Genomic DNA, 113789 nt, shown 5'->3' with positions numbered 1-113789 from the left:
CCCCCCCCCCCCATCCACGTCTTGCTTCCTCAGCGGCGCGCAAAAAAAGTGGATGGCCGGGACATCTAGCGCGAAGACGCGCTTCTGCCCGGCCATGACGAGGAAAAAATATGCCCTCTGACGCCTGGTCGCTGCACTCCCAGCTCCAAAAGGACACGATCGATATTGGCGACCTGCCGCTGAGCAAGGTGCTCGTCATCAAGGATGCGCATTACCCGTGGCTGTTGCTGGTGCCCCGTCGCGAAGGCGCGGTAGAAATCGTCGACCTCGACGAGGTCGCGCAGGCACAATTGATGACCGAAATATCCCGGGTGTCGCGAGCGCTGAAGGAAATCACCAAATGCGACAAGCTCAATGTCGCGGCGCTCGGCAATCTGGTGCCGCAGCTGCATGTCCACATCATCGCGCGGCGCACCAGCGACGCGGCCTGGCCGCGTCCGGTCTGGGGCGTGATGCCGCCGCTGGCGCATGACGCCGAGGAAGTTCAGAATTTCATCAACGCGCTTCGCCGCAAGATCTGGTTGGGTTGAACAGATGTCCGCATTCGACAAGTATCCGCTCGGAAAGCCCGCTTTCGTTACCAATATCCTCGATCGCGCCGCGCATCTGCGCGGCAATGACGAAAAACTGTTTGCGCTTGAAGGCCAGAGCAATGCGAGGGCCTATGTGGTCTACCGCGACTCGCTGGTCATGAAACAGGAGGAGAGCGGCCCCCGCGCGTTGCTCTCGATCAAGGAAGCGCTGGACTACGGCGCCAATCCCGGCACGATCTTCTTGGGCCTGCGCGACGGTGCGCCGATCTTCGGCATGGGTATTTCGCCGGCCGCCGCGGAAAAACTGATCGGCCGCAAGGACGTCGCGGTAACGGAATTGCGTGGCATGGCGATGCAGGGCGTGCTGCCGCTTGAGCAGCTGTCGGCTATCGCAATGGCGAAATCGCTGGTGAGCTGGCATCAGCGCCACGGATTTTGCGCCAATTGCGGTGCGCGCACCTCAATGAAGGAAGGCGGCTGGAAGCGCGAATGCGGGAGCTGCAAGGCCGAGCATTTCCCGCGCACCGATCCGGTCGTGATCATGTTCGTAAGCTTGGGCGACAAGGCGCTGCTCGGCCGGCAGAAGCAGTTCATGCCCGGCATGTATTCGTGCCTCGCCGGCTTTGTCGAAGCCGCCGAGACCATCGAGGACGCCGTACGTCGCGAGATTTTCGAGGAATCCGGCATCCGCGTGACCGACGTGAATTACTATATGACCCAGCCTTGGCCCTATCCGTCGTCACTGATGATCGGCTGCACGGCGCGCGCGATCAGCGAGGACATCATCGTCGACCGCGTCGAGCTTGAGGATGCTCGCTGGTTCGACCGCGCCGAACTCGCGCTCATGCACAAGCGCCAGCACCCCGATGGCCTGTTTGCCGCTCATCCCTTCGCTATCGCGCATCATTTGATCGGCCAATGGTTGCATGAGGGAAAAGACAGCGGCGCATAGCGGGAACCGTCGATGGACCAGTCGATTAACTCGGGACCCTGGTTCCGGCAGAAAGCGGAACTGACATGACGGATTCCCGAATGAACTTTCAAGACAAGGCGCCCAAACTCCCGCCGCGGATTCTCTGCATCGGCATGCCGGTGCGCGACCTGACCTTTCATACGCCCGGTGTTCCCGGCCGCGGCTCCAAGGAGAATGCCACCGCATTCGACGAAATCTGCGGCGGCAATGCGCTCAACGGCGCGATCGGCATCGTTCGGCTCGGCGGCCGCGCCTCGATCTGCGGGCCGATGGGCGATGCCAACGAAGCATCGAGTCGCTTCATCTTCGATCAGATGGCGCGCGAGGGCATCGAGACGAAGCATCTCATCCACATGCCTGACCTGGTGACGCCGATCTCGGCAGTGATGATCGATCCATCCGGCGAGCGCACCATCGTGACCTTCCGCGATCCGAAACTGTGGCATGTGAAATTGCCCGACTTCGACACGCTGCTGGACGATTGCGCCGCCATTCTCACCGAGAGCCGCTGCGCCGAATTCTGCACCGAGCTTTGCGCCGAGGCCGTCCGGCGCGGCATTCCCGTGATCGTCGACGTCGATCGCGCGATGTCGCTGCGCGAGGGCCTGCTGAACGCTTCCACGCATCTGGTGTTCTCCAGCGAGCCGCTGCAGGAGACCGCCGACGTCTCCGACGACGCCCAGGCGCTGAAGAAAATCGCCAAACTGACCCCGTCCTTCCTGGCCGGGACAAGAGGGCCCCGGGGAACGATCTGGCTCGACGAAAACGGCGGTATCCAGGAAACCCCGGCCTTCCCGGTGCACACGGTCGATACCCTCGGCGCCGGGGACGTGTTCCACGGCGCGTTTGCGCTGGCCATCACGGAGAAGCAGGAACTGCGGCAGGCGCTCCGCTTCGCGTCCGCGGCCGCAGCGCTGAAATGCACCCGCTTCGGCGGTGCCTTCGCAGCGCCTCAACGTACTGAAGTTGAAGAGCTTTTAAGCCACGGCCAAAGTGCGGCCGCGGTCCGGGCCGGTCAATAGTTGGGCTTGCATGAGAAGATTTTTCTATATATGAGGTATCAAAACCTTGTCTATGGAACAATTTTCTCATGACCGACGTCGCCATTCAGCTCCACGAAGGCAGCCGCCGCTTGGACGCCATCGACCGCAAGATCCTCACCGTATTGCAGGAGGACGCCTCCCTTTCCGTCGCCGAGATCGGCGACCGGGTCGGACTGTCATCGACGCCGTGCTGGAAGCGCATCCAGCGGCTGGAAGCCGACGGCGTGATCCTGCGGCGGGTGGCGCTGGTCGACCAGAACAAGATCGGGCTCGGCATTTCCGTGTTCGTCTCGGTCGAAAGCTCCGACCACTCGGAAGCCTGGCTGAAGACCTTCGCCAGCGCCGTCAGCGCCATGCCCGAGGTGATGGAATTCTACCGGATGGCCGGCGACGTCGATTACATGCTGCGCGTCGTGGTCGCCGACATGGCGAGCTATGACGTATTCTACAAGAAGCTGATCAGCGCCGTGCCGCTGAAGAACGTCACCTCGCGCTTTGCGATGGAGAAGATCAAGTCGGTGACCGCGCTGCCGGTGCCGGCGGCGTAAGTAACCTCCGTAATTCTACGGAGCGGGTCCGTTCACCGAACATTAGCCATGTGTCCATAGACACGGGCGATGGGTCGGAATATCACACTCAGCTACCGATGGCCGGCATGGCTCAACGCCGTGCTGTTGCTGATCGCCAGCTTCATCGGCGTCGCAGCACTGTCTTTTCAGGCTCGCCCAGGCACCGAAGTCGTGGCCGTTGCATTTCCCGTTTGGTGGGATTCTCAGCAGGCCTTCTCGGCCGCCGCTTCAGCCAATGCTGCAATCGTCCGCGTGACCGCCGTTCCATCGCTGCTGGTGGTGCGGCCCGACGGCGTTGAGGGATTGTCACGGCTGCACGAGGCCGGGGCCTGGTTCGTAATCGATCCGCAAGCGATCGCGGCCTGTTTCACAAACAAAGCAGTTGTTTATTGAACGCATACTGGGAATCCGGAAATGACCATTGAAAGCGATGATCTTGCAGCTTTGCGCGAAACCACCAGCAGGGCCTTGCTGGGATTGCTCTGGCTTCATGTTCCCATTGCGCTCGCCATCGGCCTGATGCGCGATAGCGGATGGCTGGCGCCAACCGCGCTGACGGGGGCGATGGCGCTGGCCGCGACCCTGTCGTGGCGCACCGCGGGTAACGGGCTTTCGACGCGGCTGATCTTTGCCGTCGCCCTGATGGGCAGTGTATCGGTGTTTACCTTCCAGCTCGCCGGCCATGCCTGGCAGGTCGACACGCACATGTATTTCTTCGCCACGCTGGCGTGTCTCCTCGCCTATTGCGACTATCGCCCGATCCTCGCCGGCGCGGTCGCGGTCGCGCTGCATCATCTGGTGCTGAACTTCCTGCTTCCGGCCGCGGTTTATCCCGGGGGCGCCGATCTCGGCCGCGTCGTGCTTCATGCCGTCATTGTTCTGATCGAGGCCGGCGTGCTGAGCTGGCTGGCGGTGAAGCTGTCCGGCCTGTTCGAGACGACCGCGCAAAAGACCGCCGAGGCGGAAGCGGCAAATGCCGCCGAAGCCCGAGCCAATACCGACCGGATGACCGCCGAACGGCAGGCCAAGCAGGACAGCGACGCGGTGCGCCGCGAACTCGCCGCGGGCTTCAAGCGCAAGATCGGCAGCATCGTCGATGCGGTCGCGTTAACCGCCAACGAGGTGCAGGGCCTCTCTACCCTGATGAGCAAGAGCAATGCAGAAACCACGCGGCATACCGCAGAGGCAGCAGGCGCCTCGACCCGGGCCTCGTCGAACGTGGAAACGGTTGCAGCGGCGACCGAGGAACTGACGGCCTCCATCAGCAACATTGCCCAGCAGGTGACGCGCTCTGCCGAAATCGCAAACAAGGCCGCCGAAGAGGCTCGCCGCACCAACTCCGTGGTTGAGGGGCTTGCCGCCGGCACCCAGAAGATCGGCGAAGTCGTCACGCTGATCCAGAGTATTGCGAGCCAGACCAACCTGCTGGCGCTGAACGCCACGATCGAAGCCGCCCGCGCCGGCGAACATGGACGGGGATTTGCGGTGGTGGCGAGCGAAGTCAAGGCGCTGGCCAATCAGACCGCGAAAGCAACGGAAGAAATCTCCGCGCAGGTGCAGGACATCCAGACGGCCACCAGCCAGGCCGTCAGCGCCATCCAGGCGATCGGCGGAACCATCGCCGAGATCGACGAGATATCCAATGAAGTCGCCGCCGCCGTCGATCAACAGGGCGCCGCGACGCGGGAAATCGCGGGCAATGTGCAGCAGGCGGCTAACGGTACACGGGACGTCAACGGCAACATTCTCAGTGTCAGCCGTGCTTCGGAAGAGGCGGGCCGGGCAACATCGAAGCTACTGGATGCTGCGAACGGTCTGTCGTCGCAATCCGACCAGCTGAAGTCCGAGGTCGACAGCTTCCTGGGCTCGCTGCACGTGGCGTAAGAATTCGAGAACACTGTCGTCGTCCGCCTTGTGCGCAATTGCGCACCGGAGCGGACGATCCAGTATTCCTGAGACATCAGCGACCTAACAGGAAAGTCGCAGCGTACCGGATCCCGCCTTCGCGGACGATGACGAACGCGTGCTAGGCAAACACCGTCCGCCCTCAAATCTTCTGATTGTACTCGCCGACCTCCGGATGCGTGCGCAGCACGGAATCCATTGCCTCGAACATGTCGCGCATGCGCGCTTCACTCACCGGGCTTTCGACCACCACCACCAGCTCTGGCTTGTTGGATGAAGCCCGCACCAGGCCCCAGCTTCCGTCTTCGACCGTGACGCGCACGCCGTTGACGGTGACGAGATCGCGGATCTTCTGGTCGGCGACCGTTTCGCCCTTCTTCTGCTTGTCTTCGAAGTGCTTCACCACGGCAGCCGCCACGCCGTACTTCACCTCGTCAGCGCAATGCGGCGACATCGTCGGCGACGACCAGGTTTTCGGAATTGCGTTCTTCAGGTCGGCCATAGACTTGTCAGGCGCGCGGTCGAGCATTTCGCAGATGGCGATCGCCGAGACCAGCCCATCGTCATAGCCGCGGCCGAACGGCTTGTTGAAGAAGAAGTGGCCGGACTTTTCGAACCCCGCCAGCGCACCCATCTCGTTGGTGCGGCGCTTCATGTAGGAATGCCCGGTCTTCCAATAGGCGGTTTTCGCGCCCTGCTTTTGCAGCACCGGATCTGTGACAAACAGGCCGGTTGATTTCACGTCGACGACGAACTGCGCATCCTTGTGGATCGCCGACATATCGCGCGCCAGCATCACGCCGACCTTGTCGGCGAAGATTTCCTCGCCGGTATTGTCGACCACGCCGCAGCGGTCGCCGTCGCCGTCGAAGCCGAGGCCAACATCGGCCTTGTGCTTGAGCACGGCGTCGCGGATCGCGTGCAGCATCTCCATGTCTTCGGGGTTCGGATTGTATTTCGGGAAGGTGTGATCGAGCTCGGTGTCGAGCGGGATCACCTCGCAGCCGATCGCTTCCAGCACCTGCGGCGCGAACGCGCCCGCGGTGCCGTTGCCGCAGGCGGCAACGACCTTGAGCTTGCGCTTCAGCTTGGGACGGCTGGTGAGATCGGCGATGTAGCGTACCGGAAAATTCTCGTGGAATTGATAAGCGCCGCCGGCCTTGTTCTTGAACTCGGCATTGAGCACGATTTCCTTCAGTCGCGTCATCTCGTCGGGACCGAAGGTGAGCGGACGGTTGGCGCCCATCTTGACGCCGGTCCAGCCATTGTCGTTATGCGAGGCCGTCACCATCGCGACGCAGGGCACGTCGAGATCGAACTGCGCGAAATAGGCCATCGGCGTTACCGCAAGCCCGATGTCATGCACCTTGCAGCCCGCCGCCATCAGGCCTGAGATCAGCGCGTATTTGATCGAGGCCGAATAGCCGCGGAAATCATGGCCGGTGACGATTTCCTGGCTGACGCCCAGTTCCGCAATCAGCGCGCCAAGCCCCATGCCCAGCGCCTGCACGCCCATCAGGTTGATCTCCTTCTCGAACAGCCAGCGCGCGTCATATTCGCGAAAGCCGGTCGCCTTCACCATCGGCCCGGATTCGAAGGCATAGGTGTTCGGAACCAGCACGGATTTGGGCTTCGGGAACATGAAATGACCTTGTCGTGGAATGCTAAGGGAACCGCAGCCATAACGAATACGCAGGCCGGGCGATAGCGGGCCGGCGCGTTGTGGCGATCAATTGCGGCGGTTTGGTAGCCTGGTAACCTTACTGTTCCAGCACCAGCCGGCCGTTGGAATAGTTGAAGCGCTTCAGCCTCGACAGGAACGACATGCCGAGCAGGTTCTCCGACAACGCCTCGTCCGGCAGCACCAGCGCGTCGACGTCCCGCACCACGATGCCGCCGAGATCGATCATCGCGAGCCGCGCACGCGCAGCCTTGATGGTGCCGTTGGCGGTGGAGACCGTCGCGTTGTATTCGCTGAGCGAAGGACGCAGGCCGAAGCGGGCCGCGGACCTCTCATTCAACGCCACCACCGAGGCGCCGGTGTCGACCAGGAAATTGATGCGCTGACCGTCGATGTGGCCGTCGGTCTGGAAATGGCCGCGGGCATCGCGGGGAATGTCGAGGGTGCGGCCGGAGGCTTGCGCGACCGTTTGCGGCGGAGCCTTTTTCGGCGGCGCGCTGACGGGTGCCGGCGCCGGTGCCGCCGACATCTTGCCCGCCATCTGGCCCATGTAAGTGCCGAGGCCGACCATAACGGCAGCAAGGATCATCAAGTTACGCATACGCCACGCTCGCTTTGCCAGACCGCCGATATCACCACGCCAGTCGCGAAACCGCGACTAACGGCGATGGCCGGGCCTGTCATTTTGACGAAAAGGATGAGTGAAGCGTTAACGGGGCAAATCGTCATACGCGGGCTTGACCCGCGTATCCATCAATCTTCAGAAAAAGCTCCTCAAGAACGATGGATTGCCGGGTCAAGCCCGGCAATGACAGCCTCGAAAGCCCTCACGTCCCGCGCGGCTTGACGCGGCGGGTCGGCATCGCGCTGGCCGGGTCTTCGGGCCAGGGGTGGCGGGGATAGCGGCCGCGCAGGTCGGAGCGCACGGCGGCATAGCTGCCGCGCCAGAAGCCGGGAAGGTCTCGCGTCACCTGCACCGGGCGTTGCGCCGGGGACAGCAATTCCAGCACCAGCGGCACTGCGCCCTTGGCGATCGAGGGATGGGTGTTGAGCCCGAACAATTCCTGCAGGCGCACGGCAATGGTCGGGCCCTGCTCGGCCTCGTAGTCGATCGCGAGCATGGTGCCGGTCGGCGCCTCGAAATGCGTCGGTGCTTCCCGCTCCAGCCGCGCGCGCAACTCCCATGGCAACAGCGCCATCAGCGCATCGGAGAGATCACTGGCGGAAAAATCCTTCAGCGAGGTCTTGTCGTAGAGCGCCGGCACCAGCCAGTTCTCGCTGTCGGCCGCGAGCGCCGCGTCCGACAGGTCGGGCCAGCTCTCGTCCTCCGCCTTGCGCAGAAACATCACGCGATCGCGCCACTGCTTCAGCGCCTTCGACCACGGCAATTTGTCGAGCCCGGCGGCGACCAATCCGGCGGCAAAGATGCGCGCGGTCTCGGCCGAGGGCGACAGCGCCATCGGCGCTTCCGACAGCGTGATCGCATGCAGCGTCCGCTTGCGGCGCGCGCGCAGCGCCATTGCGCCGCGATCGAACGAAATCTCATCCGCATTCTCGATCTGGTCGGCAAAGCGCGTTTCGATATCGGCTTGCGCGATCGGCGCGGCAAGCAGGACACGTCCCTGCGCTGCCGTGCCGGTCAATTCGCCCACGGCGATATAGGGCGTGCGCGCCAGCGACGAGGCCTGTTCGACAGCGGCGCCGCGGCCGTTGGCGAGCACAAAGCTGCCATTGCCGCGGTTGCGCGCGACGCGATCGGGGAAAGCAAGCGCGAGCATGATTCCGGTCGATGGTGAGGCGTCCTCTGCGGACGCCCCCTCCGTCGTCGCCACCTGCTGCGCCCAACGCTGCGCTAGGCTGCGCGCGCTGGACGCGCGGGGCGAGCGGTCGCGGCGGAATTGGTCGAGCCTGACATCGAGATCGACGCTGTCACCGCCGAGACCACGCTCGGTCAGGATGGCCGCGATCTCGGCCGCCTCCTCACCTGCCCCCAGCCGGTGCGAATCCACGATCATGCGCGCCAGCCGCGGCGGCAGCGCCAGCGCCCGCAGACTGTGGCCCTCCGCAGTAATCCAACCATCCGAATCCAGCGCGCCGAGTTCGAGCAGTAGGCTGGTGGCCTCCTTCAGCGCCGGCGCCGGCGGGGGATCAAGAAACGCCAATGTAGCGGGATCGCGGACGCCCCATTGCGCGAGATCGAGCACCAGCGAGGAGAGGTCTGCAGAAAGAATTTCCGGCTGGGTGTAGGCGGCGAGCGATGCCGTCTGCGGCTCGTCCCAGAGACGGTAGCAGACGCCGGGCTCGGTACGGCCGGCGCGGCCACGGCGCTGATCGACCGCGGCGCGCGAGGCGCGCACAGTTTCCAGGCGCGTCAGGCCGATATCGGGCTCGTAGCGCGGCACCCGCGCCAGGCCGCAATCGACGACGATGCGCACACCCTCGATGGTCAGCGAAGTCTCGGCAATGGAAGTTGCCAGCACGACCTTGCGGCTTCCCTTCGGTGCCGGCGCGATGGCGCGGTCCTGCACGGCCGCGTCGAGCGCGCCGAACAGCGGCACGATTTCCACGCTCGCATCATGGACCCGTTCGGCGAGAAAATTCTGCGTGCGGCGGATTTCGGCGGCGCCCGGCAGGAAAGCCAACACCGAGCCCGGATCGGCGCGCAGCGCGGTCGCGATCGCATCCGCCATCTGCCGCTCGATCGGCGCATCCACCTTGCGGCCGAGATAGCGCGTCTCGACCGGAAAGGCGCGGCCCTCGCTGGCAACCACCGGCGCATCGCCGAGCAATTTGCCGACACGCGCGCCGTCGAGGGTTGCCGACATCACGAGGATACGAAGATCCTCGCGCAGGCCAGTCTGCGCGTCACGGGCGAGGGCTAAGCCCAGATCGGCGTCGAGCGAGCGCTCATGAAATTCGTCGAACAGCACCGCGGCGACGCCGTTCAACTCGGGATCGTCGAGAATCTGTCGCGAGAAGATTCCCTCGGTAACGACCTCGATCCGGGTCGCGCGCGAGATCTTCGAGCCGAAGCGGACGCGGTAGCCGACGGTCTCCCCTGCCCGCTCGCCGAGCGTCCGCGCCATCCGCTCGGCGCTGGCGCGCGCCGCGATCCGCCGCGGCTCCAGCATGATGATCTTTTTGCCCTTCAGCCAGGGCGCATCGAGCAGCGCCAGCGGCACCCGCGTGGTTTTGCCGGCGCCGGGAGGGGCCACCAGCACGGCGGTGTTGTTGGCCGCGAGCGTGCGATCGAGTTGATCCAGCACGACGTCGATTGGAAGCGGCGTATCGAAGCTGCGGGGCAATTACGGCTCGCATCGTTGGCGCTCTTCCCCTCTCCCCTTGTGGGAGAGGGTGGATCAATCGCGCGGAAGCGCGATTGAGACGGGTGAGGGGTCTGTCTCCGCGGATGGAGACCCCTCATCCGGCACGGACTTCGTCCGTGCCACCTTCTCCCACAAGGGGAGAAGGGAAGAAAGATCAAGTCGCCGCCCGCCCCACGCTCTCATACGTAAAGCCGTGCGCGGCCATGTCCTCGGGACGGTAAATGTTGCGCAGGTCGACCACGACGGGCTGCGCCATTACGCCCTTGATCCGATCCAGATCGAGCGCGCGGTACTGCACCCATTCGGTGACGATCACCATGGCGTCCGCCCCCTTCACGCACTCATAGGGGTCGTCGCAATACTGTATCTCGGGCAGTTCCTTCTTCGCCTGCTCCATGCCGACCGGATCGTGCGCGCGCACTTTCGCGCCCATGTCGAGCAGGCCGGTGACCAGCGGAATCGACGGCGCCTCGCGCATGTCGTCGGTGTCGGGCTTGAAGGTGAGGCCGAGCACCGCGACCGTCTTGCCGCGCAGATTGCCGGCGGCATTCGACACCTTGCGCGCCATCGCCCGCTTTCTGATGTCGTTGACGCCGAGCACGGCCTCGACGATGCGCAACTGCACGTCGTGGTCCTGCGCGATCTTGACCAGCGCACGGGTGTCCTTTGGAAAGCAGGAGCCGCCGAAGCCGGGACCGGCATGCAGGAATTTCGAACCGATGCGGTTGTCGAGTCCGATGCCGCGCGCGACCTGCTGCACGTCGGCGCCGACCTTTTCCGAGAGATCGGCAATCTCGTTGATGAAGGTGATCTTCGTGGCGAGGAATGCGTTTGCCGCGTATTTGATCAGTTCGGCCGTACGCCGCGCCGTGTACATCACGGGCGCCTGGTTCAGCGACAGCGGCCGGTAGACGTCGCCGAGCGCCTTGCGCCCGCGCTCGTCATCGGTGCCGACCACGATACGGTCGGGGAATTTGAAGTCGCGGATCGCCGCGCCCTCGCGCAGGAATTCCGGATTGGAGGCGACCACCACATCGGCCGACGGATTGGCTTCGCGGATCAGCCGCTCGACCTCGTCACCGGTGCCGACCGGCACGGTCGATTTCGTCACCACCACCGTGAAGCCGGACAGTGCTGCAGCGATCTCGCGCGCGGCGCTGTAGACGTAAGTGAGGTCGGCATGGCCATCGCCGCGCCGCGACGGCGTACCGACCGCGATGAATACGGCGTCGGCCTCCGCGACCGGCGCGGTCAGGTCGGTCGTGAAATCCAGCCGCTTGGCCTTGACGTTGGAGGCGACAAGCTCGTCGAGCCCGGGTTCGAAGATCGGGATTTCACCTCGGCGCAAGGCTTCGATCTTGCCGGCATCCTTGTCGACGCAGGTGACCTGGTGGCCGAAATCGGCAAAGCAGGCGCCGGATACCAGCCCCACATAGCCCGTGCCAATCATGGCGATTCGCATGAAAACAACCCGTATCTGATGGTTAACGCCAATCCCGATTTTGTCGGCGTCTTAGAGCATTTTTCGCCCAAGGGGAAATCGGAAAAAACGAGGTAAGTCGGCATGTCATTTGTATGAATAAAGGAGAAAGCAACGGATCGGGCCGAAGATGCGGCCACGTCGCGCCGAAAAGGAACACCGATGACCTTAAACGGTACATCCGCCGTCACCGAACGCTCCACCCGCATCGACTGGGTGGACTACGCCAAGGGCATCTGCATCGTCATGGTGGTGATGATGCATTCGGTGCTGGGCGTGGAAAAGGCCGCCGGCGACACCGGTTTCATGCATGCCTTCGTGATGTTCGCAAAGCCGTTCCGGATGCCGGATTTCTTCCTGATTTCCGGCCTGTTCCTGGCGGTCGTGATCGATCGCGACTGGCGCACCTATCTCGACCGCAAGGTCGTGCATTTCGCCTATTTCTATCTGCTGTGGGTGGCGATCCAGTTCGGCTTCAAGGCGCCCGGCTTTGCCGCGGAAGGCGGCTGGCAGCATGTCGGCATGCTGTATCTGCAAACTTTCATCGAGCCGTTCGGCACACTCTGGTTCATTTATCTGCTGCCGGTGTTCTTCGTCGTCACAAAACTGTCACGCAAGCTCCCGTCAGCCGCGATCTGGATCGTAGCCGCGGCGCTGGAGATGGCGCATGTCGCGACCGGCTGGACCGTGATCGATGAATTCTGCGGACGCTTCGTCTATTTCTACTCCGGCTATCTGTTCGCTTCCTACGTGTTCGCACTGTCGGACCGCTCGCGAGAGAAGCCCGTGCTGGCGCTGGCCGGCCTCGCGCTGTGGGCGATCGTCAACGGCGCGCTGGTCGTATCAGGCGTTGACGAATGGCCGCTGGTTTCGCTCGCGCTTGGATTTGCGGGCGCGGGCGCGATCATCGTCATGGGCACGCTGCTGGCGCGGGTGCAGTGGCTGAACTTCCTGCGCTATTGCGGCGAGCATTCCATCGTCATCTACCTCGCCTTCTTCCTGCCGATGGCCGTGACCCGGACGCTGCTGCTCAAGACCGGGCTGATCGCCGATATCGGGACGGTTTCCCTGATCGTGACCGTTGCCGGTGTCGCGGGTGCGGTTCTGATCTGGCGCCTGGCGCTGCTGGTCCGCGCCGATTTCCTGTTCGAGCGGCCGGCAGCGTTCTGGATCGCGCCGAAAAAGGCCCGGCCCGCGCTGCAGCCGGCGGAGTAGGGTTTTGCCTGATACGTAGCCCGGATGGAGCGCAGCGCAATCCGGGGAAATCCCACGGCTTTGCGCGAATCCCGGATTTCGCTGCGCTCCATCCGGGCTACGGCATAACGGCAATTTGGCTGTGCGGTAGCGAGCAAAAACCGTCCCCCAAGGCTGTCAATCCGCGCAAAAATCCCTAAATTTCGGCCATGCCGAAAACAGCCCCCAAAGCCGCCGCCAAACCCGCTCCCGCCAAAGCCCCTGCCAAGGCCCCCGCCAAAAATCCGGGCAAGGGTGACCATGTGTTCCTGGTCGACGGTTCCTCCTACATTTTCCGCGCCTATCACGCGCTGCCGCCGCTGAACCGCAAATCCGACGGGCTGCAGGTCAATGCTGTGCTCGGCTTCTGCAACATGTTGTGGAAGCTGTTGCGCGACATGCCGGAGGATGACCGGCCTACCCACCTCGCAATCGTGTTCGACAAGTCCGAGATCACGTTCCGCAACAAGCTCTATCCCGACTACAAGGCGCACCGGCCACCGGCGCCCGACGATCTGATCCCGCAATTCGCGCTGATCCGCGAAGCCGTGCGCGCCTTCGACCTGCCGTGCCTGGAGCAGATTGGCTTTGAAGCCGACGATCTGATCGCGACCTATGCGCGGCTGGCCGGCGAGCGCGGTGCGACGACGACCATCGTTTCCTCTGACAAGGACCTGATGCAGCTCGTGACCGACAAGGTCACGATGTACGACACCATGAAGGACCGCCGCATCGGCATCCCTGAAGTGATAGAGAAATTCGGCGTGCCGCCGGAGAAGGTGGTCGAGGTGCAGGCGCTGGCGGGCGACTCCACCGACAATGTGCCCGGCGTGCCCGGCATCGGCGTCAAGACCGCCGCACAATTGATCGTGGAATACGGCGATCTGGAGCAGTTGCTGTTCCGCGCTGGCGAGATCAAGCAGCCGAAGCGGCGCGAGGCCCTGATCGAGAACGCCGAGAAGGCGCGGATTTCGCGACAACTGGTGCTGCTCGACGACAAGGTCGACCTCGAAGTGCCGCTCGACGACCTTGCGGTGCAAGAGCCCGACGCGCGCAGGCTGATCGCGTTCCTCAAGGCGATGGAGTTCTCGACCCTCACCCGCCGTGTCGCCGAATACTCTCAGGTCGATCCGGCCGACATCGAGCCGGATGCAGGCAACAAGAGCGGCGCCAGTGTCTTCGCGGTGCCGCCATCAGGCAAGAAGCCGGAAGGCTATGCCGAGGGCGCGACGCTGTTCGACGCTCCGCCCGCTGGCAAAGCGGGGACCGCGCCGGATAAAGGCGCCGACAAGCAGGACAAGGCCGCGAGCCACAAGGGCTCGCCGGTCTCGCTCGCCGCCGTGCGCGCCGAGGCGTTACGAAAAGTGCCGGTCGACCGCGGCAAGTACCAGACCATCGGCAGCCTCGATACGCTGAAGGCCTGGATTGCGCGCGCCTACGATGCCGGCACGTTCGCGATCGACGCCCAGGCGAACTCCGACGATCCGATGCAGGCGGACATCTGCGGCATCGCGCTGGCGCTCGCGCCGAGCGACGCCTGCTACGTCCCGCTCGCCCACAAGCAGCCCGGCGGCGGCGCGGGCCTGTTCGACGCCGGATTGGCTCCCGACCAGATCAAGGCCGGCGACGCGCTGGCGGCGCTGAAGCCGCTATTGGAATCCGCAGGAATTCTCAAGGTCGGCTTCAACATCAAGTTCAACGCCGTGATACTGGCGCAGCACGGCGTCACCTTGCGCAATGTCGACGATGCGCAGTTGATGTCCTATGCGCTCGACGCCGGGCGCAACTCGCACGCGCTGGAGTCGCTCACCGAGCGCTGGTTCGGCCATGCCGTCCTCAGCCATGGCGAACTCGTCGGCAGCGGCAAGAACAAGCTGACCTTCGACCAGGTCGCGATCGACAAGGCGACGGCCTATTCGGCCGAGAGCGCCGACATGATCCTGCGCATGCACCGCGTGCTGAGGCCGCGGCTCGCCGCCGAGCACATGACGACAGTCTACGAGACGCTGGAGCGGCCGCTGGTCACCGTGCTGGCGCGGATGGAGCGGCGCGGCATCTCCATCGACCGGCAGGTGCTGTCGCGGCTGTCGGGCGATTTCGCCCAGACCGCGGCGCGGGTCGAGGCCGAACTGCAGGAAATCGCCGGCGAGCCGATCAATGTCGGCAGCCCCAAGCAGATCGGTGACATCATCTTCGGCAAGATGGGCATCCCCGGCGGCACCAAGACCAAGACCGGCGCGTGGTCGACCTCGGCGCAGATCCTCGACGAGCTCGCCGAACAGGGCCATGAATTCCCGAAGAAGATTCTGGAATGGCGGCAGGTGTCGAAACTGAAATCGACCTATACCGACGCGCTGCCGGAATATGTTCATCCGCAGACCCACCGCGTGCACACGACCTACGCGCTGGCTGCGACCACCACGGGGCGGCTGTCATCGAACGAACCGAACCTGCAAAATATCCCGGTGCGTACCGAGGACGGCCGAAAAATCCGCCGCGCCTTTATCGCGACGGCCGGCCACAAGCTGGTATCGGCAGACTATTCGCAGATCGAATTGCGGCTGCTCGCCGAGATCGCCGACATTCCCGTGCTGAAGCAGGCGTTCCGCGACGGGCTCGACATTCACGCCATGACGGCGTCCGAAATGTTCGGCGTTCCGATCAAGGACATGCCGGGCGAGGTACGCCGCCGGGCGAAGGCAATCAATTTCGGCATCATCTACGGCATCTCCGCTTTCGGGCTTGCGAACCAGCTCGGCATCGCCCGCGAGGAAGCCTCCGCCTACATCAAGAAGTATTTCGAGCGCTTCCCCGGCATCCGCGCCTACATGGACGAGACGCGCGACTTCTGCCGGACCAACGGCTATGTCACGACGCTGTTCGGGCGGAAGTGCCATTACCCCGACATCAAGGCCTCCAACGCCTCGGTCCGCTCCTTCAACGAGCGCGCCGCGATCAACGCGCGGCTGCAGGGCACCGCTGCCGACATCATCCGCCGCGCGATGACGCGGATGGAGGACGCGCTGGCGGAGAAGAAGCTGTCCGCACAGATGCTGCTGCAGGTGCATGACGAACTGATCTTCGAGGTGCCCGATGCGGAAGTCGCGGCGACGCTGCCGGTGGTGCAGCATGTGATGCAGGACGCGCCGTTCCCGGCGGTCGTGCTGTCGGTGCCGCTGCAGGTGGATGCAAGGGCCGCGAACAATTGGGAAGAGGCGCATTGAGAGATGCCGTCATCGCCCGGTCAAGCCGGGCGATGACAGACGTGCATGCTTATGGACTGCGCTCCCGGGCAGAAATGTCCTCGGAGCAATATACGAAATGACATCGCGGGCTGGTGCGCGCTAGTAAACGCCCATCCCTCCCCGCGAGTCTCCCATGCCTCACATTGCAACGCTGCTCGGTTTTGCCCTGATCTCGCTCGGCATGGTGCTGACGCCGGGGCCGAACATGATCTACCTGATCTCGCGCTCGATCACGCAGGGGCCCGCGGCAGGGATCGTGTCGCTCGGCGGCGTAGCCCTAGGCTTCGTGTTCTACATGCTGTGCGCGGCGTTCGGCATCACGGCGCTGTTGTTTGCCGTTCCCTATGCCTATGATGCGCTGCGCTTCGCCGGCGCCGCCTATCTGCTTTGGCTGGCGTGGCAGGCGCTGAAGCCGAATGGCCGCTCGCCGTTTCAGGTGAATAAGCTCGCGGTCGACGGCCCGCGCAAATTGTTCGCGATGGGATTCGTCACCAATCTGCTCAATCCGAAAATCGCGATGCTGTATCTGGCGCTTCTGCCGCAGTTCATCGATCCCGCCGTGGGCAGCGTGCTGACGCAGTCGCTGGCGCTGGGCGCGATCCAGATCGTGATCAGCGTCAGCGTCAACGCGATGATCGCGCTCGGCGCCGGATCGATCGCGCGCTTTCTCGGCACGCGGCCGAGTTGGTTGTTGATTCAGCGCTGGCTGATGGGAACGGTGCTGGCAGGGCTTGCCGTGAAGATGGCGTTCGAGGCGAAGCGGGCGTGATGTTTCTTCCTTCTCTCCTTGTGGGAGAAGGTGGCGCGCGAAGCGCGCCGGATGAGGGGTTCTCTCCGCGGAGACAGATCCCTCACCCGTCCGCGATGCTTCGCATCGCGTCCACCCTCTCCCACAAGGGGAGAGGGGAAGTGCTCAATCCAATTTCGCTTCCATGCCCCGCTTGGTCGCCGGGCGGGCCATCAGCGCGTTGTACCAGCGTTCGACGTTCGGGAAATCCTTCAGCTCCACCTTGTGGCGCGGGTGGCGCCAGGCCCAGCCGAGGATGGCGAAGTCGGCGACCGACAGCGCGTCCGCCAGGAATTCGCGGTCGGCCAGCCGCCGGTCGAGGACGCCATAGAGCCGGCGGGTCTCGGCCATATAGCGCTTCAGGCCATAGGCACGGTCGGTTTCGTTCTCCAGCGCGATGAAATGGTGCACCTGGCCGGGCATCGGCCCGAAACCGCCCATCTGCCACATCAGCCATTCATAGACCGGGATCCGCTCGGCCAGCGGCTTCGGCAGGAACTTGCCGGTCTTTTCGCCGAGATAGAGCAGGATCGCGCCCGACTCAAAGATGCTGACCGGCTTGCCGCCGGGGCCGTCGGGATCGACGATGGCCGGGATCTTGTTGTTCGGGCTGATCTTGATGAAGCTGGGCGCCATCTGCTCGCCCTTGGTGATGTTGATCGGGATCACCTTGTACGGCAGCCCCATTTCCTCCAGCGCGACCGAGATTTTGCGGCCGTTCGGCGTGTTCCAGGTGTGCAGTTCGATTGTCATCTACGGTTTCCCCCTCAAAGGCTTGGGGTCTCCGTACCCCGGAACCTCCGGGCCTTACAACCCGCGCTTTCCACGGGGCGCCCCTGCGAAAGCAGGACGCATGCGCCACTGTTGACGGCACCGGATCAGCGCTGGAATGTGCCCGCGAGCGCCGATAGATTGCGGCCCGCCTCAAACCCCGGAAAAACCGCCTTGTCCAAATCAGCCTCCCGCGCCCGCCTCGCCGAGATCATCCGCAAGCGTTCGTTCGGGCGCGGCGAGATCACGCTGGCGTCTGGCCGCAAGAGCGACTTCTACTTCAACCTCAAGCCGACCATGCTCGACCCCGAAGGCGCGGCGCTTCTGGCCGAGCTAACCTATGAGGCGCTGAAGGACGACAGGCTCGATTTCGTCGGCGGGTTGGAGATGGGCGCCGTCCCACTGGCAGGCGCGATCGCGCAGCTTTCCTGGCTGAAGGGCCACCCGATCGCCGCCTTCTTCGTGCGCAAGAAACCGAAGGAGCATGGCGCGCGCCTCGCGGTGGAGGGCCTCGCCAAGGGAGAGAGCCTGGAAGGCAAGCGCATCGTGATCGTCGAGGACGTCACCACGACCGGCGGCTCGGCGCTGAAGGCGGTCGAGGCCGTGCGTGATGCCGGCGGCGAGATCGTCCTGGTGCTCACCATGGTCGACCGCGAGGAAGGGGCGACTGAAGCGTTTGCAGAAGCGGGGCTCGAGTTTCGTTCGCTGTACAAGGCCGGTGAGTTTTTGAAAGGCTGATCGTGGCCTCTCCGCAGATGCAGCCGTCATGCCCGGGCAAAAGCGCGAAGCGCATCTTCGCGCTTTTGCCCGACCATCACGTTGGAGAGAGCGCGGCTCCTCGTTCGCTTCCGCATTTCCTTCCCCTTCTCCGCCCCTGAATACCACTCCTTTACCATCCCCCGTTAAGGTTACTCCCGGCTGAAGCCTGCGCGCTTCAGCGCGTTTGTTGCGTTGGGTGGAGTTGGCGTTGCGTACAGAGTTGGCTTTTTCGCGCGTGCGGCGCCGCGCGACGTTTGTGGCCGCCGCGACCCTTGCAGGCGCGCTCACGCTGACGCCCGGCAGCGTCTCCGCCGAAGGCCTGTTCGATTTCCTGTTCGGCGGCATCCAGAAGCAGCAGACACGGCAGGCCCCCTCGCCGGCCAATTTCTTCGCCGATCCGTTTGGCAATCATCAGCCATCCCAGCCCGTACCGGCACCGCGCGTCGCCGGCCCCAGTGGCCCTGCGTTCTGCGTGCGTAGCTGCGACGGCAAATATTTTCCGCTGACCACGCGCGGCAATGTTTCGCCGGTTCAGACTTGCCAGGCCTTCTGTCCCGCGAGCGCCACCAAGGTGTTTTACGGCAGCAGCATCGACCATGCGACCGCGAGCGGCGGCGAGCGCTATGCCGACAGCGAGAACGCCTACGCCTATCGCAAGGCGCTGAGTGCCGACTGCACCTGCAACGGCAGGAGCCCGTCCGGGCTAGCGCCGGTCGATCTCACGCTCGACACCTCGCTCCGCTCCGGCGACGTCATCGCCACGACCGACGGTCTCGTCGCCTATACGGGCGTGCGCCTCGGCGCCGACCAGGCGGCCGAGTTCACGCCGGTCGCCTCCTATCCCGGGCTGACGGCGGAAGTCCGCGCCCGGCTCGGCGAAATGAAGGTCGCGCCGGTCAGCGCCGAAACGGTCGCGGCCAGCGCGCCGCTTCCGGAAACAAGCCGCGACGCCGATCTGCCGACGGCTTCCATCCCGAAGACGGTCAAGCCAAAAGCGGCGAAGCGGGCGGAAGTGAATTAGCGGCTAGTCATTCCGGGGCGATGCGCCAGCATCGAACTATGGTGCGCAATTGCGCACCTGAGAATCTCGAGATTCCGGATATGGTCCTTCGGACCATTCCGGAATGACCAAGACCAACTCACCGCCCGACGATCACTCCGATCACGTTCGGCGCCGACAGATATTTTTCCTCGATCGCCGCACGCGCCGCGGCGCGGTTTTCAGCCGTCAGCAGGCCGCGCTTCTCGGCCAGGATCATCCAGCAATAACCCCACCAGTCCGTCAGCATGCCCTGATCGTCGACGAGGTCGTAGCCCTGCTCGGCGGCGAAGATGCGCGCCTGCGCTTCATCCAGCCCATCGAGGAAGGCGTGGTCCTCGATCGAAAACAGCTCGTCGCTGAAATCGTCCGTGGTGTAGCCCCACACCGACATGCAGACCGCGTTGAATTCACGGTCGATCGCGTCGTCATCGACGGGCTGGCGGCGCGAGGCCTGGTGCAGGCGCGACAGCGAGCGCGCGAAATCGGCGATGCGGGTGAGAGCGAACTGATCGAAGGCGATGGTGGACATGTAGTCCTCCCAAACTCGGATAGACCATAAATGTTGTGTCGGCGACGCGCCGAATCACAATGATATATCAGATACTTGATAAAGTGTTCTTAATTTGTTCTAGCGACATCGCCAAATATTTCCTACCATAGGTTGTTTGTCGGCGATCTGCCGCACAGGATGGAACGATGGACGAGACGCACGCCAACAAAATCCGCTCGCTGTTACTGGAAGCGGTCGATGCGATCGAGCGGGCGCATGCGATCGTGTCGACCCTCGACAGCGAGGATCAAGCCTTGCTTTCCGCGTCTCTCGACGAAATATCGTTAGCCGTGCATTCCAAGCTGCTGCAAAAGCTTCATCTCCGCTATCCCGGATTTTCGGAGGAAAGCGAAGAGTAGGACGGCGCCATGGTATGAACCGTGGCGGACCTCAATCTCTTCACATCGCCGACAACAGCTTGTCGCCGCAATAATTGGCATAGAACTTTCCGCCGCACTGCCGCTTCATCGCCGCACAGCGCGCGACGGGCGATGCGCCCTGCGCGACGCTGAACGTGCAGCTCAGGCCGTCCGCGCTCCTGGCGGACTTGCCTGCGGCAAAGGCCGCGCTGGTGGCGCTGATGCAGACTACCAATAGCGTAGCGGCGGCGATCTCGATCGTCAGTCTCATGGCAAGCCTCCCGTTCTGGCGGCACGCATCTGCCTTGCGCGCACTGGCACCCGGCCACTGAACCCCAGCGATCCTCGGCTTCGCACCGCGATCATAGCACCAAAATCCCGCCGCCGATGCCGCGAAATCGGCCCGGTCCTTGCATAAAATCATGCCAGCGCGATGCACAACATACATCCGGCTGGTTTCGATCGCGGGGCAACGCGCCTATCTTGTCTTGAGTCTCAACTGCAGGAATCAACGTGTTGCAGGAACAATTCCCGGGGAACTATCCGGCGCCGGGGCAGCCGATCGACGAGTTGGCGCTGGCCGAGATCAAGGGCGCCATTCTTGCCAAGCTTCGCCTTGCGATCGGCAAGGACGCCGGCATGGCGACCCGGCGCGACTGGTACAAGGCGGCGGCGCTGGCGCTGCGCGACCGCATCGTGCACCGCTGGCTGACGGCGGAAAAAGAAAGCTACGATTCCGGCAGCAAGCGCGTCTATTACCTCTCGCTGGAATTCCTGATCGGCCGCTTGTTCACCGACGGGTTGAACAATATGGGCTTGTTGCCGATGTTCGAGACGGCGCTCGGCGATCTCGGCGTCGGGCTTGATGACTTGCGCAAATGCGAGCCGGATGCGGCGCTCGGCAATGGCGGTCTCGGGCGGCTCGCGGCGTGCTTCATGGAGAGCATGGCGACGCTGGCCGTTCCCGCCATTGGCTACGGCATCCGCTACGATTTCGGCCTGTTCCGCCAGATCATTTCGCAGGGCTGGCAGCAGGAATATCCGGACGAATGGCTGAGCTTCGGCAATCCCTGGGAATTCCAGCGCGCGGAGGTGGTCTATCACATCCACTTCGGCGGCCATGTCGACCATGTCGATGACCGCGGCCGCGACCGCGCCACCTGGCGGCCGGCGGAAACCGTGCAGGCGGTCGCCTACGACACGCCAATCGTGGGCTGGCGCGGCCAGCACGTCAACGCGCTGCGGCTGTGGTCGGCGCGCTCGCCCGATCCCTTGCGGCTCGACGTCTTCAACACCGGCGATTACCTCGGCGCGGTCGCCGAGGAAGCGCGCGCGGAATCGATCTGCAAATTCCTCTATCCGAACGACGAGAGCCCGGCCGGGCGCGAGCTGCGGCTGCGGCAGGAATATTTCTTCGTCTCGGCCTCGCTGCAGGACCTGATCAAGCGGCACCTCGCGTCCGACGGACAGTTGCGCAACCTCCCCTCCAAGGTCGCGGTGCAGCTCAACGACACCCATCCGAGTCTTGCCGTCACCGAGCTGATGCGCATCCTGGTCGACCTGCACAATTTCCGCTGGGACGAAGCGTGGAAGCTCACGGTGGCGACGCTGTCCTACACCAATCACACGCTGCTGCCGGAAGCGCTGGAGACCTGGCCGGTCGAACTGTTCGAGCGGCTGCTGCCGCGGCATCTCGAAATCATCTACCGCATCAATGCCGCGCATCTGGCGCTGGCCGATCAGCGTTGCCCGGGCGACATCGACTACCGCGCCTCCGTGTCGCTGATCGACGAGAAATCCGGACGGCGGGTGCGGATGGGACAGCTCGCCTTCGTCGGCTCGCACCGCATCAACGGCGTCTCGGCGATGCATTCCGACCTGATGAAGGAGACCGTGTTCCACGATCTCAACCATCTCTATCCCGGCCGCATCACCAACAAGACCAACGGCATCACCTTCCGCCGCTGGCTGATGCTGGCCAATCCAAAGCTGACCGACCTGCTGCGCGAGGTCTGCGGCGAGGCCGTGCTCGACGATTTCTCCCTGTTCGAACGTCTCGAGGCCCGCGCCAGCGACAACGCGTTCCAGCAACGCTTTCGCGACGTCAAGCATCAGAACAAGGTGGCGCTGGCACGGCTGATCAATGAGCGGCTCGGCATCAAGGTCGATCCGTCGGCGCTGTTCGATATCCAGATCAAGCGCATCCACGAGTACAAGCGGCAATTGCTCAACGTCGTCGAGACCGTCGCGCTGTACCAGGCGATCAAGGACGAGCCGCAGCGCGACTGGGTGCCGCGGGTGAAGATCTTCGCCGGCAAGGCGGCGGCGAGCTATCGCTACGCCAAGCTGATCATCAAGCTGATCAACGACGTCGCCGAGGTCGTCAACAACGACCCCGACATCGCGGGACGACTGAAGGTGGTTTTCCTCGCCGACTACAATGTCAGCCTCGCCGAGGTTATCATTCCGGCCGCCGATCTCTCCGAGCAGATTTCGACCGCCGGCATGGAAGCCTCCGGCACCGGCAACATGAAGCTGGCGCTCAACGGCGCTCTGACCATCGGCACGCTCGACGGCGCCAATATCGAGATCCGCGACCATGTCGGCGCGGAGAACATCGCGATCTTCGGCATGGAGGCCGGCGACGTCATGGTCCGGCGCAAGCAGGGGCTGGATGCGACCGATATCATCCGCCGCTCGCCGCGGCTGGCACGGGCCATTACCGCGATCGAGAGCGGCGCATTCTCGCCCGACGATCCCGCCCGCTTCGCGTCCATCGGTCACGCCCTGCGCTACATCGACCATTACATGGTCTCGGCCGACTTCGATTCCTATTACGCGGCACAGCGCGGCATCGACGCCCGCTGGCAGGTGATACCGGCCTGGACCCGCGCCTCGATCCTCAACGTGGCGCGGATGCCGTGGTTCTCCTCCGACCGCACCATCCGCGAATACGCCGAGGATATCTGGAACGTGCCGGTGCGCGCGGCTGCGCCGGAGGCCGATGCCCAGCGCGAGGCCAAGGGCTAGATCGTATATCCGTCGAGCGCGCAAGCTCCCTGGACTTTCTCGAACCACGACATGCTATGATGGCCGGATGAGCGCGCCCGAAGCTACTCCGATTATCCTTCTTCCGGGCATGGACGGAACGGGAGAGCTCCTGAAAGCGCTGGCAGATCAACTATCCTTGCACCGCCCGGTTCAGCTGATCGCGTACCCATCCGACCGACCGCTAGGCTACGCCCAATTGGCCGCCCATGTCAGGGAACGCGCACCGAACCGTCCGTTCGTCGTCCTCGGCGAATCCTTTTCCGGACCGATCGCGGTCGAAATCGCGGCCGCGGACCCGCGTGCCGTCGGATTGGTCCTCGCATCGAGTTTTGCGCGACATCCGCTGCCGGCGCAGTTCGCGGCACTCACTCGGCTCCTTGACCTCAGGTGGCTGCCCAAGCGCATCATTGCGACGGCGCTGATGGGATCGGAGGCAACGCCTGAACTCACCGCTCGCCTTCGCCATGTATTGGCGGCCTTGCCTCGCGAGGTCCTTCAATACCGTGCCCGCGAAGTGCTTCGCGTCGACAAGCGCGATCGACTACGCGGGGTCGCCTGCCCCGTGCTGTGCCTGCAAGGGCGTTTCGACCGTCTGGTGAACAGGCGGCAGGTTGACGAGATCGTAGCTGCTCAGCCACGTTGCCATGTGCATTGGTTCGATTCCTCGCACATGCTGCTGGCAACCCGCCCCGAAGCTGCAGCCAAGGCAATCAATCAATTTTGCGAGCACATGGATGAATGAGCAATCGCAATCCCGGGAAGCGGAAATCCATTACCTCTGGCGTCATTGAATTCGGCAGGATTGTTGCGATACTGCATCCGCGTCATTGCCTGCGACAAACGCGAAGCGTTTGTGCAAGGGAGCGTAAGCGACGAAGCAATCCATTCCTCCGCTTGCGGCGCGATGGATTGCTCCCGCCTTCACTCTTCGAGCTACGGCGAACAAGTCGCTCCGCTCGCAATGACGGTATCTGCGGCAACAACGTCGCGCCCCTCGAAACCGAAGTACATCGATGCTCACAAACTCCCCTCACCTCTTCGACGACGCCACGCGGGTGACCGCCGGCGATAGCTGCTGGCAGGGCAAGACCAGCCCGGACTACTGGGCCTTTGTCGGCCCGTTCGGCGGCTGCACGGCAGCGACTATTTTGCGCGCGCTGATGGAACATCCGCAGCGGGCGGGCGATCCGTTGGCGCTGACCGTGAACTTCTGCGCGCCGGTGGCCGAAGGCCCGTTCGACCTCGACGTGCGGCTGGTCAAGGCCAACCGTTCGAGCCAGCACTGGTGCGTGGAGATGACGCAGGGCGGTGGCGACGTCGCGACGCTGGCGACCGCTGTATTCGCCGAGCGCCGTCCGTCCTGGTCGCACCAGCAGATGAAATATCCGGACGCGGTGCCATTCGCGCAGGCGCGCTCGTTTCCGAACACGCCGATGACCTGGACGCACCAATATGATTTCCGCTTTGTCGAGGGGGAGCCGAGCTTCTACGGCTCGCCTGCGGCGGAGCCGCTCGATGCCTTCTCCAAGCAATGGATCGGCGACCGCGTGCCGCGAAAGATCGACATGCTGTCGCTGATGTCGATGTCGGACGCCTTCTTCGGCCGGGTGTTTCTGGCGCGGCGGGAACTCGTGCCGTTCGGCACGGTCTCCATCACGACGTATTTTCATACCGCGTCGGAAGAGCTGGCGGGCGAGGACATTACCCACGTGCTGGCGGCAGCCGACGCCCGGATTTTCCACAGGAGTTACGGCGACCAGCACGGCGAATTGTGGTCGCCCTCGGGTCGCCTGCTCGCAACCACGACGCAAATCGCCTATTTCAAGGCGTGAGCATCGGCCTGTCGAAAATCTTGTAGGGTGGGCAAAGGCGCGCTTCGCGCCGTGCCCACCATCTATCCAATCCGTCAGGCTGAATGGTGGGCGCTTCGCTTTGCCCACCCTACTGATCGGAAGGTGGCCCGCATGTCTGATGCCAACGTTCCCCGCATCGCCCTGCTCGGCGTCCCCATCGAGATCGGCGCCTCGCAACTCGGCACCCTGATGGGACCGGACGCGCTGCGCACCGCAGGCATCGGCCGCATCCTCGACCAGCTCGGCTTTGCCGTCGAGGACCATGGCAACATGGCCAAGCCCGGCCCCGCCTCCGCCGAGGGCCCGCCGCCGGCGAACGCCAAATATTACGACACGATCAAGGGCTGGATCCGCGCACTCAGCGAGCGCTCCTATGCGCTGGCGCGTTCCGGCGCCATTCCCATCTTCATGGGCGGCGATCATTCGCTGTCGATGGGATCGGTGAACGGCGTCGCGCGCCACTGGCAGGAGCAGGGCCGGCCGCTGTTCGTGCTCTGGGTCGATGCCCATGCCGACTACAACACGCCGCAGACGACGGAAACCGGCAACATGCACGGCATGTCGGCCGCGTTCCTGTGCGGCGAGGCCGGCCTCGACGATCTGCTTGGCGGCGCGCCCCGCGCCTCGATCGGCCCGGATCAGCTCGACCTGTTCGGGATTCGCTCGATCGATCCCGAGGAGAAAAAACTGGTGTTCGAGCGCCGCGTCGCAATCGCCGACATGCGCGCGATCGACGAGTTCGGCGTCGGCGTCCTGATCCGAAAGGTGATCGAACGCGTGCGAGCGCGGAACGGCGTGCTGCATGTCTCTTTCGACGTCGACTTCCTCGATCCCACGGTCGCTCCCGGCGTCGGCACCACCGTGCCGGGTGGCGCGACCTATCGCGAGGCGCACCTGATCATGGAGCTCTTGCACGATTCCGGGCTGGTGTGCTCGGTCGATATCGTCGAGCTCAACCCGTTTCTCGACGAGCGCGGTCGCACCGCACGCGTCGCCGTCGAACTGATCGGCAGCCTGTTCGGCCTGCAGATCACCGACCGGCGGACGCCAAGCAACGCGGTGCTTCCGGGCAACGGCAACGGCTGACTGCGAGCTCACAACAAAAAAGGGCGGCTCACAGAGCCGCCCTTTTTAAACGTGTTCGCCGCTATTGAGCGTTATTCCGCCGCGAGCTTGGTGTCCGGCGCAGCGGCGCGGACTTCGGCGTCCACCTGGGCTTCGAACTTGGCAAAGTTCTTCTGGAACATGCCGACCAGCGCGCGCGCGGTCTTGTCGAACTCGGCCTTGTCCTTCCAGGTGTTGACGGGATCGAGGATCTCGCTCGGCACGCCCGGCAGCGCGGTCGGCACCGCGAAACCGAAATACTTGTCGGTGCGGAATTCGACATTGCGCAAGGAGCCATCGAGCGCAGCCGTCAGCAGCGCACGCGTCACCTTGATCGGCATACGGCTGCCGACGCCAAACTTGCCGCCGGTCCAGCCGGTGTTGACCAGCCAGCAATCGACATTGTGCTTGGCGATCAGCTCGCGCAGCATGTTGCCGTAGACGGAGGGGTCGAGCGGCAGGAACGGCGAGCCGAAGCAGGTGGAGAATTCCGGCTGTGGCTCGTTGCCGAGACCGCGCTCGGTGCCGGCGACCTTGGCGGTGTAGCCGGACAGGAAGTGATACATCGCCTGGGCCGGCGAGAGCTTTGCGATCGGCGGCAGCACGCCGAAGGCGTCGGCCGCCAGCATCACGACGTTCTTCGGCTGGCCGGCGCGGCCGGTACGCGAAGCGTTCGGGATGAAATCGAGCGGATAGGCCGAACGGGTGTTCTCGGTCTTCGAACCGTCGTCGAAGTCGGGCACGCGGGTGCGCTCGTCCATCACGACGTTTTCGAGCACGGCGCCGAAACGGTTGCTGGCCGCGAAGATCTGCGGCTCGGCTTCTTCCGACAGCTTGATGCACTTGGCATAGCAGCCGCCTTCGAAATTGAAGACGCCGTCATTGCCCCAGCCGTGCTCGTCGTCGCCGATCAGCGTGCGGTTGGGATCGGCCGACAGCGTGGTCTTGCCGGTGCCCGACAGCCCGAAGAAGATCGCGGTGTCACCCGCAGGTCCCACATTGGCCGAGCAGTGCATCGGCAGCACGCCCTTGGCGGGCAGATAGTAGTTCAGCGTGGTGAAGACCGACTTCTTCATCTCGCCGGCATAATAAGACCCGCCGATCAGGACGATCTTGCGGGCGAAATCGATCGCGACGACGTTCTCGGACTTGCAGCCATGACGTTTCGGGTCGGCGCGGAAGCTCGGCAGATCGATGATGGTGAGTTCGGGAACGAAATCCTTCAGCGCTTGCGCCTCGGGGCGGATCAGCAGCGTGCGGATGAACAGCGAGTGCCAGGCAAGCTCGGTGAATACGCGCGTCTTGATCTGGAAGCTCGGATCGGCGCCGCCATAGAGGTCCTGCGCAAACAGCGTCATGCCTTCGGCATGCTTGAGGAAGTCGGCATAGAGCGCGGAGAACTGCTCCGAGGTGATCGACTGGTTGCCGGCCCACCACATGTTCTTGTCGGTAGTCGCGTCGCGAACCGTGAACTTGTCCTTGGGGCTGCGGCCGGTGAACTCACCGGTGTCCGCGCACAGCGCGCCGTCCGCCGACAGCACGGCCTCGCCTGCCGCAAGTGAATATTGATAAAGCTGCGGCGCACCGAGATTCCAGTGCACCGTCTTGAGATTCTTTAAACCGAATTTATCGGCGCCGAAGGCACCGTTGCGTAGACCCGTCTCTTGCACGAAGACTCCTCCTCGAACCCGCGTTACTCTCGACGCGCGCATGTCGCTTGACGCGCTCTGTCGCGGTGACCCCTGAATATAGCCTTACGGCCTCGGTCCGGCGACCTAATACTGATGAACGCCCTGCTTGCCAAGCCGATCCACGCTAATTGGTTTATGCAGGCGAGGGCGATTGATCTGAATCAATCGCTTGCTGCGGTGCTTTTTGTTCGTTTGCTGCCATGGTTGCGCGACCATCTGTCTCAACGCGTTAGATGCCCGAATTGTTGCGGCGCACAATCGAAATTTCTTAGCGCGCGGCGCCCTCTCCGACCAGCGCAAACGGCGCCCAGTACGCCGGATAGGCATTACGCGGCGACGACGGGTCATTGAGATAGGCCAGCATGGCCTGCCGCAACGCCTCGGCGCGACCGAGCTTGGGATCGGCCTTCAGGCGATCGAAGGTCGATATCGAAAGCCGCGTGGCAGCCTCCGAGCTGACTGCCCAATGCGACACCAGAAGCGCCCGCGCGCCGGCATAGAAGAACGATCGCGCAAGGCCCGAAAGCGCTTCGGCGCCGGGCTTGTCGCCGGCAATGGTGTTGCAGGCAGACAGCACCACCCAATCGGCATTGAGCTTCAACTGCGCGACTTCGCTTGCCGTAAGCAGGCCGTCGTCGAGTTCGCTGGGCTGCCTCGGGATGCTCAGCACCAGCGATGGTTCGGCAAGCCCCTTCACGTCGCCGGCGACGAGGCCGTGGGTGGCGAAATAGACGATGCCGTAATCGGCGAGCGGCGTGCGCTTGAGCGTGGTTTCGCTGGCGTCTTCGCCGAGATGAATGTCGGCCGCCGCAACGCCGAGATTTTTCGCGATCGTGTTGAGCTCGTCGGCGGTATCGGGCAGTTGCGCCAAGGCATCTGAAAGCCGCGCGCGATCGACGCCGGCGCCCTGCCAGAAATCGGTGTAGGCGCCGCTCGCAAGGCTGCGCGCGGCGGTCCTGGAACGATTGCCATCGGCAGGCTTCGCGGCGGGATTGAAAATGGGATCGCCAAAGCCGGTCATCGGCTTGGTGCTCTGCTCCTTGCGCGCAAACACCCGCAGCGCTTTCAGGCTCGCGGCCGACGGCAAGATCGAGACTGCCTGACGCTTCAACAGCCAGGCCGCATCGCGATAGCCGTCGTACGTCTCGGGGATGGCGGCCTTCGGCTTTTCGGTCACCAGCAGATGGAACGGCAACGCCGTCAGCGCGCCCGACGCCACCACCAGAAGCGAGGGCTTGTCCTTGATCAGCGCATCGACCGGCGCCAGCAACGTCCCGTGCAGTTCATTGGCGAGCGCGAGATCGAACAGGCCGGATTTGCCGGAAGCATCGCTCGCCTTGCCGAGATCAAGACCGCGACGGAACGCGGCCACCTGCTGCGACAAGGTGTCCGCGCCACGTGGGATCGGCTTCCAGTCAAAGTTCTCGCGGGTGATCGCGATGACGTAGCTTTCCACCTCGGTGACGGCGAACTGCACCAGCGCTTCGTTTTCCGACAACAGCGACTGGATCTCCTTCACCGTCATCGGCGATGGATTCGACAGCGCGGCGTAGTTGGGAAATTCCGCGGATAATGTCTTTTGCAGCGACGCCCGCTCGGTCGCGACAGCGGCAAGCCGCGCGCGGGCGCGCTGCTCGGAAGCGGCGTCGCGCTTCGAGCGCTCCTTCGAGACCGCCGCCACGACCGACTTGTCGAGCGCTTCCGCTTCAGTGGCGAGATCCTGATCCCGGCGCACCAGTTCGGCGAGGCGATCGCTGCCCGCGGCCAGCCGTACCGCCAGCTTGTTCACGGCTGATGCAACCGATGACTGGGTGCCGCGCTGGATCACGCTGAGCATATCGTTCACGGCTTTGTCGCGCGGCATCAGATGCTGGCGTTCCGCATCCGCCAGCACCGGAAGCGCCGCGCGGGGTTGCGCGCGTCCATTTCCGATTAGCCGCTGCACCAGCGGCAGCGCGTCGCCGGGACGGCCGGACGCCTGATAGAACGACGCCAGATTGTTGGTCGACGTCGCGGTATCCGGATGGTCGGGACCGACGGCGCGTTCACGGATCGCCAAGGCGCGCTCGAACAACGGCTGCGCTTCGGCGTAACGGCCATGCCGTTCATAGAGGTCTGCGAGATTGTTCAGCGAGCGCGCGACATCGGGATGTTCGCGGCCCAGCACTTTTTCGCGGATCGCCAGCGACCGCTTGATCCGCGGCTCGGCCTCGGCATAGCGGGCCTGGACTTTCGCCACCTGGCCGAGATTGTTCAACAGGGTCGCGACCGCGGGATGCTCCGGGCCGGCGGCCTTTTCGTAGATCGCCAGCGCCCGCTTGAACAATGGCTCGGAATCGCCGTGGCGGCCGAGCTTCTCGTAGTGCGTGGCGAGGTTATTCAGGGCTTGTCCGATGTCGGGGTGACCGGCAGGCAGCGACCGCTCGCGCACCGACAGCGCGCGTTTGAACAAGGGTTCGGAATCGGCATAGCGCTGTTGGCGCTGGTACAGCGCCGCCAGATTGGTCAGCGCGGCCGCGATCTCCGGCGATTCGAGCCCCGTCGTCTTCTCCAGCACCGCGATGGATCGCTTGAGCAGCGGCTCCGCCTCGCCGTCCCTGCCCTGATTGCCGTAGGCCTGCGCCAGATTGTTCAGCGCCGCGCCAACCTCGCGGTTCACGGGACCGAATCTTTTCTCGAGGCTTTCCACCTGTTCCTTCGCCAGCGCGACCGCTTCGGCATATTTGCCGGCGCGGCCGAGTTCGTTGACCTTGACGCTGACCGCGGCGATGTCGCTCTTCTGCGCCAGCGATGGCGTGGAGAGGCACGTGCCCGACAACAGCGCCAGACACACGGAGAATATCAATCGATTGCGGGAGTTCATGCGGGCTTTCGCTGGTCACTTACGCGCAGGTTTGCATTAGGTCGCGGAAACGTCCGCACCCGTTCAAATCCACGTTCGCTATTGGCAGACGTTAACCCTTGTGCGGCTCTCAGTCCTTGGCCCGCGCCTCGCCTGCCAGCCGCACCAGCATCTTGCGCAGTCCCATCGCACTGCTGACCCGTTCCGGGAAATCCAGCCGCAGCGTCGCGCTGTCAGCCTGCATGTCCATGCCATCAGGATCGCAGCCGGTGCAGCGCCAATCGGCGGACTCGGCGCCCAGCAGCCTGGTCGCATACAGGTTCATCGCGTCGCGGTGATCCTCATTCATATGCTCGACCGCGCCCTGCTCGGCTTCCAGCAAATCAGCGGCATCGCCGATCTCGGTCAGAAACTGCGCAGGCTTGAGATCGATGATGCGGCCGAAGCCGGCGACCAGATGCAGGCCCGACGGGGCAATCCGGAAGAACGAGAAATCCTTGAAATCCACAAAGGCTTCCGCGGACGGATGGGCGTTGAGGTAGCGCCGGCGCAGGATTTTCGCGGGCTCGCCGGTGGCCTCCTCGGCCCGGCCAGCCAGCATGATCCGTGAACCTTCCAGCGGGTCGCCGGCAGCGCGCTCGTCCAGCATCAGAGATACCCTGCCATCGGCGAGGACGTTTATCGTATGCAGCGCCAGCCGCGAAATCAGGAGAATTGGGGAGGCATCGGCATGGCTCGCAACGTTGACGAGCGAGCAGTAAGGGTCGCCACTTTCAGGCATAAGCGTGGCCAGCGCGCCCTGACGGCTACGCCGCAGCAGCGAGCGGGCGAGTTTGGAAGCGTCAAAATCTGCGGTTGGCTGCATGGTTCGTTTCCGGTCATCTTATTGCAAAAAGGGGGTTTTCTCGACTTGATAGGGTGCTATATGGGGGATCGTGTTGCTTAGCAGAAACGTTTTGCGGAACTCGGTCACACTTCAGCCCAGCTTGCATTGCTCGTTGACCGTGTACGAAGCCCATTTATGCGGCGTCCGGCTGAAGTGCCCGCCGTTTAAGCCACTCTCTTATTCGAAAGCAGGCTCATGCCCACAATCGCCCTGGTCGATGATGACCGCAACATTCTCACCTCCGTGTCGATCGCGCTCGAAGCAGAAGGCTATCGCATCATGACCTACACGGATGGTGCGTCGGCACTGGACGGCTTCCGCACTTCGCCGCCGGACCTCGCGATCCTCGATATCAAGATGCCGCGCATGGACGGCATGGAAACGCTGCGCCGGCTGCGGCAGAAGTCCGACCTGCCGGTGATCTTCCTGACCTCCAAGGATGAAGAGATTGACGAATTGTTCGGACTCAAGATGGGTGCCGACGATTTCATCCGCAAGCCGTTCTCGCAGCGCCTTCTGGTCGAGCGCGTCAAGGCGGTGCTCCGCCGCGGCCAGCCCAAGGATCCGACCGCCGTGCCGAAGGAGCCGGATGCGCGTGCACTGGACCGCGGCCTGTTGCGGATGGACCCGGAGCGTCACACCTGCACCTGGAAGAACGAGCCGGTGACGCTGACGGTGACGGAATTCCTGATCCTGCAGGCGCTGGCGACCCGGCCCGGCGTGGTGAAGAGCCGCAACGCGCTTATGGACGCCGCCTATGACGATCAGGTCTATGTCGACGACCGCACCATCGACAGCCACATCAAGCGGCTGCGCAAGAAGTTCAAGGTGGTCGACGACGATTTCGAAATGATCGAGACGCTGTACGGCGTCGGCTATCGCTTCAAGGAAGCCTGATCTGCGTTCGCCGGGCGGAAGTGCTGACTGACACATCCGCCCGCTCGGCGTAGAAGCGTAGAACTAGAAGACGGCGCATCACAACCGGCAGCTCGGCCATTGCTAGATCGAACGCAGCCCGATCCCAGCCTGAACCACGAGGACGCTCTGGAGCTCCTCGAACGGGAACGTGTTGCCGAGGTTAATACGGGCGAGACGGGCTGGCGGCGGCCGCTCGGCTGGCTGCGACGGGCCGGGCAGTTCTTCTTCGCGCTCTCCTTTTCGAGCCTCACGCGCCGCATCGTCTCGCTCAATCTGGCGGGCCTCGTCGCACTGGTGGCGAGCATTCTCTATCTTTCGCAATTCCGCGCCGGCCTGATCGATGCGCGGGCGCAGAGCCTTCTGGTGCAGGCCGAAATCATCGCCGGCGCGATTGCCGCCTCCGCCACCGTCGAAACCAACACCATCACCATCGATCCGGACCGCCTGCTCGATCTCAAGCCCGGCGAAAGCTACGGCGCGCCCGACGAATCCTCAGGCCTCGATTTTCCGATCAATCCGGAACGCGTCGCGCCGGTGCTGCGGCGGCTGATCTCGCCGACCAAGACACGCGCGCGCATCTATGGCGGCGACGGCGGCATGATCCTCGACAGCCGTAGCCTCTATGGCCGCGGCGACGTGATGCGGTTCGAACTTCCGCCGCCTTCGACCGAGAAGCCGGGCTTCGTCGAGCGCGCCACGATCTCGATTCGCACCTGGCTCAACCGCGGCGACCTGCCGCTCTATCGCGAGCTCGGCCCCGAAAACGGCAAGGGCTACCAGGAGATCGTGCAGGCGCTCGACGGCGTCAAAAGCAGCATGGTGCGCGTCAACGACCGCGGCGAGGTAATCGTCTCGGTCGCCGTCCCCGTGCAACGCTTCCGCGCCGTGCATGGCGCGCTGATGCTCTCGACGCAGGGTGACGACATCGACCAGATGGTGACCGCCGAGCGGCTGGCGATCCTGAAAGTGGGCGGCGTCGCCTCTGCGGTCATGATCGTGCTGTCGCTCTTGCTCGCGAGCACGATCGCGGGCCCGGTGCGGCGGCTGGCCGACGGCGCCGAGCGCGTCCGCCGACGCATCCAGACCCGCGTCGAGATTCCCGATTTCACCCGCCGCCGCGACGAGATCGGCCATCTCTCAGGCGCGCTGCGCGACATGACGAATGCGCTCTATAGCCGCATCGAGGCGATCGAGATGTTCGCCGCCGACGTCGCCCATGAACTGAAGAATCCACTGACCTCGCTGCGGTCGGCGGTGGAGACGCTGCCGCTGGCGCGCAACGACACCAGCCGTGCGCGCCTGCTTGAGGTGATCGAGCACGACGTCAAGCGGCTCGACCGGCTGATCTCGGACATTTCAGACGCCAGCCGCCTCGATGCCGAATTGCAGCGCCAGGACATGGCGCCGGTCGATATGCGCCGGCTCCTGACGACGTTGACCTCGGTCGCCAACGAAACCAGGCTGGGTCACGACGTCGCAGTTGAGGCCCGCTTCGAGGGCCGTGGCGCTACCGACACGTTCTCGGTGCCCGGCCATGATTCGCGGCTCGGACAGGTGATCTCCAACCTCCTGTCCAACGCGCAATCCTTCTCCACCCCCGGCGGGAAGGTGCGCGTCACCTGCCGCCGCGTGCGCTCGGAAATCGAAATCGTCGTCGACGACGACGGCCCCGGTATCGGCGAGGATGCGCTGGAACGCATCTTCGAGCGCTTCTACACCGACCGGCCGCATCAGGGCTTTGGCCAGAACTCGGGGCTCGGGCTGTCGATTTCCAAGCAGATCATCGAGGCGCATAACGGGCGGATCTGGGCGGAAAATCGCCATGGCCCGGCTGACGCCGACGGCAAGCCGACGGTGGCCGGCGCGCGCTTCGTGGTCCGGCTGCCCGCGCTATGACCGGGGAAGCCAGCGTGCACGCCTCCGCCGTGCTGGTGGGCGAACGCGCCGTGCTGATCCGGGGACCGTCAGGGGCCGGCAAGTCGCGGCTGGCCTTCGACCTGATTCTCGCCGGACGCACCGGACAGCTCCCGCCGGCCGTTTTGGTCGGCGATGACCGTGTCCATCTCGACACAGTAGCCGGACAATTGTGGGTCCGCCCGGCGCGGGAACTGGCCGGCCTGATCGAGGTTCGGGGCCTTGGGATCCGCCGCTGCGACTTCGTGAACGAGGCGATTGTCGGCGTCGTCGCCGATCTCGCAGCCGGCGACGCGGAACGGCTGCCACCGCCGGAAGCCCTCAATATCCGCCTTAATGGTGTAGAGCTACCGCGAATCCCTGTCCCGGTGGGCTTCGACCCCCTCCCGCTGATTGCAGCCGCCCTGACGACAACCGATGGTTCTGGTCTCGTCAAACCTTTGGACGATTGCCCGAAGGGAATTGGTAACCATATAAGCCCCAATATCGCCACCGATTAATCCGGCGCAGGCCTCACTTCTTACCGGCAAATTCCGGAACAATAGCCAAGATGCCCTCTTGCGCGGGGCCTCTGGATGGTCAAAGTGGCGCGTTCGTGCGGTGCACCAAAAAGCACCCGCGAGGAGTTTCCGATGATTGGTCTAGTGCTTGTGACCCATGGGCGCCTTGCCGACGAGTTCAAGGCGGCGCTCGAACATGTCATGGGTCCGCAAAAACAAATTGAAGCCATCACGATTGGAGCCGAGGACGACTCCGATCTCTGTCGAAGCGATATCATCGAAGCGGTGAATCGCGTTGACAGCGGCGATGGTGTCGCCATCCTCACCGACATGTTCGGCGGCACCCCATCCAACCTTGCGATTTCCTGCATGAGCCGCCCGAAGGTGGAGGTGCTCGCAGGCATCAATCTTCCCATGCTGGTCAAGCTTGCCAAGGTGCGCGAAGAGCGCTCGCTTCCCGATGCCATCGCCATGGCGCAGGAAGCCGGGCGCAAATACGTCACCATCGCCAGCCGCGTGCTCGCCGGCAAATGAGCGACGACGCCGCGCCCGGAAAGGAACTCGGGTCCGGCGTGCCGGCCGGCGCCATCTCGCGGGAACTTCTCATCATCAACAAGCGCGGCCTGCATGCGCGGGCGTCGGCCAAGTTCGTCCAGATGGTCGAACGCTTCAACGCCGAGGTCTGGGTGACCCGCGGCAATGAAACCGTCGGCGGTACATCGATCATGGGCTTGATGATGTTGGCGGCCGGACCTGGAACCACGGTAACGGTCTCCGCGACCGGACCCGAGGCGCAAGCCGCGGTCGATGCGATCGCAGCGCTCATTGCAGACAAGTTTAATGAAGAGGGCGTGTGAGAGGCTGAACTGAATGGCTCTGCCTCACCTCTCCGCGCTTGCGAGGAATTTGTAGGGTGGGCAAAGGCGCGATAGCGCCGTGCCCACCATCCATCCGAGCGCTCGGCTCAAAATGGTGGGCACGCTTCGCTTTGCCCACCCTACGGTCTAAGACATCAAAATGGATTCGTAACGATCCCGCCGTCGGCACGGAGCGCGGCGCCGTTGGTGGCGCTGGAGGCTTTTGAGCAGACGTAGCAGATCAGATTGGCGACCTCTTCCGGCTTGGCATAGCGCTGCAGCAGTGAGGCCGGGCGGCGTTCGCTGAAGGTGCGCGAGACCAGATCGTCAACGGTCGTGCCTGCGGCCTTCGCCCGCGCGGCCAGACGCACCGGCGCCATCTCCACCCAGGTCGGGCCCGGCATCACCGAATTGACGGTGACATTGGTGCCCTTGGTCGTCTCGGCCGCACCGCGCGCGATGACGAGCTGCGCCGCTTTGGAGAAGCCGTAATGCACCATCTCCTTCGGAATGAAGACGCCGGATTCGCTGGAGACGAACACGACGCGGCCCCAGTCCTTGTGATCGAGCATCCGCTTCAGATAATGCCGCGTCAGCCGCACCCCGCTCATGACGTTGACTTCGAACATTTTCGACCAATCGGCATCCTCGATCTCGAAGAAGCCCTTTGGTTCGTAGATGCCGAGATTGTTGACGAGGATGTCGACATCAGGGAATTGCGCCACCAGCGCCGCACAGCCCACGGCATCGCCGAGGTCGAACGCTGCCGCATGCACCTTGGCCGACGGCGCCGCCTCTCGGACTTTTGCCACGGCCTCGCCAACCGCCGTCTGCTCGCGCCCGTTGACGATCACCGCCGCGCCCATCTGCGCAAGGCCAATGGCCGTTGCGAGTCCGATGCCGCGCGTCGAGCCGGTAACCAGCGCCGTCTTGTCCGTTAGATCGAGATTCATCCGTCTACCCCCTCTTGTTTTTGTAGCCACTTCTATTTGGCCGGCGGCACGATGTAGATGTTCCAGGCCGTCGCGGGACCGGGCAAGCCTAGGAAGAATCGTCGCGTGGTCATCACCATGCGCTCGGCATTGGCGGCATGGGTCTTCATCCACGCCTCGCATCTTTCCAGCTTCCAGTCGCCGGTTTCGCAGATGCCGATGAAGCCGGATCGCTTCGCTTCCTCGAGCGAGGTCAGGCCCGACGACCACGGCTCATCCGGCGTCAGCGGCGCCGGATGATCGGGGCTGTAGAAGGTGACGGGCTGTCCGGTATCGGTATAGGCGGCGACCACAGGCCAGCGCGATCGGAAGCGGACCTGCCAGGCTTCCGTCAGTTCGCGGGCGAGTTCGGAGCGCGCCCGGTAGGTCGCGCCTGCCGTGCGCTTTTCGCTGAGTTCATGGGCGACGATCCTGGGTGATATCGCCAGCACGACCAGCGAAATCACCAGCCAGGTCGTGGTCAGGTTCATCAGCGCGACTTTCCGAACCCGCACCGCAGGAATCGCGACCAGCGCGAGCGGCGTCAGGAAGAACAGCGGAATGCCCCAATCGGTCTTGATGTAGAAATGCAGCATCAGCGCGCCGAGCGGCGGCCCGACCGCCACCACCGCCTGGATGATCCAGACATTGAGTGCCTGGGACGTGTTCACGCCTGAATTGGCGCCGCGCGCCAGGAACGGAAACGGCGTCAAGCGCCACGGCCGCCACATCAGCGCGATCGCGCCGAGCACCGCCGGCAGGGCCAGCAACGCGAGATTATGTCCGATATAGCCCACCACGAGCTCGTTGATCGTGGCGCGGTCGGTCAGCGTATAGGTGTCGCCGGCATAGGTGAACGGAACGAAGTTCACTTGCTTCAGCCACATCAAATGCGGAAGCATCGCGACGACGAGCGTAATGATCGCGACCCACGGCGCCGGCGAACGCAGGAACTGCAGGCGCGCGGGATGGATCAGCGCGGCAAGGCCGATGGCGCCGATCATGGTCACCGCCCAGTATTTGGTCATCAGCGCCAGCGCGCCGGCGAGCCCGAGCCATACGCCGGATCTGATGCTGCGCTTTTCGAACGCGTCGAGATAGGCCAGCACGAGGAGCGGCAGCGTGACGAGTTGCAACAGGTCCGGATTGTACTTGAAGCCCTTGAAATTGAAGATCGGATAGATCGCGAGCATCACCACGACGAAGAACGCGCGGCGATGATCCACCACGCGCCGCGCCAGCCACCAGCAGATCACGAGCCCGCAGGCCAGTGTCGCCATCGCCAGCGCGTAACTTGACCAGTCGGTAACCGGAAACAGCATGAACCAGACGCCGGCGACCCATCCGGAGAGCGGCGGGTGCTTGCCATAGCCGAGCAGGAACTTCTGCCCCCAGGCGAAGGCCTCCGCGACGTCCATATGAACGTCCTGCCCGGTCTTCAGATTGACCAGAATCAGCGTCCACAGCACGGCGTGGACCACGGCAAAGCCGGTCACCAGCCAGAGCCCGGCCTTGGGATCGCTGGCCCGCGAGGCCAGCCACGCCGTCAGCCTTTGGATCGATGGGAAACGCCTGCCGCGCGCGGCCGCGGACGAAATGGATGCAGTGGACATGGCCCACTCCGTAGCGTGTTTTGGGGCCGAGTGGAATCAGCTTGGCGTGAAGAAACCCCCTTAAAATACAGCAAGATGGTTGCCGCACCGGGGCGTGAATGCTATCCCGCGCCCCATGACAACCACGCCCATTTCCAACATCCGCAACTTCTCCATCGTCGCCCATATCGACCATGGCAAATCGACGCTGGCCGACCGCCTGATCCAGATGACAGGCGGGCTGACCGATCGCGAAATGGCGGGCAAGGAACAGGTGCTCGATTCCATGGATATCGAGCGCGAGCGCGGTATCACCATCAAGGCGCAGACGGTGCGGCTGAACTACCGCGCCAAGGACGGCAAGGATTACATCTTCAACCTGATGGACACGCCCGGCCATGTCGACTTCGCCTACGAAGTCTCGCGGTCGCTGGCGGCCTGCGAGGGATCGCTGCTCGTGGTCGACGCCAGCCAGGGCGTCGAAGCGCAGACCCTCGCCAACGTCTATCAGGCGCTCGACAACAATCACGAGATCGTGCCCGTCCTCAACAAGGTCGACCTGCCCGCGGCCGAGCCTGACAAGGTCAAGCAGCAGATCGAGGACGTGATCGGCATCGATGCGTCCGACGCGGTGATGATCTCGGCCAAGACCGGCCTCGGGGTATCAGACGTGCTGGAGGCCATCGTCACCCGGCTGCCGCCGCCGAAGGGCGACCGCGATGCGACGCTGAAGGCGCTGCTGGTCGATAGCTGGTACGACGTCTATCTCGGCGTCGTCGTGCTGATCCGCGTGGTCGACGGCACGATGAAGAAGGGTAGCCGCATCCGCATGATGGGCACCAGCGCGGCCTATGACGTCGAGCGCGTCGGCTTCTTCACGCCGAAGATGCAGCAGGTCGATGAGCTCGGCCCCGGCGAGATCGGCTTCATCACCGCGGCAATCAAGGAAGTCGCCGACACCCGCGTCGGCGACACCATCACCGACGACAAGAGGCCGGTCACCGAGATGCTGCCGGGCTTCAAGCCGGCCATCCCCGTGGTGTTCTGCGGCCTGTTCCCGGTCGACGCCGACGACTTCGAGACGCTGCGCGCGGCGATGGGCAAGCTGCGGCTGAACGACGCGAGCTTCTCATTCGAGATGGAGACTTCCGCAGCGCTCGGCTTCGGCTTCCGCTGCGGCTTCCTCGGCCTGTTGCATCTCGAAATCATCCAGGAGCGGCTGTCGCGCGAATTCGACCTCAACCTGATCGCGACAGCGCCGAGCGTGATCTACAAGATGCACCTGACCGACGGCCAGGAGATCGAGATCCACAACCCCGTCGACATGCCCGACGTGGTCAAGATCGCCGACATCGAGGAGCCGTGGATCGAGGCGACGATCCTCACCCCGGACGAATATCTCGGCAGCGTGCTGAAGCTGTGTCAGGACCGCCGCGGCTCGCAGAAGGAACTGACCTACGTCGGCTCCCGCGCGATGGTGAAATACGATCTGCCGCTCAACGAGGTTGTGTTCGATTTCTACGATCGCCTGAAGTCGGTGTCGAAGGGCTACGCCTCATTTGACTATCATCTGACCGACTACAAGGTGGCGGATCTCGTCAAGATGCAGATCCTCGTCAACGCCGAGCCGGTCGATGCGCTGTCGATGCTGGTGCATCGCACCCGCGCGGAAGGCCGCGGCCGCGCCATGGTCGAGAAGATGAAGGAACTGATCCCGCCGCACATGTTCCAGATCCCGATCCAGGCCGCGATCGGCGGCAAGGTGATCGCCCGCGAGACCGTCCGCGCGCTGCGCAAGGACGTCACCGCCAAGTGCTACGGCGGCGACATCACGCGCAAACGCAAGCTTCTGGAGAAGCAGAAGGAAGGCAAGAAGAAGATGCGGCAGTTCGGCAAGGTCGACATTCCGCAGGAAGCCTTCATTGCGGCGCTGAAGGTGGATAGCTGAGGCGTCCCTCGGAAGCATTGACGATCTCGTGAGCCGGGCGCGGCCTCTCCGCTGGAGGCCTGGACACAAAATCGCGAAAACAACCCCATGCAAAGTAGAACGGGTCCCGACCGCGGTCGCGACGGATCGCTGTCAACCGCGCCGTTCATCTTGCCCTCACCGGCCGAATAGGCCACCATCTGCCCCGCTCAGATCATAAAATACAAAAAGAGCGGGGAATCGCATGGGCAAGTCCGCCGGGTCTTCCTATGGCTGGGTTGTCGTCGGCGTTGGTGCGCTGATGACGTGCGTGGCATTCGGGTCAATGCTGTCGCTCGCGGTGTTCCTGCAGCCGATTTCGGCTGACATGGGCTGGTCGCGCAGCGGCATCTCGGCGGCGGCCACGATCGACTTTCTCGCGATGGGGCTGGCGGCGTTCTTCTGGGGCACCCTGTCCGACCGGTTCGGCACCCGCATCGTGGTGCTTTCGGGCACGCTGCTGCTCGGTGCCGGCCTGATCGGCGCGAGCCAGGCCACCAGCCTGTGGCAGTTCCAGTTTGCGTTCGGCGTCTTGATCGGCATTTCAGCCGGCAGCTTCTATGCGCCGATGGTGGCGGCGGCGAGCGCCTGGATCGAACAGCACCGCAGCCTCGCGGTGGCGCTGGTGTCCGCGGGCATGGGCGTATCGCCGCTTACCGTTGCTCCCTTCGCAAGCTGGCTGATCGCGTCCTATGACTGGCGCACGGCGATGCTGGTGATCGGCATCGTCGCGTTGGCGCTGTTGATTCCGGCCTCCTTGCTGGTGCGGCAGCCGCCGGAGCCCTCGACGCCCGAGGCTGCAAATGGAACCGACGCGCCCGACGGGCAGTGGACCGTCGCGCAAGCCTTGCGAACACCGCAATTCATGATTCTGGCAGGCGCACACTTCGCCTGCTGCGCGGCGCATTCCGGACCGATCTTCCATCTGGTCAGCTACGCCATGGTCTGCGGTATCGCGCCGCTGACGGCGGTTACGGTCTACAGCCTCGCCGGGTTTTCCGGTCTCGGCGGCCGGCTGCTGCTCGGCGTGCTGGCCGATCGCTTCGGCGCCAAGCACGTTCTGGTTGGCGGCCTGTTCGTGCAGGCGCTGTCGATCGCCACCTATCTCGCGGTCGGCCAGCTCGGCGAGTTCTATGCGCTGTCGGTGGTCTTCGGCCTCGCCTATGGCGGCGTGATGCCGCTCTACGCCGTACTGGTGCGCGAGTATTTCGGCGTGCGTATCATGGGCAGCATGTTCGGTGCCGTCTCCGCCTTTGCCAGCCTCGGCATGGCGCTGGGGCCGCTCGCCGGCGGCTGGGTATTCGACACCTTCCACGCCTACAACTGGCTCTATGTCGGCTCGTTCGCCATCGGCATGGCGGCCGTCGCGGTAGCGTTGAGCTTCCCGTCGGCGAAGCGGCCGCCGCAATCCTCGCTCGATCTCGGACGCGCGGCGGCCTGAGTTCATGCAAGGCCGACAGCCGCTTGGCTGAAGCGCGATGACTTTCTTCGAATCGTCATCGCGCTTTATCTTTTTGTTTGAGCAAGATTCCGCGCAAACGCATTCGCGTTTGTCGCGGGGGGAAACCGCTACACACTTTTCCGGATCATGCTCTATGGCTTTGCGATCGCCGGGTCGGCCGTTACTTCACGCCTTTCCTGCGTCTGCTTGAGATTGGCCTTTGCCCAGGCATCCAGCTTTCCGACATATACCGACATGCTGTGATCGGCGATGTTCTGAAATTTTCCGGTCCTGACCAGCGCAACCAGGCCCCACATCGTACGCCATATCTTCTGTGGCCAGTTCGGCGACCGCCGCACCGGGGCAACGCCAGTTTTTCCGAAGTACCTGGTATCGCCGACGTGACGATAACCAAGGACGGCGGGAGGAACTGCCGGCACGAGGTCGACACCGTTGGTGATTCGATACAATGGAGCCTTGACGTACACATCGAAGGAGGCGTCGCCTGCGCGCGGACAGCCAAACGTGTAGCAGGCCGCAACACTATCGCGCACGGTCGCATCCTCATCATTGGCCAGTTCCGCCGTGGCCATCAGCGCCAGCGCACCGCCGAGCGAATGGCCGGTAATGTAGATCGGACGCTGCTTCGCCTTGATGACGCGTTTGACGACCTCGAACATGGCGTCGCGGATCGGCCAGTAGGCCTGAAAGAAGCCAGTGTGAACACGCGTACCTCCCTGCAGTGCCACGAAGCGAGCGTTCACATTGGTTTTCCAGTCGAGTTCGTCCTCGGTTCCCCGGAATACGACGACGATGATGTCGCTGCCTTCGACGATATAACCTGCCGTGCCGGCATCGCGGTCGATCAGGGCGCGGCAGTCGACAAATCCCTGCCTGCACAATTCCGTGCTGAACGTCTTGAACGTCGCATCGTCGACGTCGTAATTGTTGTAGGCGCGATAGGCGAGCCTGGCCATCAGCAACGCCGTGCGATCCGAATAGGCGGCCCGGAAGGTCGGGATGTTGCTGAGATCTTCAGGCTCGAAAAGGCTGATATCTGCCATTTGCAGCTCCCTGCCGCGCCTCGACTGTAACTCATTTCTCGACGCGACGCACCTGCGGTTGTAGCTATCATTATCCGCACGAGCCCTGCCATTCCGCCACCGGCTTGATCGACGGTGACCGATAGGTCACGATTGCGGATACGAAAAGAACAAGAGAATGCGAGGAACGCATGAACAGGCAGGGCGGCATCGATCTCGTGGAACGCGCGCGGGCGCTGGCGCCATTGATCCTGCGCGAGGCCGACGAGATCGAACGGACGCGGCGGCTGACGCCGGCGGTCACGGCGGCGCTGATCGAGAACGGGCTTTACCGCGCGTTGCTGCCCCAAAGCTTTGGCGGCATCGAGGCTTCGCTCGAGGCATTCATGCAGATGCAGGAGGAGATCGCCAAGGCTGATGCCTCGACCGCATGGTGCCTCGGCCAGTGCAGCGTCTGCGCCATGACCGCGGCCTATCTCGATCCCGATGCCGCCAACGAAATCTTCAATGTCGCGCCCGGCATTCTCGCCTGGGGCGCGATCAATCATGAAGTGCAGGCGGTTCCCGGCGGCTACAAGGCCAGCGCGCGCTGGGACTTCGCCTCCGGCTCGCGGCAGGCGAGCTGGCTCGGCGCCCATGTCCGCGTCGTCGAGGCCGACGGCACGCCGCGGCGCAAGAAGGACGGCTCGCCCGAAATCCGCACCATCCTGTTTCCGGTGACCAGCGCCACGATGCACGACGTCTGGGACGTGATCGGCTTGCGGGGCACCGGCACCGATTCCTATTCGGTCGACAATCTGTTCATCCCGGAGAAATTCGCAGCGCTGCGCGACGAACCGGCGGCGCGGCGCGAAACCGGGCCGCTGTACAAGCTCTCCACCAACATGGTGTTCGGCATGGGCTTTGCGGCGACCTCGCTAGGCGTCGCCCGCGCCACGCTCGATGCGGCGGTCGATCTTGCCCGCGCCAAGACCCCGCAGGCGCTGAAGGCGATGCGCGACAACAATGCCGTGCAGGGATTGATCGGCCGCACCGAGGCGCAATGGCGCGGCGCCCGCGCCTATCTCTATGCGACCGCCGCCGAGGTCTGGCGCGACCTGGCGAGGGGCGATGCCATCACGGAAGCGCATCGCATTGCGCTGCGCATCGCCACCACCTGGACCATCCATCAATCGGCCGCCGTGGTCGACACCGCCTATCGCATGGCCGGCGCCACCGCCGTGTTCAACGCCAACAGGTTCGAGCGCCGCTTTCGCGACATGCATGCGATCGCCCAGCAGATCCAGGGCCGCGACGCGCATTACGAGGATGCCGGCAAGGCGATCCTTTCCGGTGATCTCGACGCCCCGCCGACGATGCGGTGATGGATTGCGGTCCGTAGTTCTACGGACCGGCCGGCGACCCCTGTTGTTAAACAATTCATGAAATCTCTCACGGAGCATTGCCCCGGGGAGCTTTCGTATTTCTCATGATTCGCTCGATCGCCGTTCGCCTGATCCTCGCCATTTCCCTGACGGTAGCCGTCGCCTGCGGCATTCTCGGAACCTTCTCGATCATCCAGCAGCGCTCGCTGACGCAGCTCGCACTCGATCAGCAGCTCAAGCTGCAGTATGACAGCGTGATCGCCGCCATCGACTATGAGGGGCGCGCCGCGCTCGCGGTCTCATCCCTGATCGCAGCCCTGCCGCCTGTCGCCGATGCCCTCGCAAAGACCGACCGCGATGCATTGGGCAAGCTGCTCGGCGAGGCGCTGGAACCCATGAAGGCGCAGGGCATCCCGCTGATCTCGTTCTGGCGGGCGCCTGCGACTTCCATCTACCGCGTCCATGCGCCGAAAGTGTTCGATGACGACGCTTCCGCGCGGCGTTCCACCGTGGTGGAAGCGATCAAGACCGGCAAGCCCATCGTCGGCGTCGAGCCCGGCCGCGAGGCGCTCTCGATCTTCGGCATGACGCCGATCGTGCGCGACGGCAAGACGCTGGCCAATGTCGACGTCGGTGCTGCCTTCGGCAAGGAATTCGTCGATCGCGCCAAGAAGCGCTTCGGCATCGACCTCGCCGTCTATTCGTACGACGGCAAGGCCTTCAAGAAGCTGTCCACGACCTTCGGCGACGAAGCGGTGACGACCGCCGACGAGCTCAAGGCCGTGTTCGACGGCCAGCCGTTGCGGCGTGACGCCACGATCAGCGGCCGGCCCGCCGCGCTCTATCTCGGGCAGATCAGGAACTACGCCGGTCAGCCGGTCGGCATTCTCGAGATCGTCAAGGATACGACCGAGTATGAAGCGGCAGCGGCGAGCTCGCAGCGCAATCTGATCCTCGGTACCGTCGCCATCCTGCTTGGCGCGATCGTGCTGGCGTTCCTGCTCGGTCGCGGCCTGTCGCGCCCGTTGGCCGCGATCACGGCGGTCATGAACCGCCTTTCCGGCGGCGAGATCGACGTCACGATTCCCGGCCGCGAGCGCCGCGACGAACTCGGCACAATGGCGAGCGCGGTCGACGTGTTCCGCCGCAGCATGATCGAGTCGCGCGGCATGCGCGAGGCACAGGAAGCGACGAAGCAGCAGGCCGAACTCGAGAAGAAGGCCATGCAGCGTCAGATGGCCGATCGGTTCGAGAGCGACGTCAAGAGCGTGGTCGCCGCGGTCGCGCAGGCAACGACCGACATGCAGCGCGTGGCCGGCGAGATTGCGACCAGCGTGAACGGCACCTCGCACCGGGCGGCCGCCGCAGCGGCCGCCTCCGACGAGGCATCTGCCAGCGTCAGCGCGGTTGCCGCCGCGACCGAGGAACTGGCGTCCTCGGTTGCAGAGATCGGCCGTCAGGTCACCCATTCCAGCCGGGTCGCCGACAACGCCGTGGTCAAGGCCGGAGAGACGACCGAAATGGTGAGCAGCCTCGCCTCGGCGGCCGAAAAGATCGGCGACGTGCTTCGCCTGATCGGGGCGATCGCCAGCCAGACTAACCTCCTGGCGCTGAACGCGACCATCGAGGCCGCGCGCGCCGGCGAGGCCGGCCGCGGCTTTGCCGTCGTCGCATCCGAGGTCAAGCAGCTCGCCAGTCAGACCGCGAAGGCGACCGAGGAAATCGCCGGACAGGTCGCGGCAATCCAGTCCGCCACCGGTGACTGCGTGAAGGCGATCGGCGGCATCAGCGACACGATCCGCGAAATCAGCGCCATCGCCACCACCATCGCCGCAGCCGTGGAAGAGCAGGATTCGGCGACGCGGGAAATCGCCCGCAGCGTCCAGCAGGCAGCGACCGGCACCGGCGAAGTCTCGGTCAATGTGAGCGGCGCCAGCCAGTCCGCCGACCAGTCGCGCGCACTCGCCGATAATGTGGCGACCGCAACCGACCAGCTCGGCCGGCAGGCCGACGCGCTTTACAGAAGCGTCGACACGTTCCTGGCAGGCCTGCGCAACGCCGCTTGAGCATCCGAGGCGGCGGGTCGCTCCCGCCGCCTTCGGAACCCCCTCGCCATGTCTGCGTTGCGCTTCAATGGCAACAGCGAGGGAGATGGATCATGCCCCGCGGCGACAAATCGAGCTACACCAACAAGCAGAAGCGCAAGGCCGAGCATATCGAGGAAGGTTACGAGAAGCGCGGCGTCGGCAAGAAGGAAGCCGAGCGGCGCGCCTGGGCCACCGTCAACAAGGAAACCGGCGGCGGCAACAAGAGCGGCTCCGGCCGCGGCGTGAAGGACACCAATGTCTCGGCCAAGAAAGGCGGCCGGATCGGCGGTCCGCGCGGCGGCAAGGCCGCGGCACGCCGGCCAGCTGCGGCGCGATCACGCTCGGCGAAGAAAGCAGCCGCCACGCGCAAGCGGAAGGCCGCAGCGAGGTCCAGCGCCCGCAAGACCACACGCTCGATCGCACGCAAGACGTCACGCTCGGGTGCGCGCAAGACCGCGCGACGGCGATAGGCGTTTCGTTTTCGCTTCCACCGACTTGTATCCTGCTCTAGGCTGCACGCATCAGCTCCAGGCAGTCAGACCTTGGCAGGATGCGCGGACCTCCATGAAAGCTACGGCACGTAAGAAAGCGGCAAAGCGTAGCGCCGGGAGGCCGTCGATCGCGGCTGCGAATGCTGCGGTGGAAGCGGTTTTCAGCACCTATCCCGGTCCGGTCAAGGCGAAACTATCGGCACTGCGCCGGCTGATCTTCGATACTGCCAGGACGACCGACGGCGTCGGCGCTCTCGAAGAGACGCTGAAATGGGGGCAGCCGAGCTATCTCACGACCGAGAGCAAGAGCGGCAGCACGATCCGGATCGACGAGGTAAAGGCGGAAGCCGGCCGCTACGCGGTTTACTTCCACTGCCAGACTGATCTGGTCGAGACCTTTCGCGAGCTCTATCCCGAACTGAGCTATAGCGGCAACCGTGCCATCCTGCTCGACGCCGGCGAGAAGCTTCCCGAGAAAGCGCTGCGCCACTGCGTGGCGCTGGCGCTGACGTATCATGCGAGGAAGAAGGCGGGACGGGCGAAGTAGCTCTCGCCGTCATTGTGGCGGCCTCTCCCCGTCATTGCGAGCGAAGCGAAGCAATCCATCTCTCCACGCACGCGGAAAGATGGATTGCTTCGTCGCTTCGCTCCTCGCAATGACGGCTTGGCTTGTACTGTGTCCTCACGCCACCAGCGCCGCACCCGTTGCTGCGCTCCAGTCGCCCTGCGTCTGCAACAGGCTCACGATCTCGCCATTCGGCCGCGCGCGGCTGAACAGGAAGCCCTGCCCCTCGTGGCAGCCCTCGTTGCGCAGGCAGCTCACTTCGGCCTCGGTCTCGACGCCTTCGGCCGTGATGGTGACGCCGAGGCCCTTGCCGAGGCTGATGATCGAACGCACGATCGCCTGCGCATCCGGATTGGCGGCGAGATCGCGCACGAAGGACTGGTCGATCTTGATCTTGTCGAACGGAAAACTGCGCAGGTAGCTCAGGCTGGAATAGCCGGTGCCGAAATCGTCCATCGAGATGCGGACGCCGAGCGCGCGCAGCGCATGCAGAGTCGCCAGCACCTCGCTGCTCTTCTCCAGAAGCAGCGTCTCGGTAATCTCGAGCTCCAGGCGCTTCGCCGGCAACCCGGACTGCTTCAACGTATCCACCACCAGCGACAACAGATTGCCGACGCGGAACTGCAGCGGCGACAGGTTGACCGCGACGCGGACGTCGTCGGGCCATTGCGCCGCATCGGTGCAGGCACGGCGCAGCATCAGGCCGCCGACGGCGTTGATCAACCCGGTCTCCTCCGCAACGGGGATGAACTCGGCCGGCGAGATCATGCCGCGTTCCGGATGCGGCCAGCGCACCAGCGCCTCGAAGCCGGTAATGCGCCCGCTCGCAAGATCGACCAGCGGCTGGTAATAGGGCCGCAGCGCATCGCCATGGACCGCCTCGCGCAGCTCGGTCTCGATCTTGCGGCGGGTCTGGGCGCGCGCGTCCATTCCGGCCTCGAAGAACGAGAATGTGCCGCGGGAATCGTTCTTGGCGCGCGACAGCGCGAGGTCGGCGTTCTTCAGCAGCTTCTCGGACTCGTCGCCATCGCCCGGCGACATCGCGATGCCGATGCTGGCGCCGATCACGACGGAATGCCCGTCGAGAAGATAGGGATCGCCGATCGCGTCCAACAGGCGCCGCGCCATGAACACCGCATCCTCGGGCCGCGTCACGCCGGTTAGGACGATGGCGAATTCGTCGGAGTTGAGCCGGGCCAGCGCATCGTCCTTGCGCAGCATCGATTGCAATCGTTTACCGACACCGCGCAGGAGCTTGTCGCCGACGCCATGGCCGAGCGTATCGTTGATCGCCTTGAAATGATCGAGGCCGAGCACGAGCACCGCCACCTTCTCGGCGTTGCGGCGCGTGTGGAGCAGGATGTCGTCCATCTGCTGACGCAGCAGATTGCGGTTCGGCAGCCCGGTCAGGCCGTCATGCTGGGCCATGAACGTCAGCCGCGCCTCGGCGCGCTTGCGTTCGGTAGTGTCCATCAGCGCGAGCAGGACCGCGGGCTGGCCGCCATAGACGAGCTGGCGCGAATAGATCGCCAGATCGATCAGCTCGCCGTCGGCCCTGACATGCTTCCAGGCGTGGGCCGCGCGCTCGTCGCCGGCATGCTCGCCGGCCCATGGCGGCTCGACGTCGAAGGCCTGCAGGTTACGGATCGTCAGCTTCTCGAATTCGCTGCGGCTGTAACCGTAATGCGCAATGGCAGCATCGTTGACGGCGAGGATCCGTTCGTCACCCTGCGCACACACGATCATCGGAACCGGATTGCTGTCGAACAGCAGTCGGAACGATGCCTCGCGCTGCTTCAATTCGGTGATGTCGACGCGCAGGCCGATGATGCCGCCATCTCGGCGGCTGGTTGAAAGCTTCGCAGCGGGCTTTGCCGGCCGGCCGGGAAAACGCACAATCGACTTCTTCGGTTTCCCGGTTGTTTTCGGCTTCTTCTTCAGCATTACAACGCTCTACTCGCACTCTGCGTGCAAAGTTTTCAGACAAGTCTCTGAAAAAAAGGTATCTCTTGTCGTAGAAACTTCTGTTGTGCACGGCGATACGCTGCCCCGACGAAGTGGTCGTACACACGCCTTGCGTGTGTCGGCTCAATGCGGACCACAGATGCACGCGGCAAAATCGAAGCGTGGCTGCTGGGACACAGGCACTCGCGCCATGGGTGCACAAGGAATGCGCGAAACGCCGCGCGTGCGCATAAAATATCCGTCAATGGCCGGGAAGGTTATTGCACGGTTAATGCGATCGCGCACACCGCCTGTTCAGGCCCCGGGGAAGCTGCCGCGGCCTGCGCTTGGGCCGCTGTGATCAAGTCCGCCAGCGTCGAGTTGCAGTGAGCGCGGCTGCGTTGAACGCCGGCGGCCGGTTTGCTATACCGCGCATGCCATGATGATCCGTACCTCCCCTATCGCTTCGGTCTTCTTCCTCGCGCGCTGACCGCGTTGCCCGCTCAGGCGGGCGGAAGTTTTCGACAGAAACAGTCCGGCCGCCCCTGCTTCGCGCAGGGTCATAGCCGCTTGCCCAGCGATAAGAGGAATTCCATGCCTGACAGCAGACAAGCGCGCGCGCTCAGCGACGCGCAGATCGAGCAATTCATTCACGACGGCTTCGTGCGGATCGATCACGCCTTTCCGCACGAACTTGCCGAGCAAGGGCGCGCCATCCTGTGGCGCGATCTGCCCTGCGACCCCGACGATCCCGCGACGTGGACTGAGCCGGTGATCCGCCTTGGATACTACGGCGACGAACCGTTCAGGAAAGCCGTCAACACCCCGCAGCTTCATGCGGCCTTCGACCAGCTCGTCGGGCGGAAACGCTGGTGGCCCCGGGCCGATCTCGGGACTTTCCCGGTGCGGTTTCCGAGCCCGCGCGATCCCGGCGATGCCGGCTGGCATGTCGATGTCAGTTTCCCGAACGAGGACGACAATCATGATTATGCCGCCTGGCGTGTGAACGTGACGTCCCGCGGACGCGCGCTGCTGATGCTGTTCCTGTTCTCCGATGTGGGAGAAGCCGACGCGCCCACCCGAATAAGAGCAGGCTCGCATCTGGATATCGCGCGCTTGCTCGAGCCGGCCGGCGAGGCTGGCATGTCGCATCTCGTGCTGGACGAAATAGGAAGCGGCCGGCCCGAGGTACTGGCGACCGGTGAGGCCGGCACGGTCTATTTGTGCCACCCATTCCTCGTTCACGCCGCGCAGATGCACCGGGGTTCTTCGCCACGTTTCATGGCGCAACCGCCGCTGCACCCGGCGGAGCCGTTCAGCCTTGCGCGACCCGACGGTGATCATTCGCCGGTTGAGCGAGCCATCCGACAGGCCTTGCAGGCGCACGGATAACAAGAACCGGGAATGAGGCTGGAGCGGGGTCACCAACGAGGGTGGTCGTCCCCGCTCCAGTTTCATGCTACGCTTGCGCGAATTTGAGTGATCCGATGTTCCCTCGCCTGATCCTGATCCCGCTCATCACCTTGATCGCCGCCGCCCATGCCGCCAGCGCATGGGCGCAGGACAAGGGCACGGTCAATCCAAAACCGCTGCCGCCGCTCGCCAATCCCAACGATCCCAGTATCGCCGCCAAGGAACTGTTCGGCCGCAAGCTGCTGCCGGCGGCGATGCCGACGCGTGTGCACGGGTTCTATGCTCATGGCTGCATTTCGGGGGCGGAAGGGCTGCCGCTCAATGGCGACAATTGGCAGGTGATGCGGCTGTCGCGCAATCGTTACTGGGGCCATCCCGATCTGGTCGCGCTGGTGAAACGACTGGCGGCACGAGCCCGCCGGGATGCCGGCTGGCCCGGCATATTGGTCGGCGATATGTCGCAGCCGCGCGGCGGGCCGATGTTTACGGGACATGCCAGTCACCAAGTTGGACTAGACGCCGACATCTGGCTGACGCCGATGCCGAACCGGCAGCTATCGCGCAACGAGCGCGAGGAGATGTCGGCGGTGATGATGGTGCGCAGCGACCGGCTCGACATCGATCCGCACGCCTGGACGCCGACGCATCTTGCCGTGATCCGCGCCGCCGCGCAGGAGCCCAGCGTGCAGCGCATCTTCGTCAATGCCGCGATCAAGAAGGCGCTGTGCCGCGAAGCCAAGGGCGACCGCGCCTGGCTGCACAAGGTGCGCCCGATGTACGGCCACGACTATCACTTCCACATCCGCATCAGATGCCCGCCCGGCGCCGGTGAATGCGACAGCCAGCCGGAGCCGAACGACGGCGAGGGCTGCAGCACGGGCGATCTCGCCTACTGGTTCAGCGACGCGGTGCTGCATCCGAAGCCGCCAAAAGTGCCGCCAAAGCCGAAGCCGCCGATGACGATGGCGTCGCTGCCGCCGGCCTGCAAGGCGGTGCTAAATGCGCCCGATGTGAAGCACTGACGGCGAACAAACCTCGAGGAGGATATCGATGAAGATCTGGCCCGTGATCGCATCCATCGCTTTCGTCACCAGCGTGCATGCGCAAACCCCTTACGCCGGGATGCAGACGCGCTCGATCAAGGCGCTATCTGAGCAGCAGATCGCCGACCTCGGCGCCGGCCGCGGAATGGGGCTGGCGCTCGCGGCTGAACTCAATGGTTATCCGGGGCCGTTGCACGTGCTCGAACTCGCCGACAAGCTCGAACTCTCCGCCGAGCAACGCGCCGGCATGCAGCGCCTGTTCGATTCCATGAAGGCCGAGGCGATGCCGCTCGGCGCCAAGCTGGTCGAGCAGGAAGCCGAACTGGACAAGCTGTTTGCGACCCGCACCGTCACGCCGGAAAGCCTGAAAGCGTCCACCGCGGCCGTCGCCGCCACGCAGGGCATGCTGCGCGAGACCCACCTGAAATATCATCTGTCGACCGGGAGCATTTTGACCCCGTCGCAGATGACGAAGTATGCGGAATTGCGCGGCTACGGCAGCGGCGGCCACAAGCGACACCATCACCATTAACCGGCAAGCCGGCCCGGCTGCGGCGCCTTGCAAAGCGGTGCAGCCGCCTTTACCTCTTCTCCCATCCTGACTATTGTCAGGGCTGGCGACATCCCGATCGACCGCAAGTCCACCAGGGATACCGGAACGGCGCTTCCGACGGTTGCCTTACCCAATCAACGCCTGCTTTGCGCGCGGCAACCGCGACTCGCAATCATGCATGGAGCGCCCGATGAACCGTCTTGCCGGCCTTTTCCTGGCCTTCGCCATATCACTGGCAGTCACCGCCTCACCTGCCGCCGCGCAGGAAAAACCCCTGACGGTGTTCGCCGCGGCTTCGATGAAGAATGCACTCGACGAGATCGACGCCGCCTATACCGCGAAGACCGGCGTCAGGATCACCGTCAGCTACGCCGCCAGTTCGGCACTGGCTAAACAGATCGAACAGGGCGCGCCGGCCGACGTATTCATCTCCGCGGATACCGACTGGATGGATTACGCGATCGGCAAGAAGAACATCAATGAGCCGACCCGGGTCAATCTGCTCGGCAACAGCATCGTGCTGATCGCGCCAAAAGACTCCAACGTCGACAATGTGAGCATCGGCGCCGGCTTCGACCTCGCCAAGCTTGCCGGCGACGGCAAGATCGCCACCGGCGACGTGAAATCGGTTCCGGTTGGCAAATATGCCAAGGCGGCGCTGGAGAAGCTAGGTTCATGGCAAGCCGCCGAGCCGAAGTTCGCCATGACGGACAACGTTCGCGCCGCGCTGACGCTGGTGGCGCGCGGCGAGGCCGCACTTGGCATCGTCTACGCCACCGACGCCAAGGTCGAGCCCGGCGTCAAGATCGTCGGCACCTTCCCGGTCGATTCCCATCCGGCGATCATCTATCCGGTGGCGGCGACGACCACCGCCAAGCCGGAAACGACGGACTATCTCGCCTTCCTGCGCTCGACGGCCGCGAAGAACATCCTCGAGAAATACGGCTTCAAGTTTCTCGTCAGCCCGTCGGCCTGATGTTCGATATTTCGCCGGCCGAATGGACTGCCATCCTGCTGTCGCTGCGGGTGGCCGTCGTGGCGACGCTGGTGGCGACGCCGTTCGGCATCGCGCTGGCGTGGCTGCTGGCGCGATATGAATTCTGGGGCAAATCCGTCATTGATGCGGTGGTCCATCTGCCGCTGGTGCTGCCGCCGGTCGTGACCGGCTATCTGCTGCTGCTTGCCCTCGGCCGTCGCGGCCTGATCGGCGCGTGGCTCGCCGACAACCTCGGCATCGTGTTTGCGTTTCGCTGGACCGGCGCCGCGCTTGCCTGCGGCGTGATGTCGTTTCCGCTTTTGGTGCGACCGATCCGGCTGTCGATCGAGGCGATCGACCGCCGGCTGGAGCAGGCTGCCAGTACGCTCGGCGCACCGCCATGGAAAGTGTTTGCCGGCGTAACCCTGCCGCTGGCACTGCCGGGCGTGCTCGCCGGCATGGTGCTCGGCTTTGCCAAGGCGATCGGCGAGTTCGGCGCCACCATCACTTTCGTCTCCAACATTCCCGGCGAGACCCAGACCATTTCGTCGGCGATCTATTCGCTGATCCAGACGCCGGATGGCGACGCTGCGGCAGGACGGCTGGTTGTCGTTTCCACCGTGATCGCGATGGGCGCCTTGATCGCATCCGAATGGTTCGCGCGGCGCGCCACCAAACGCCTCCACGGAAACTGACCATGCTGCGCGTCGACGTCACCAAGCAGCTCGGCGAATTCTCGCTCGAAGCCTCGTTCGAGAGCCAGGGCCGCGTCACCGGCCTGTTCGGCGCGTCCGGCGCCGGCAAGACCTCGCTGATCAACATGATCGCGGGCCTGCTGCGGCCCGATCGCGGCGTCATCGCGCTCGACGGTGAAACGCTGGATGATACGTCGAAAGGCGTTCACGTGCCGCCGCACCGGCGCCGGATCGGTTACGTGTTTCAGGACGCGCGGCTGTTTCCGCATCTCAACGTGCGGCAGAACCTCGACTACGGCCGGCGGATGAATGGCGTTACGGAAGATGCCGCGCAGTTTGCGCGCATCACCGACCTGCTCGACATCGGCCACCTGCTCGATCGCCGCCCCGGAAAACTCTCCGGCGGCGAGCGCCAGCGCGTTGCGCTCGGCCGCGCGCTGTTGTCAAAGCCGCGCTTGCTGCTGCTGGACGAGCCGCTGGGCTCGCTCGACGAAGGCCGCAAGGAAGAAATCCTGCCCTATCTGGTGCGGCTGCGCGACGAGGGCATCCCCATGGTCTATGTCAGCCATGACGCCGCCGAACTGCGCCAGCTCGCGACGCAGATCGTGATGCTCAAGCGCGGCCGGGTGACCGCGCTCGGCGGCGTCAAGGTACTGACATAGGGCGACGTTTCGTAGGATCGGTGGAGCGCAGCGATACCCATCGCCACGGGCACCGGCACATTGATGGGGTTCACGGAGCCTGTCATCGGGCGCGCGCGACCCGTTGGCTCTACCCATCCTACTTGGCGACTGCGTTCCATAACGGCCGAAATGTGGCGCCTGCCGTGCCCGCTCGCCTACTTCTTTCCCTTTCTTCGCCCCGTTTAGCGCGCGTTTCAAATCCACGATTGCCGCAAATGAGAACTCAGCGCGCCCCTAACTAGCGAAGGAGGCGTCCGATGGATCAAGCGTTGCGTACCGAATTGTCCTTTCAGCGCAAGCTGCGCCGCATGCTTGTTGTTGCCGCCATCGCGGGCCCCATGGCGCTGGCGCCGGAGATGAGTTCGGCCGAAAACTTGCTCGATTTCCTTTTCGGCGGCGGCCCGAAGCAGCAACAACAGCAACAGCAGCCCTCGCTTTTCGGCAACATTTTCAACAACAATCCGCAACCAGCGCCGCCGCGGCCGGCCGTCGCAAGCTCGGGGCCTGCCTTCTGCGTGCGCAGTTGCGACGGCAAGTATTTTCCGCTGATGCGCGGCGCGGCCTCGCCGACCCAGTTGTGCCAGGCCTTCTGTCCGGCAAGCCCGACCAAGATTTTCTTCGGCTCCAGCATCGACAGCGCCTATGCCGCAACCGGCGAGCGCTACGCCGACAGCGAAAACGCCTTTGCCTATCGGAAGGCGCTGCGTGCCGATTGCACCTGCAACGGCCAAAATCCCGCTGGCCTGGCGCCAGTCGATATCGCGATGGACGGCTCGTTGCGCTCGGGCGACGTGCTCGCCACCGCCGGCGGGAATGTCGCGTATTCCGGTATACGGGTCGGTAATGACCATGCCCCGGATGTCACGCCGGTAGCGTCCGTTCCGGGCCAGACGGCGGAGGCGCGCGCCCGGCCGCAGGCTCGCCAAGCGGAAGGGAGCCGTCCGTCGGCGCGGACCCCGCAGTAAGCGCCGCAGCGCTTAGTCCGGCACGACGCGCACGGCGCCGCGGGCGGCGCTTGTCGTCAGCGCCGCGTAGGCCTTCAGCGCCATCGTCACGTTGCGCTTGCGCTTCTGGGCCGGCTTCCAGGCATCCGCTCCACGGGCCAGCATGGCTTCGCGGCGCTTCGCCAGCGTGGCGTCATCGACGGCCAGGCTGATCGAGCGCGATGGGATATCGATCTTGATGAGATCGCCGTCCTCCACCAGGCCGATCAGGCCGCCTTCGGCGGCTTCCGGCGAGAGATGCCCGATCGACAGGCCTGACGAGCCGCCCGAGAAGCGGCCATCGGTGACAAGCGCGCAGACCTTTCCGAGACCCTTCGATTTCAGGTAGCTGGTCGGATACAGCATCTCCTGCATACCGGGGCCCCCGCGCGGGCCTTCATAACGGACCACGACGACGTCGCCCGGCTTGATCTTGTTGCCGAGGATGCCTTCGACCGCGGCGTCCTGGCTTTCAAACACCCGCGCCGGCCCTTCGAACTTCAAGATGCTTTCGTCGACGCCGGCGGTCTTCACGATGCAGCCATCGAGCGCGATGTTGCCCGACAGCACGGCGAGGCCACCGTCCTTTGAGTAGGCGTGTTCGGCGTCGCGGATACAGCCGGCCGAACGGTCGGTGTCGAGTTCTTCGTACCGGCGCTCCTGGCTGAAGGCTGTCTGCGTCGGCACGTTGCCCGGCGCCGCCATATAGAACTTGCGAACACTCTCGCTCTTGGTCTGCTTGATGTCCCAGCGGCTGAGCGCGTCTTCCAGCGTCTTGCTGTGAACCATCGGCAGGCCGCGATTGAGCAGGCCGGCCCGGTTGAGTTCGCCGAGAATGGCCATGATGCCGCCGGCGCGATGCACGTCTTCCATGTGCACGTCGGCGACCGAGGGCGCGACCTTGCAGAGGACCGGCACACGGCGCGACAGGCGGTCGATGTCCTGCATCGTGAACGGGACCTGGCCTTCATAGGCGGCGGCGAGCAGATGCAGCACGGTGTTGGTCGAGCCACCCATGGCGATGTCGAGTGTCATCGCGTTCTCGAACGCCTTGAAGCTCGCTATCGAACGCGGCAGCACGCTCTCGTCGTCCTGTTCGTAGTAGCGCCGGGCCAGATCGACGATCAGATGGCCGGCCTCGACGAACAGGCCCTTGCGGTCGGCATGCGTCGCCAGCACCGAGCCATTGCCCGGCAGCGCGAGGCCGAGCGCCTCGGTCAGGCAGTTCATGGAATTGGCGGTGAACATGCCGGAGCAGGAGCCACAGGTTGGGCACGCCGAGCGCTCGATCACCTCGACCTCTTCGTCGCTGACATTGCTGTCGGCGGCGGCAACCATCGCGTCGATCAAATCGACCGCGCGCTTCTTGCCCTTGAGAAGGACCTTCCCCGACTCCATCGGGCCGCCCGATACGAACACGGTCGGGATATTGAGTCGCAGCGTCGCCATGAGCATGCCGGGCGTGATCTTGTCGCAGTTGGAGATGCAGACCATGGCGTCGGCGCAATGCGCGTTGACCATGTACTCGGTGCTGTCGGCGATGATCTCGCGCGACGGCAGGCTGTAGAGCATGCCGTCATGGCCCATGGCGATGCCGTCATCGACCGCGATGGTGTTGAACTCCTTGGCGACGCCGCCAGCCTTCTCGATCTCGCGCGCGACGAGCTGGCCGAGATCCTTGAGGTGCACGTGGCCCGGCACGAACTGGGTGAACGAATTGACCACGGCGATGATCGGCTTGCCAAAGTCCTCGTTCTTCATGCCGGTGGCGCGCCAGAGGCCGCGGGCGCCCGCCATGTTGCGGCCGTGGGTCGTGGTTCGGGAGCGGTAGGCGGGCATGATCTGTCCTTCGTGGAAGCGGGAAAGGCGTCTTTTAGACGGGAAGCGCGGTCGCTCAAAGCGGCTTGGCGCAGGGTCGATATGCGCTCGCCTGCCCAAAACGGGACAGGAACCGGGCGCCCCTGCCCCGGCTACCGCTAGACGACCTCGCGGGCCCGCAGTTCTGCGATCGCCTTCGTGTCGTAGCCGAGCGAGGCCAGCACCTCCTCGGTGTGGGCGCTGAGCGCGGGCGCCATCCGGTCGAGCCTGCCGCCGCCATGGGCGAGCTGAAAACCGCTGCCGGCGAAGCGCAGGCGGCCATAGGGCGTGTCGATCTCCTGAATGGCGCCGCGCGCCGCGATCTGCGGGTGGTCGATCACCTCCTCGACCTTCCAGATGCTGGCGCAGGGCGCGCCCGCGGCCTCCAGGATCGTCTCCCACTCGCGCGGGTCCTTCTTCGAGAGCGCCTCCTCGATGATGCCCCGCAGCGCGGGCTCGTTCTCCTGGCGGGCGAACCAGTCGGCGAAGCGCGGGTCCTCCAGCGCATCGGCGCGGCCGAGAGCGGTCATCAACGCCTGGTATTGCTTCTCGCTGTTGACGGCGAGCAGCAGATAGCCATCGCCGGCCTTGAACAGGTTGGCAGTCGGCCGGCGGCTCACGGCCTGATTGCCGGAAAGCTGCTGGCGATGGCCGGCGACCGAATAATCCGCCACCTGCCCGGAGAGGAACGCCAGCGTCGCCTCCAGCATGGAGACGTCGACCAACTGACCCTTGCCGGTATGGGTGCGCTGAAACAGCGCGCTCGACACGCCGAATGCCGCGGTCGCGCCCGACAGCACGTCGCAGACGGCAAAGCCGGCGCGGGTTGGCCCGGTCTCGGGATGGCCGGTGATCGACATGATGCCTGACAGCGCCTGGATCTTGCCGTCATAGCCGGCGCCCGATCGGCCCGGTCCGGTCTGGCCGAAGCCGGAAACGGCGCAATAGATCAGCCGCGGATTGATCGCCGACAGCGCGGCGTAGCCGATGCCGAGCTTGTCCATCACGCCGGGGCGAAAGTTCTCCATCACCACGTCGGCTTGCGCGGCGAGCTGCTTGACGATGGCGATCGCCTCCGGCTTCGAGAGGTCGAGTGTCAGGCTGCGCTTGTTGCCGTTGACTGCCTGCCAGCCGGGCGCGAGGCCACGCTCGGCCCATTCGCGGCTGAGCGGCGTGCGGCGCATGTCCTCGCCCTCGCGGCGTTCCACCTTGATGACGTCGGCCCCGAGCAGCGCGAGCTGGTAGCTCGCATAAGGGCCAGCCAGCACCTGCGTGAAGTCGAGAATCTTCACGCCTTCGAACGGTCGGGTCACGCTAGTTTCTCCTGGGGCCCCTGCGCAGCTTATATTTCTTCTACACGCAACGGAATGATCGTTGCCTCATCAGTCTCACGTCCAGGCCAGTTACCCCAGACCACCCTTGCCTCAAACTTCCGACCGCGGCGCGCAACTGTCATCTTTTCACCCACGACCGGCGCAGGACCTTCAAATAGATTCTCGTCGGGCCTCAGTTCACGTTCGGTGACGATCTCACCGTCCCGTAGTATGATCCGCTTCACCCAATAGGTCATCAGCTTCCCATTGGAAGATTTGAATGATGTCCGGGAGCGATCACGCCGCGCGGTTGCCGCGCGCGATCTCTTTCTGCTTGTCGAACTCGGCGCGGCGTCGCGCCAATTCTTCCGGGCTCATCTGCGCGATGTTGTTGTAGTCGAGCTTCCAGGAGGCTTCTTCGCTCCAGCGCAGCGGCGATTGCATCGTGGTGCGCGCGCCGGGGGCGGACTCGAGCAAGCGTAGCGCCAGCTCAAGCGTCTGCGCCTGTGAATCAGCGTCATGCGGCTTGCCGGCGGAGTTGCCGAGCGGGAAGTCCGAGAACAGGAAGCGCGGCGCGGCGGCGTGCTCGACGATGTCCTTGGCGCAGCCCATCACGACGGTGGCGATGCCGTTGGCTTCAAGATGGCGCGCGACCAGCGCTGAGGTCTGGTGGCAGACCGGACAGTTCGGCACGATCACGGCGACATCGACCTGATCGGCGAGACAGCGGGCGAGGATATCGGGCGCGTCGACATCGATGGTGACGCGGTGGCTGCGGTTGGTCGGCGCGCCGAAGAAGCGCGGTGCGACCTCGGCAATCCGGCCCGAAGCCTTGGCTTTCAGAAGCTGCGGCAGCGGAAACCAGGTGCCGCTGTCGGTGGCCGTGGTATGCTTGCGGTCGTAGCCGATATGCGAGATGCGCAAATCGTGCCGCTTCGAGGTATCGCCGTCATAGACCTGGTAGAATTTGGCGCTGCCATTATAGGCCGCGCCGGGGCCCTGATCGCCCTTGGTGGGATCATATTGCGCGGCGGTCGTGACGATGGTGACGCGCGATTGCGCCAGAGGCTTCTTCAGCGGCTGAAACGGCGCATCGACATAATGCGCCCAGCGGTAGGGCGTGGTGTAGCCGATCGCCGCGTAGTAGTCGCGCGTGCGCTGCATATAGGGGACAGGAGAATCGTAATCGGGCGCAAAGCCGAGTTGATCGTCTGACGGGGCGGACATTGTTGTGTCTCTCCTGCGTTTCCACCATGAGGTCAGCGGCTGACCGTCAGCTAAGCTAATGATAGTTCGCCTATTCCTCAACAGCGGAATGGGCCGGATGATGCATACCGGTTGCGCTGCGGTGGATCGCACGCAGGCCTTTTATCGTTGGCTCGCCTGGCGCTCTCCGCATCTGCACAAGTCGGCAGAAAGTCATGGAACTGAGAAGGTCGATAACTCGTTCAGAACCAGGCACCGAAGGCCGCAACGGAGGTTTGCCATGCCCGATACCGCCGGAATGAAAGATCACGTGTACAAGATCCTCGATCTTGTAGGCTCTTCCGAAAAAAGCATCGAGGACGCGATTCAGAACGCCGTCACCCGCGCCTCAAAAACCATTCGCGAAATGAAATGGTTCGAAGTCGTGCAGACCAGAGGCCATATCGAAAACGGCTCAGTTCGCCATTATCAGGTCACGTTGCGGGTTGGGTTTACCCTGGAGGAGTAGCCAGGCTACGGCGATCAAACTCCGGCGACCGACGACCAGATATCCGCAAGCTTGCGCCTGGCCTTTTGCCTGCGCGTCAGCGGCACCGCCTTCTCGTCGTCCTCGGGCAGGCGCAGGCCGACCACGTTGACCCGGCCGCCGCTGATGCTGCGCGCGACGAGCACGATCGGATCGAGCACGAGCTCGGCGCCCACTTTCGGCGCATGATCGAGATGGATGTCGAAATAATCGGCCAGCGTCAGCGCGGCCTGCTCGTCGCCGGTCGATACGCCGTAGATCTGGGCCAGCTCGCCGAGCGTATGCTCGCCGGACACCATGAAATCGCCGAGCAGGTGCGGGTCAGGCGCCGAGCTCGGCGCCATGTCGACAAAGAAGCGGTCCAGCGCCTCGGCCTTTTCCGGCGGCGCCAGCAGGTAGATGTAATCTCCCGCCGCGACCGGATCGGCCTCGACGGGCGATAGAATCCGCTCGTCGCGGATCACCAGCGTCGGCTTGGACCAGGATGGCAGCAGGCCGCGCCGGAAGTAGAGACTTTTCGGACGCACGGGATAGCCGACCAGTTGCTGCTCGAGCTGGCCGGGGAGATCGAGCTCGACGCGCCGGGGACCGCGGTCCACGCGCGGCAGCGCTACATGCAGCCAGCGCGCCGCCGGCGCCAGCGTCCATCCCTGCAGCAACAGCGAGATGATGACCACGACAAAGGCGACGTCGAAATAGAGATAGGCCTTTGGCAATCCGACCAGCATCGGAATCGAGGCAAGGAAGATCGCGACCGCGCCGCGCAGGCCGGTCCAGGCGATGAAGATCTTCTCGCGCCAGTTGAAGCGGAACGGTACCAGGCACAGGAACACTGCGATCGGCCGGGCCAGCAGCATCAGCACCAGCGCCACGATCACCGCCGGCCCGACGCTATCAAGCAAACGCTGCGGCGACGAGAGCAGCCCGAGCAGGACGAACATCACGATCTGCGCCAGCCAGGTCGCGGCGTCGAGAAAGGTGATCACCGAATTATGCGCCCGCGTCGGCCGGTTGCCGACGATGATGCCGGCGAGATAGACCGCGAGAAAGCCCGAGGCATGCGCAATCTGCGCCACGCCGAAGATCACCAGCGCGGCCGTGGTGACGAAGGGCGCATGCAGGCCCTGCGGCAGCGCTACCCGATTGAGCGCCAGCACCACCAGGCGGCCGCCAATCACGCCGATCACGGCGCCGAGCAGACCCTCGCGGGCGAGTTCGAACAGGACATGTCCGGGTGAGCTCTGGCCGATCGAAATGAATTCGACCAGCATCAAGGTGAGGAAGATCGCAAAGGGATCGTTGGTGCCGGATTCCGCCTCCAGCGTCGCGCCGACACGCGGGCGAAGACGCAGGCCCTGGGTGTGGACGAGCAGAAACACCGCGGCGGCGTCGGTCGATGCCACCACGGCGCCGACCAGGAGCGACTCGGTCCAGTTGAGATCGAGCACATATCTGGCGACCGGCGCGGTGACCAGCGCAGTAAGCAATACGCCGATCGTCGCCAGCACCATCGAGGGCGCCAGCACGGTGCGGATGCTCTGAAATTTCGTCCGCAGGCCGCCATCGAACAGGATCAGCGCCAGCGCCACCGACCCCACCAGATAGGTGGTGCGGACGTCATTGTAGCTGAGCTGGCCCGGCCCGGCATCGCCCGCCAGCATGCCGATCCCGAGGAACACCAGCAGCAGGGGCGCCCCGAAGCGCAGCGCGAGCAGGCTCGACAGGATGCCCGCCATCACCAGAACGGCCCCCAGAAAGATCGCGATGCTGACCGAGTCGAGAGAAGCCATGAACCTCTGTAATTATCGCAAATACTTGCAATTGCATCCTTATCGTTGCCACACTTGATCGCCAACCCATTTCTGCGATCGCGGCAATGTGCCCTGATTTAAGGGCTTAATTGACTTGGCCGGCCCAGGCCGGCCCATGTATCGATGGTCCGCCCGCCCCGTTTGTGGAAATCTGCCCACCGTTCGAATCAAATTTACCTGCAAGACGCCTGACGAGATTTACCGATGGATATGGCCCCCAAGGAAGTCATTGAGTTTCTGCAATCGACTGCGCGATCGGTCGGCGCAGAGGTCACCTCGCCATGGTTCTATCTGCAGTTCGGGCTGATGCTGATCGCTGCCGGTATCGCCTATGCGGCGGATGCGGCGATCCGCGCGCGGGTCGACATGACGTCGCTGGCGATGCGCTGGCCGTTGCCGCTCCGGCATTTCGCCCGCGTGCTGGTCGGCAGCGCGTCGACCGCGGTGTTCGCGGTCCTGGTGATCGCCGAGCGCGTCACGATGTACCACCTGACGTGGCCGAGCCGCAGCTACCTCCTGATGGTCGCCGCCAAGCTGGCGCTGGCGTGGCTGGTGATCCGGCTCATAACCTCGGTGATCCGCAACGCTTTTATCGTCAAGCTGGTGTCAATAACGGCTTGGCTTGTCGCGGCGCTGAGCATCCTCGGCCAGCTCGAACCGGCAGCGGAAACGCTGGACTCGTTTGCGATCGAGATCGGCGGCCTGCGGCTGACGCCGCTGCTGCTGATCAAGGCCGGCGCACTGCTGATCGCGGCGCTTTGGCTGACCAACATCGCCAGCAACTTCATCGAAAGCAGGATTACCCGCGCCAGCGACCTGACGCCGTCGGTCCAGGTGCTGCTGGTCAAGATCATCCGCATCGGACTGATGGTGGTGGCGATCGCGATCGCGCTCGGTACCGTCGGCATCAACCTTTCGGCGCTCGCGGTGTTTACCGGCGCGGCCGGCGTCGGCATCGGTCTGGGCCTGCAGAAGATCGTCGCCAATTTCATCTCGGGCATTATCCTGCTGGCGGACAAGTCCGTGAAACCCGGCGACCTCGTTACCATCGGCGACAATTCGGGCCGGATCAGCGCGATGAAGACGCGCTACATCTCGGTGGCCGCCGGCGACGGCCGCGAGTTCCTGATCCCGAACGAGGATCTGGTAACGCAGAAGGTCGTGAACTGGACCTATACCGACAAGAACACGCTGGTGAAGGTGCTGTTCAGCACCAATTACGACGCCGATCCGCGGGCGGTATGCAAGCTCGCCATCGACATTGCCGGCGCCGTGCCGCGCGCCATCAAGAACAAGCCGCCGAACTGCATCCTGACCGAGTTCGCCGAGGCCGGTATGAAGTTCTCCCTGACCTTCTGGATGCCCGATCCGGATGGCCTCGACAACGTCAAGAGCGACGTGATGCTGGCGCTGTGGGACGCCTTCAAGCGCGAGGGCATCCGCGTTCCCTATCCGGTCCGAGAAATCCGCGTCCGCGGCGGTGCGCTGCCGGTCGAGCAGGTGGTGGAGGTCTCCGGCTAGATGCAAGCCTTTTAAGGCGTCCCGGCGTACCAACCTTGGCTTGCACTGAGCGGTCGGATCATTAAATTAGACGTTCAAATCAGCCCTTTTCCGTTCCCGAAGCATGACCCGCCCATGAGCTATATCGAAGCAACAGATACCTCCTTGCGAAAAACCGGCCAGATCAAGCTGCATGGCGCCAGTGGCTTCGCCGGCATGCGCAAGGCCGGCGCGCTGGTGGCCAAATGCCTCGACGAGCTCACCGACATCGTCAAGGCGGGCGTCCCGACGTCCCGGATCGACGACTTCGTCCGTGACTTCGCCTTCAGCCATGGCGCCTATCCGGCGACGCTGATGTACCGCGGCTACCGCTACTCGACCTGCACCTCGATCAATCATGTGGTCTGCCACGGCATGCCCGGGGACCGCGCGATGAAGGAAGGCGACATCGTCAATATCGACGTCACCTTCATCGTCGACGGCTGGTATGGCGATTCCAGCCGCATGTATGTGATCGGCCCGATTGCCCGCAAGGCGGAGCGGCTGATCGAGGTCACCTATGAAGCGATGATGCGCGGCATCGCCGCGGTGAAGCCCGGCGCCACCACCGGCGATATCGGCCACGCCATCCAGAGTTTCGTCGAGCCGCAGGGCATGAGCGTGGTGCGCGATTTCTGCGGCCATGGGCTGGGTCGCATGTTTCATGACGAGCCGAACATCATCCATATCGGCCGGCCTGGCGAGGGCGTGATGCTGAAGCCCGGCATGTTCTTCACCATCGAGCCGATGATCAATCTCGGCAAGCCGCATGTGAAAATCCTGTCCGACGGCTGGACCGCGGTGACGCGCGACCGCTCGCTGTCGGCGCAGTTCGAGCATTCGGTCGGCGTGACCGCAACCGGCGTCGAGATCTTCACGCTGTCGGAGCGCCACGGCGAGAAGCCATACGTCGCCGTCTGAGGCGGCGCGTTCAGCCTGACCTGCTCGCGTCCCTGCGAAGCGCGTTTGTGCCGATGGCATTGCAGCAGGGACAGGCGATGATGATCCGGGAACGAGGCCTTCGAGCGGGATTTGCCGCGACCTGCCTGATCGCATCTGCCGCTTGTTTCGCAATCGGCACCGCCGCCGCCGAGGACGAACTGTTCGCGAGCAAGCGGATCACGCCGCAGGGCGAGTACACGTCCGGCATCGAAGGTCCCGCGGTCGACGCGTCCGGCAACCTCTACGTCGTCAATTTTCGACAGCGCGGCACCATCGGCAAGGTCGCGCCCGGCGCCACGCAATCCCAGCTCTTCACATCGCTTCCCGCAGGCAGCATCGGCAACGGGATTCGTTTCGACCGTGAGGGACGGATGTACATCGCCGATTTCAAGAAGCACAATGTGTGGGTCATCGCATCAGGCGAAACCACGCCGCGAATCTACTTCCATTCCGACCGGTTCAACCAGCCGAATGATCTCGCGATCGCCGCGGACGGCACGCTTTATGCCAGCGACCCCAGATTTGCATCGCCCTCGGGCGGCCAGATCTGGCGCATCACCCGTGGGCCTGACGGCAAGGGGCAAGGCAAAGTGATGTCCTCGACCAGGCGCCTTGGCGTGACCAACGGCATCGATCTCAGCCCTGATGGCACCACCCTGTATGTGAGCGAATCCAATTCGCGGCAGGTATGGGCCTATCGCCTCGACGGCAACAAGTTGCTCGACCCGCGGCTGATCAGGGGTTTTGCGGATTTCGAGGTCGACGGCCTGCGCACCGATGTCGACGGCCGGATCTATCTTGCCCGGCTTTCCGCCGGCAAAATCGCCGTGATCGGCGCCGACGGATCGCTCGAGCGGGAGGTGCCGCTGCGCGGCAAGGAGCCGACCAACCTCACCTTTGGCGGTCCCGACGGCAAAACCGTCTTCGTGACCCAGAAGGACGGCGGCTTCATCGAAGCATTTCGCGTCGGCCGCCCCGGCCGAGAACCCTGTTTGCAAATGCCTCGCATTTGCTGAGGCGTAGAGACGCTGCGATGCGGCAACATGCCTGCAATTGAAGCGGGAGCGCATCGGAATAGCTCGCCTTGTCCGGGGTAGTACTGCGCGAGTCTTCCGGAAGAGAAGGCTCTGGCGGGCTAGGGATCAAATTAAAGGGAGCAAGGGCAATGTTCGAGATTTCACGTCGCGATCTGGTCCTCGGAAGCACGGGGGCAGCGCTGGTTTTCGGCCTCAAGGGACCGGTTTCATTCATCGGCGCGGCGCATGCGCAACGCGCTGCCGACAGCCTCAAATACAAGGTCGGCGACATCGAGGTGTTCAGCCTGCATGACGGCATCATCGAGCGTCCGGTCACCGAAGGCATGGTGAAGAACGCCTCGCTCGACGACGTCAAGAAGGCGCTCACCGCCGCAGGCATCGGGCCTGACAAGATCGACAACCCCTTTACGGTCACCGCGATCCGCACCGGTGGCAAGGTTATCCTGTTCGATACCGGCTTCGGCGGCAACGGGCCGCCGACCGTTGGCAAGCTCGCGGACAACATGAAGGCGGCCGGCCTCGATCCGGCAACCGTCTCCACAGTGGTGATCTCGCATTTCCATCCCGATCACATCTCCGGCCTGTGGGTGAAGGAGACCAACGCGCAGGTATTTCCGAACGCGGAAATCATGATGCCCGAGGTGGAGTTCAAGTTCGCGACCGATCCGGCGCTGGTGGAGAAGGTGCCGGAAGCCAACCGTCCGTTCATCAAGCGGATTCAGGCAACCTTCCCGACCTGGAAGAACGTCAAGCAGTACAATGACGGCGCCGACATCGCGCCCGGCGTGAAGGCCATCGCGACTCCCGGCCATACCGTCGGACACATGTCGTTCCTCGTTGCTTCCGGCGGGCAGCAATTGTTCATCCAGAGCGACGTCACCAGCATCCCTCAGCTGTTCGTGCGAAACCCCGGCTGGTTCTCGGCGTTCGATGCCGACGGGCCGAAGGCGGAAGCGACGCGGCGCGCCTTCTTCGATCGCGTCATTGCCGAAAAGGGCATGATCGCCGGCTATCATTTCGGCTTCCCGAATGTCGGCACGCTGACCAAGGACGGCAACGGCTACACCTTCGCGGCCGTGAAGGCCTGATCGCAGGCTGGAATTGAAATGACCTGAAGGCGCCGCGCTCGGTGCGGCGCCTTTTCCTCAAATGCGCCCGCACTTTAGAGTTGCAAAAGCTCGCCGGCTCGGCATGGTTACGGCCGATGCCCGCCAGGACCAGCAATCCCCCCGATCAATCCACCGAGACGCCGCATTATCACGGCCACCGCGAACGCCTGCGCGAGCGCTTCTATGCTGCAGGCCCGGAGGCGCTGAGCGATTACGAGCTCCTTGAGATGGCGCTCTTCCCGGCACTGCCCCGCCGCGACACCAAACCGCTGGCGAAAGCGCTGTTGAAGAAATTCGGCTCTTTCGCCGAAGTCATTCACGCGCCTGTCGCGCGCCTGCGTGAGGTCGACGGCATCGGCGAGGCCTCGATCAACCAGATCAAGCTGCTCGCCGCGGCAGCACACCGGGTCGCGAAAGGCGAGATCAAGCGCAAGATCGCGCTCGCGTCGTGGAACGACGTGATCGACTATTGCCGGAGCGGAATGGCGTTCGCCGACAAGGAGCAATTCCGCCTGCTTTTCCTCGACAAGCGCAATCAACTGATCGCCGACGAGGTGCAGCAGACCGGCACCGTCGACCACACCCCGGTCTACCCGCGCGAAGTGATCAAGCGCGCGCTCGAACTATCGGCGACCGCGCTGATCCTGGTGCACAATCATCCAAGCGGCGATCCGACGCCGTCGCAGGCCGATATCCAGATGACCAAGGCGATCGTCGAGATCGCCAAGCCGCTCGGCATCGCCGTGCACGACCACATCATCGTCGGCAAGAACGGGCATTCGAGTTTGAAGGGGATGCGGTTGATCTGACGCCAGAGCTGACCATATCTGCCTGCCATAGGCCCTGCTTCATGCCGAAGGCTGGCATAGAAAGTGGGCCTCACGGAGAGACGTACGACGGCCGGTGGTTGACCGTTTGGACGTCGAGACCTGCGGCCTTGGCAAAAGAGGCGGCGATGGCATCGAGTTCGTAACGAGGGATCACATCCTCGATGCGGGAAAACCCATTCGGTGCGCGATCTTCCGCGAGTTGCATGGCGACTTCCGGTCCAAAATTACGATTTCGCATGATGATGTCGTTCATTGCCGGCCGGCGCTCAGCGTCGTAGCGTTCTAGTGCGGCCACCGCATCGTCAGTCTCGACCAGGGCGCGGGTCAGCGCACGGGCATCAAGGATTGCCTGGGAGCCGGCCTGGCTGCCGATCGGCTGCATGGGATGGGCGGCATCCCCGAGCAGTGTGGCGCGGCCGAATGACCACGCGGCGACCGGATCGCGATCGACGAGCGGAAATTCGTAGATGTCGGATGACTGCTCGATGAGAGCGGGCAAGTCCAGCCATGAAAATCTCCAGTCGCCAAACGTTGCCAACACCTCTTCCTTCGTCACGCGCCGGTTCCAGTCTTCGCGCGGCGCTGACCGGTCCGGCACCGTCTTTGAGCAAACCCAGTTGATCAGTAATTTGCCGCCTCGCCTCTCGCCGATAGGGTAGACGACGGCGCGCTGATGGAGATGGCCGGCGATGACCATGGTTCGGCCGTCCAGGAAAGGCTCAGCTTCCACCGCTGCCCGCCAAAGCACATGTTGAGCGAACCGCGGCGCTCCTTCCGCTGGATAGAGTTGATGTCGAACGGCGGAATGGATTCCGTCGGCGCCAACAAGAATGTCCGCCTCGTCGAGTTTCTCCGATCCAGACTGACGGTTGATGAAGCGAACTTTTACGCGGTTCCCATCCTGCTCAAATCTGGTCAGGCTCAGCCCGCATTGGACATTTTCTTCGCTGATACGCTCGCGGACGGCGCGGAGCAGGAGAAGCTGAAGTTCGCCGCGATGGACCGAATATTGTGGCCAGCGGTATCCAGCTGCGAGGCCTCTGCTTTGGCCATGGATGAGCTGACCGAACTTGTTGCAAAGATTCAGTTGGCGCGTGGCGATGCCGATTTCCGCAAGTGCGCCGCCGAGTCCAAGCTCGGTGAGTTCGCGAACCGCGGTCGGCTGCAGATTGATGCCGACACCGAGCGGTGCGGGGGCGCGCACGGCCTCGTAAACACGAACCGCTATGCCGGCTTGATGCAGGCTGAGCGCCAGGCTCAGCCCGCCGATGCCGCCTCCCGCGACGATGACGTCGAGATCTTTCATCTCTCCCTCGATCCGAACCGGCTCGATCTCCGAGCACCGGAAGTCATCGATGCTGATCGCAGTTGAATGCTGCCTCGGGTCCCTGTAGTTTGGAATTTCAATTATTTGACATCCCTGTAGCCTCCCGACTAAGGGGCGAGAAATGGAATGGTCTGACCGGATCGGCCGGCGCATCAGGCTGCGTGATCTTCATATTGTGATGGCCGTTGCCGAGGCGGGCAGTATGACGAAGGCGGCCCGGAAGCTCGCGATCTCCCATCCCGTGGTCTCAAAGACGATTTCCGATCTCGAGCAGACGCTCCAGGTGAGGCTGTTCGACCGCACCGCGCAGGGTATCGAGCTGACCAATTATGGGGAGGCGCTGCTCAAATGCAGTGTCAACGTTTTCGACGAGATGCGTCAGGGGCTGAAGCAGATCGAGTTCCTGACCGATCCGACATCAGGAGAACTCGCGATCGGATGTGCGGAGATCATGAATGCGGGCATCATGCCTGCCATCTCGGAACGCTTCCTGCAGCAGTATCCGCGGGTGCAGTTGCTCGTGGTTCATGCAGATATCGCGACGGAGCAGCTCGATCCCCTGCGCGAGCGCAAGGTTGAACTTCTGATTGGACGGTGGCCGGAGCCCTTTGTCGATGAGGACTTCGTCTTCGAACCGCTGATTCAGGAGCCGTTCGTGGCGGTTGCTGGCTTGAATAGCGAATGGGGGCGCCGGCGGCGCATCGAACTTGCCGATCTGATGCAGGAATCCTGGGTGATTCCGCCGTACGACAGCGTGCCTGGTAGAATCATCTCGGGAATTTTCGTCGCGAGCGGCTTAAAGCCGCCTCGGCCCGCAATTGCCACGTTGTCCGTTCAACTGACCACTGCGCTTGTCGCAACCGGCAAATTTGTCGGCATCCTGCCAAACTCTGTTGCCCGGTACAGTTCTCGACGCGTGGGATTGAAGATAATGCCGGTTAAGATGCCAGCTACGGAATATGCAATCGCTATACTTACCTTGAAGAATCGCACACCGGGTCCGCTGGCCAAGCTATTTATTGACCATGCGAGAGCTGTCGCGAGATCGCTATCAACGTGAACGTCTGCTTTTGGCTCCATCTACGACATCATAGGTTCGGCGATGTCCATTAGCTCGCCCAAGAATCCCAAGCCGACTCGCCATCAACGATAGACGTTGGGGATGGCTACGCCTACCTTGCCGGCCTCCTCAGGGAGCCCACGATCTCGCGTGCGGCGTCCTGCAGATCGGCAAGGTGCCGGGCGGCGAAGTCCTCTACCGTGAAGGCCGTCCTGATCCAGCGAAAATTGATCGAGCCATAAGCACGCCGACCATCGAACAGCGCCACGGCAATTGCGGCCGCCGCGTCGTCAACCGGGATTCCGCCGTATTGACCCGCCACATAGTTTGGGTCACGCGTGGCGTAGCCCCGGTGCCGCACTTCACCGAGAATTCGCTCGAGCTTCCTCGGATCGCGGGCGAGCCAATCCTCCGGGTGTTTGGATTTCCGAAGTGTGCGCAGAATTGCCTCGCGTTCCTTCTCCGGACACCACGCGAGGTAAGCGCGGCCGACGCCCGTCATCAGCCACCCCACCCGGCCACCAACCCGGGTGTCCAGCCCCGAGAGCACGAACGGACTGTGCGGAAAACTCGTCTCACGTCTTTCCATGCAGTCGCCGGCCGGCACGAACAGATCGGACGGCCATTTAACCTTCTTGCACAGCCGGGCCAGAATGGGTGCCGCGGCTTCGGCGACGCGGTCGTGCCGGTCCCGCTTTCGCACCACATCCGTGAAGACGCTGAGCCGATAACGGCCGTCGGCCAGACGCCGCGCGACCATGCCTGCCCGCTCCAGGGTGTTGAGAATGCGCAGCAGGCTGGGCTTGGAGATTGCCGTTGCAGCGTGGATCTCGTGCAGCGACGAAATCGGCTCGGCGTGCAGGAATTTGAGGACTTGCAGTCCTCGCTCCAGCCCTCTGATCGTTTCGACCCTCGGCATGGCCGGTTCCTGTTCTCGTCGAGCCCGGCATTCTTCACGTCCAGTTCCGCAGAGTCCAGCGTTCCGGTCTCCGGAATGCAACGTTCCGCTCTCCGGAATCGTCTCCGATTTCTGTGGTTTCTTGCACAACAGCGTCCGATCCTTCGCGCGCCGAACATCCGAGGCAGCACCATGCTGCGCATCCGCGAGGAGGGTGAGAATGGCAGCGCCAACATTTCGTGGAATGCGTTCGTGGGGACGCCTCCTGCTGGCAGTGAGCCTGGGAGCACTGGCCCAACCGGCGGTCGCGCAATCCTACCCGTCCAACATGATCCGTATCGTCGTCGGAGGCGGCGCTGGCGCGCCGCCGGACATCATCACGCGCATCGTGGCGAACGAGCTTGGGCAGAGCGAAGGCTGGCGGATTGTCGTCGAGAACAGGCCTGGGGCCATAGGGACGCTTGCAGCCGCCGAGGTCCTCAAGCAACCGGCGGATGGACATACCATCCTGGCCTTCACATTGGGCGCCTCGGCAGCTCCCGCACTCCTGTCGAACATAGCTTTTCGTCATGACACCGATTTTGCACCGGTCATCAAGGTCATGACCGCGCATCACGTCCTGGTTGCCAATCCGTCAGTATCCGCCAAGTCGATGAAAGAGCTTGTCGCCCTGCTGAAGAGCCAGCCCGACAAGCTTACGTTCTCATCCGGCGGGATGGGCACGCCAGCCCATCTCGCAGGCGAACAGTTCAGGCTTCAGACCGGGGTGCGCGTGACCCACATCCCCTACCGGGCCCTGCCGCAGGCGATCGGGGATCTCATCAACGGCACCAACCACTATCAGTTCGTCACGCCTCTGCCTGTTCTCGACCTGATCGCCTCCGGCAAGCTCCGGGCGCTCGCCGTCACGGCGCCAACGCGCATGGCAGCCCTGAAGGACGTTCCCACCGTCGCCGAGGAGGGATTCCCGGAGCTCGTTATCGAGGACTGGATCGGTTTCGTGGTGAAGAGCGGCACACCGGACGCCATCATCGGCACGCTGAACGAGGCAATCAACAAGGTCCTGGCGAAGGCGAACGTGCGCGAGACGTTCGCGAAGATCGCGGCGGAGCCCGCCGGCGGCACACCCGGCGAGTTCGGCGCGCATATCAAGTCGCAGATCGCGCACTGGAGCAAGGTCGTGAAGGACGCGGGGATCAAGATGCCCGAGTGACTGCCGAAGGGTGGCAAGGGCCAAGCCCGTGCCCGGATACAAAGCGGCAGAAGCACGCACGCCAACCTGACACTCTCACGCACTGGCATCGACGCTGATCTGGCGGATCGCTACCGCTCAACAATCGTCTCACAACGGGACGACCAGCATCATGCCGCGGCAAGGCTGCACGACGAAATCGCGGCCGAAAGTGCCGAAATCGGGGTGATCGCAACGCGCAGTTGCGCTAATATGCAGGTGTCGAGCATCCCGCGCCGCGACGCTGTCGCGGTCGAGAGACCGGCAAAACTGACGTCGGATAGGTTTTCGTTTTCGGAGGACCGTCATGACCAGCACTTCAGACACCGTGAATACAGCCGCTTTGGATACGGCGCCGCTCCGCGCCAAATGGGGCTGGATCGTCGCGCTCGGCGTCGTCTATCTGATCGCCGGGTTTATCGCGCTTGGCAGTGTCGCTATGGCCACTGTCGTGAGCGTCTTCGTCGTCGGCATCATGATGATCGTCGCCGGCGTCGCCGAGGTGATTAGCGCCTTCCAGATCAAGAGCTGGGGCAAATTCCTGCTCTGGGTCCTGCTCGGCGTGCTCTATATCATCGGCGGCTTCGTCACGTTCCAGAATCCGCTGCTCGCCGCGGTGCTGCTGACGCTGATTCTCGGCGCATCGCTGGTGGTCTCGGGCATCATGCGAATCGTGCTGGCCTTCAGCATGAAACGGGAAACGCCCTGGATCTGGGTGGTGCTATCAGGTGTGATCACGCTTCTGCTCGGCCTGCTGATCCTGGCGCGCTGGCCGGTGTCGAGCCTGTATATCCTCGGCTTGTTCCTCGGCATCGATCTCATCATGGCCGGCGCTAGCTATATCGGGCTCGGCTTCGGCTTGCACCGCGCTCGCTGAGCTATAGTTGGCGGACTGCGCGCGGCGCAGTCCCTTGATCGACGAAAGGGAGGCGCCCATGCGCTGGATCTACCTCGCCGTCATCATTCTGTTCGTCGCCGCGACCGTCATCTTCGCGCTGCAGAACTTCGAGATCGTCACCATGTCGTTCCTCGGCTTGAATGCCCGGGTACCGCTCGCGCTGCTGGCCGCCGTCGCCTACCTGCTGGGCGCAGCGACAGGCGGCAGCCTGTTCGCGCTGCTGCGTCGATCCTACGCAGAGTCGAGAGGTGGTTTCGGAACGTCCTGAATTGAGTGTCGCTTCATCTCCGGCCAACGAGGGTGACGATGAACGAAACAGCGCGCGAACCCGTCCTGATCGACCTCGCGTTGCAGGGTGGCGGCTCCCATGGCGCGTTCACCTGGGGCGTGCTCGATCGGCTGACCGAGGAGCCGTGGCTGCGGATCGAGGCGATCTCCGGCACGTCGGCGGGCGCGATGAATGCAGCCCTGGTGGCCGACGGATGGACGCAAGGCGGAGCCGAAGGCGCGCGGGCGGCGCTCGCGGCCTATTGGCGGCGCGTGTCGCAGGCTGCGGCGTTCAGCCCGCTGCAGCGCTCGCCGCTCGACCGGATGATGGGCCGCTGGACGCTGGACACCTCGCCCGCCTATGTCGCCATGGACCTGATGGCCCGCGTGGTTTCGCCCTACGATCTCAACCCGCTCGGCCTCAACCCGCTGCGCGCCATCCTCGCCGAGAGCATCGATTTCGACCGGCTCGCCCGCGCGCCGATCAGGCTGTTCGTCACCGCCACCAGTGTGCGCACCGGCCGCGGCCGCATCTTCCGCAACAAGGAGATCACCGCCGACGTGCTGCTGGCCTCGGCCTGCCTGCCGACCATGTTCCACGCGATCGAGATCGACGGCGAACCGTTCTGGGATGGCGGCTATGCCGGCAATCCGACGCTGACGCCGCTGGTGCGCGAAAGCGACGCGTGTGACACCATTCTGGTGCAGATCAATCCGCGCGAACGACAGGAGCCGCCGCGCACGGCAAACGAGATCCTCAACCGCCTCAACGAAATCTCCTTCAACTCGCCACTGATGAAGGAATTGCGCATGATGGCGCTGCTGCGCCAGGTGGCGGACCCCGGACACGGCGAGGGCGCGCGCTGGGCCGGAATGCGCACGCACCGGATCATGACCGACACGCTCGCGCAATTCGGCGCATCGTCCAAACTCAACGCGGAATGGGAGTTCGTTTCGCTGCTCAGGGAAGAGGGCCGCAAGAGCGCCGACGCCTTCCTCAAGGCACACGGTGGCGACCTCGGCCGGCGCTCCACCGCCGATCTCGATGTACTGCTGGCGGAGTGCTAGGAGCGATGACTCTGTTGGGCCTTCTCGGCATCCTGATCGGTCTCGGGCTTCTGATGCTGTTCGCGTATCGGGGCTGGAGCGTGCTGCTGCTCGCGCCGCTTGCCGCGCTGGTTGCCGCGCTGTTTTCCCGCGAACCGCTGCTGGCCCACTGGACCCAGACCTTCATGGTCAGCGCTGCCGGTTTTCTGGCCCAGTTCTTTCCGCTGTTTCTGCTCGGCGCCCTGTTCGGCAAGCTGATGGAAGACAGCGGTTCGGTTGTCGCGATCGCGAACTTCATGACGCAGCGGCTGGGCACGCGGCGGGCTGTGCTCGCGGTGGTTCTCGCCGGAGCGCTTGTCACCTATGGCGGCGTCAGCCTGTTCGTCGCCTTCTTCGTGCTCGCGCCGATGGCGCACGAGCTGTTTCGCAACGCCGGCATCCCGCGGCGGCTGATGCCGGCGGCGATCGCCCTCGGCACCTCCACCTTCACCATGTCGGCGCTACCCGGCACACCGTCGATCCAGAACGCGATCCCGATGCCGTTCTTCGGCACCACGCCATTTGCCGCGCCCGGCCTTGGCATTCTGGCATCGTTGATCATGCTCGGGTTCGGCCTGTGGTGGCTCAACCGCGAACAGGCCAACGCAAGAAACAGCGGCGAAGGCTTTGGCGATGGCGTGCCGATGCCTTCCGCACATCTTGCCTCCGACGAAAAGCTGCGCGAACGCGCCACCACCGCGCGCGAGTTCGATCCGGCGGAGATCCTACATGGTGCAGCAACCGACGCGCCGCCGTCGGCTGTGCTCGCAGGACTGCCGCTTGTCGTGGTGATCGTCGTCAATCTCGCGATGTCGTTGTTCATCCTGCCGGCGCTCGACACAAGCTTCCTCGCCGACGCGCGCTGGGGCGGAACGTCGCTCGCAGCCGTCGGCGGCGTATGGGCTGTGATCACAGCCCTCGCCTGTGCGATCGCGGCGGTCCTCGCCGTCAACCATCGGCGATTGCCGTCCCTGCGTTCAACCATGGACGCCGGCGCCAACGCCGCCGTACTGCCGGCTGTGAGCGTTGCCAGTCTGGTCGGCTTCGGTGCCGTGGTGGCGGCGATGCCCGCCTTCGATGTCGTGCGCGACGCCGTGCTCGGCATCGGCGGCGGACCGCTGGTCTCGCTCGCGGTGGCGACCAATGTGCTCGCCGCGCTCACCGGCTCGGCATCGGGCGGGCTGACCATTGCGCTCGACGCACTTGGGGGAACGTATTTGGCGCGCGCGGCGGAGATCGGGCTCGATCCCGCGCTGCTGCATCGCGTGGCGGTGATCAGTTCGGGTACACTCGACACCCTGCCGCATAACGGCGCGATCGTCACGCTGCTCGCCGTCTGCGGATCGACGCACCGGGACAGCTATCGCGATATCGTCATGGCCGGCATCGTCGGCCCACTCGTCGCCCTCGCCGCCGTCATCGCACTCGGCTCGGTGACGGGGTCGTTCTGAGCCATCGGCACGGCCAACCGACTGATGGGTGCCGTGCACGGGAACGCCGGGTCATGCGCCAAGCCATGCCGTTAGCCTTGATCTTTGCCTGACCAGGCCATCCTGATCGAAGTGGTGAACACAAAAATGCGCCCATGAATCTTCATACGCCATGTCCATGTCACCTGTGACCAACGTGGTACCCAGCCCGATTTCTGCGTAGGTGAACTCGAAACTTCCACTGGGACGCGCCAGCGCAATGTGGAATGGTTGCCCGGTGAACTCGTTGATCTTCGGCCTGCCGATGCTCCGCATGACGCCGGGTATCTCTACCCTCGCGGCTCTGCGTTCCAGGTCCACATCAAGATCAATCGGCAGGAACAACGTCTTGCAAAATTCCGAGCATGTGGACGCGAACACTGCGAAAAGATTGCTCAAGGGTTCGCATGCCTTGCCTGACACGATCGTTTCAAGCGCGATCCGTTGAGCTTCATCTGCACGCTCGTCGACAACGATCTGGCGCCGGCCGCCGCCGTCCTTGATTTCGCCAGGCCATTTGTACAGCGCCGCCCAGTTCAAGCCTGAGAGCGGCGTATCGTTGAAATGGCCTTCAACGATGGTGCCGACGAAGGCCGACTGGCAATAGCCGTGAGTACTCGGCAGGTTGAACTGGCAACCACAGTTCATGGCGCAATTGCAGTTATCATAAGTCTCGCTCTTGAATAGCCATTGATCAGCCATCTGCACCTCCATGATGCTCTACTCCCTCGCCGGAGCGATATTCTGGATAATGCGGAAGAAGTTGTCCGGGTCATTGGTCGCCTGCACGCTGCGAGCCGCATCGCTGACGCCATGATTCGCAATCAAACGAGTGTCGGCTCTGAGCCGCCGGGTTAGAACCGCGGGCTTTCAAGGTCGCGTTCACACCCCGTTCGCCGCAGAAGTCTAGCGGAATTGACCTGCGGCTGAAATTGGGATGCCTTGTATTTCCGGATGCCCCCCAACCGACGGAACTCGAAGACGCCCCCGGGTGCTCGCAGTCCAGGGGTAGACTGGACTTGCCTCGCGCGGTCCTCTCCCACCAACCGGACATCGCGCCCTAAAGACGGGAACTGTGGTATCCTCCATCAAACGCGATGGAGGACAACGTCGTGAAGCGGGAGCTCGACCTCATCGTCTATGGTGCGACTGGCTACACCGGCCGCCTGATCGCCGAATATCTGGCGACGTCCTATCGCGGCGATGATGCTCCGTCCTGGGCGATCGCTGGACGCTCGACCGACAAGCTGGAGAAGGTGCGGGCCGACATCGGGGCACCGGATGATCTGCCTTTGGTGAAGGCGGACTCCTCCGAGCCGGCCAGCCTGCGGTCGATGTGCGAGCGTGCAGCCGTGATCATCACGACGGTCGGGCCTTATCAGCGCTACGGTCCCGAGCTTGTGGCGGCCTGCGCGGCCACCGGCACCGGCTATGTCGATTTGTGCGGCGAACCAGCCTGGATGCGGCGCATGATCGACGCCTATCACGACGAAGCGAAACGGACCGGCGCGCGCATCGTGTTCTCGTGCGGCTTCGATTCCATCCCGTTCGATCTCGGCGTGCTCACGTTGCAGGAGAAGGCCCGCGAGAAGTTCGGACGCCCGGCGCGGCGGGTGAAGGCTCGGCTGCGCAAGGTCAAAGGCGGGATGTCCGGCGGCACCGCGGCGAGCGCCCAAGCGACATTGGCCGCCGCCGCGCGCGACCCGGCCCTGATCCGGTTGCTGGCCGATCCCTTCGCATTGACGCCGGGCTTCACCGGGCCGTCTCAGCCGTCGGGCCTCATCCCCGAATACGACCCGAGCCTGAACGCGTTGCTCGTGCCGTTTCCAATGGCGCCGGTCAACACCAAGAACGTGCACCGCACCAATTTCCTGCTGGGTCATCCCTACGGCACGGACTTCGTTTATGACGAGATGATGGTCGCGCCAGGACTCGGGGAAGTCGCCGGCGTGACGACGGAGGCGTTCGCCACGCTGGTTTCCATGTTCGGGACCGGCGGTCTCAAATCTGGCGCAGGCCCGACTCGGGAAGTGCGCGAGAAGGGTTTTTACGACATCCTCTTTGTGGGGGAACTGCCGGACGGCGGACGGGTTGAGGCGGTAGTCACGGGCGACCGCGATCCAGGCTACGGCTCGACCAGCAAGATGATCACCGAGAGCGCTCTCTGCCTCGTGCGCGACGTGCAGGGCGAGGGCGGCGCCTGGACGCCGGGCGCGCTGATGGGTCCGGCGTTGCGCAAGCGACTGAAGGAACGCGCCGGCCTCACCTTCAGTGCGCATTGAGGCCATGCGAAGCGCGAGCCTCAAATCCGGTTCAATGGCCGCTTGCGCCATGACATCCGCGCGCATGATGTCGCGAAACTTGGAAGGGAGCCGACCATGACCCAGCGCATCCCTGAGAACCATTCCGGGGCCGAGTGGAGACTCGTCACCATCATCGGCGCGATGCCGCCGCGTGTCCCCAACGATGACGATGATGATGACGAGGACGAAGACAACGACGACGAGCCGGACGACGAGCCGCCGGTCGTCAGAGAGCCCGACGAAGACGAATAGGCGCGACGGCTCGCGCAGGTTTGAAAGACTGCGGTTCATCCCGCGACGTCAGCGGTCGATCCTGGATTGAGCGCGGTGCGCGACTACATACTTGATCCAGTGCCTTGATCTGCAATCCTGTATTGCAAAGCTGGCGGCGGCGTTCCGTTACTCAGCGCCTTTTGCGCGGGAGTTTCCCCGCCGCGATAATGGAGCATAGGATGCGGACGACCCGCCGAACGTTCGTGCAGGCCTCCCTGGCAGCGACCGCCGCCGCGACACTCCTGCCAATCTCGCTGCATGCCCAGCAAGGCCGGCTCATCCGCCGTCCGATACCCTCAAGTCGCGAGGAGATTCCGATCGTCGGGCTGGGGACCTGGATCACCTTCAACGTCGGCGACGATCCGGCGCTCCGGAACGAATGCGCCGGTGTCATGGCCGCCTTCTTCGAGGCGGGCGGCCGCATGATCGACTCCTCCCCGATGTATGGCTCGTCGCAACCGGTGGTCGGCTACGGCCTGCAAAAGCTCGGGCGACCTCAAGCGCTGTTCTCGGCCGACAAGGTCTGGACGTCCTCGGCAGCGGCAGGCCCGACCCAGATCGAGCAATCGCGACGCTACTGGGGCGTGCCGAAATTCGATCTGGTTCAGGTTCACAATCTGCTTACCTGGAAGCCGCATCTGCAGACGCTATTCCAGATGAAGGCGTCCGGCACGGTGCGCTATGTCGGTATCACCACGTCCGAAGGCCGCCGCCATGATCTGATCGAGCAGATCATGCGGAGCGAGCCGATCGATTTCGTGCAGTTCTCCTACAATGTCGTCGACCGCGAGGCGGAGGCGCGGCTGCTGCCGCTGGCGTCGGAGCGCGGCATAGCTGTGATCGTCAACCGCCCATTCCGGCAGGGCGCGCTGACCGAGCGGCTCAAGAACAAGCCGCTGCCCGAATGGGCGGCCGAACTCGGCGCATCGAGCTGGGCGGAGCTCATGCTGAAATTCATCCTCGCGCACCCCGCCGTCACCGTCGCCATTCCGGCGACCACGCGCGTCGACCATGTGCGTGAAAACCTCTCGGCCGCGGCTGGACCGATGCCTGATACCGCCATGCGGCAGCGCATCGCCGCTCACGTGAAGGCGCTTTGATGTCGGAATGGTGGACCTATCGGGCGGAGGATTTCCTGCTGTTCTCGCCGCGCGTCTACTGGCGCATGTTCGAATTGCACAATGCGGCGCTCTGGCCTCTACACTTCGTGACGTTCGACGCCGGCCTTATCATCCTCCTGCTCATCGCGTGGCGGCCGGGAAGCTCGGCGCGCTGGGTCGCATCTATCCTCGCAATGCTTTGGATTTTCGTCGGCTGGTCCTTCCTGTGGAACCGCTACACCACCATCAACTGGGTTGCCGCCTATATCGCGCCGGCTTTTTTCGTTGAAGGCACGTTGCTTCTCATCGCAGCCCTGTCTGGCGCCCTCGCCTTCGAGAAACGCCGGCCTGGCGATTGGATTGCATATCTCATCCTAGGCTTCGCACTTCTCGGACAGCCGCTGCTTGCCCCGCTGCAGGGACGCGGCTGGGCCTCGTCGGAAGTCTTCGGCATCGCGCCGGATCCTACGGTGATTGGGACGCTCGGCGTTCTGCTCCTCGCCCGCGGCAGGCTTGTGCCATGGCTGCTGCCGATCCCCGTGCTCTGGTGCCTCCTGAGCGGCCTGACTTTGCAGACCATGGGAGAGCCGCAGGCATGGGCAACGTATGCCGGGCTCGCGCTTGCCGCCCTAGGCTGGATATGGAGGATCGTCCGTCAGCGCGGATCGCTTCCAGTTGCGTGAAACGGGCCTGCCCGGCTCCTTCCGCACGACTTGAGCGCTGCCGCGCTCACGGCGCGATCCACCGCTGCACGGCGTCCGTCGTGTCGGCCGGCGTGGTGTTGAAGCAGATCCTGCTTTGCGGCGCGGCAAGGTGAACCAGATTGATGATCCGCTCGAACAAATGCAGCCGCTCCCGCGGCTCGCGCAGGCCGGCGCCGATCACCACGCAGTCGTAGTGTTTGGCGCCCAGCGCCGCCGCCACGACGGCTTCGGCGGTATCGCCGAGATCGATCAGGCAGCTATCGGCCTCAAACCCCGTCGCGCGAAGCCGCTCGATCTGCGCCGCGATGTAGCTCATCACCAGTTCGGCCGTGAGCCCGGGGAAGGCGCTGAAGTCGACGAAGGAAGGCTCGATGCCGATCGCGAGCACGGTCTTTTTCGCCATGCGGATCTCCAATAATCGCCGGAGCAACGCGCGCATCAGCCGACAGGTTCCAGCCTCGACATGGATACCATAGTTCGTCTGATGTCGAAGCATTCTTGTCGCGAAATCGGCCATGCTGAGCTGGCTCGCCGGCTCAGAGCCGGCCGTTTCACAGGAGAACGCCATGACCACCACCAACAACGCAAACCAGAAGCTGGTCGTCACCGCATTCTGGGAAGTCAATTCGGGCGAGGAAGCTGTCGTCGCCGGGCTTCTCAAGGATTTCCTGCCGCAGGCGCAGCGCGAGCCCGGCGTCAGGGAGTTCCAGATTCATCAGAACATCGCAAAGCCGCGAGAATTCTTCTTCTACGAAGTGTTCGCCGGTGAAGCGGCCTTCGCCGAGCATCAAGAGACCGATCACTTCAAGAACATCATCCTCGGGCAGGCTATCCCGAAACTCGCCAAACGCGAGCGTTCGCAGTTCCGCTTCATCTGACGTTGGGCGGACGCCGGACCGGCGTTACGCGGCGACGTTCGAGAGGAAGCGATCGACGGACGCGCGCAGATCGGTTGCCTGAACCGAGAGGTCGCGCGCGGTCGCCAGCACCAGATCGGCGGAACGATTGGTGTTCTCGGTCGCGGTGGCCGTTCCGGCAATGCTTCGGGCAACGCTTTCCGTTCCGGCGGCGGCGTGCCCGATGCTCCGCGATATTTCGTTCGTCGCTGCATTCTGCTGGCTGACGGCATCGGCGATCGCCGCGGTGAAGCGATCGATCTCGTCCATGATCGACGCAATGGCGCCGACATTGTCGACCGCCTGCTTGGTCGCCGATTGCACCTCGGCGATCTGCGAGGAGATATCCTCGGTCGCCTTCGCGGTCTGGGTGGCGAGCGCCTTGACTTCCGAGGCGACCACCGCAAATCCGCGGCCAGCCTCGCCGGCGCGTGCCGCCTCGATCGTAGCGTTGAGCGCCAGCAGGTTGGTCTGGCCGGCGATGTTGCGGATGAAGCCCACGACCTCATCGATATGTTGCGTGGAGCTGGCCAGCGCCCGGATCGTATCGTTGGCCGTCCCGGCCATGCCGGAGGCGCGCTGCACGATCATGGTAGCGTCATTGACCTGCGTCTTGATCGCCTGCACGGAATCGCCGAGCTGGCTCGCGGCGCTTGCTACCGTCTGAACGTTGGCCGAAGTCTGGCCGGCGGTGGAGGCCGTCTCGACCGACTGCTTGCCCGCGGCGTGCGCGATTGAGGAAAGGGTTTGCGCGGTGTTCGTCAACTCGCCCGTCATCCGGTCGGTGTTGGCGAGCGCCGCGGTGAAGGTGGAACGGAAGGCTTCTATCTCGGCCTCGATGCGCTGACGCCGGTTGACCTGTTGCGCATGCGTCTCGTCCTTGGAGGACATCAGCGCCAGGTCCTGATCGGCGCGGGCCTTCAGGCTCGCCTGCATCACGGCAAGCGATTTGAGAAGCCGGCCCAGTTCGTCCCGTCGCCGGACCGCGATATCGTCGGCGAAATTGCCGGCCGCCACGCGTTCGGCAACGCGCACCGCGGCCGAGATCGGCTTGCTGAGCGAATAGGCAAAGGCCATGGCGATCAAGAATCCGACCAGCGCGGTCCCCACAGCGATGCCTAACATGGCGCTGCGTGCGGCGGTGACCGACGCCTCCGCCTCGGTCCGATAGTCGAAGCCATAGGCCGCCACCAGTTCCACGAGATCGTCGAGTGCCGCAACAGCCTCGTCACCCTGCTGCGTCAGCGCGAAGATCGTGGGGATCTCGGTCAGACCGCCGGGCGCCGGCTTGAGGATTTTCAATCCGGCATTCGACCAGCCGCGGAGGCTGGCTTCGGCCTTCTCGCGGGCAGCCTTGGCGTTTGCGCTGTGGACCCGGTCCCGGACCACGTTGAGATCTTCGGAAATGTTGCGAACCAGCTTTTCGTAGCGGGCCACGGCTTCGCTCGTCGTCCCCTCGGTCAGGCTGCGCTGCATGATGAGACGCGCCTCGTTCAGCCCTGCATGCGCCGAGCGCGCGTGATTGATCCCCATCAGCGGGCCGTCATAAAGCCGCACCACCAGGTCGCCCGCGGTGGAGATACCCTGGATGCCGTAGAATGCGAGCCCGCAGGCGAGCAGGATGACAACGCTGAAGGCGCCGAAAATCTTGTAGCGGATCGACATCAGAAATCTCCGGCGCGGCGTTGGCGCGATTAGTCCGTAACCTTCACCATCATCTTCATCCGCGGATGGATCGCGCAGATCACCTGAATGTCGCCGGCTTCCTTGAAGGTGACGTCCGTCGACGTGCCGGGCGCCTGCGAGCCGAGGTTGAATTCGCTGCCCTTGGTGGCCGACATCAGGTTGTGGGGAATGCTGTCGTCGTTGACGAAGGTCAGCGCGTCACCCTTCTTGATGGAGACGTTCTCGGAAGAGAACACCCTTCCCTTCTGGTAGACCATCTGGTTGGCGGCGAGCGCGCCAGCCGAAAAGCCGGTGAGGACGACGAGAGCGAAGGCGATAGTCTTGTGCATGGAATTTTCCCTGGAACGGAGTGGTTGAGATCAGCGGGGCAGGACCGGCACGGCGGTCGGACTGAGGTTACTGGTGAGCGTCTTCATGAAGGCGACCAGATCGGCCTTTTCCTGAGCGGAGAGGCCCAGCGGTTTCATCAGGTCGGAGCGGCTGGGACGGTCGACGCCGCCATGGTCGTAATGCTCGACCACGGCTTCCAGCGTGTCGAGCGATCCGTCGTGCATGTAGGGGCTGCGGCGCTCGATCTCGCGCAGGCCCGGCGTCTTGAAGGCATGCTGCATCTTGACCACGCCGGGCACGAACTCGCCGCGGCCGATATCCTTGCTCGGCAGGCCGATGTCCTGGAAGCCGTCGTTGGTGAAGTTCCAGCCTTCATGACACGCCGAGCACATTGCCTTGCCGTTGAAGACGGCGAAGCCGCGCTTGGCCTCTTCGGAGATCGCCTTCTCGTTGCCTTCGATCCAGGCGTCGAACGGCGCTCGTTCGGAGACGACGGTGCGTTCATAGGTGGCGATCGCCTTGGCGAGCGTCTTGGCGCTCATGCCCTCACTGGGAAAGGCGGCGGCGAACAGCGGCTTGTACTCGCTGATCGACCCGAGCCGATCCATCAACTGATTGAGCGGCATGTTCATTTCGCCGGCGGCCTCGATCGGGCCGAGCGCCTGCTCTTCAAGGGTGGCGAGCCTGCCGTCCCACATGAAGATGGCGCCCCACGCGGCGTTGACGATGGTCGGCGAGTGACGACCGAGCTTGGCCATGCCGTGACCGACACCGACGGCAAGACCATCGCCCCAACCGAAGCCCGGGCTGTGACAACTCGCGCAGGATTGCGCCATCGAGACCGAGAGTCGGGTATCGAAATACAGCTTCTTGCCGAGCGCAGCCTTTTCCGGCGTGTAGGGATTTTCCTTCGGGAACGGGATCGTTGCCGGCCGCTTGTATTGCGACTTGATCGAATCGATCCCGGGCGCAGCCTTCGAGCCGAGATCGATGCGGCGCGTCTCGCCGACAACGACGGCGCCGAGGCCGATGCTGGCGAAGCTGATGGCCCCGATGCTGGCGGCAACCACGACGGTCCCGAACAGGTTTGATCGACGAGGGAAAAGTCCCGGCATGCCGCGTCCTCGAAACTAGCGCCAAGGGCCGCCGAACCGCGTGACCGAAAGGCGAATCCAAAAATCAAACAATGAGTCGCAGTGACGATAGTGCTGATTGGTTAATCACTGTGTTCGGAATCAGAACTCCGAAGCCCGTAGTACTACGAGCAGCGAGAGGGCTTTATTTGCAGCGGATTCGGCAATTCTAGCGTGCGCGAGATTCCTCGCTCATTCAGAAATCAGCGAACGATTGCGAGCTGCATCGCGTGCTTCATCTGCGCGCCGCATCATCAATTCCCGCTCGCGCTTGTTGCCGGCGAGCTTCACGGCAACCTCGAATGCTGCGCGCGCTTCGGCAAAGCGGCCGAGCTTGTAGAGCAGATCGCCGCGGACACTGCCCAGCAGATGATAGTTTTTTAGCGCAGGCTCGTGAGCCAACTGATCGACAATGACAAGCGCGGCCGCCGGTCCCTCGGCCATACCGACTGCCACGGCGCGGTTGAGCTCGATGACGGGCGAACGCACCAGTGCGGCAAGTTCGGCATAGAGTTTCGCGATGCGCGGCCAGTCGGTGTCGGCAGGCGTCCCGGCGCTGGCGTGACAGGCGACGATCGCCGCTTGCAGCGTGTAGAAACCCTGCCCGCCGCCGAGGCCGTGCGCCCGCGCCAATGCCAGCAACCCGCGGCGGATCTGAAGCCGGTCCCACCGCGCGCGGTTCTGGTCCATCAGCAGGATCGGATCGCCGGCTGCATCCGTGCGCGCCGCGATGCGCGACGCGTTCAGCTCCATCAGCGCCAGCAGGCCGTGGGCTTCGGCCTCCTGCGGCGCCACCAGCGTCAGCACCCGGCCCATGCGCAGCGCGTCGTTGCAGAGCTGCGGCCGTAGCCATTCGTCGCCACGCGCTGCCGCATAACCTTCATTGAAGATGAGATAGACGACCTCCAGCACCGAAGCGAGCCGCTCCGAAACCTCCGCGCCGCGCGGGGTTTCGTAAGTAAGCCCGGATTCCGACAGCGTGCGCTTGGCGCGCACGATACGCTGGGCAATCGTCGCCTCCGGCTGCAGGAAGGCGCGCGCGATCTCTTCCGTGGTCAAGCCGCAGATCATCCTGAGCGCCAGCGCCGCGCGGGCTTCGCGCGACAGTTTCGGATGACAGGCGGTGAAAATCAGCCGCAGCAGCTCGTCGCCGATATCGTCATCGAGGGCGGCGTCCGGATCGGGCATCGCCTGTTGCTCCTGCTCCTGCTCGCGCGTCAGCATCTCGTGCTTGCGCGCGAGCATGCGGCGGCGGCGCAGATCGTCGAGCGCGCGGCGTTTGGCGGTCGCCATCAGCCACGCGCCGGGCTTGTCCGGCACGCCGGTGACAGGCCAATGTTCGAGCGCCGCCACCAGCGCTTCCTGCGTCAGGTCCTCGGCCAGCGTCACATCGCGCAGCATCCGGGACAGGCCCGTGATCAGGCGCGGCTGTTCGATGCGCCAGACCGCCAGAATGGTGCGATTGACGTCGGCGGCAATCATCGCCGCCGACGATGTCCGCCGATCGTTAGCATCATGCGTGGGCACGCACGCCGACATCGCAGGCACCATCCACGCCCGGTGTCGCCATTACGCGAACCTCGCAGGTGCCGTCCCAGCCCGGCATGTGATCGAGGTGGAGCTGCATGAACTCCCTTGCGCCCGCCATCGCCTCTTCCATGTCCCGGTGTTCGAAGATGGCGTAACCGCCGATCAGTTCCTTGGTCTCGACGAACGGCCCGTCGATCACGCCGAGCTTGCCGTCCGTTATCCTGACCTGTGCGCCGGCCACGGCGATCGGCATCAACCCGCCGCTGTCGAGCATCCGCCCGGCCTTGATTTCCCGGTCGGCGAGCTTGCCCATTGCCTCCATCAAGGCCGGGGTCGGCCCCCTGTCGGGCTGCGAGGACGTGACGATGTACATGATCCGCATGAGGAAACTCCCGTTGGGGCGAGTTGCGGCGGTGATCGCCCGCAAAACTGGCTCGCTATGGGAGACGACGAACGGGAAGCCGTCGGATCGACAGGGGGTTTGATAAAATTTGTCCAGCTCCCCGAAGCGATGGCCGACGCCGATGACGTCCGATTATCGGGGTGGACCGGAAGTGACTGGCCGACTTTCTAAACGCCGCCTTTAACCCAACTAGGACATCGTTGAGCGACGCTTAGCAAGCGGCACCAACACGTCACAATCGTTGTCTTGATCTAAATCAAACAGCCGCGCGTTGAAGACGATCTGACACAGGGCTAAAACAACCCTGCGATCGAGCCTTAGGAGAACCGAGTATGTTCCGAAGCAATCGCGATCCGGCAGTGTTTGTTTCGCTTGCATTAGCGATCTCGTTGTCGTGTGCCGGGAGCGTTTTACTTCCTGCACCAACTGCGGCCCAAACGTCCCCGGATCAGTCGGTGATCTATCTCAACCAGGGTTGGTCGCAGAACGATCGCGAGTGGTACTATAACTTCTCGCAGGGTTCGGCCATCCTCTCTTATGACATCTTTTTGAATCTGGAAATTGCCAACGGCCAGGAGCTATTCCGGTCGGACGCCAACAGCGTCCGCTACGGCCTGATTCCCGGAGCACCCAACTGGATAAATCCGGACGGTCTACCGATCGGTATGAGCAAGACGACTCTCGCGACTGCGATCGGGGACTGGCCGGCAGGCGACTATGCAGGCCCGACGTGCGCGGCCTGCCACGAAACGCAACTGAACTACAAGGGCAAGCGCGTTCGCATCGACGGCGGGTCTGCAAACACGTTTGATATACAAGCCTATATACAGGCTCTCAACGCAGCGACACGCGAGACTCTGACTGATGCGGCGAAATTCGACCGGCTCGCGACGCGGCTTGGAGCGGCAGGGCCCGAAGCTAAGGCCAAGTTGCGCGAGCGCTTCGAACATCAGGCCCCGGCGATACACCAATACGCGACAATAAGCTCTGCAAGCCCCTCGCCCTGGGGGCCGGCGCGAATTGATGCCCGCAGCCTGATCAACAACAGGCTGACCGCCATTCTGCCTGGCATCCCCGAGAACACGTCAACGGCTATCGCGCCTGTTAAGCCGCCGTTCCTGTGGAACTCTCCGCATGGATTGTGGACACAGTGGGCGGCGTATATTCAAAGCCCGCTGGACCGAAACCTGGGCGAGACGATGGGCGTCTTCATGCCCATCAACCTGCACGCCAAAACTCCCGCCGAAGGGCTGTACGATTCTAATGCGGCCATTCCAGAGCTTCAACGCGTTGAAAAACAGTTGGAACGACTGGCGCCGCCAAGCTGGCCGGAGGACGTGTTTGGAAAGATTGACCGCGAAAAGGCCAAGACCGGCAAGGCACTGTTTATGGAGCACTGCGCGAGTTGCCACAATGCATGGCCGTATCGCTGGTCCGAGCCGAACAAATACGGCAAGCGTTTCGTTCTCGTCGGCCTTGTTCCGCAGTCCTATATGGGCACCGATCGCGCGCAGTCCGAGGCCATCCGGCCATTCGCAGTCACTGGTCAATTCAGCAATCATTTGCCGCCGCAGTTTCGCGGGAAGTATGTTGTTCCCATGTATGACCTCGCACGAACAATACGGATCGCGGTCGAGGAGAAGGCCGTCGCAAAACTGAACCCGACTCCAGCCGAGCTGGTGGAGCTGAATGGTTATCGAGAACTGCCACAGCCCCCAATACCCGATCAGGTCTGGAAGGCGGCGCCGCGTGACGGCGTATGGGCTACTCCGCCTTTCCTCCACAACGGATCAGTACCCAACCTTTACGAGATGCTGGTGCCGACTGGCGAGCGTTCGAAAAAGTTCTGCATCACCAGCGAGTTCGATCCGATCAAAGTGGGGTTCGACACGACCTGTGGGCCCAACACGTTCGTCTTGGATACAAGCTTGCTCGGAAACACGAACGCGGGTCACTCGTTCCAGGATGGGCCGCGCGGCAACGGTGTTGTCGGTCCCTTACTGAGCGACGATCAGCGGTGGGCGCTTGTCGAATATCTCAAGTCAATTCCGGAAGAGCCGGGCCGCGTCACGCCATACGGCGGTCCGCCGGAAACGAGCCAGCCGCAGAAGCCGTGACAAACCCCGCCACGGGCGTGATTGGCGAACCGGTCACGTTCAGGTTGGCGCAGTTAAGTCCGATATGAATGGAGTCTGGCGATGTCCGATCACATCGATGGGCCGAGACAAATCGGCGACCCGTCGGCGGACTTGACCGATCTGTTTGCCTTCACTAGCCCGGAGAACCCATTACGCACGGTACTGGCTGCGAATGTCTTTCCAACTTGCGGCCGCGACGCGACGTTCTCGAACGCAATCACCCACTCGATCGTAGTTCGGCGTGCAAAAGTAAATGGTTTGGGCGACGCCACGAAATTCGTGACCTCGGATCCGGAAATCCGTTTCAGTGTTCGTTTCGATACTCTGGAACGCGGCGCGTCAGGCCAGAAACCCATCCAGCGCGGCACCTGCACGTTTCCCGACGGCCAGACGCTTCGTGTCGTCGTCAATGACGAAAAGGGCGCCTCCACTCCCGATGGCACCTTCCGCGTCTTTGCCGGCCTGCGTTCCGATCCGTTCATCCTCGCATGGATCGTATCGGCTATGAGGCCGTTTCAAAACCTCCTGCAAAACGACAATGTGCTCTGCATCGTGATCGAGTTCGACACCCGGCGGGTCCTGGAGCCAGACAGAGGCTCCTTGTTTGGTGTCATTGCCGAAACGGTACCGCTGGCCAGACAAAACGCCTTGGTTGGGCACGAGCCTTCGCGCCTCGACTGGGTTGGGCGCCCTGAACAGACCAACGTTCGTCTCAATTGTGCGTTTCTCAAGGATGCCGATGATCTCCGTGACCTATGGAACCAGCAAACACCTTTTGCGATTGCGGATGGATTTCGTTCGTTATTCCTTCAGCGCTTGAAGGATAGCTTGGCGGCCTACGATATGCACGACGGCAGACAGGATTGGACACCCGCAGCACTAACCGCAAACGCTAATATGTTTCTTGATGACTTTCTACTGTTCGATGTTGCCAAGCCGATCAACGATACTAGTCACATGGAGATCGAAAAAAGTACCCTTGACGGCAAGACCTATCAAACTGGTGGCGGACGAACGGTCGATGCCAATGTCATCGATGTCTTGCTTACATGGATAGTGAACCGCGATCGGGAGCTGCTTCGCGGCGGCACGACAAAGGCCACGAAACCGGGCAGCAAGACCTTTCCGTACTTCGCCACGCCGAATCTGGAACTGCAACATGTGACAGAACGCGTCAACCTTAATGCTGCGCCGGACAAGATTTGGGAATTGATCGGACAATTCGGCGGCGACTGGCATCCATTGATCGCCAATATCAAGCTGATCGGCACCGGCATTGGACAGCTGCGCGTTATTGAGACCATCGATGGCAAGCAAATTATCGAACGCCTCGATGCAACCGACAACTCCGCAAGGTCTTATCGTTACACGAACATCAGCGGGATCCCGGCGTCGGACTACACTGGAACGCTTGAGGTCAAACCCAGTGGCACCGGTAGCTCCGTCGAATGGCGAGCACAGTATCTCGGAAATGGCCAAGGCGACCTTGTCGTCAGAACGATTGTGTCAACGCTTTTCAAAACTGGATTGGAGAGCCTGAAGCCGCGCTTTGGAGCCGGAAAGTGATCGTTACACCGGAGCTAGATTGCGCCATCACACCGACCACCGACGGCGAGATCGCCGTCATCAATCTGGAGAGCGCGCGCCGACGATCCTGGACCAGGTTCTTCGCGGATCCGACACGGAACGGCGTAGCCGAGACTGTGGTCGAGCACGAGCAGCTTGCCTTGCAGTTCGTCGGCGACATATTCGCACTTGATCGTGTCGAAGCATTGGCCGTCCAGCTCAATCAAATGGACGCTGCGTCAGCGCGAGTAATGTTGATCCAGGCTCGAGTGGCGTCGATGGCGCACAAATTTTCCGAGGCCAGAAAATATCTTGTGCAAGCCGAGATTGGCGGCGCGCCCACAGCGGACGTTGATCGCCTTCGATTGAATATCGATCAGGCGTGCGGGTCGAATCTCGACAACGTGCTCGATGCGCGGCGCAGGATTGCAAACGAAAACCACGGGCTGGAGGATTTTGTTGCCCTGGGGTCTCTGTTAGCTGATCTTCACGACTTCGTCGCCGCTGACCGGGCTTACAAAGAGGCCTTGTGGGCCTCCCACGATGTGTCGCCATTTCCTGTTGCCAGGGTTTGTTTCCAACTCGGCGTGCTTTGGGGCGAACTGGCGCCGGAGCCTGAGTTTTCCACGGCTGCCCAATGGTATCGGCGGGCGATCGCGGTCCTGCCGATGTACACAAAAGCCCGTGTGCATTTGGCTGAGATTTATTCCTCAGACGGCAGTTTGGACGACGCCGAAGCATTACTTCGGCCAATTGTTACGGTTGGAGATCCGGAGGTCGATTGGCGCCTTGCCGACGTCTTGGCCGCTCTAGGCAAGTTTGAAGAATCCGAAGCACGCATGAAAGTGGCCCGCTCCGGTTTCGACTCGCTTCTCGAACGTCATCCGCTTGCCTTCGCGGACCACGGCGCTGAGTTCTATGCTGGGAGCGGCAACGATTGTCGCAGGGCTCTTCAGTTGGCGCGGATCAATGCCGACAATCGGCCCACGCTTCGTGCGCTTGAACAAGCTCGCAACATTGCGACTTCTGCCGACGATGCGGGAGCCGGCTTCGAACTCCTGTCCGTGGCCACCAGGCGATAAGGCCAGGCCGCCGCATTTTCGTTATCGGCACTGCAAAGACATCGATTGAAGAATCTGGAAGGGGGAGCGGCATGATAATCGATCGTAGGACCTTTGTTGGAGGCACAATGTCGCTCGCCCTTGCGCCAGCGCTTGATCTGTTGCCAGTGCAACTTCTAACTCCTGAAACGGCAGCAGGTCAGCTCGATTTGATGATCGACGGATGGAACGTGCCGAGCGAGTGCGACGCCGCCGACGCAGTGTGGATCAGGATCGGGCGCTCCTGGCGAACGACTTGGCGATGATTTTCACTGGCGACACCCAATTCCGGTTCTGGCCCCTTTGAGACATGCCGACGGACTCGGGAAATGTCTGCTTATCGGGCTAGATCGGAAGTAGTCGGCGCATAGTCGAAATGACGCGTTTGGCCCTTCGGCGACCTCCGCTCTTATGCTGATGTTGAGCGATGAGCCGACATCAGGCGCGACCAAGACTGAGCGCCTGATTTACGAGTACGCGCCCTGGTTCACGATCCGAACGACTGAACGCTACTGCCCCCGCAGCATGATCAGGGGATCGGCGGTATCGGGCACGCGCCGCCACTGCGCATTGTCGTCGGCCTCGAACTGCCAGCTCTCGCCGGACTTCGACGTCAGGATCATCTGCCCACGATCGAGCCGCCACTCCGTCGGCGCGAAGGCTGCGACCGCGGGATCGCATTTCGGCTTCAAGAATACCTGGAAATTATCGCCTGACGCTTCGGTGTTGGTCAGCGTCAGGCCGCAGATCGGCCGGCCGTTGCCGCGGACCATCGACCAGTCGCCGATCATCTGGTCCATCGACTTGGCGAGCGAGCGCGCCGCGGCGAGGTTCTGCAGGATGTAGACGCCCTCGCCGCTCCGCAGGCCTTCGAAGATGCCGCTCTCGACCTCGGTGAAGTCGATCACGGGCTGGCCGGCCGCATCCTGCAGCCGCACGATATCCAGCCCCTTGATGTTCCAGGCGGTGATGTCCTTGGTGAACGGCAACGCCTTGGGACAGTTCGGCTCCAGCTCGAGCTTGAACCCCTGCGACGTCGTATCGCTCTTCAGCGTGACGACACAGGTCTTGCTGCGTTCGGTGGTGGCGAGCTCCCACTGCCCGATCATTTCCTTCTTCAGGCTCGAAGCATCCTGCGCCGCCAACGGCGACGCGGGCGTAAGCAGCGCCATCAGCGCTGCTGCTGCGATACCCGAACGCGCAAGCGACATCAGCGTCCCTTTACCGGGGTTTCCGGAACCGGCGTCAACGGCGCCTTGCCGGCGAACCAGTTCTTCAGATTGTCGACGACGAGCTGATCCATGGCGTTCCGCGTTACCACGGAAGCCGAGCCGATATGTGGCAACAGCACGACATTTTGCATGGCCTTCAGTTCGTCCGGCACGTTCGGCTCGTTGGCGAACACGTCGAGCCCGGCCGCGAGGATGGTGCCGGATTTCAGCGCCGCGACCAGTGCCGGCTCATCGACCACAGAGCCACGGGCGACGTTGATCAGGACGCCGCGCGGGCCGAGCGCCTTGAGCACATCGGCATTGATCATCTTGGCGGTGGAGGCGCCGCCGGGCACGATGACGACCAGCGTATCCACGTCCTTCGCCATTTCCAGCAGGTCGGGATAGTGCTTGTAGGAGACGGCCGAGGACGGGTTGCGCGAGTGATAGCACACCGGCACAAGCGAGGCATCCAGCCGGCGTCCGATCGCCTGCCCGATGCGGCCCATGCCGACGATGCCGACCTTGCGATCGCGCAGCGAGCCTGCGCTCAACGGATAGTTCTGCGCCTGCCACAGCCCGGAGCGCAGATAGCGATCGGCCTTGACGAACTCGCGCAAGGTCGAAATCAGCAGCCCCATCGCGACGTCGGCGACTTCTTCCGTCAGCACGTCGGGCGTGTTGGTGACGACGATATTGTGCTCGCGCGCGTAAGCGGAATCGACGTGGTCGTAACCGACGCCGAAGCTCGCGACGATTTCGAGCTTGGGGAAATGCGACAGCGCCTTCGCGTCTGCCGGCACCATGTGATAGGTCACCGCGATGCCGCGGATTTTCGCGACCGTATCCGGCGTCAATCGCTCGAGGTCGGCGCGGCTCTCCGCCATATGCAGGACGTACTGATCCGAAAAGCCGTTTTCCAGGATCGGCCTGACCGGGCCATAGATCAGGAGATCGATCTTCTCGGACGAAATATCAGCGGCAGCCATCAATTTTCCTTTCCAAGCGCGCTTTCATGCCAGCGCCGTAATACCAGGTGCGAAACTAGCGCCAGCAGCCCATAGATGACAATCCCGGCCACCGACAGCAACAGCAACGCCGCGAACATTCGGGGAATGTTGAGGCGGTAACCGGACTCGGCGATCCGGAACGCCAGGCCCGAGCCCGAGCCCGCGGAGCCCGCCGCGATTTCGGCGACCACGGCGCCGATCAGCGACAGGCCGCCGGCGATCCGCAAGCCGCCGAGAATAAAGGGCAGCGCCGCCGGCAGTTTCAGATAGCGCAGCGTCTGCAGCCGTGACGCGCCATAGAGCTGAAACAGGCCCGCCAGATTGCGATCCACCGAATTCAGCCCAAGCGTGGTGTTGGACAGAACGGGGAAGAATCCCACGATCCAGGCGCAGACGATGACCGCGGTCTGCTGCGGCAGATAGATCAGCAATAGCGGCGCAATTGCGATGACCGGCGTCACCTGCAGGATCACGGCGTAGGGAAACAGCGAATGTTCCAGCCATTTCGACTGATTGAACAATAACGCCAGCGCGATGCCGCCGACGGCGGCCGCGATGAAACCTTCCAGCGTGGTGAGCAGGGTGACGCCGAGCGATTGCGACAATACCGGCCAGTCGCTGACCAGCGTCTGAAACACGACATAAGGGCTCGGCAGCACATAGGGCTGGATGTCGTTGACGCGGACCACGAGCTCCCACAGCGCCAGGCCCACACTAAGCACGACGATGGGCAGCAGCATGCGGCCGATATTGTGCAGGGAACTCATGCGCTGCGCTGCCCGGAATAGGACGGCGTAAGCGCGCTGGAGACTTCGCGGCAGTGGGCAGCGTACTCCGCCGAGGTGCGAAACTCCTCCCCGCGCGGCTCCGATGTCGTGACGCGAAACTCGCGGGCAAGACGGCCCGGCCGCGCTGTCATCACGATCACCCGCTGCGACAGATAGACCGACTCGAACACCGAATGGGTGACGAAGATGACGGTCTTGTGCAACTTGCGCCAGAGATCGAGCAGATCGTTATTGAGGCGAAAGCGCGTGATCTCGTCGAGCGCCGCGAACGGCTCGTCCAGTAGGAGGATGTCCGGATCGGTGACGAGTGCGCGCGCCAGCGACACCCGCATCTTCATGCCGCCGGAGAGTTCGCGGGGGTATGCATCGGCAAACTCGGCCAGTCCGACCTGCGCCAGCGCGTCATCGATCCGACGGTCGGCTTCCGTCGCCGTCACATGCGCAAGCTTCAACGGCAGGCGCACGTTGTCGTGCACATTCGCCCACGGCATCAAGGTGGGCTCCTGAAACACGAAACCAATGGGATGACGCCCATCCGCTTTGCTGGCGCGATGGGAAACGTCCACCGTACCAGCGCTCGGCACAGCGAGGCCCGCGATCAACCGCAACGCGGTGGACTTTCCGCAGCCGGAAGGCCCGAGCAGCGAGACGAATTCGCCTTTTGCAATGTCGAGATCGAGCGGCCCCAGCGCGGTTACCCCGCTATCATAGGTCTTGGTGACGGCGCGCAGACGCACGGCAAGGCCCGCCGCGTCGATATTCGTCTCGGACAAAGCGGGCTCCGCCATCTCGCGTCAGTTCTTCGGCCGCAGGTCGAGACCGACGCCCTTGTTGACGAAGCGCAACGTGTAGGCCTGGCGATAGTCGATGTCGCGGCGAACCACGCCCGCGCGAACCATCTTGTCGAAAAAGCTCGCCACCCGCGCGTCGGTCATGGCGCCGATGCCGTCGCGCAAGGTGTCGCCGGAATCGACAATGCCGTATTCCTTCATCTTGTCGACGGAATAGCGCAGTAACTCGTCGGTCATTTCCGGGTTCATCTGCTTGATCATGGCATTGCCGGCCGAATTATCGCCGTAGAGATAATTGTACCAGCCGATCATGGAAGCATCGACAAAACGCTGCACCAGGTCCGGCTTCTTCTCGACGATCTCGCGGCGCGTCTCGATCAGCGTCGAATAGGCATTGAAGCCGTGATCGGCCAGCAGGATCACGCCGGGCTTGAAGCCAGCGGTCTTCTCCACGGCGTAGGGCTCCGAAGTAACATACCCCTGCATCGCGCTCTGCTTGTTCACGATGAAGGGCTGCGGATTGAAGGTGTAAGGCTTTACCTTGCTCTCGCTGAATCCGTATTCGGATTTCAGCCATTGAAAGTAGCTCGCCACGCCCTCCTTGGACACCAAGAGCGTCAGCGGCTTGAGGTCTTCGAGTTTGGTGATCTTGGCTTCCGGATGGGTCAGGAAAACCTGCGGATCCTTCTGGAAGATCGCGGCGACTGCGATCAGCGGCACATTGTTGGCGACCGCATCGAAGGATTGCAGCGTGTTCGCGCTCATGAAGAAGTCGAGCTTGCCGGCGGTCAGGAGGATGCGGTTGTTGGTATTGGGCCCGCCGGGAACGATGGTGACGTCGAGGCCATATTTCTTGTAGGTGCCGTCGGCGACCGCCTGGAAGAAGCCGCCATGTTCGGCCTCCGCGACCCAGTTGGTTCCAAATGACACCTTGTCGAGGGTTTGGGCGCGCGCAGGCATCAGGGCGGAAACCAGCGCCAGAAGACCTGCGGTTAACGCTCGCGGCAAAAAGGCCGGGTTCATGGTTGGACTCCGTCGATCGTTCTGGCCCATGATGGAAGCAGTGGACGTGGATATCGTCCCACGGCTGTAGCCGGGGATTGGATCAATTCCCGGACTATCTAACAAACTACCCTGCAAATTCATCCAAAGAAACGCTTCGCTCGATGGCCCCAACCGTTCCGCCCCATGACTGGACCGAGATCCACTGGCCTGAGGTCACCCAGGCCGACGCCGCGCACTGGATCGCGGTGCTGCCGCTGGCGGCGACCGAGCAGCATGGCCCGCATCTGCCGCTGGAAACCGATGTCCTGATCGGCGAGGCCTACCTTGCGCGGGTGCGCGAACTGGTGCCTGTGGCGCTGCCGGTCACCTTTCTGCCGCTGCAGCCAGTCGGCATTTCCACCGAGCATATCGACTATCCGGGAACACAGACGTTGCCGACCGATGTCGCATTGAAGGCGTGGATGGCGATCGGCGAGCGCGTCGCGCAAGCCGGCATCCGCAAGCTCGTGATTGTCACGAGCCATGGCGGCAACAGCGCGGCGATGTCGCTGGTCGCGCAGGATCTGCGCGCGCATCACGGCCTGCTCGTGGTGACGACGAGCTGGTCGCGCTTCGGCGCGCCGGACGGATTGTTTTCCGCCGAAGAAATCCGTCACGGCATTCATGGCGGCGCGGTCGAAACCTCGATCATGCTGGCGCGCTATCCGCACACCGTGCGAAAACAAGCGATCGCCAATTTTGAATCCTCCAGCATTGCGATGGAGAAAAAATTTCGTTGGCTCTCCGCGCATCGGCCGGTCCCGTTCGCATGGCAGGCGCAGGACCTTAACGAAAGCGGTGCGGTCGGCGACGCCACCCAGGCTTCCGCGGAGAAGGGTGAACAACTGCTTGATCACGGCGCACGCGCATTCTGCGAATTGCTCGAGGACGTCGACACATTCGATCCGGAATTGTTTCTTCGGAAAATAGGAAATTGAGATTCCTCCGCCTAACTAATTGTATTTTCTAGGAAATAATTGACGAAACCATATTTCCGGCGGTCTTTTCGAACCGCTTTCCAGGGCGCTCCGTCCAACTGGGCATGCGGACCACACTGGCCGCTCAACACAGGATGGAGACTTCCATGTCGATCAAGACCAAGTTCGCCGCTATCGCTCTCGCTACCCTCGCCGTCACCGGCGCCATGGCTTCCTCGCAGGCTCAGGCCAAGCCGCTGCACTGGGGTGTTGGCGCCGGCCTCGTTGGCGCAGCCATCGTCGGCACCGCGATCGCCGCTTCCGGTCCCGGCTACTACTACGACGGCTATCGCCGCTGCGGCTGGGTTCGCCAGTACGACGCCTTCGGCAATTACATCGGCCGCGTCCGGACCTGCGGTTACTGATTTTTTCGGCTGACTTGGTTGCTGTTTGAGAAGCGTCGTCTTTCCTGAGCGAACCACATCAGTCCCTGAACACGCTTCTCGTGGATTTGCGTCCGGCACGGGCGCTTCATCCACCCCCGTGCCGAACACGACCCGCCCGGCGTCCCACCGGGCGGGTCACCTTTTTGCACGGACCGGCCGGCAACCGGCGACGACGTGTCAGCCATGTCTCCGAACACCTGTCAGCCATCTGTCCCGAACGAACGCTCCCCTTCCCACCCGCGACATCGCAATGGCTGTTGCAGCATCGTCACATAATGGTGCCATCGAACCGTAGCGGCGCCCCTTCTCCTTGCTGTTGCGAATTGGTCGCAATAAGGATTGGGGGCGTGAATGGCGGTATTCCGGTCCGACGCCGGCCGGGAGAACCTTGAGACTTGGGGCTACAGGATTGATGACTTCATTTGTTGGGTGGCGGCAGGCGTTCGAATCTGCGGTGATGGCGGGCAACCAAAGCGCAGGCTGCGCCGGGAATATCTGCACCGTGAACCGCAACCGCCGATCCCTGAATTGTGCACTGGCCGGCGCCGCGTTCGGTGCGCTGGCGCTCGGCACCCCGGCGATCGCGGCCGACATGCCGCTGAAAGCGCCTTATCTGCGCCCTGCGTTCGACTGGAGCGGCTTCTATATCGGCGGGCACATCGGCTACAGCCGCGGGTCTTCGACCGCGGTATTATCGGATCCGCAGGCGGTCTCGACCCACGGCGTCTTCAGCGGCGTTATCGGCGGCGTCCAGGGCGGCTACAATGTTCAGATGCCGTCCGGCCTGCTGCTCGGCGTCGAAGCCGACCTGACGTTTCCGAACTACTTCACCTCGAACAAGATCGTCTCCACACTGACCGGCGCGCGTTCAGAGGTCGTCGAAGCGTTCGACTATGCCGGCACCGTGCGGGGCCGCATCGGCTACGCGAGCGGGCACTGGCTGGTTTACGCCACCGGTGGCTTCGCCTTTGCCGGCGAGCGGTTCATCAATGCGCCCGACGTCGGCACCGACCAGAAGATCATCAATGTCCGCCCTGGCTGGGCCGCCGGCGCCGGCGTGGAATACGCCTTCGCGCCGCACTGGAGCCTCAAGCTCGAATATCTCTACAGCCAGTTCGATCGCGCCAATATTCGCTTCCCCTCGGGCGCGGAGCACACTTCCACGCTCGATTTCCAGCAGATCCGGATCGGCCTCAACCGCAAGGTCGACTGGCCGGGATCGAACAGCCGCACCCCGAAGTCCGACCTGACCGATACGGAATCCGATCGCTGGGAGATTCACGGCCAGAGCACCTATCTGGGTCAGGGTTATCCAGCATTCCGCGCGCCCTATACCGGCACCAACAGCCTGACGCCGGCGCGGCAGGCGCAGGCGACCTGGAGCAACAGCCTCTACCTCAACGCAAGGCTCTGGGAAGGCGGCGAGGTCTACTACAACCCCGAACTGCTGCAGGGCTTTGGCCTCAGCGACACCGTCGGCGTCGCCGGCTTTACCAGCGGCGAGGCGCAGAAGTCGAACTTCCCCTATCCGCACTACAACACCTCGCGGCTCTATGTGCGCCAGACTTTTGGATTTGGCGGCGAGCAGGAGGAGCTTGCCAGCGGGCAGCAGCAGCTTGCGGGCAAGGTCGACGTCAACCGCCTGACGCTGCAGGCCGGCAAGCTCTCGGTCGGCGATGTCTTTGACGGCAATTCCTACGCGAAGGACACCCGCCGTGACTTCCTGAACTGGTCGATCTGGGCGCCCGGCGCCTTCGACTATGCCGCCGACAGGCTTGGATTGACCTATGGCTTCACCGCCGAGCTCAACCAGAAGCAATGGGCGTTGCGCGCCGGCTATTTCATGATGGGGGCGGTATCCAACTCCAACAATTTTGACACGCAGGTTTTCCGCCGCGGCCAGTATGTCGCCGAACTGGAGACGCGCTATTCGATCTTCAACCGGCCGGGCAAGCTGCGCACCATCGGCTGGGTGAGCAGCGCCAATTCCGGCAGCTATCGCGAAACGCTGAATGATCCGGCGCTCAATATGGACATCGCGCTGACGCGCACGGGCCGGCTCAAATACGGCTACGTCTTCAACGTCGAGCAGTCGGTCACGGACGATATCGGCCTGTTCGGCCGCTGGAGCTGGAACAACGGCAAGACCGAGATCATGTCATTCACCGATATCGACGCCTCGCTCTCGCTCGGCACCTCGATCAAGGGCACCAAATGGGGACGGCCCGACGACACCATCGGCATCGCCGGCGCGATCAACGCGCTGTCGAACGATCATCGCGACTTCATCGCCGCCGGCGGACTCGGCCCGCTGATCGGCGACGGCCAGCTCAACTACCGCAAGGAACGCATCGTCGAGACCTATTACGCCTACGCGGTCACCAAGGCGATCACGGTGACGGCGGACTACCAGTTCGTCACCAATCCCGCCTACAACGCCGACCGCGGCCCGGTCCACGTATTCTCCGGGAGGCTGCACGGGGAGTTTTAGGTTCTTCGTCGTCCCTGCGTTCGCAGGGACGACATCGGGCGATGCTCACGTGTCTGCCTGAACCGAGACATCGCTGATTTTTGTAGCCAGCAGTTTGTCGATGCGTCGACCATCGAGATCGACGATCTCAAAACGCCAACCGTCCACCTCAATGTGATCGCCGACACCGGGGATCCGGCCGAAATGGTTGAGCAGGAATCCCGCAACCGTCTGGTAATGACGCGACACCGGCAACTCGAACCGGAGCAGCGACGCAAACTCGACGGCGGACATCCATCCCGAGATCAGATACGAACCGTCGTCGCGTCTGATGACGGCTGCTTCCGGCGGCCCCTCCTCGGTGTGGAAACCACCGACGATCGATTCCAGGATGTCGGCGCTGGTCACCACGCCCTGAAACCCGCCATATTCATCGTGAACCAGTCCCATGTGGACAGGGGAGTCGCGCAGGATGGCGACGACGTCCCTCGCATCGAGAAATTCCGGAATGACCGGCGCGGTACGGACCAGCCTGGCGATGTCGGGTGTCTGCCCCGACAGATAGCAGTCCAGCATATCCCTGGCCTGGACGATGCCGACCGCGGCATCGGTGGCCGGATCGAACACCACAAAGCGAGAATGGCTGCTGGCGGCGAGCGCGGCGCGGACGGCTTGCATGTCGTCGGTCAGATTGATCATGCTGACCTCCCGGCGCGGCGTCATCACGGCGCCGACGGGAAGATCGCCGAGGCGCATCACACCGGCGATCATTTCCTTTTCGCCGGGCTCGAGCACGCCGGCATTTTCGGCCTCGACGACCAGCGTGCGGATTTCATCCTCGCTGACTTTCTCGCCTGCCGCGCCGCGGTGACCCAGCAACCACAGCAGCGCCTTGCCGGACCGATCAAGAAGCCAGACGGCCGGCAGCGAGATCTTCGCCAGCAGCATCATGGAGGGCGCTACCCGCACTGCCACCGATTCCGGATCGCGCAAGGCGATCTGCTTCGGAACCAGTTCGCCGATAATGAGCGAGGCATAGGTAATCACGGTCACCACGAGCCCGACGCCTATGGCGTCAGCTACGCCCTGTGACCATCCGACCGCGGTCAACAAGCCGCTCAGCCGCGAGCCCAGCGTGGCGCCGGAGAACGCACCCGACAGCACGCCGATCAGCGTGATCCCGATCTGCACCGTGGAGAGAAATTTTCCGGGATCGGATGCCAGCGCCAGCGCACGGCGAGATCCCTTGACGTTTCTTTCAGCGAGCGCCGCGAGCCGTGCCGGCCGCGACGATACGATGGCCAGCTCCGACATCGCGAGCAGGCCGTTGGTTACAATCAGGATCGTCACGATCCCGAGTTCAAGGTAGAGCATTATCGCTTTCTTGCGGGTTCCATTCCAAGCGCCCACGCGAACCTTACCAGAAAGCCATCCCGGCGAGATTCAAGAGCGCGTGGGAAATCGCCGGGATTTTTATCCCACCGGCTGGAACGAATCCGCGCGCGCCATCGCCCAGGCGTCGCGGAAGCGCGGATCCTGGGTCCCTTCGATCAACTCGCCTGGACGCAGCGTCGGGTAGAGTTTCGCGAACGACATCACCTCCGTGCTCGACGTCCGCTTCGAGAAGTGGATAGGCCGCAGCTGCTTCGGGTGGTCGAGACCGGCGGCGGCGAGAAGCTCGGACAGCGCATGCAGGGTGGCATGATGGTACATGTAGACCCGCTCGGTCTTGAGCGGCACCACCAGCGCCCGGGCGCGAATAGGATCCTGCGTGGACACGCCGGTGGGGCAGCGATCGGTGTGGCAGCTCAGAGACTGGATGCAGCCGAGCGCGAACATGAACCCGCGCGCGGAATTGCACCAGTCCGCGCCGATCGCCATGGCGCGCGCCATGTCGAAGGCGGTCGCGATCTTGCCGGCGGCGCCGATCTTGATGCGGTCGCGCGCATTGATGCCGATCAGCGCGTTGTGGACGAAGCTGACGCCCTCGCGCATCGGCATGCCCAGATGATCCATGAACTCCAGCGGCGCCGCGCCGGTGCCACCCTCATTGCCGTCGACGACGATGAAATCAGGATAGATACCGGTTTCCAGCATCGCCTTGCAGATCGCCAGGAATTCCCAGGGGTGGCCGATACACATCTTGAATCCGGCCGGCTTGCCGCCCGACAGCCTGCGCATCTCGCCGATGAAGGCCATCATCTGCAGCGGCGTCGAAAACGCCCCGTGCGTGGCCGGCGAAATGCAATCCTCGCCCATCGCCACACCCCTGATCCTGGAAATCTCCTCCGAGACCTTGGCTGCCGGCAGCACGCCGCCATGGCCGGGCTTGGCGCCCTGGCTGATCTTGAGTTCGACCATCTTGATCTGGTCGTCGGCCGCGACGCGGGCGAACTCTTCCGGATTGAACGAACCGTCGCGGTTGCGGCAGCCGAAATAGCCGGAGCCGATCTCCCAGATCAGGTCGCCGCCGTTTTCGCGATGATAGGGACTGACACCGCCCTCGCCGGTATCATGCGCGAAGCCGCCCTTCCTGGCACCGGTATTCAGCGCGCGCACGGAGTTGGGGCTGAGCGCGCCAAAACTCATCGCCGAGATATTGAAGACCGATGCCGAATACGGCTTGGTGCAATCCGGGCCGCCGACGGTAACGCGAAATTCCGCGCCGCCATGAGCCTTCGGCGCCACCGAATGATGCATCCATTCGTAACCCTCGCGATAGACGTCTTCCTGGGTGCCGAACGGCCGCTTGTCGAGCTGCATCTTGGCGCGCTGATAGACCAGCGCGCGGGTATCGCGGGAGAACGGCATGCCGTCCTTCTCGCTCTCGAAGAAGTATTGCCGTATCTCCGGCCTGATCTCTTCAAGCAGGAAACGAATATGCGCCGAGATCGGGTAGTTGCGCAGGACGGCATGATTCTTCTGCAGGAGATCGCGAATGCCGAGCACCGTCAGCGCGCCGAAAATCACGATCGGGATCAGCAGGATTTCCCACACCTTCACATTATGGTCGAAAATCCCGATGCCGATCAGCAATGCCGTGACGACGGCGCAGACCGTCAGCACGATGTAGCGTGGCGAGAACGGAAGCAGCAGCGTTTCCATGGAATCCCTCAGCCGATTATCCTTGCCGGCCAGCAGCTTAGTCCAACCGCTGCAGCGCGCGCTATACGATATACGAAGCAGTCCTCACGGAAGTGACGGCGGTTTGAAGAAATAATCGGCGGCCTCACCCGGGGCTGAAATAAACCTGTCGTCTTTTGCGATGCAGCGAAGCGACCCGGGTCCCCCACCCTCGGCTCAGTGGCTGTGCAGCCGCATCTCGTGCGGGATCCTGCCCTGCTGCAGGCTGTGCTGGGCCAGCCAGGCATCGGTGGAAAGAATGGCGCGGTCGATATGATCGGCCGTGCGCGAGAAATCGTAAGGCGAACCCACCAGCGGGCATAGCGGCGGCACCACGTAATACTCGATGTCGGGCCCGAGCATTTCGAGCTCGTTGACGAGTTGGCGTGCGATCAGCAGCGTCAGCGCATGCAGCGCATTAGCGACCGCGCCGACCGGCGGTGCCTGGTTGGCGCAGGCATGCCCGGTCGGCAAAACGATCAGGCGTCTTGCGCCCAGCTTCACCGCGACCTGGACTGGCGTGTTCGAGGAGATTGCGCCGTCGGCGAGATAGGTGTCCTTGTAGCGGATCGGCGAGAACGCGCCGGGAATTGCGGTGGACGCAACGATCGCTTCCGCCGTCGAGCCTTCCGACAGCACCACGCTGTCGCCGGAGATGATGTCGGTCGCGACGATATGCACCGGCAGCTTTGCCTCTTCGAGATTGCGATAAGGAATGTGATCGTCGATCAGCTTGCGGATGCCGTCGTGCGGAATGAGGAAATCGCGGCGCCACAGGAAGCTCAGCACTGTGCGCCAGCTCATCGGAAACACGTCGTGCCGCTGCAATCCGCGCCAGATGGCGGCAAGCCGCCGCACGCCGTCGGGCGTGGGGTCGCCGGCATAGAACGCGCCGTTCAGCGCCCCGACACTGCAGCCGACCACCATGTCCGCCGTCACGCCATAGGCGGCGAGCGATTGCAGCATGCCGACCTGGATCGCGCCAAAGCTGCCGCCGCCTGCGAACACGAAGGCGGTCTTGGCCCGGCCGGTCTGCTCAAGTAGCGACACGCGCGCACTCCCGTTGTCGTCGCATCGGATACGCCGCGCGACGTTCGGGAATGGTTATAGCAGTGCGAGAATGGGGTGGGCTACATGGCCGGCTGTTATTCCGGGATGGTCCGAAGGACCAGACCTCAGGTGCGCAATTGCGCACCGGGGAATCTCGAGATCCCGGGTTCGCGTCTTCGACGCGCCCCGGGATGACCGGAAACTTATCAGCGCTCGACGAACGCCTTTTCGATCACGAAATGGCCGGGCTTGTTGCCGCTGCCTTCGATGAAGCCGCCGGATTCGAACATCACCTTCAGTTCTTCCAGCATCCCGGGACTGCCGCACATCATGATGCGGTCGGTGTCGATATTGAGCGGCGACTGGTGGATGTCGTTGAACAGCTGCTCGGACGAGATCAGGTCGGTGATGCGGCCGCGGTTGCGGAACGGCTCGCGGGTCACGGTCGGGTAGTACATCAGCTTCTCCGACAATAGCGGCCCGAACAGTTCGTCGTCGCGTAGCGTGGCGACCAGGTCCTCGCCATAGGCGAGTTCGGAAACCTGCCGGCAGCCATGCACGAGCACGATGGTCTCGTAACGCTCATAGACGTCAGGATCCTTGATCAGGCTCGCGAACGGCGCCAGCCCGGTGCCCGTCGACAGCAGCAGCAAGCGCTTGCCCGGAATCAGATTGTCGGTGATCAGCGTGCCGGTCGCCTTGCGGCCGACCAGTATCTCATCGCCCTCGCGGATCTTCTGCAGTTTCGAGGTCAGCGGACCGTTGGGGACCTTGATCGAGAAGAACTCGAGCTCTTCCTCGTGATTGGCGCTCGCCATGCTGTAGGCGCGCAGCAGCGGCCGGCCCTCGACCTCGAGGCCGATCATCGCAAACTGGCCATTCTGGAAGCGGAAACCGGAATCGCGGGTGGCCCGGAAGCTGAAAAGCGTGTCGGTCCAGTGGCGAACAGAAAGAACTTTCTCTCGATAGAACGCGCTCATGTGTTTTCGTTTTTCCTGACGTCTCGATGTAGAACGTTTCGGTCTTCGGGCCTCAAAGTGCCAAAAATCAGCGAAATCATCGGCGATTTGGCGCTTCATTTGCGCACGGCACACACATAGTCAATATGACCTGCAGCACAATTGAGAACTCGGAATAGCTGTCGGTCTATTTTGCAAAAAGGTTCGATCGGCTTCGTTAATGCGGCCTTCACGCAATTAACTTGCTGAATTCGAGGCCCATCTGGCAATAAATGACTACGGCAAATTAAGAACGTTTCAAAAGAGATCGCATGCGAAGCCCAAGCGAGTTTCGAACGGGAAAACCGGGCTTCTATCCGGACCAGGCGGTCTATGCGGAATTTGCCTGTGCCGAATTTGGCCTCGTGTTTCGCGACCTCGACGGCGGCTCGGGACTGCTGTTCAGCGTCGCCTCGCGCGACCGCGAGATTCATTTCGGCGCCGGCCGATGCTCCTGGTATCCGCAGAACAATGCCACCGCCTCGACGCTGGTATCCGACAAATATTTCGCAAGCCGGATTTTGCGAGACGCCGGCGTGCCGGCGCTTGGCGGCGAATACTTTTTCCTGCACGACCGCCACCGCGCGCATCGCCCGGCGGGACACGAGCGCAGCGACGCGATCGACTATTTCGGAAAGCTGGGCGGCGCGGCCTTCGTCAAACCGCTCACGGGATCGCGCGGCGATTTCGCGCAAGTCCTTCACAACGAAGCGGCGCTCAGTCGCTATCTCGACGACGTGATGAAATACTACGACGCCGTCCTGATCCAGCCGATCGTCGAAGGGATCGAATATCGCGTCTTCCTGCTCGACGATGACGCGCTCTACTGCGCGCGCAAATACCCACCATCCATCACAGGCGACGGCGCGCGCAGCATTCGCGAACTGCTCGACGCCCATAACGACGCGCTGCGCGCCCGCGGCCTGTCGCCCGCGGCGCTGCCGGCCACCGATCCATCGCTCGATGCGGTGCCGGCGAAGGGCGAACGTCGCGAGATCCCCGGACGGATGAACCTGAGCGCGGGCGGCACGATGGTGCTGGCGCCAGCACCATCCGAAAAGGCGGTTACGCTGGCGCGGCAGGCTGCCCGCGCGCTCGGGCTTCGTGTCGCGGCGGTGGACATGTTCGTCGATGTCGGCGGCAAGCCGGAAACAATCGAGATCATCGAGGTGAATTCAAACCCCGCGATCCGCCTGCTGGAGGATTCCGATCGGGGTGACCTGATCCTGAAGATCTGGCATCACACCTTCTCCGCCACGGGATTATTGTAGTGTTCGACCTGCCGAAATTTGGTGACGGCATCTGCCTCGCGCGCATGGCGGAGCTGCTGGATGTGCTGGCTGTCGATCGCGCGCAGCTACGGCGCATCTCGGTGGTGGTAACCGGCTCGAACGGCAAGGGCAGCACGGCGGCGATGTGCGCGCGAATCGGCCGGGCTTACGGTCTGCGCACGGGTCTCTTCACTTCACCGCATTTGTTTCGTTTCAACGAACGCATCCAGGTCGATGGCGTCGAAATCAATGACGATACGTTCGCCCGGCTGAAGCTTCAGGTGGACGCCGCGGTCGACGATGTCGCGAAGCGTCGCGGTGAGCAATTCGGGGCTTTCGAAGCGCTGTTCGCGCTCGCCTGCCTGCACTTCCAGAAGAGCGGATGCGATTTCGCCGTGTTCGAGGCCGGCATCGGTGGGCGCTACGATCCTGTTCGCCTGATCGGCGCCCGCGAAACCTGCGTCACCTCGGTCGATTACGAACATGTCGGATTGCTCGGGAACACGCTCGAGCTGATCGTATCGGACAAGAGCGACGCCTGCGCCGCCGCCGGCACGATTATCTATGGCGAAAACTGCGGCGGCCTGCGGCGGCACCTTGTCGAGTATAATCGCTGGCGCGGCTGCACTTCGCTGTTCGTACGCGACGAGATCGGTATCGACAACGAGGTTACAGCGGCGTCCAGCCAGCATTTCGATTTCCATTTCGGGGATTACGATTTCCCCGACATCGAATTGAGCCTGCCCGGCGCGTTCCAGGTCAACAACGCGGCCATCGCAACGACGCTGCTTCTGCTCTGGCTGCAACGCCACCCGCGCAAGGCGCCCGAGCGGATCGAAACGGCCATCCGTTCGGGCCTGCGTGACGCGCGATGGCCCGGCCGCCTCGAGGTGATCCAGCAAGATCCGCTCACCGTGATCGACGTCGGCCACACCCCTGACGGCATCCGACAATCCCTTGCGGGCCTCACCGCGGTTCATGGCGCCGACGGCTGGATTCTCGTCACCGGCGCTTCGCGCGACAAGAAGGCGGACGAGATCGTCGGCGCGCTGGCGCCCTTCTCCGACACCATTATCTGCACGGCGGCGCATCACAAGGGAGCCGACGTGAACGCGATCGCTGCGGCGGCCAGGCGCGGCAATCCCAAAGCGAACATCGATGTCGCCGCGACGATCGCGGAGGCCGTGCGCCTCTCGCAGGATTTGGCCCGGGCACAGAAGCGAAAAGTGTATGTGGCGGGCGGATTATTCCTGGCGGTCGAATACGCAACGATCGTCAGGGGCGGCCGCGCGGAAGAGTTGGATTTTTTCTGAACGTGGCGCACAATCGCTGCAACCGAACGGCTTGTCCGCGATCATCATCCGGAAGGCACGTCAGAATACGACACCAAGGGGAGAGAACATCATGAGCGACACCGTCAATCGTCAGATCCTGTTGGTCGAGAAGCCGACCGGCAAGCTCGGACCCGAGCATTTCAAGCTGGTCAACGGAAGCGTTCCCGCGCCGAAGGATGGCGAGGCGCTGGTGCGAACGCGCTATATCTCGCTCGACGCCGCCAACCGCGCCTGGATGCACGGCGCCACCTACCGCGCGGCGGTGGAGGCCAACACCGTGATGGCGGGCGGCAGCATCGCGGAAGTCGTGTCCTCGAAGGCGCCGGGACTTGCACCGGGCGATATCGTGTTCGGCGACACCGGCTGGCAGGACTACGCCGCCGTGCCGGCAAAGCATCTGAACAAGATGCCGAAGATGGAACCGATGACGCACCTGCTCAGCGTCTACGGCATCGCCGGCCTCACCGCCTATTTTGGTCTGCTGCATGTCGGCAAGCCGAAGGAAGGTGAGACTGTCGTCGTATCGGCGGCCGCCGGCTCGGTCGGATCGATCGTCGGCCAGATCGCCAAGATCAAGGGCTGCAACGTCATCGGCATTGCCGGCGGCAAGGACAAATGCCATTGGCTGACGTCCGAACTCGGCTTCGATGCCGCGGTCGACTACAAGGACGGCGCCACCTTCAAGGCGCTGCGTGCCGCGGCGCCCAAGGGCATCGACGTCTATTTCGACAATGTCGGCGGCGACATCCTCGAAGCCTGCCTGTCGCTGATGAACAACCGCGGCCGCATCGCCTGCTGCGGCGCGATCTCGCAATATGACGGCGTGCCGTCGGCGCATGGCCCGCGCGGCGTGCCCGGCCTGATCGTGGTGAAGCGGCTCGTCATGCAAGGCTTCATCGTGATGGATTACATGGACCAGAGCGCCGCGGCATTGCAGGACCTGCAGTCCTGGGTCGCGTCAGGCAAGCTCAAGGTGCAGGAAGACGTGATCGACGGCATCGAGAACACGCCGCAAGCGTTGATCGGCTTGCTCGCCGGCGAGAACCGCGGCAAGCGCATGGTGAGGGTGTAGGGCCGGGTCCGGATGCGTAGGGTGGGCAAAGGCGCGCTTCGCGCCGTGCCCACCATCTCTCGACTCGCGCTCACGTTTGGTGGGCACGCTTCGCTTTGCCCACCCTACGGATCTACGGATCTACGAATCAATGCCCGGCGGCAGGCGCTTGCGGCGCAGCCTGCACGCCCGCCTTCTTCGCCTTCCGCTCCTTCAGCCAGTTCTCGAACCGCTGGATCACGACAAAGAACGTCGGCACGAACAGCACGGCGAGACAGGTCGAGGCCAGCATGCCCGAGAACACGGTGATGCCGATCGACTTCCGCGCATTGGCACCGGCGCCGGTGGCGAGCACCAGCGGCACGACGCCGAGGATGAAGGCGAACGACGTCATCAGGATCGGGCGGAAGCGTGCGCGCGCCGCCGCAACCGCGGATTCCAGCAGCGGTTTGCGATCGCGCACGTGAAGCTCCAGCGCCACCTCGACGATCAGGATGGCGTTCTTGGCCGACAGCGCGATCAACAGGATGATGCCGATCTGGGTATAGAGATTGTTCTCGATCCGGAGCCCGCTCAATACCAGCATCGGGCCGAGCAGCGACAGCGGCACCGCGAGAATGACCGAGATCGGCGCGTACCAGCTCTCATATTGTCCGGCCAGCACGAGGTAGACCAGCAGCAGGGCAAGGCCGAACGCCCAGTAGATCTGCCCGCCCACCACCTTCTCCTGGTACGACATCGCCGTCCATTCGAAGCCGGTACCCGGCGGCAGCGTCTTTGCCGCAATCTCCTCCATCAGCTTCATCGACTGTCCCGAGCTGTAGCCCGTGGCCGGCAGGCCGATGATGGTTGCGGAGGGATAGAGGTTGTACAGGCTGATCAGCGACGGTCCCACCGCCGGCGTGATCTTTGCTACCGTGCCGAGCGGGATCATGTCGCCATTGCTGTTGCGCACCATCATGTTCTGGATGTCACGCGGCGTCAGGCGGAATTGGGAGTCCGCCTGCGCATAGACCTGGAAGGTACGACCGAACTTGTTGAACTGGTTGACGAAGCTGGAACCCATGTAGGACGACAGCGTCGAGAAGATCTGGTCGGTCGTGACATGCAGGGTCTGGGTCTTGATCCGGTCCACCTCGATGTCGAACTGCGGCACCGTCGAGCGGAACGGCGAACTCACACGCTGCAGCGCGGTCTGTGACGACGCATTGGCGACGATCGCGCCAGTGACGGCTTGCAGCTTGCTGAAATCGGAACTGCCGTCGCGCAACTGCACCTGCATCGCAAAGCCGGCGGCGTTGCCGATGCCCTGGATCGGCGGCGGCGGCACAACCAGGATCCGCGCCTCATCGATCACCGAGAGCTTCTCGTTCAACCCGACAAATAGCGATCGCAGATCCTCGCCCTCGCCCCGCGCGCTCCACTCCTTGAGGATCAGGTATGCGACACCGGCGTTCGCGAGGCTGGAAGAATTGTCGAGCGCGGAGATGCCGGCGATGGTGATCACCTGATCGACGCCGGGCGCCTTGCCGGTGATTTCGCTGACCCGTGTCAGCACGCGCTGTGTTCGATCCAGCGATGCGCCGTCAGGAAGTTGCACGGCCACCAGCAGATAGCCCTGATCCTCGATCGGGATGAAGCCGGTCGGCACCCGCGACAGGCCATAGCCGCCAATCGCGATCAGAATCAGGGCGCAAATCACCGAAATGTTGCTGTGCGCGACGAGACGGCCGATCAGCCGGCTATACCAGGCCTCCAGGCGGTTATAGACCGCGTTGAAGCCACGGTAGAAGAAGTTGCGCTGTTCCGGCGGCGCGGGCGGACGCAGCCACAAGGCGCACTGCGTCGGCTTCAGCGTCGCCGCGTTGATGGCGCTGAGCAGCGCGGTTGCGGCAATGACCAGCGCGAACTGCGCATACATCTGCCCGGTCAACCCAGGCAGAAACGCCGACGGCAGGAACACCGAGATCAGCACCAGCGTGATGCCGACGATCGGCGCGAACAGGGCGTTCATCGCGCTGATCGCGGCGTCATGGCCGGACATGCCTTTCTCGATATTGTGCGCAGCGCCTTCGACCACGACGATGGCGTCATCAACCACGATGCCGATCGCGAGCACGATCGCAAACAAGGTCGAGATATTGATGGTGAAGCCGAGCGCCGCCATCGCCGCAAAGGCGCCGATGATCGTCACCGGCACCGTGGTCGCCGGCACCAGCATTGCGCGCCAGTCCTGCAGGAAGACCAGGATCACGACGAGGACGAGAAGGCCGGCCTCGATCAGCGTCTTGTAGACCTCATTGATCGATTCCGAGACGAATTTGGTGGTGTCGAATGGCGTGTCGTAGGTTATGTCCTGCGGAAACGCCTTCGCCAGCGCCTGCATCTTCTTCTCGACGGCCTGCTGAACCTCGAGCGCATTGGCGCCGGGCGACTGGAACACACCGATGCCGGTGGCCGGCCTGTTATTTAACGAGAACACCTGGCTGTAGGTCTGGGCGCCAAGCTCGACCCAGCCGACGTCGCGTACGCGCGTGACATCGCCGCTACTGCCGGTCTTGACGATCACGTTCTCGAATTCGGTGGTGTCGTCGAGCCGCCCGGCGACGTTCAGCGTATATTGGAACGCCTGCCCTGCAGGGGCCGGCGGCGCTCCGACCTGGCCCGCCGTGACCTGCTGGCTCTGCTGCTGGATCGCGTTGATCACGTCCTGCGGCATCAGGTTGCGCGCATACAGCTTGTTCGGATCGAGCCACACCCGCATCGAATACTGGCCGGCGCCGAACACGGTGACATTGCCGACGCCAGGCAGACGCGACAGCTCGTCGCGGATATTGATGGTAGCGTAGTTGCTCAGGAACAGACTGTCATAGGTCGCTTTCGGCGAGGTCAGCGTCACGAACAGCAGAATCGCTGTCGATCTTTTCTGCACCGTGACGCCCTGGCTCTGCACTGCTTGCGGCAGTTGCGCCAGCGCGCTCGACACCCGGTTCTGCACCAGCACCTGCGCGAAGTTGAGGTCGGTGCCGATCTTGAACGTAACGGTCAGCGTATAGGTGCCGTCGGCGCCGCTGTAGGACTGCATGTAGAGCATGTCCTCGACGCCGTTGACCTGCTGCTCGATCGGCAGCGCCACCGTATCGATCACGGTTTTCGCGCTGGCGCCGGGATAGCGGGTGGTGACCTGCACCGTCGGCGGCACGACCTCAGGATATTGCGCGACAGCCAGCCGGAACAGGCAGACGCCGCCGATCAGGATCATCAGGATCGCGATGACGTTGGAAAGAACGGGCCTCTCGATGAAAAATTTCGAAATCATGGCCCGGCTCCTACTTGGCCGCAGTTGGCTGTGTTTCGATCTTCTTCAGTTGCGGATCGACCTTCTGGCCGGGAATCGCGCGCAACAGCCCGGCGGTGACGACGCGGTCGTCGGCCTTCAGGCCCTCCTCGATGACACGCAGTCCGCCGTCCAGCGGACCGACCCGCACCTTGCGCTGTTCGACGATATTTTCGCCGTTCACGACCAGCAGATAGCGTCCTGCCTGGTCGGCGCCGAGGGCGACGTCAGGCACGAACAGCGCGTTCTGCACCTGATCCACCGGCACGCGAACCCGAACGAAAAATCCCGGCAACAGCGCACGGTCCGCGTTGCGCAGCACGCCGCGCACCGGAAGCGTGCCCGTCGCCTGGTTGAGCGTCGCTGCGGCGTAGTCGAGATTGCCCTTGTGCGGAAAGCCTGTCTCGGTCTGCAGCCCGATCTCGACCGGCAACTGCCGGAGATCATCGGCTGTCATCCCGCGCCGGCGGGCTTCCTCACGGATCCGCAGCACGTCCTGCTCATTGACGTTGAAATTTACATAGATCGGATCGAGCGCCACGATGGTGGCGAGTTGCGTCGGCGGCGTCGATGCCCCGACGAGTTCGCCGATGGAGACGAGATGCGCGCTGACGACGCCGTCGAACGGCGCAGCCACATTGGTATAACCGTAATTGACCGCCGCGATCTTGGTATTGACCTGGGCCTGCAGCAGACTTGCCTGGGCGTTGTCACGCGTCGAGGTCGACGTATCCAGCGTGGCCTGCGAAACGGCTTGCCGCTGCACCAATTCCTGCTGACGCTTGAAGTCCGCCTCGGCCTGCCTCAGCGTCGCCTGCGCGCCGGTCTCGGCGGCCTGCGCCTGTTCGAGCTTCAGCTTGTAGGTTTCAGGCTCGATCGTGAAGAGCGACGTGCCCTCCTTTACATAGGCGCCGTCTTTATAATTGATCGATTGCAGAAAGCCCTGCACGCGCGCGACCAGATCGACATTCTTGAAAGCTGCCGTATTGCCGGTCGCTTCCAGATAGCGCGTGAACGACCGCTGGACCGGCACCGCTACATCGACTTTCGCCGGCGGAGGCTGGACAAAAGTATTTTGTTCGCAGGCACTTAGGACACAAATCGCCGCGATAGCGAAGACCGCACGGCAGGCGATCGCGCCCTTTTGTGCAGCGGTGCCGTATGATCTCGAACGTGCAGGCGAACGCGCAGCCTTCATTTTCAGTGCCCCAATCGGTTCTGTTTCTGGAAAAGGCATTATTCAAAAATCGGCTTTCCGCTACCCCATGAAAATAGCAACAATCCGCTTGCAGCGGAACCGGAAAGCGAAAATGATGCAGGCCGATTTTTTCTTCAGGCGCTTTCGAGATTATCACTTCGGTTGAAGCGGCGGGCTTCCGGCGACAACAAAAGGATTATTCAAATGATCAACACATTGACGCGCGCGAGAACATTTGGGCCGTTGTTGGCGGCGGCGATAACAGCAATTGCAGCACCCGCGCTTGCGCAAGCGCCAACCCAGGCGCAACGTGACGCGATCAAGTCCCAGTGCCGTTCCGATTACATGGCGCATTGCTCCAGCGTTCCGCCGGGTGGCGAAGCATCGCTGCAATGCCTGCAGAAGAACATGTCGAGCCTGTCATCGAGCTGTCAGGGCGCGGTGCGCGCGGTGGCAGCCCCGGCGGCTGCCAAGCCGGCCGATACTGCGGCGCCCAAAGC

At 63.4% G+C, this 113789-nt stretch carries 100 protein-coding genes and 1 pseudogene; 62 read left to right on the top strand and 39 right to left on the bottom strand.

Annotated elements, in window-relative coordinates; translation table 11 throughout:
- Window positions 1-110 precede the first annotated feature (110 nt).
- From CQ12_RS34295 to CQ12_RS34270, 6 genes are all read left to right on the top strand, one after another.
- On the top strand, window positions 111-530 hold the full coding sequence (locus tag CQ12_RS34295) for an HIT domain-containing protein (RefSeq protein WP_057839687.1): 420 nt from the start codon (window positions 111-113) through the stop codon (window positions 528-530).
- Between the two features lie 4 nt (window positions 531-534).
- A complete protein-coding gene (nudC, locus tag CQ12_RS34290; protein WP_057839686.1) occupies window positions 535-1485 on the top strand; it encodes an NAD(+) diphosphatase in 951 nt (316 codons plus the stop codon).
- An 80-nt stretch (window positions 1486-1565) separates the two neighbouring features.
- Window positions 1566-2528 carry a sugar kinase gene (locus CQ12_RS34285; protein WP_057839685.1) on the top strand — a complete coding sequence of 321 codons (963 nt, stop codon included), beginning with the start codon at window positions 1566-1568 and terminating at the stop codon, window positions 2526-2528.
- 68 nt (window positions 2529-2596) lie between these two features.
- A complete protein-coding gene (locus tag CQ12_RS34280) occupies window positions 2597-3097 on the top strand; it encodes an Lrp/AsnC family transcriptional regulator (protein WP_057839684.1) in 501 nt (166 codons plus the stop codon).
- Window positions 3098-3166: 69 nt separating this feature from the next.
- The gene (locus CQ12_RS34275; RefSeq protein ID WP_057839683.1) at window positions 3167-3511 is read left to right on the top strand and encodes a hypothetical protein; all 345 of its coding nucleotides are present in this window, start codon (window positions 3167-3169) and stop codon (window positions 3509-3511) included.
- A 21-nt stretch (window positions 3512-3532) separates the two neighbouring features.
- Window positions 3533-5002: a methyl-accepting chemotaxis protein gene (locus tag CQ12_RS34270; protein ID WP_057839682.1), complete on the top strand. Its 1470-nt coding sequence runs from the start codon at window positions 3533-3535 to the stop codon at window positions 5000-5002.
- Between the two features lie 163 nt (window positions 5003-5165).
- Here CQ12_RS34270 and CQ12_RS34265 read toward each other — a convergent pair whose 3' ends face one another.
- The 4 genes from CQ12_RS34265 to CQ12_RS34250 all read right to left on the bottom strand — a co-directional run bounded on the left by CQ12_RS34265 (window position 5166) and on the right by CQ12_RS34250 (window position 11492).
- Window positions 5166-6665, bottom strand: coding sequence for a phosphomannomutase/phosphoglucomutase (locus CQ12_RS34265; RefSeq protein ID WP_057839681.1), 1500 nt, complete (start codon window positions 6663-6665; stop codon window positions 5166-5168).
- A 118-nt stretch (window positions 6666-6783) separates the two neighbouring features.
- A complete protein-coding gene (locus CQ12_RS34260; RefSeq protein WP_057839680.1) occupies window positions 6784-7305 on the bottom strand; it encodes a TIGR02281 family clan AA aspartic protease in 522 nt (173 codons plus the stop codon).
- Between the two features lie 226 nt (window positions 7306-7531).
- Window positions 7532-10009 carry an ATP-dependent helicase HrpB gene (gene hrpB, locus CQ12_RS34255; protein WP_057839679.1) on the bottom strand — a complete coding sequence of 826 codons (2478 nt, stop codon included), beginning with the start codon at window positions 10007-10009 and terminating at the stop codon, window positions 7532-7534.
- Between the two features lie 175 nt (window positions 10010-10184).
- Window positions 10185-11492, bottom strand: coding sequence for a UDP-glucose dehydrogenase family protein (locus CQ12_RS34250; protein ID WP_057839678.1), 1308 nt, complete (start codon window positions 11490-11492; stop codon window positions 10185-10187).
- A gap of 180 nt (window positions 11493-11672) precedes the next feature.
- On the opposite strand from CQ12_RS34250, the gene CQ12_RS34245 reads away from it, so the two are divergent.
- From CQ12_RS34245 to CQ12_RS34235, 3 genes are all read left to right on the top strand, one after another.
- On the top strand, window positions 11673-12725 hold the full coding sequence (locus tag CQ12_RS34245) for an acyltransferase family protein (RefSeq protein ID WP_057839677.1): 1053 nt from the start codon (window positions 11673-11675) through the stop codon (window positions 12723-12725).
- Window positions 12726-12913: 188 nt separating this feature from the next.
- Complete coding sequence (polA, locus tag CQ12_RS34240; protein WP_057839676.1) at window positions 12914-15967, top strand: DNA polymerase I; 3054 nt, start codon at window positions 12914-12916, stop codon at window positions 15965-15967.
- Between the two features lie 154 nt (window positions 15968-16121).
- Complete coding sequence (locus tag CQ12_RS34235; RefSeq protein WP_057839675.1) at window positions 16122-16757, top strand: LysE family translocator; 636 nt, start codon at window positions 16122-16124, stop codon at window positions 16755-16757.
- 144 nt (window positions 16758-16901) lie between these two features.
- Here the strand turns inward: CQ12_RS34235 and CQ12_RS34230 are convergent, their stop codons facing one another.
- Complete coding sequence (locus CQ12_RS34230; protein ID WP_057839674.1) at window positions 16902-17528, bottom strand: glutathione S-transferase family protein; 627 nt, start codon at window positions 17526-17528, stop codon at window positions 16902-16904.
- Window positions 17529-17720: 192 nt separating this feature from the next.
- Between CQ12_RS34230 and pyrE the strand changes: the two genes are divergently transcribed.
- Both pyrE and CQ12_RS34220 read left to right on the top strand, forming a co-directional pair.
- Window positions 17721-18284, top strand: a complete 564-nt coding sequence (pyrE, locus tag CQ12_RS34225) for an orotate phosphoribosyltransferase (RefSeq protein WP_057839673.1) — start codon at window positions 17721-17723, stop codon at window positions 18282-18284.
- Between the two features lie 229 nt (window positions 18285-18513).
- On the top strand, window positions 18514-19326 hold the full coding sequence (locus CQ12_RS34220; RefSeq protein WP_057839739.1) for a DUF2865 domain-containing protein: 813 nt from the start codon (window positions 18514-18516) through the stop codon (window positions 19324-19326).
- Window positions 19327-19444: 118 nt separating this feature from the next.
- Here the strand turns inward: CQ12_RS34220 and CQ12_RS34215 are convergent, their stop codons facing one another.
- Window positions 19445-19876, bottom strand: a complete 432-nt coding sequence (locus CQ12_RS34215; protein WP_057839672.1) for a hypothetical protein — start codon at window positions 19874-19876, stop codon at window positions 19445-19447.
- Window positions 19877-20043: 167 nt separating this feature from the next.
- On the opposite strand from CQ12_RS34215, the gene CQ12_RS34210 reads away from it, so the two are divergent.
- Window positions 20044-20256, top strand: a complete 213-nt coding sequence (locus tag CQ12_RS34210; protein ID WP_057839671.1) for a hypothetical protein — start codon at window positions 20044-20046, stop codon at window positions 20254-20256.
- 40 nt (window positions 20257-20296) lie between these two features.
- On the opposite strand, the gene CQ12_RS34205 is transcribed toward CQ12_RS34210, so the two are convergent.
- Complete coding sequence (locus CQ12_RS34205; protein ID WP_057839738.1) at window positions 20297-20527, bottom strand: hypothetical protein; 231 nt, start codon at window positions 20525-20527, stop codon at window positions 20297-20299.
- A gap of 236 nt (window positions 20528-20763) precedes the next feature.
- On the opposite strand from CQ12_RS34205, the gene CQ12_RS34200 reads away from it, so the two are divergent.
- The 4 genes from CQ12_RS34200 (at window position 20764) to rocF (ending at window position 26246) form a co-directional block, all read left to right on the top strand.
- Entirely contained in the window at window positions 20764-23286 is a 2523-nt protein-coding gene (locus CQ12_RS34200; RefSeq protein ID WP_157088645.1) for a glycogen/starch/alpha-glucan phosphorylase, read from the top strand.
- Window positions 23287-23353: 67 nt separating this feature from the next.
- Window positions 23354-24049, top strand: a complete 696-nt coding sequence (locus tag CQ12_RS34195; RefSeq protein WP_198164325.1) for an alpha/beta fold hydrolase — start codon at window positions 23354-23356, stop codon at window positions 24047-24049.
- A gap of 271 nt (window positions 24050-24320) precedes the next feature.
- Entirely contained in the window at window positions 24321-25139 is an 819-nt protein-coding gene (locus CQ12_RS34190; RefSeq protein ID WP_057839669.1) for an acyl-CoA thioesterase, read from the top strand.
- Window positions 25140-25271: 132 nt separating this feature from the next.
- The gene (gene rocF, locus CQ12_RS34185) at window positions 25272-26246 is read left to right on the top strand and encodes an arginase (protein ID WP_057839668.1); all 975 of its coding nucleotides are present in this window, start codon (window positions 25272-25274) and stop codon (window positions 26244-26246) included.
- A 71-nt stretch (window positions 26247-26317) separates the two neighbouring features.
- Here the strand turns inward: rocF and CQ12_RS34180 are convergent, their stop codons facing one another.
- From CQ12_RS34180 to CQ12_RS34170, 3 genes are all read right to left on the bottom strand, one after another.
- Window positions 26318-27934, bottom strand: coding sequence for a phosphoenolpyruvate carboxykinase (locus CQ12_RS34180; RefSeq protein WP_057839667.1), 1617 nt, complete (start codon window positions 27932-27934; stop codon window positions 26318-26320).
- Between the two features lie 289 nt (window positions 27935-28223).
- Window positions 28224-30818 carry a CHAT domain-containing tetratricopeptide repeat protein gene (locus CQ12_RS34175; RefSeq protein ID WP_057839666.1) on the bottom strand — a complete coding sequence of 865 codons (2595 nt, stop codon included), beginning with the start codon at window positions 30816-30818 and terminating at the stop codon, window positions 28224-28226.
- 109 nt (window positions 30819-30927) lie between these two features.
- Window positions 30928-31662, bottom strand: coding sequence for a HugZ family pyridoxamine 5'-phosphate oxidase (locus CQ12_RS34170; protein ID WP_057839665.1), 735 nt, complete (start codon window positions 31660-31662; stop codon window positions 30928-30930).
- A 216-nt stretch (window positions 31663-31878) separates the two neighbouring features.
- On the opposite strand from CQ12_RS34170, the gene CQ12_RS34165 reads away from it, so the two are divergent.
- From CQ12_RS34165 to CQ12_RS34145, 5 genes are all read left to right on the top strand, one after another.
- On the top strand, window positions 31879-32580 hold the full coding sequence (locus CQ12_RS34165) for a response regulator transcription factor (RefSeq protein WP_027541437.1): 702 nt from the start codon (window positions 31879-31881) through the stop codon (window positions 32578-32580).
- Window positions 32581-32679: 99 nt separating this feature from the next.
- Window positions 32680-34497, top strand: coding sequence for a sensor histidine kinase (locus CQ12_RS34160; protein WP_057839664.1), 1818 nt, complete (start codon window positions 32680-32682; stop codon window positions 34495-34497).
- Complete coding sequence (locus tag CQ12_RS34155) at window positions 34494-35015, top strand: HPr kinase/phosphorylase (protein WP_057839663.1); 522 nt, start codon at window positions 34494-34496, stop codon at window positions 35013-35015. Before CQ12_RS34160 ends, CQ12_RS34155 begins: the two co-directional genes overlap by 4 nt.
- Before the next feature lie 132 nt (window positions 35016-35147).
- Window positions 35148-35549, top strand: coding sequence for a PTS sugar transporter subunit IIA (locus CQ12_RS34150; RefSeq protein ID WP_024339151.1), 402 nt, complete (start codon window positions 35148-35150; stop codon window positions 35547-35549).
- A complete protein-coding gene (locus CQ12_RS34145) occupies window positions 35546-35872 on the top strand; it encodes an HPr family phosphocarrier protein (RefSeq protein ID WP_057839662.1) in 327 nt (108 codons plus the stop codon). Before CQ12_RS34150 ends, CQ12_RS34145 begins: the two co-directional genes overlap by 4 nt.
- Window positions 35873-36027: 155 nt before the next feature.
- On the opposite strand, the gene CQ12_RS34140 is transcribed toward CQ12_RS34145, so the two are convergent.
- Both CQ12_RS34140 and CQ12_RS34135 read right to left on the bottom strand, forming a co-directional pair.
- Window positions 36028-36825, bottom strand: coding sequence for an SDR family NAD(P)-dependent oxidoreductase (locus CQ12_RS34140; RefSeq protein ID WP_057839661.1), 798 nt, complete (start codon window positions 36823-36825; stop codon window positions 36028-36030).
- Window positions 36826-36857: 32 nt separating this feature from the next.
- A complete protein-coding gene (locus tag CQ12_RS34135; RefSeq protein ID WP_057839660.1) occupies window positions 36858-38456 on the bottom strand; it encodes a glycosyltransferase family 39 protein in 1599 nt (532 codons plus the stop codon).
- Between the two features lie 115 nt (window positions 38457-38571).
- Here CQ12_RS34135 and lepA point away from each other — a divergent pair, with 115 nt between their 5' ends.
- Both lepA and CQ12_RS34125 read left to right on the top strand, forming a co-directional pair.
- Window positions 38572-40383, top strand: coding sequence for a translation elongation factor 4 (gene lepA / locus CQ12_RS34130; protein WP_057839659.1), 1812 nt, complete (start codon window positions 38572-38574; stop codon window positions 40381-40383).
- Between the two features lie 223 nt (window positions 40384-40606).
- A complete protein-coding gene (locus CQ12_RS34125; RefSeq protein WP_057839658.1) occupies window positions 40607-41842 on the top strand; it encodes an MFS transporter in 1236 nt (411 codons plus the stop codon).
- 152 nt (window positions 41843-41994) lie between these two features.
- Here the strand turns inward: CQ12_RS34125 and CQ12_RS34120 are convergent, their stop codons facing one another.
- Window positions 41995-42906: a lipase family protein gene (locus CQ12_RS34120; protein WP_057839657.1), complete on the bottom strand. Its 912-nt coding sequence runs from the start codon at window positions 42904-42906 to the stop codon at window positions 41995-41997.
- Between the two features lie 170 nt (window positions 42907-43076).
- Here CQ12_RS34120 and CQ12_RS34115 point away from each other — a divergent pair, with 170 nt between their 5' ends.
- From CQ12_RS34115 to CQ12_RS34100, 4 genes are all read left to right on the top strand, one after another.
- Entirely contained in the window at window positions 43077-44249 is a 1173-nt protein-coding gene (locus tag CQ12_RS34115; protein ID WP_057839656.1) for an acyl-CoA dehydrogenase family protein, read from the top strand.
- Window positions 44250-44353: 104 nt separating this feature from the next.
- Entirely contained in the window at window positions 44354-46315 is a 1962-nt protein-coding gene (locus tag CQ12_RS34110) for a methyl-accepting chemotaxis protein (protein ID WP_057839655.1), read from the top strand.
- Between the two features lie 92 nt (window positions 46316-46407).
- Complete coding sequence (locus CQ12_RS34105; RefSeq protein WP_057839654.1) at window positions 46408-46806, top strand: hypothetical protein; 399 nt, start codon at window positions 46408-46410, stop codon at window positions 46804-46806.
- Window positions 46807-46900: 94 nt separating this feature from the next.
- Complete coding sequence (locus tag CQ12_RS34100) at window positions 46901-47374, top strand: DUF1801 domain-containing protein (protein WP_083519596.1); 474 nt, start codon at window positions 46901-46903, stop codon at window positions 47372-47374.
- Between the two features lie 135 nt (window positions 47375-47509).
- On the opposite strand, the gene CQ12_RS34095 is transcribed toward CQ12_RS34100, so the two are convergent.
- On the bottom strand, window positions 47510-49336 hold the full coding sequence (locus CQ12_RS34095) for a putative bifunctional diguanylate cyclase/phosphodiesterase (protein WP_083519595.1): 1827 nt from the start codon (window positions 49334-49336) through the stop codon (window positions 47510-47512).
- 594 nt (window positions 49337-49930) lie between these two features.
- Between CQ12_RS34095 and CQ12_RS34090 the strand changes: the two genes are divergently transcribed.
- The 7 genes from CQ12_RS34090 (at window position 49931) to CQ12_RS34060 (ending at window position 55664) form a co-directional block, all read left to right on the top strand.
- Window positions 49931-50728: a phytanoyl-CoA dioxygenase family protein gene (locus CQ12_RS34090; RefSeq protein WP_057839653.1), complete on the top strand. Its 798-nt coding sequence runs from the start codon at window positions 49931-49933 to the stop codon at window positions 50726-50728.
- Between the two features lie 95 nt (window positions 50729-50823).
- Window positions 50824-51771, top strand: a complete 948-nt coding sequence (gene mepA / locus CQ12_RS34085) for a penicillin-insensitive murein endopeptidase (protein WP_057839652.1) — start codon at window positions 50824-50826, stop codon at window positions 51769-51771.
- 28 nt (window positions 51772-51799) lie between these two features.
- On the top strand, window positions 51800-52324 hold the full coding sequence (locus CQ12_RS34080; RefSeq protein WP_057839651.1) for a Spy/CpxP family protein refolding chaperone: 525 nt from the start codon (window positions 51800-51802) through the stop codon (window positions 52322-52324).
- 211 nt (window positions 52325-52535) lie between these two features.
- Window positions 52536-53321 (top strand): molybdate ABC transporter substrate-binding protein, encoded by a 786-nt coding sequence (modA, locus tag CQ12_RS34075; RefSeq protein ID WP_057839735.1) that lies wholly within the window; start codon window positions 52536-52538, stop codon window positions 53319-53321.
- The gene (modB, locus tag CQ12_RS34070) at window positions 53321-54016 is read left to right on the top strand and encodes a molybdate ABC transporter permease subunit (RefSeq protein ID WP_057839650.1); all 696 of its coding nucleotides are present in this window, start codon (window positions 53321-53323) and stop codon (window positions 54014-54016) included. The genes modA and modB overlap by 1 nt, the downstream gene beginning before the upstream one ends.
- 2 nt (window positions 54017-54018) lie before the next feature.
- Window positions 54019-54678 carry a molybdenum ABC transporter ATP-binding protein gene (gene modC / locus CQ12_RS34065; RefSeq protein ID WP_057839649.1) on the top strand — a complete coding sequence of 220 codons (660 nt, stop codon included), beginning with the start codon at window positions 54019-54021 and terminating at the stop codon, window positions 54676-54678.
- Window positions 54679-54956: 278 nt separating this feature from the next.
- A complete protein-coding gene (locus CQ12_RS34060) occupies window positions 54957-55664 on the top strand; it encodes a DUF2865 domain-containing protein (protein ID WP_083519594.1) in 708 nt (235 codons plus the stop codon).
- A 12-nt stretch (window positions 55665-55676) separates the two neighbouring features.
- On the opposite strand, the gene ilvD is transcribed toward CQ12_RS34060, so the two are convergent.
- From ilvD to CQ12_RS34040, 4 genes are all read right to left on the bottom strand, one after another.
- Complete coding sequence (ilvD, locus tag CQ12_RS34055) at window positions 55677-57521, bottom strand: dihydroxy-acid dehydratase (RefSeq protein WP_057839648.1); 1845 nt, start codon at window positions 57519-57521, stop codon at window positions 55677-55679.
- 137 nt (window positions 57522-57658) lie between these two features.
- The gene (locus CQ12_RS34050) at window positions 57659-58852 is read right to left on the bottom strand and encodes a CaiB/BaiF CoA transferase family protein (RefSeq protein ID WP_057839647.1); all 1194 of its coding nucleotides are present in this window, start codon (window positions 58850-58852) and stop codon (window positions 57659-57661) included.
- A 29-nt stretch (window positions 58853-58881) separates the two neighbouring features.
- Window positions 58882-59109: a hypothetical protein gene (locus CQ12_RS34045; RefSeq protein WP_057839646.1), complete on the bottom strand. Its 228-nt coding sequence runs from the start codon at window positions 59107-59109 to the stop codon at window positions 58882-58884.
- A gap of 40 nt (window positions 59110-59149) precedes the next feature.
- Entirely contained in the window at window positions 59150-60079 is a 930-nt protein-coding gene (locus tag CQ12_RS34040) for a hypothetical protein (protein ID WP_057839645.1), read from the bottom strand.
- A gap of 277 nt (window positions 60080-60356) precedes the next feature.
- Between CQ12_RS34040 and CQ12_RS34035 the strand changes: the two genes are divergently transcribed.
- Entirely contained in the window at window positions 60357-60566 is a 210-nt protein-coding gene (locus tag CQ12_RS34035) for a dodecin (RefSeq protein WP_157088651.1), read from the top strand.
- Between the two features lie 14 nt (window positions 60567-60580).
- Here CQ12_RS34035 and CQ12_RS34030 read toward each other — a convergent pair whose 3' ends face one another.
- Window positions 60581-62374 (bottom strand): potassium/proton antiporter, encoded by a 1794-nt coding sequence (locus CQ12_RS34030; protein WP_057839644.1) that lies wholly within the window; start codon window positions 62372-62374, stop codon window positions 60581-60583.
- A 225-nt stretch (window positions 62375-62599) separates the two neighbouring features.
- Here CQ12_RS34030 and CQ12_RS34025 point away from each other — a divergent pair, with 225 nt between their 5' ends.
- From CQ12_RS34025 to radC, 5 genes are all read left to right on the top strand, one after another.
- Window positions 62600-63916, top strand: coding sequence for a mechanosensitive ion channel family protein (locus tag CQ12_RS34025; protein ID WP_057839643.1), 1317 nt, complete (start codon window positions 62600-62602; stop codon window positions 63914-63916).
- Window positions 63917-64030: 114 nt separating this feature from the next.
- Window positions 64031-64855: a type I methionyl aminopeptidase gene (map, locus tag CQ12_RS34020; protein ID WP_057839642.1), complete on the top strand. Its 825-nt coding sequence runs from the start codon at window positions 64031-64033 to the stop codon at window positions 64853-64855.
- 80 nt (window positions 64856-64935) lie between these two features.
- Window positions 64936-65892, top strand: a complete 957-nt coding sequence (locus tag CQ12_RS34015) for an SMP-30/gluconolactonase/LRE family protein (protein ID WP_083519602.1) — start codon at window positions 64936-64938, stop codon at window positions 65890-65892.
- 149 nt (window positions 65893-66041) lie between these two features.
- Window positions 66042-67001: an MBL fold metallo-hydrolase gene (locus CQ12_RS34010; RefSeq protein ID WP_057839641.1), complete on the top strand. Its 960-nt coding sequence runs from the start codon at window positions 66042-66044 to the stop codon at window positions 66999-67001.
- Between the two features lie 116 nt (window positions 67002-67117).
- Window positions 67118-67831 carry a RadC family protein gene (gene radC / locus CQ12_RS34005; RefSeq protein ID WP_057839732.1) on the top strand — a complete coding sequence of 238 codons (714 nt, stop codon included), beginning with the start codon at window positions 67118-67120 and terminating at the stop codon, window positions 67829-67831.
- A gap of 70 nt (window positions 67832-67901) precedes the next feature.
- Here radC and CQ12_RS34000 read toward each other — a convergent pair whose 3' ends face one another.
- A complete protein-coding gene (locus CQ12_RS34000) occupies window positions 67902-69158 on the bottom strand; it encodes a flavin-dependent oxidoreductase (RefSeq protein ID WP_057839640.1) in 1257 nt (418 codons plus the stop codon).
- 142 nt (window positions 69159-69300) lie between these two features.
- Between CQ12_RS34000 and CQ12_RS33995 the strand changes: the two genes are divergently transcribed.
- On the top strand, window positions 69301-70239 hold the full coding sequence (locus tag CQ12_RS33995) for a LysR family transcriptional regulator (protein WP_057839639.1): 939 nt from the start codon (window positions 69301-69303) through the stop codon (window positions 70237-70239).
- 112 nt (window positions 70240-70351) lie between these two features.
- On the opposite strand, the gene CQ12_RS33990 is transcribed toward CQ12_RS33995, so the two are convergent.
- Window positions 70352-71158 carry an IclR family transcriptional regulator domain-containing protein gene (locus CQ12_RS33990; RefSeq protein ID WP_057839638.1) on the bottom strand — a complete coding sequence of 269 codons (807 nt, stop codon included), beginning with the start codon at window positions 71156-71158 and terminating at the stop codon, window positions 70352-70354.
- A 199-nt stretch (window positions 71159-71357) separates the two neighbouring features.
- Here CQ12_RS33990 and CQ12_RS33985 point away from each other — a divergent pair, with 199 nt between their 5' ends.
- The 5 genes from CQ12_RS33985 to CQ12_RS33965 all read left to right on the top strand — a co-directional run bounded on the left by CQ12_RS33985 (window position 71358) and on the right by CQ12_RS33965 (window position 76070).
- Window positions 71358-72350, top strand: coding sequence for a Bug family tripartite tricarboxylate transporter substrate binding protein (locus CQ12_RS33985; RefSeq protein WP_198164324.1), 993 nt, complete (start codon window positions 71358-71360; stop codon window positions 72348-72350).
- A gap of 325 nt (window positions 72351-72675) precedes the next feature.
- Entirely contained in the window at window positions 72676-73245 is a 570-nt protein-coding gene (locus CQ12_RS33980) for an HdeD family acid-resistance protein (protein ID WP_057839636.1), read from the top strand.
- A gap of 58 nt (window positions 73246-73303) precedes the next feature.
- Complete coding sequence (locus CQ12_RS33975) at window positions 73304-73534, top strand: LapA family protein (protein ID WP_057839731.1); 231 nt, start codon at window positions 73304-73306, stop codon at window positions 73532-73534.
- Window positions 73535-73572: 38 nt separating this feature from the next.
- A complete protein-coding gene (locus CQ12_RS33970) occupies window positions 73573-74601 on the top strand; it encodes a patatin-like phospholipase family protein (RefSeq protein ID WP_057839635.1) in 1029 nt (342 codons plus the stop codon).
- Between the two features lie 14 nt (window positions 74602-74615).
- The gene (locus CQ12_RS33965) at window positions 74616-76070 is read left to right on the top strand and encodes a GntP family permease (protein ID WP_057839730.1); all 1455 of its coding nucleotides are present in this window, start codon (window positions 74616-74618) and stop codon (window positions 76068-76070) included.
- A 51-nt stretch (window positions 76071-76121) separates the two neighbouring features.
- On the opposite strand, the gene CQ12_RS33960 is transcribed toward CQ12_RS33965, so the two are convergent.
- Window positions 76122-76802, bottom strand: coding sequence for a DUF1326 domain-containing protein (locus CQ12_RS33960; RefSeq protein WP_157088644.1), 681 nt, complete (start codon window positions 76800-76802; stop codon window positions 76122-76124).
- A gap of 398 nt (window positions 76803-77200) precedes the next feature.
- On the opposite strand from CQ12_RS33960, the gene CQ12_RS33955 reads away from it, so the two are divergent.
- The 4 genes from CQ12_RS33955 to CQ12_RS33940 all read left to right on the top strand — a co-directional run bounded on the left by CQ12_RS33955 (window position 77201) and on the right by CQ12_RS33940 (window position 80447).
- Window positions 77201-78370 (top strand): saccharopine dehydrogenase family protein, encoded by a 1170-nt coding sequence (locus CQ12_RS33955; protein ID WP_057839728.1) that lies wholly within the window; start codon window positions 77201-77203, stop codon window positions 78368-78370.
- Window positions 78371-78466: 96 nt separating this feature from the next.
- Window positions 78467-78643 (top strand): hypothetical protein, encoded by a 177-nt coding sequence (locus tag CQ12_RS45335; protein WP_198164322.1) that lies wholly within the window; start codon window positions 78467-78469, stop codon window positions 78641-78643.
- Between the two features lie 200 nt (window positions 78644-78843).
- A complete protein-coding gene (locus CQ12_RS33945; protein ID WP_083519592.1) occupies window positions 78844-79764 on the top strand; it encodes an aldo/keto reductase in 921 nt (306 codons plus the stop codon).
- A gap of 65 nt (window positions 79765-79829) precedes the next feature.
- Window positions 79830-80447 carry a DUF6064 family protein gene (locus CQ12_RS33940; protein ID WP_245310278.1) on the top strand — a complete coding sequence of 206 codons (618 nt, stop codon included), beginning with the start codon at window positions 79830-79832 and terminating at the stop codon, window positions 80445-80447.
- Between the two features lie 46 nt (window positions 80448-80493).
- On the opposite strand, the gene CQ12_RS33935 is transcribed toward CQ12_RS33940, so the two are convergent.
- Window positions 80494-80871 (bottom strand): hypothetical protein, encoded by a 378-nt coding sequence (locus tag CQ12_RS33935; RefSeq protein ID WP_057839726.1) that lies wholly within the window; start codon window positions 80869-80871, stop codon window positions 80494-80496.
- Between the two features lie 163 nt (window positions 80872-81034).
- Here CQ12_RS33935 and CQ12_RS33930 point away from each other — a divergent pair, with 163 nt between their 5' ends.
- The gene (locus CQ12_RS33930) at window positions 81035-81346 is read left to right on the top strand and encodes a putative quinol monooxygenase (protein ID WP_057839725.1); all 312 of its coding nucleotides are present in this window, start codon (window positions 81035-81037) and stop codon (window positions 81344-81346) included.
- Between the two features lie 24 nt (window positions 81347-81370).
- Here the strand turns inward: CQ12_RS33930 and CQ12_RS33925 are convergent, their stop codons facing one another.
- The 5 genes from CQ12_RS33925 to CQ12_RS33905 all read right to left on the bottom strand — a co-directional run bounded on the left by CQ12_RS33925 (window position 81371) and on the right by CQ12_RS33905 (window position 86425).
- A complete protein-coding gene (locus CQ12_RS33925; RefSeq protein WP_057839632.1) occupies window positions 81371-83029 on the bottom strand; it encodes a methyl-accepting chemotaxis protein in 1659 nt (552 codons plus the stop codon).
- Window positions 83030-83058: 29 nt separating this feature from the next.
- Entirely contained in the window at window positions 83059-83379 is a 321-nt protein-coding gene (locus tag CQ12_RS33920; RefSeq protein ID WP_057839631.1) for a cupredoxin domain-containing protein, read from the bottom strand.
- Window positions 83380-83409: 30 nt separating this feature from the next.
- The gene (locus CQ12_RS33915) at window positions 83410-84495 is read right to left on the bottom strand and encodes a cytochrome-c peroxidase (protein ID WP_083519591.1); all 1086 of its coding nucleotides are present in this window, start codon (window positions 84493-84495) and stop codon (window positions 83410-83412) included.
- A gap of 210 nt (window positions 84496-84705) precedes the next feature.
- A complete protein-coding gene (locus CQ12_RS33910) occupies window positions 84706-85995 on the bottom strand; it encodes an RNA polymerase sigma factor (protein ID WP_057839630.1) in 1290 nt (429 codons plus the stop codon).
- Between the two features lie 31 nt (window positions 85996-86026).
- Window positions 86027-86425, bottom strand: coding sequence for a YciI family protein (locus tag CQ12_RS33905; RefSeq protein ID WP_057839629.1), 399 nt, complete (start codon window positions 86423-86425; stop codon window positions 86027-86029).
- A gap of 476 nt (window positions 86426-86901) precedes the next feature.
- On the opposite strand from CQ12_RS33905, the gene CQ12_RS33900 reads away from it, so the two are divergent.
- The 3 genes from CQ12_RS33900 to CQ12_RS33890 all read left to right on the top strand — a co-directional run bounded on the left by CQ12_RS33900 (window position 86902) and on the right by CQ12_RS33890 (window position 91232).
- Entirely contained in the window at window positions 86902-88563 is a 1662-nt protein-coding gene (locus CQ12_RS33900) for a di-heme-cytochrome C peroxidase (protein ID WP_057839628.1), read from the top strand.
- 81 nt (window positions 88564-88644) lie between these two features.
- Complete coding sequence (locus CQ12_RS33895) at window positions 88645-90150, top strand: DUF4331 family protein (protein ID WP_083519590.1); 1506 nt, start codon at window positions 88645-88647, stop codon at window positions 90148-90150.
- Complete coding sequence (locus tag CQ12_RS33890) at window positions 90147-91232, top strand: tetratricopeptide repeat protein (RefSeq protein ID WP_057839626.1); 1086 nt, start codon at window positions 90147-90149, stop codon at window positions 91230-91232. Before CQ12_RS33895 ends, CQ12_RS33890 begins: the two co-directional genes overlap by 4 nt.
- Before the next feature lie 527 nt (window positions 91233-91759).
- Here the strand turns inward: CQ12_RS33890 and CQ12_RS33885 are convergent.
- The 5 genes from CQ12_RS33885 to CQ12_RS33865 are packed head-to-tail and all read right to left on the bottom strand — an operon-like array spanning window position 91760 to window position 96073.
- Window positions 91760-92422 (bottom strand): protease inhibitor Inh/omp19 family protein, encoded by a 663-nt coding sequence (locus CQ12_RS33885; protein ID WP_245310281.1) that lies wholly within the window; start codon window positions 92420-92422, stop codon window positions 91760-91762.
- 38 nt (window positions 92423-92460) lie between these two features.
- Window positions 92461-93450: a 2-hydroxyacid dehydrogenase gene (locus CQ12_RS33880; RefSeq protein ID WP_057839624.1), complete on the bottom strand. Its 990-nt coding sequence runs from the start codon at window positions 93448-93450 to the stop codon at window positions 92461-92463.
- Entirely contained in the window at window positions 93450-94211 is a 762-nt protein-coding gene (locus CQ12_RS33875; RefSeq protein ID WP_245310280.1) for an ABC transporter permease, read from the bottom strand. Before CQ12_RS33875 ends, CQ12_RS33880 begins: the two co-directional genes overlap by 1 nt.
- A 23-nt stretch (window positions 94212-94234) precedes the next feature.
- On the bottom strand, window positions 94235-95047 hold the full coding sequence (locus CQ12_RS33870; protein WP_057839622.1) for an ABC transporter ATP-binding protein: 813 nt from the start codon (window positions 95045-95047) through the stop codon (window positions 94235-94237).
- 6 nt (window positions 95048-95053) lie between these two features.
- Window positions 95054-96073 (bottom strand): ABC transporter substrate-binding protein, encoded by a 1020-nt coding sequence (locus CQ12_RS33865; RefSeq protein ID WP_057839621.1) that lies wholly within the window; start codon window positions 96071-96073, stop codon window positions 95054-95056.
- A gap of 143 nt (window positions 96074-96216) precedes the next feature.
- Here CQ12_RS33865 and CQ12_RS33860 point away from each other — a divergent pair, with 143 nt between their 5' ends.
- From CQ12_RS33860 to CQ12_RS33850, 3 genes are all read left to right on the top strand, one after another.
- On the top strand, window positions 96217-97032 hold the full coding sequence (locus CQ12_RS33860; RefSeq protein WP_057839620.1) for a creatininase family protein: 816 nt from the start codon (window positions 96217-96219) through the stop codon (window positions 97030-97032).
- Window positions 97033-97178: 146 nt separating this feature from the next.
- Window positions 97179-97436 carry a hypothetical protein gene (locus tag CQ12_RS33855; protein WP_057839723.1) on the top strand — a complete coding sequence of 86 codons (258 nt, stop codon included), beginning with the start codon at window positions 97179-97181 and terminating at the stop codon, window positions 97434-97436.
- 613 nt (window positions 97437-98049) lie between these two features.
- Entirely contained in the window at window positions 98050-99948 is a 1899-nt protein-coding gene (locus CQ12_RS33850) for a carbohydrate porin (protein ID WP_057839722.1), read from the top strand.
- Window positions 99949-99993: 45 nt separating this feature from the next.
- Here the strand turns inward: CQ12_RS33850 and CQ12_RS33845 are convergent, their stop codons facing one another.
- From CQ12_RS33845 to CQ12_RS33830, 4 genes are all read right to left on the bottom strand, one after another.
- On the bottom strand, window positions 99994-101301 hold the full coding sequence (locus CQ12_RS33845) for a hemolysin family protein (protein ID WP_057839619.1): 1308 nt from the start codon (window positions 101299-101301) through the stop codon (window positions 99994-99996).
- A 99-nt stretch (window positions 101302-101400) separates the two neighbouring features.
- The gene (locus tag CQ12_RS33840; protein ID WP_057839618.1) at window positions 101401-103032 is read right to left on the bottom strand and encodes an FMN-binding glutamate synthase family protein; all 1632 of its coding nucleotides are present in this window, start codon (window positions 103030-103032) and stop codon (window positions 101401-101403) included.
- Window positions 103033-103227: 195 nt separating this feature from the next.
- Window positions 103228-104100: a patatin-like phospholipase family protein gene (locus CQ12_RS33835; RefSeq protein ID WP_057839617.1), complete on the bottom strand. Its 873-nt coding sequence runs from the start codon at window positions 104098-104100 to the stop codon at window positions 103228-103230.
- A 206-nt stretch (window positions 104101-104306) separates the two neighbouring features.
- Window positions 104307-105080 (bottom strand): ferredoxin--NADP reductase, encoded by a 774-nt coding sequence (locus CQ12_RS33830; protein ID WP_057839616.1) that lies wholly within the window; start codon window positions 105078-105080, stop codon window positions 104307-104309.
- Between the two features lie 290 nt (window positions 105081-105370).
- Here CQ12_RS33830 and CQ12_RS33825 point away from each other — a divergent pair, with 290 nt between their 5' ends.
- The 3 genes from CQ12_RS33825 to CQ12_RS33815 all read left to right on the top strand — a co-directional run bounded on the left by CQ12_RS33825 (window position 105371) and on the right by CQ12_RS33815 (window position 108775).
- On the top strand, window positions 105371-106369 hold the full coding sequence (locus CQ12_RS33825) for a hypothetical protein (RefSeq protein ID WP_057839615.1): 999 nt from the start codon (window positions 105371-105373) through the stop codon (window positions 106367-106369).
- Entirely contained in the window at window positions 106369-107682 is a 1314-nt protein-coding gene (locus CQ12_RS33820; RefSeq protein ID WP_057839614.1) for a bifunctional folylpolyglutamate synthase/dihydrofolate synthase, read from the top strand. Before CQ12_RS33825 ends, CQ12_RS33820 begins: the two co-directional genes overlap by 1 nt.
- Before the next feature lie 91 nt (window positions 107683-107773).
- Window positions 107774-108775, top strand: a complete 1002-nt coding sequence (locus CQ12_RS33815; protein ID WP_057839613.1) for an NADP-dependent oxidoreductase — start codon at window positions 107774-107776, stop codon at window positions 108773-108775.
- Between the two features lie 127 nt (window positions 108776-108902).
- On the opposite strand, the gene CQ12_RS33810 is transcribed toward CQ12_RS33815, so the two are convergent.
- Together CQ12_RS33810 and CQ12_RS33805 are read right to left on the bottom strand one after the other, a co-directional pair.
- Complete coding sequence (locus tag CQ12_RS33810) at window positions 108903-112073, bottom strand: efflux RND transporter permease subunit (protein WP_057839612.1); 3171 nt, start codon at window positions 112071-112073, stop codon at window positions 108903-108905.
- A 10-nt stretch (window positions 112074-112083) separates the two neighbouring features.
- Window positions 112084-113193, bottom strand: a complete 1110-nt coding sequence (locus tag CQ12_RS33805) for an efflux RND transporter periplasmic adaptor subunit (protein ID WP_245310279.1) — start codon at window positions 113191-113193, stop codon at window positions 112084-112086.
- Here CQ12_RS33805 and CQ12_RS46960 point away from each other — a divergent pair.
- On the top strand, window positions 113102-113455 hold the full coding sequence (locus CQ12_RS46960; protein ID WP_245310283.1) for a hypothetical protein: 354 nt from the start codon (window positions 113102-113104) through the stop codon (window positions 113453-113455). The two genes, CQ12_RS33805 and CQ12_RS46960, sit on opposite strands and share 92 nt — an antisense overlap.
- A 38-nt stretch (window positions 113456-113493) precedes the next feature.
- Window positions 113494-113789 (top strand): annotated as a pseudogene (locus CQ12_RS33800) (hypothetical protein); the annotation flags it as partial.

It is taken from the genome of Bradyrhizobium jicamae (assembly GCF_001440395.1).
Classification (GTDB): domain Bacteria; phylum Pseudomonadota; class Alphaproteobacteria; order Rhizobiales; family Xanthobacteraceae; genus Bradyrhizobium; species Bradyrhizobium jicamae.
This window is presented reverse-complemented; position numbering and strand designations above follow the sequence as displayed.

Excerpts from the sequence above, each read along its gene's own strand:
- polA (WP_057839676.1), top strand. The coding sequence starts at position 12,914 with ATGCCGAAAACAGCCCCCAAAGCCGCCGCCAAACCCGCTCCCGCCAAA.
- CQ12_RS33845 (WP_057839619.1), bottom strand. The coding sequence starts at position 101,301 with ATGCTCTACCTTGAACTCGGGATCGTGACGATCCTGATTGTAACCAAC.
- CQ12_RS34095 (WP_083519595.1), bottom strand. The coding sequence starts at position 49,336 with ATGCTGAAGAAGAAGCCGAAAACAACCGGGAAACCGAAGAAGTCGATT.
- CQ12_RS34010 (WP_057839641.1), top strand. The coding sequence starts at position 66,042 with ATGTTCGAGATTTCACGTCGCGATCTGGTCCTCGGAAGCACGGGGGCA.
- CQ12_RS34090 (WP_057839653.1), top strand. The coding sequence starts at position 49,931 with ATGCCTGACAGCAGACAAGCGCGCGCGCTCAGCGACGCGCAGATCGAG.
- CQ12_RS34115 (WP_057839656.1), top strand. The coding sequence starts at position 43,077 with ATGAACAGGCAGGGCGGCATCGATCTCGTGGAACGCGCGCGGGCGCTG.
- CQ12_RS34060 (WP_083519594.1), top strand. The coding sequence starts at position 54,957 with ATGGATCAAGCGTTGCGTACCGAATTGTCCTTTCAGCGCAAGCTGCGC.
- CQ12_RS33960 (WP_157088644.1), bottom strand. The coding sequence starts at position 76,802 with ATGGAGGTGCAGATGGCTGATCAATGGCTATTCAAGAGCGAGACTTAT.
- CQ12_RS33865 (WP_057839621.1), bottom strand. The coding sequence starts at position 96,073 with ATGAACCCGGCCTTTTTGCCGCGAGCGTTAACCGCAGGTCTTCTGGCG.
- CQ12_RS34235 (WP_057839675.1), top strand. The coding sequence starts at position 16,122 with ATGCCTCACATTGCAACGCTGCTCGGTTTTGCCCTGATCTCGCTCGGC.
- CQ12_RS33815 (WP_057839613.1), top strand. The coding sequence starts at position 107,774 with ATGAGCGACACCGTCAATCGTCAGATCCTGTTGGTCGAGAAGCCGACC.
- CQ12_RS34265 (WP_057839681.1), bottom strand. The coding sequence starts at position 6,665 with ATGTTCCCGAAGCCCAAATCCGTGCTGGTTCCGAACACCTATGCCTTC.
- CQ12_RS34045 (WP_057839646.1), bottom strand. The coding sequence starts at position 59,109 with ATGACCTATTGGGTGAAGCGGATCATACTACGGGACGGTGAGATCGTC.
- CQ12_RS34295 (WP_057839687.1), top strand. The coding sequence starts at position 111 with ATGCCCTCTGACGCCTGGTCGCTGCACTCCCAGCTCCAAAAGGACACG.
- CQ12_RS34150 (WP_024339151.1), top strand. The coding sequence starts at position 35,148 with ATGATTGGTCTAGTGCTTGTGACCCATGGGCGCCTTGCCGACGAGTTC.
- CQ12_RS34260 (WP_057839680.1), bottom strand. The coding sequence starts at position 7,305 with ATGCGTAACTTGATGATCCTTGCTGCCGTTATGGTCGGCCTCGGCACT.
- CQ12_RS33850 (WP_057839722.1), top strand. The coding sequence starts at position 98,050 with ATGCCGCTGAAAGCGCCTTATCTGCGCCCTGCGTTCGACTGGAGCGGC.
- CQ12_RS34110 (WP_057839655.1), top strand. The coding sequence starts at position 44,354 with ATGATTCGCTCGATCGCCGTTCGCCTGATCCTCGCCATTTCCCTGACG.
- CQ12_RS33970 (WP_057839635.1), top strand. The coding sequence starts at position 73,573 with ATGAACGAAACAGCGCGCGAACCCGTCCTGATCGACCTCGCGTTGCAG.
- rocF (WP_057839668.1), top strand. The coding sequence starts at position 25,272 with ATGTCTGATGCCAACGTTCCCCGCATCGCCCTGCTCGGCGTCCCCATC.
- CQ12_RS33895 (WP_083519590.1), top strand. The coding sequence starts at position 88,645 with ATGTCCGATCACATCGATGGGCCGAGACAAATCGGCGACCCGTCGGCG.
- CQ12_RS33910 (WP_057839630.1), bottom strand. The coding sequence starts at position 85,995 with ATGATTGCCGCCGACGTCAATCGCACCATTCTGGCGGTCTGGCGCATC.
- CQ12_RS33980 (WP_057839636.1), top strand. The coding sequence starts at position 72,676 with ATGACCAGCACTTCAGACACCGTGAATACAGCCGCTTTGGATACGGCG.
- CQ12_RS33860 (WP_057839620.1), top strand. The coding sequence starts at position 96,217 with ATGGCCCCAACCGTTCCGCCCCATGACTGGACCGAGATCCACTGGCCT.
- modC (WP_057839649.1), top strand. The coding sequence starts at position 54,019 with ATGCTGCGCGTCGACGTCACCAAGCAGCTCGGCGAATTCTCGCTCGAA.
- CQ12_RS34120 (WP_057839657.1), bottom strand. The coding sequence starts at position 42,906 with ATGGCAGATATCAGCCTTTTCGAGCCTGAAGATCTCAGCAACATCCCG.
- CQ12_RS34080 (WP_057839651.1), top strand. The coding sequence starts at position 51,800 with ATGAAGATCTGGCCCGTGATCGCATCCATCGCTTTCGTCACCAGCGTG.
- CQ12_RS33915 (WP_083519591.1), bottom strand. The coding sequence starts at position 84,495 with ATGCCGGGACTTTTCCCTCGTCGATCAAACCTGTTCGGGACCGTCGTG.
- CQ12_RS34205 (WP_057839738.1), bottom strand. The coding sequence starts at position 20,527 with ATGAGACTGACGATCGAGATCGCCGCCGCTACGCTATTGGTAGTCTGC.
- CQ12_RS33885 (WP_245310281.1), bottom strand. The coding sequence starts at position 92,422 with ATGGCGCTGCTTACGCCCGCGTCGCCGTTGGCGGCGCAGGATGCTTCG.
- CQ12_RS33945 (WP_083519592.1), top strand. The coding sequence starts at position 78,844 with ATGCGGACGACCCGCCGAACGTTCGTGCAGGCCTCCCTGGCAGCGACC.
- radC (WP_057839732.1), top strand. The coding sequence starts at position 67,118 with ATGCCCGCCAGGACCAGCAATCCCCCCGATCAATCCACCGAGACGCCG.
- CQ12_RS33975 (WP_057839731.1), top strand. The coding sequence starts at position 73,304 with ATGCGCTGGATCTACCTCGCCGTCATCATTCTGTTCGTCGCCGCGACC.
- nudC (WP_057839686.1), top strand. The coding sequence starts at position 535 with ATGTCCGCATTCGACAAGTATCCGCTCGGAAAGCCCGCTTTCGTTACC.
- CQ12_RS34015 (WP_083519602.1), top strand. The coding sequence starts at position 64,936 with ATGATCCGGGAACGAGGCCTTCGAGCGGGATTTGCCGCGACCTGCCTG.
- lepA (WP_057839659.1), top strand. The coding sequence starts at position 38,572 with ATGACAACCACGCCCATTTCCAACATCCGCAACTTCTCCATCGTCGCC.
- CQ12_RS33920 (WP_057839631.1), bottom strand. The coding sequence starts at position 83,379 with ATGCACAAGACTATCGCCTTCGCTCTCGTCGTCCTCACCGGCTTTTCG.
- CQ12_RS33990 (WP_057839638.1), bottom strand. The coding sequence starts at position 71,158 with ATGCCGAGGGTCGAAACGATCAGAGGGCTGGAGCGAGGACTGCAAGTC.
- CQ12_RS34135 (WP_057839660.1), bottom strand. The coding sequence starts at position 38,456 with ATGTCCACTGCATCCATTTCGTCCGCGGCCGCGCGCGGCAGGCGTTTC.
- CQ12_RS34195 (WP_198164325.1), top strand. The coding sequence starts at position 23,354 with ATGAGCGCGCCCGAAGCTACTCCGATTATCCTTCTTCCGGGCATGGAC.
- CQ12_RS34140 (WP_057839661.1), bottom strand. The coding sequence starts at position 36,825 with ATGAATCTCGATCTAACGGACAAGACGGCGCTGGTTACCGGCTCGACG.
- map (WP_057839642.1), top strand. The coding sequence starts at position 64,031 with ATGAGCTATATCGAAGCAACAGATACCTCCTTGCGAAAAACCGGCCAG.
- CQ12_RS34025 (WP_057839643.1), top strand. The coding sequence starts at position 62,600 with ATGGATATGGCCCCCAAGGAAGTCATTGAGTTTCTGCAATCGACTGCG.
- CQ12_RS33880 (WP_057839624.1), bottom strand. The coding sequence starts at position 93,450 with ATGGCTGCCGCTGATATTTCGTCCGAGAAGATCGATCTCCTGATCTAT.
- CQ12_RS34245 (WP_057839677.1), top strand. The coding sequence starts at position 11,673 with ATGACCTTAAACGGTACATCCGCCGTCACCGAACGCTCCACCCGCATC.
- CQ12_RS34170 (WP_057839665.1), bottom strand. The coding sequence starts at position 31,662 with ATGCAGCCAACCGCAGATTTTGACGCTTCCAAACTCGCCCGCTCGCTG.
- CQ12_RS34190 (WP_057839669.1), top strand. The coding sequence starts at position 24,321 with ATGCTCACAAACTCCCCTCACCTCTTCGACGACGCCACGCGGGTGACC.
- CQ12_RS34105 (WP_057839654.1), top strand. The coding sequence starts at position 46,408 with ATGCCCCGCGGCGACAAATCGAGCTACACCAACAAGCAGAAGCGCAAG.
- CQ12_RS33810 (WP_057839612.1), bottom strand. The coding sequence starts at position 112,073 with ATGATTTCGAAATTTTTCATCGAGAGGCCCGTTCTTTCCAACGTCATC.
- CQ12_RS34215 (WP_057839672.1), bottom strand. The coding sequence starts at position 19,876 with ATGTCCACCATCGCCTTCGATCAGTTCGCTCTCACCCGCATCGCCGAT.
- CQ12_RS33985 (WP_198164324.1), top strand. The coding sequence starts at position 71,358 with ATGGCAGCGCCAACATTTCGTGGAATGCGTTCGTGGGGACGCCTCCTG.
- CQ12_RS34030 (WP_057839644.1), bottom strand. The coding sequence starts at position 62,374 with ATGGCTTCTCTCGACTCGGTCAGCATCGCGATCTTTCTGGGGGCCGTT.
- CQ12_RS33870 (WP_057839622.1), bottom strand. The coding sequence starts at position 95,047 with ATGGCGGAGCCCGCTTTGTCCGAGACGAATATCGACGCGGCGGGCCTT.
- CQ12_RS33875 (WP_245310280.1), bottom strand. The coding sequence starts at position 94,211 with ATGCTGCTGCCCATCGTCGTGCTTAGTGTGGGCCTGGCGCTGTGGGAG.
- CQ12_RS34035 (WP_157088651.1), top strand. The coding sequence starts at position 60,357 with ATGAAAGATCACGTGTACAAGATCCTCGATCTTGTAGGCTCTTCCGAA.
- CQ12_RS33825 (WP_057839615.1), top strand. The coding sequence starts at position 105,371 with ATGCGAAGCCCAAGCGAGTTTCGAACGGGAAAACCGGGCTTCTATCCG.
- CQ12_RS34155 (WP_057839663.1), top strand. The coding sequence starts at position 34,494 with ATGACCGGGGAAGCCAGCGTGCACGCCTCCGCCGTGCTGGTGGGCGAA.
- CQ12_RS33940 (WP_245310278.1), top strand. The coding sequence starts at position 79,830 with ATGTTCGAATTGCACAATGCGGCGCTCTGGCCTCTACACTTCGTGACG.
- CQ12_RS45335 (WP_198164322.1), top strand. The coding sequence starts at position 78,467 with ATGACCCAGCGCATCCCTGAGAACCATTCCGGGGCCGAGTGGAGACTC.
- CQ12_RS34285 (WP_057839685.1), top strand. The coding sequence starts at position 1,566 with ATGAACTTTCAAGACAAGGCGCCCAAACTCCCGCCGCGGATTCTCTGC.
- CQ12_RS33830 (WP_057839616.1), bottom strand. The coding sequence starts at position 105,080 with ATGAGCGCGTTCTATCGAGAGAAAGTTCTTTCTGTTCGCCACTGGACC.
- CQ12_RS34175 (WP_057839666.1), bottom strand. The coding sequence starts at position 30,818 with ATGAACTCCCGCAATCGATTGATATTCTCCGTGTGTCTGGCGCTGTTG.
- CQ12_RS34000 (WP_057839640.1), bottom strand. The coding sequence starts at position 69,158 with ATGAAAGATCTCGACGTCATCGTCGCGGGAGGCGGCATCGGCGGGCTG.
- CQ12_RS34165 (WP_027541437.1), top strand. The coding sequence starts at position 31,879 with ATGCCCACAATCGCCCTGGTCGATGATGACCGCAACATTCTCACCTCC.
- CQ12_RS33935 (WP_057839726.1), bottom strand. The coding sequence starts at position 80,871 with ATGGCGAAAAAGACCGTGCTCGCGATCGGCATCGAGCCTTCCTTCGTC.
- CQ12_RS34210 (WP_057839671.1), top strand. The coding sequence starts at position 20,044 with ATGGACGAGACGCACGCCAACAAAATCCGCTCGCTGTTACTGGAAGCG.
- CQ12_RS34125 (WP_057839658.1), top strand. The coding sequence starts at position 40,607 with ATGGGCAAGTCCGCCGGGTCTTCCTATGGCTGGGTTGTCGTCGGCGTT.
- CQ12_RS33995 (WP_057839639.1), top strand. The coding sequence starts at position 69,301 with ATGGAATGGTCTGACCGGATCGGCCGGCGCATCAGGCTGCGTGATCTT.
- CQ12_RS34270 (WP_057839682.1), top strand. The coding sequence starts at position 3,533 with ATGACCATTGAAAGCGATGATCTTGCAGCTTTGCGCGAAACCACCAGC.
- CQ12_RS34040 (WP_057839645.1), bottom strand. The coding sequence starts at position 60,079 with ATGTCCGCCCCGTCAGACGATCAACTCGGCTTTGCGCCCGATTACGAT.
- ilvD (WP_057839648.1), bottom strand. The coding sequence starts at position 57,521 with ATGCCCGCCTACCGCTCCCGAACCACGACCCACGGCCGCAACATGGCG.
- CQ12_RS34250 (WP_057839678.1), bottom strand. The coding sequence starts at position 11,492 with ATGCGAATCGCCATGATTGGCACGGGCTATGTGGGGCTGGTATCCGGC.
- CQ12_RS33930 (WP_057839725.1), top strand. The coding sequence starts at position 81,035 with ATGACCACCACCAACAACGCAAACCAGAAGCTGGTCGTCACCGCATTC.
- CQ12_RS33905 (WP_057839629.1), bottom strand. The coding sequence starts at position 86,425 with ATGCGGATCATGTACATCGTCACGTCCTCGCAGCCCGACAGGGGGCCG.
- CQ12_RS33925 (WP_057839632.1), bottom strand. The coding sequence starts at position 83,029 with ATGTCGATCCGCTACAAGATTTTCGGCGCCTTCAGCGTTGTCATCCTG.
- CQ12_RS34275 (WP_057839683.1), top strand. The coding sequence starts at position 3,167 with ATGGGTCGGAATATCACACTCAGCTACCGATGGCCGGCATGGCTCAAC.
- CQ12_RS33855 (WP_057839723.1), top strand. The coding sequence starts at position 97,179 with ATGTCGATCAAGACCAAGTTCGCCGCTATCGCTCTCGCTACCCTCGCC.
- modA (WP_057839735.1), top strand. The coding sequence starts at position 52,536 with ATGAACCGTCTTGCCGGCCTTTTCCTGGCCTTCGCCATATCACTGGCA.
- mepA (WP_057839652.1), top strand. The coding sequence starts at position 50,824 with ATGTTCCCTCGCCTGATCCTGATCCCGCTCATCACCTTGATCGCCGCC.
- CQ12_RS34230 (WP_057839674.1), bottom strand. The coding sequence starts at position 17,528 with ATGACAATCGAACTGCACACCTGGAACACGCCGAACGGCCGCAAAATC.
- CQ12_RS34100 (WP_083519596.1), top strand. The coding sequence starts at position 46,901 with ATGAAAGCTACGGCACGTAAGAAAGCGGCAAAGCGTAGCGCCGGGAGG.
- CQ12_RS34145 (WP_057839662.1), top strand. The coding sequence starts at position 35,546 with ATGAGCGACGACGCCGCGCCCGGAAAGGAACTCGGGTCCGGCGTGCCG.
- CQ12_RS33840 (WP_057839618.1), bottom strand. The coding sequence starts at position 103,032 with ATGGAAACGCTGCTGCTTCCGTTCTCGCCACGCTACATCGTGCTGACG.
- modB (WP_057839650.1), top strand. The coding sequence starts at position 53,321 with ATGTTCGATATTTCGCCGGCCGAATGGACTGCCATCCTGCTGTCGCTG.
- CQ12_RS34280 (WP_057839684.1), top strand. The coding sequence starts at position 2,597 with ATGACCGACGTCGCCATTCAGCTCCACGAAGGCAGCCGCCGCTTGGAC.